Raw genomic sequence first — 109573 nt, forward strand, 5'->3', positions numbered from 1 at the left:
GGGGTGGAGCAGCCCGGTAGCTCGTCAGGCTCATAACCTGAAGGTCACAGGTTCAAATCCTGTCCCCGCACCCAAGGTCCCGCGCTAGGTTCGAACGCCCTGTCCGCTTGCGGTCAGGTTTTTTTTGTACCTTGACGTGCAATCCAGAGTGGCATTCCGGCAACGCTCCCCCCTTGAAGCGCGAATTTTTTAGGTCTTGGCCGCCTTCAGGCCGATTTTCTCCGTTCAAAGCCCATAGCGCATGGCGCGGTTTTGCGTCATGACTTCCGTCGGAAGGACGCGGGCCGACTATCAGCCCGTCGATTGAGGTGTTTGAGGATAATATGGCGAACGGTGTCGTTAAGTGGTTCAACCCGGCCAAGGGCTTTGGTTTCATTCAGCCCGAGGACGGCGGCCAGGACGTGTTCGTCCACATCGCCGCGGTTGAACGTTCGGGCCTGGCTGGTCTGAATGAAGGTGACCAAGTCAACTACGAGCTGGAAGAAGATCGCCGCTCGGGCAAGACTTCGGCCGGCAACCTGCGCGTCACGGGCCAGGGCGCTGTTCCGGCCGGTGGCGGCCGTGGCGGCCCCGGTGGCGCTCGTCCCCCGCGTAGCTTCGACGCCCCGCGTGGCGGCGGCTACGGTGGTGGCGGCGGTGGCGGTGGCGGCGGTGAAGCCGGCACGGGCGTCGTGAAGTGGTTCAACACCACCAAGGGCTTCGGCTTCATCCAGCCGGACAACGGCGGCGGCGACATCTTCGTGCACATCTCGGCCGTTGAGCGCGCCGGCCTGCGCGGCCTGAACGAAGGCCAGCAAGTCGGTTACGAGCTTGAGCAGGACCGTCGTTCGGGCAAGACCTCGGCCGGCAACCTGCGCATCCTCTAAGGACGCGTCCTAAAGAAAAGGCCGCCCGGACGGACGGCCTTTTCGAAGACTATTGGGAGGCCCCGCCGACGCTGACGCGTCGGACGGGGCCTTTCGGCGTTCTGGGCTTGGCCCCAAAGGAGGCTTCTAGGCCTCCTGGCGCGCCCGTTCCGAGGCCGCCTGGTTCACGCTGAGCGCCGTCAGGTTGACGATGCCGCGCGCGGTGACGCTGGGCACCAGCACGTGCAGCGGCTTGCTCATGCCCAACAGGATCGGGCCGACCAGCAGCGATTCCGTGGCGGCGCTGAGCAGGGTCAGGCCGATATTGGCCGCGTCCAGGGTCGGCATGACCAGCAGGTTGGCCGAGCCCTTCAGCGGACTGTCGGCGACCATGCGCTCGCGCAGGTGCTGGCTGAGCGCCGCGTCGGCGTGCATCTCGCCATCGACCTCGAGATCCGGCGCCTGCTCGCGCAGGATGGCCAGGGCCTCGCGCATCTTGCGGGCGGTCGGCGAGTTGCTGGCCCCGAACGAGGAGTGCGAGAGCAGGGCGGCCTTGGGCGTCAGGCCAAAGCGGCGGACGGCCTCGGCGGCCAGCTGGGTGCACTCGGCGATCTGCTCGGCGGTCGGGTCCACATTGACGTGGGTGTCGCAGAAGAACAGCGTGCCGTTGTCGAGGATCAGGGTCGACAGGGCGTAGACCCGGCTGACGTTCTCCCGGCGCGGGATGATCGGCAGGGCATAGGTCATGTGCTGCCACCAGTCGCCGCTGCCGCCGACCAGGGCGGCCTCGACATAGCCCGACGACAGCAGCATCGAGGCGGCCACCGTGCGGCGGCCTTCGACGCGGCGCTCGGCGGCCGTCGGCGGCACGCCGCGACGCCCGACCAGCTTCTGGTAGTCGGCGACCAGCGGACCGAACAGGTCCTTGTCGGTATAGGGATCGACGATCTCGACCTTGCCGCCCAGATCCAGGCGCAGGCCCATCTCGGCGACCTTGGCCTTGATCACCTCGCGACGGCCTACCAGCACGGGATGAGCCAAGCCTTCGTCGACCACGGTCTGGACGGCGCGCAGCACGCGTTCGTCCTCGCCCTCGGCATAGGCCACCTTCACGGGAGCCTTGCGGGCCCGCTCGAACACGGGGCGCATCAGTTGGCCCGAGCGGTAGACGAACAGCTCCAGCTCGGCCTGGTAGGCGTCGAAGTCGGTGATCGGCCGGGTGGCCACGCCGCTGTCCATGGCCGCCTTGGCCACGGCCGGCGCGATCTGCAGGATCAGGCGCGGGTCGAAGGGCTTGGGGATGATGTACTGCGCGCCGAACACCGGCGCGACGCCGCCATAGGCCGAGGCCACGACCTCGGAGGCCTCGGCGCGGGCCAGCTCGGCGATCGCCTCGACGGCCGCGACCTTCATCGCCTCGTTGATCTCGGACGCGCCGACATCCAGCGCGCCGCGGAAGATGAACGGGAAGCAGAGGACGTTGTTGACCTGGTTGGCATAGTCGCTGCGGCCGGTGGCCATGATGGCGTCGGGACGGGCGGCCTGGACCAGTTCCGGCAGGATCTCCGGCTCGGGATTGGCCATGGCCAGGATCAGCGGGTTCGGGGCCAGCAGCGGCAGCCACTCGGCCTTGAACACGCGCGGGGCCGAGAGGCCCAGGAAGATGTCGGCGCCGGCGATCACCTCGCCCAGGGTGCGGGCGTCGGTCTGGCGCGCGTAGCGGGCCATGTTGTCGAGCATGTCGTCGTCGCGGCCGGCGTAAACCACGCCCTTGATGTCGGTCAGGGTGACGTTCTCGACGGGCAGGCCCATCGAGACCAGCAGGTCGACGCAGGCCAGGGCCGCCGCGCCGGCGCCCGAGGTCACCAGCTTGACGTCCTTCAGCGTCTTGCCCTGGACGAGCAGGGCGTTGCGGACGGCGGCGGCGCAGACGATGGCGGTGCCGTGCTGGTCGTCGTGGAAGACCGGGATGTTCATCCGCTCGCGCAGGGTGCGCTCGATGATGAAGCACTCGGGGGCCTTGATGTCCTCGAGATTGATGCCGCCGAAGGTGGGCTCCAGCGCCGCGACCACCTCGATGAAGCGGTCGGGATCCTCGGCGTCGACCTCGATGTCGAACACGTCGATGCCGGCGAACTTCTTGAAGAGGACGGCCTTGCCCTCCATCACCGGCTTGCTGGCCAGCGGACCGATATTGCCCAGGCCCAGCACGGCGGTGCCGTTGGAGATCACGGCCACCAGGTTGCCGCGCGCGGTGTAGTCGCGGGCGGTGTCGGGATCGGCGGCGATGGCTTCGCAGGGCGCGGCGACGCCGGGGGAGTAGGCCAGGCCCAGGTCGCGCTGGGTGGCCATGCGCTTGGTGGCCTCGATGGCCAGTTTCCCGGGCCGCGGCAGACGGTGGTAATCTAGGGCGGCTTTACGGAAATCCTCGTCCATCGATCGTTCCTCTGGCGGCCTGCGCGGCGCGTTCTAAGGGCTTCATCTCACTGCGAAGCGTCGGAACCTTTGCTACCGGTGTTGGCCCGGCAATTCCAACCCTTCGCCGCCTGTCGGGCGATTTTTCTTGGTAGCGGTACCAGTGTGTAGGGCCGTCCAGCGTCAATTCCGGCTCTCATAAGTAATAAATCTATTATATAATGCCTGTGCTTCGGGCGCCCGTCGCCCCGTTCCTCGGCGCTCCTCCTTCCCGGGCCGCCTTGAGGGGCAAGGTGCTGGACAGGGCGCCCGGAGCGACCGAGCATCGACTCGGCAATGAGATCCGAGGGCGGAGCATGAGCGGACTGACGACCCATATCCTCGACCAGGCGTCCGGAAAGCCGGCGGCCGGCGTGACGGTGCGGGTGTCGCGGCGCGAGGGCTCGGAGGTTTCGCTTCTGGCGGAATTCCGCACCGACGCCGACGGCCGTGCGCGGCTTGTCGCCGGCGAGGTCCTGGAGGTCGGCGGATACCGCCTGGAATTCGCGATCGGCGCCCATTTCGCGGCGTCCGGCCTGGCGGTCACCGACCCGCCGTTCCTGGACGTGGTGGTCATCGATTTCGCCGTCTCGAACGTCGAACAGCACTGGCACGTGCCGCTGCTGGTCTCACCGTACGGCTATTCCACCTATCGGGGCAGCTGATGGTCGAGACGATCCGCTTCCTGCTGGACGGCCAGGTGCAAGAGGTCAAAGGGGCCAACCCGACGACGACCCTGTTGGAGCACCTGCGCGGCCCGATGCGGCGGACCGGGACCAAGGAAGGCTGCGCCGAGGGCGACTGCGGGTCGTGCACGGTACTGGTTGGCGAGGCGGACGGCGAGGGCGTCGCTTGGCGGGCGGTCAACAGCTGCATCCAGTTCCTGCCGATGTTGCATGGCAAGGCGCTGCTGACGGTCGAGAGCTTGGCCAAGGATGGCGCGCTGCATCCGGTGCAGCAGGCGATGGTCGAGAAACACGGGTCCCAGTGCGGCTTCTGCACGCCGGGCATCGTCATGTCGCTGTACGGTCGGGCGATCGCGGCTAAGGGCGCGCGCGCGCCGGTGGGCGAGGTGCTGGCTGGGAACCTGTGCCGCTGCACGGGCTATGGCCCGATCATTGAGGTGGCCAAGGGCGTGGAAGCCGAGGTGGCACCTGCGGTCGATCTGTCGGCGGTGCGCGACGAGACAATGCTGAGCCTCAGCTATGAGGACGAGATTCACGGCGTCACCCGGACGTGGCTGTCGCCGCGTACGGTGGACGAGCTGGCCCAGGCCTATCTGGAGCATCCGGACGCGACGATCGTGGCCGGCGCGACCGATGTCGGCCTGTGGGTCACCAAGCAGCGGCGACCGCTGCCGACGCTGATCAGCGTGTCCGAGGTCGCTGAGCTGAAGGTGTTGGAGGAAACTCCCGAAGGCCTGCGCATCGGCGCGGGCGTTCGCTATGTCGACGCGATCGAAGCGGTAGCGAAACTCTATCCTGACCTGGGCGCGATGATGCGGCGGCTGGGTTCGACCCAGGTGCGCAACAGCGGCACGATCGGTGGCAACATCGCCAACGGCTCGCCGATCGGCGACATGCCGCCGGCCCTGATCGCGGCGGGGGCAACCCTGATGCTGCGCCGAGGCGACGAGCGCCGCGAAATGGCGCTGGAAGCGTTTTTCCTCGATTACGGCAAGCAGGACCGCGAGCCCGGCGAATTCGTCGAGGCGGTGATCGCGCCGAAGCTGGATGCGGGCCGCATCTTCAAGGTCTTCAAGCTGTCGAAGCGGTTCGACCAGGATATCTCGGCGGTCTGCGGGGCGTTCTCGCTGGCGGTCGAAGGCGGCGCCGTCATCGACGCGCGCATCGCGTTTGGCGGCATGGCGGGCACGCCCAAGCGCGCCCAGGCCTGCGAAGCGGCGCTGATCGGCCAGCCGTGGTCTGAGGCGACGATCGAGGCCGCGATGGCCGCACTCGATACCGACTACGCGCCGATGAGCGACATGCGCGCCTCGGCCGCCTACCGGTCGCTGACCGCGCGGAACATGCTGCGCAAGGTGTTCCTGGAGCGCCAGGAGGTCGAGACCCGTGTGGTCCCGGAGAGCGCCCATGGCTGACTCCGGCGCGACCGTCTCGCCGTTCCAAGGCGTTTCCGCCCCGCTGCCGCATGACAGCGCGGCGCGGCACGTGGCGGGTTCGGCGGTCTATATCGACGACATGCCCGAGCCGGCGGGTCTGCTGCACATCGCGTTCGGCATGAGCACCAAGGCGCATGCCAAGATCATCCGGATGGACCTGTCGGCTGTCCGCGCCGCGCCGGGCGTGGTGCTGGTGATCAGCGCCGAGGACATTCCCGGCGAGAACGACGTCAGCCCGGTCATCCACGACGACAAGCTGTTCGCCGCCGGCGAGGTCTATTGCGTCGGCCAGAGCCTGTTCGCCGTCGCCGCCACGTCGCTCGCCGCTGCCCGCGCCGCGACCGCCAAGGCCGTGGTCGAGTACGAAGAGCTGCCGGCCGCCGTCGACATCGCCGCCGCGCGTGAGATGGACCTGAAGATCGAGACGTCCCAACGCATGACGCGGGGGGACGCCCAGGCGGCGTTGGAGACCTCACCGCGCCGCGTGCAGGGCAGGTTCGCGATTGGCGGCCAGGACCACTTCTATCTCGAAGGCCAGATCGCGCTCGCCACCCCGCGCGAGGACGGCGACGTCCACGTCTGGTCCTCGACCCAGCATCCCACCGAGGTGCAGCACCTGATCGCCCGCGTGCTGGGCAAGCCCGACCACAGCGTCACCGTCGAGGTGCGTCGCATGGGCGGGGGCTTCGGCGGTAAGGAGACGCAGGCCTCGCTGTTCGCCGCCGCCGCCGCCCTAGTCGCCGTGAAGACCGGCCGCCCGGCCAAGGCGCGTCCAGACCGCGACGAGGACATGGTCATGACCGGCAAGCGGCATGACTTCGAGTGCGCCTACGATGTCGGTTTCAACGACGAGGGCCGGCTGACGGGGTTGTTCCTGGAACTGGCCTCGCGCTGCGGGGCGACGACCGATCTCTCCATGGCGATCAACGACCGGGCGATGTTCCACGCCGACAACGCCTACTTCTTGCCGGCCATCGAGATCCTGTCGCACCGCTTCAAGACCCACACGGTGTCGAACACCGCCTTCCGGGGCTTTGGCGGACCGCAGGGCATGCTGGCCATCGAGCGCGTCATGGACGCCGTCGCCGCCGAGGTCGGGATCGACCCGTTGGAGGTGCGCCGTCGCAACCTCTATGGCGGCGAGGGGCGCAACCTCACGCCCTACCACCAGGTGGTCGAGGACAATGTCGCGCCGCAGCTGATCGACGAGCTGTCGGCGTCCTGCGCCTATGAGACCCGCCGTCGCGAGATCGAGGCCTTCAACAAAACGAGCCCCGTGCTGAAGAAGGGCATCGCCCTGACGCCGGTGAAGTTCGGCATCTCGTTCACGACGACCTTCCTGAACCAGGCCGGCGCGCTGATCCATCTCTATGCCGACGGCTCGATTATGCTGAACCACGGCGGCACCGAGATGGGGCAGGGGCTGAACATCAAGATCGCCCAGATCGTCGCCAACGCCTTCCAGGTCGAGATCGGCCGCGTGAAGATCACCTCGACCGTCACCGACAAGGTGCCCAATACCTCGGCGACCGCCGCCTCGTCGGGCGCGGATTTGAACGGCATGGCGGCGCTGAATGCGGCCGAGACCATCAAGGCGCGGCTGGTCGAATTCGCCGCGAAGAAGTGGGACTGCCCCGAGCACGACATCGCCTTCACGCCCGAGGGCGTCCGCGTGTGCGGCGAGACCTTCGAGTTCGGCTGGTTCATCCGCCAGGCCTATCTGGCGCGGGTGTCGCTATCCTCGACCGGCTACTACGCCACGCCCAAGATCCACTACGATCGCGCCACCCATACGGGCCGGCCGTTCTACTACTTCGCCTATGGCGCGGCCTGCAGCGAGGTGCTGATCGACACCCTGACCGGCGAGATGAAGGTCACCCGCGCCGACATCCTGCACGACGTCGGCAAGTCGCTGAATCCCGCCATTGACCTCGGCCAGATCGAAGGCGGCTTCATCCAGGGCATGGGCTGGCTGACGACCGAGGAGCTGGTCTACGACGCGCACGGCCGTCTGCGGACCCACGCGCCCTCGACCTACAAGATCCCGACCATCGGCGACCGCCCGGCGCATCTGGACGTCCGCCTGTGGAAGGCCGGCCGCAATGTCGAGGCGACGGTGCATCGCTCCAAGGCCGTCGGCGAGCCACCGCTGATGCTGGCGATCTCGGTCTACAGCGCCATCAACCACGCGGTGGCCAGCGTCGGCGACTACAAGCTCCTGCCACAGCTCGATGCGCCCGCGACGCCGGAGGCGATCCTGATGGCCTGCGAGGATGTCCGGAGACGCATCCATGCGTAACTGGGCCCGCGCCGCCCTGGCTCGTCTCGACGCCCATGACGAGGCCGCCCTGGTCACCGTCCTGGCCACCGAAGGCTCGGCCCCGCGCGAGGCGGGGACCAAGATGGTCGTCTGGCGCGAGGGCCAGTCCGGAACCATCGGCGGCGGTAACCTCGAGCACCGCGCCACCGACCAGGCCCGCCGAATGCTGGACGGCAACCAGGCCCATTTCGCGATCCAGGACTATCCGCTGGGCCCGCTGCTGGCCCAATGCTGCGGCGGCCGCGTGCGCCTCTTCCTGGAGCGCCTGAACGACAACAGCCGCGACTGGCTGACCGAAGCCGCCAAGCGCATGGACGCGGCCCAGCCGTTCGAGGTCCGCACGCGCTTCGATCCTGGCCTGCTGACCAAGGTGGTCGCGCCGATCCTGTCGACCGATAGCGAAGGGCCGGCCGTCTCGTTCGGCGAGGCCCCCGCCACCGCGCGTGGGGCGCGGCCCGAGCTGGGCGATGTCATGGTCGAGCGCGCCGACGCGCCGCGTCCGCCGCTGCTGCTGTTCGGCGCCGGCCATGTCGGCCAGGCCATCGCCAAGGCGTTCGAGCCGCTGCCGTTCCGCCTCTTCTGGTACGACACCCGTCCCGAGACGGCCGACATCCCCGGCGTCACCGTGCTGACCCCGGCCGAGGTCGCGGCGAAGGCCATGGGCGCGGGCCCCGACGCCTACGGGCTCGTCCTGACCCACGACCACGCGCTGGACTACGCCCTGGTTTCGGCGGGCCTAGCCGGCGGCGGGTTTTGTTTCTTCGGCGTCATCGGTTCGAAGACCAAGCGCGCTAGGTTCATGAGCCGGTTGCGGGACGATGGTTTCTCACCGGCGGTGCTGACCCGCCTGACCAGTCCCATCGGCTTGCCGCAGCTGAAGAGCAAGGCGCCCGAGGTGATCGCGGTCTCGGTGGCGGCCGACCTCCTGATGCGCCAGGAAGCGGCGCGGATCCGAAACGACGAAGGCCAGATCAGTGCAAGCTTATAGGGCGTCGATCCTCCACCTCGTGGATGATCCGACGAAGAACGCGGAGGCGGTCGCCTTCCACGAGGACGGCCTGTTGCTGGTCGAGGACGGCCGCATCGCCGGCTGCGGCGCCTATGCGGAGCTGTCGCCGTGGCTGGGCGACGCCGAACTGCACGACCTGAGTGGCCATCTGATCACGCCCGGCTTCATCGACACCCACATCCACTTCCCGCAGGTCGACGTCATCGCCGCCCACGGCAAGCAACTGCTGGACTGGCTGGAGCAGCACACCTTCCCGGCCGAGGCGGCGTTCGCGGACCCGAAGCACGCGGCCGACACGGCGGCGTTCTTTATCGACGAGCTGCTGCGCAACGGCACCACGACGGCGCTGGTGTTCGGCTCGGTGCACAAGGTCTCGGTCGACGCCCTGTTCGCCGAGGCCTACGACCGCGACATGCGGCTGATCGCCGGCAAGGCGCTGATGGACCGCAACGCGCCGGACGGTCTGACCGACACGGTCGAGAGCAGCCGCGCCGACATGGAAGCGCTGATCGCCGACTGGCACGGCAAGGGCCGCCTCGGCTACGCCGTGACCCCGCGCTTCGCGATCAGCTGCAGCGACGAACAGCTGGCCATGGCCGGCGAGGTGCTGGCGGCGCATCCGGACGTCTGGATGCAGACCCACCTCTCGGAGAACATCCACGAGATCAAGGAGACGGCGCGCCTGTTCCCGGCGGCCAAGGACTATCTCGACGTCTATGACCGCTTCGGCCTGCTGCGCGAGCGCTCGGTCTTCGCCCACTGCGTCCACCTGAAGGGCGAGGCGTTCCGGCGGCTGGCGGCCAAGGGCGGGGCGGTGGCGTTCTGCCCGACCTCGAACCTGTTCCTCGGCTCGGGCCTGTTCCCGCTGGAGGAGGCCTGCTCACACGGGGTGAAGGTCGGGATGGGCACGGACGTGGGCGCGGGGACGACGTTCTCGATCCTCCATACGCTGGGCGAGGCCTACAAGGTCGGGCAGCTGCGGGGGGATGCGCTGGATCCGTTCCATGCGCTGTATCTGGCGACTCTGGGCGGGGCGCGGGCGCTGGATCTGGATGGGATGATCGGCAACCTGGAACCCGGCAAGGAAGCTGACTTCGTCGTGCTGGACCTGGCCGCGACGCCGCTGATGGCGCGGCGGCTGTCCGAGACCCGGAGCCTGGAGAACAAGCTCTTCGCGCTGACGGTGCTGGGCGATGACCGGGTGGTGGCTCGGACGTATCTGGCGGGCGTGGAGCGCTGGCGGAAGGACGCCTGATAGATGCTCCCCCGTGATACGGGGGAGCTGTCGCGGAGCGACTGAGGGGGCAAGCTGGGCGAACGCCGCGTTAGCCCCCTCCGGCCCTCTGGGCCACCTCCCCCGCATCGCGGGGGAGGATCTGGAGGCCTTACCCGTGCGCCGCCTTCATCGTGTCGGCGTAGAGCTTCAGCAGGCGATCGCCATCCACCGCCACGGTCGCGGCCTGGATCGGCTGATCATCCCAAGCGCTCGGCCCGAACAGCTCACCCTCCGGGCTCTGGCAGGTCTGGCCGAGCGTGATCCCCTCGGTCACCACCCGCACCGCCCCACGGCGCACCGTAAACAGCGTCGGATCGATCACGAACGCCACCGCCGCCGCGTCATGCACGCAGCAGCCGACGATGCCGTCACGGCCGCCGTAGAACGCCGCATAGGGCTTGGAGATCGCGTTCAGGAACCCGCCCGCGTCGCTCCCGCCAGCGGCCAGGGCTTCCATGAATTCCGGCGACATCACCACCTGCGTGGTCACGTCCAGGCTCACCGCCGTCAGGCTCCACGGCGCGGTGAAGACCTGGTCCGCCGCTTCCGGATCGTTCCAGATATTGGCCTCGGCCACCGGAGTGACATTGCCCGGCTTGCCGGCCACGCCGAACGCGCCGCCCATGATGACGACGGACTTCAGCAGGGTGGCGACTTCCGGATCGGCCTTCAGCGCCAAAGCCAGGTTGGTCAGCGGACCGACGGCGCACAGCACCACCTCGCCCGGATACTGGCGGGCCAGGTCGATGATCGCCTGGTGGGCCGGCTTGGCTTCCGGCTCGGCGGGGACCAGGCCCGTCAGCTCGACATCGCCCAGGCCGTTCTCGCCGTGCACGAAGGTCGGCGAGGGGTTGCGCGGACGGGTCAGCGGCTTGTCGGTCCCCTTGTAGACCGGCGCCGTCAGGCCGAAGCGGTCCTTCAGGTACAGCGCGTTGCGCGTCGTGGTCTCGATGTCGGAATTGCCGAAGATGGTCGTCACCGCGATCAGGTCGAGGGCGGGGCTCGCCTCGATGAACAGCAGCGCCATGGCGTCGTCGATGCCGGGATCGGTGTCGAAAATGATCTTGGTCGTCATTTGGAGGCTCTAGCGCTTTTCTTTGTCGGAGGCGAGGCGCTGGTCGGCCCCGCCCTGCATCAGGGACACGTGGGCCGAGGCGACTTTCCAGCCGTCCTCGGTGCGGATCCAGGTCTGGCTCTGGCGGCCAATCTTGCCGCTGTCGTCGCGGCGGAATTCGACATTGGCGACGGCGAAGTCGCTGCCGAAGGTGGTGATTTCCGTCCGCAGCCGTGTACGCGGCGGCGAGCCGCCGGCCCGGCCGACGCGGAAGGCGGCGATCTCGTCGAAGCTCCACAGGTTCTCGGCCACGCCCAGTCGCACCGTGTGGGGCGAGTTCCAGAACGCGCCGTCCAGGGCCTCGACGTCGTTGCCCATCAGCGCGGTCTCGTAGGCGTTCACGAGCGCGGTGACCTCGGCCAGCACGGCGGGATCGTTGACGATCATAGGGCGCCTTTCGGGGGATGCGCCGCGACCACGCCGTCACGCTGCAGGCGCAGGGCGGCGGCGAAAGCCAGGTCTTCGCGCCAGGGCGGGGCGATGATCTGGACGCCGACCGGAAGTTGGCCCGGCCGGTTCACCGGCGCGGCCACGACCGGCAGGCCGATATAGCTGATCGGCTGGGTGAAGGCGCCGAGGTTCTTGCGCACCGAGACGGGCACGCCGTCCATCTCCATGGTCGCCTGGCCGATCGGCGGGGCGGGGCAGACCGATGATGGCGCCAGCAGGATGTCATAGCGCTGGAAGGCCTCGGCGACCTCGTCGCGGAAGATGGTGCGGAAGCGCTGGGCGGCGCGGTGCAGGCCCTCGGGCAGCAGGGCGCCGGCCAGCAGGCGGTCGCGGACGGCGGGGTCGTAGTCCATGGCGCGCTTGGCCAGGTCGGCGTGATGCAATTCGCCGCCCTCGAAGGCGGTCAGGCAGAAGGCGGCGGCGCGCGCGGCGACCGCATTGGGCAGGGTGACGAGGTCGTCGGCCTTCAGCGCCGACGCGACGCGACCGAGGGCTTCGAGCACTTCGGGGAACGCGCCCTGCTGGAACCAGCCGCCCAGGACGCCGACGCGTAGAGGCTGCTCGGCCAGGGCGTCGAGGCGGTCGCTGAGCGGCTGCGCCTCACGGACGCAGATGTGGTCGCCGTGAGGATCGGGGCCCTGGAGCACGTCATACGCCACGGCCAGGTCCTCGACCGACCGCGCGAACGGGCCGACGTGGTCCAGGCTCTCGACGAACGGAAACACGCCCTGGCGCGACAGGCGGCCGTAGGTGGGCTTGAGCCCGAAGACGCCGCACAGGCTGGCGGGGATGCGGATCGAGCCGTTGGTGTCCGAGCCCAGGGTCAGAGGCACAAGGCCAGCCGCCACGGCCGCCGCCGAACCGCCCGACGAGCCGCCGGCGATCCGCGTCGGATCGTGCGGGTTATGGACCGGCCCGTCGTGGGCGTTCTCGGTGACGAAGCCGTAGGCGAACTCGTCCATGTTCAGCGCGCCGACCAGGATCGCCCCGGCGGCGGTCAGGCGCTGGACCAGCGTCGCATCGTGCGAAGGCGGGGCGGCGTCGCGGCGGATCTTCGAGCCGGCCAGGGTCGGCAGGCCCTCAATGTCGAACAGGTTCTTCACCGCGAACGGCACGCCGGCCAGCGGACCGGTGACGCGCCCGGCGTCGACCGCGTCGGCGGCGGCCAGAGCGCGCTCGGTGGTGACGGCGGTGAAGGCGTTGATCCCGCCATCCAGGCGCTGGATGCGCGAGAGGGTGGCCTCGGTCACGGCCCGGGCGGTGACGCGGCCGGCGCGGACCTCGCCGGCGATCTCGACGACGCTGGCGAAGCTCACGGCTGGAACGTCTCCGGCGGCTCGCCCGCATGGTCGCCCAGCGCGGACACGAACAGCTCGGCCTGGGCGCGCAGCAGGGCGACGTTGTCGATCACGGCCGGCAGCACGTCCGGCGACAGGACCAGGTCGCGCGCGGCGGCGTGGGCGGCGGTCCACGGCGCGATCTCGTGATCCTTCAGGTCCAGGAAGGCCTTGGTCTCCGCGTCCAGCGCCATGCGATCCCCTCAAGTAAGAAAAAACTTCATACACCCGGGTTCGCCGGAGTCGCCAGCCCCGCGCGCGCTGGAAGGGCGCAGCGCCCAAGCCGGCGTCATTCCCGCTCGGGATCGCCCGTGTCGCGGGCAGGGAAGGGCGATCGTCCTTCCGACCGCGCGCCAAGCCTGGAAGCCGCACCCGCGCCGGCGCGAGATGCGCTTGTAAGAAGGGACTTACTTGATGGCGCATCACCGACTGGCTTCGGCTCCCGACACCGTCCGCTTCGGCATGTTCGACGCGGCGTTCGATCCCGTAATGACGGTAAGCTCCGGCGACAGCGTCACCTTCGAGTGCGTCTCGGGCGGCGTCGAGGTGATGCCGCCGCCGGGATCGCCCCACGCGGTGCCGCCCGCGCTCCAGGCGATCCACGACAGCAAGCCGGAGCGCATCGGGCCGCATATCCTGACCGGCCCCGTCGCCATCGCCGGCGCCGAGCCGGGCGACATGCTGGAGGTCCGCATCGAGGCGATCGAGCCGAACAACGACTGGGGCTACTGCGCCGTCCGCCCGCTGGCCGGGACCCTGCCGGAGGACTTCCCCGAGCGCTATGTCAGCCACATCGCCGTCGACCGCGCGGCCGGCACCTGCAAGCCGGAGTGGGGCCCGCAGCTGCCGCTGGCGCCGTTCTTCGGCACGATGGGCGTCGCGCCGTCGGCCCGGTACGGACGCCTCTCCAGCCGCGAGCCGCGCGAGCATGGCGGCAACATGGACAACAAGGAACTGGTCGCCGGCTCGACCCTCTACCTGCCGGTCTGGGTCGCGGGCGCGAACTTCTCGGTCGGCGACGGCCACGGCCGCCAGGGCGACGGCGAGGTCTGCGTCAACGCGCTGGAGATGGGCCTGACCGGGACCTTCACCTTCGTGGTCCACAAGAAAGCCACTGGGGCCGCCGAGTTCAAATGGCCCCGCGCCGAGACGCCCACGCACTACATCCTGATGGGCTTCAACGAGGACCTGGACCTGGCCATGAAGCAGGCCCTGCGCCAGACGATCGACTTCATTACGGCCCGCTCCAGCCTGACCCGCGTCCAGGCCTATCAGTTCTGCTCCCTGGCCGTGGACTTCCGCGTGACCCAGACCGTCAACGGCGAGAAGGGCGTCCACGCCTTGCTGCAGAAGGGTCTGCTGTTCTGAGCCGGCAACGGGCTTAATCCCAGGTTGTCGATCGTGGTTATTCATCCCATGGAAGAAAAATTCATTTGAACTCGATCTTGGGTTGATCGCCAATCCTCTCGCCCCAAACCCGGGGCTGGAGGGCTACGCATGTATCTGACGGGAACCGAAGGCGACGACATCCTGATCGGCGGCGCCGACGACGACACCCTGGTCGGCCTGGGCGGCGACGACCTGCTGATGGGGGGAGCGGGACATAACGTACTGAACGGCGGGGCGGGGAACGACACCGTCAGCTATGCCGACCAGGCCCCGACGCTGCCGCTGTTCAGCTTCCTGATGATCAACCTGCAAAGCCAGTCGACCTCGATCATGGGACCGGGCGGCGGGGCGGTGGACACCCTGTCCTCGATCGAGAACGCCACCGGCTCGGCCAGCGCGGACTGGATCGTGGGGACGACCGGGGACAACGTCCTGAACGGCGGCGCGGGCGACGACCACCTCGACGGCTGGGGCGGCACGGACGTGCTGGACGGCGGCGACGGCAACGACTCGATCAACACCGCGTTCCTTGTCCCGTTTGGCGGTCCTCCGGCCGGTGGGTCGCTGCTGATCGGCGGCAATGGCGCTGACTCGCTCCAGAGCGGCAATTCCAACGACACCATGCTGGGCGGCGCGGGCGACGACGCCTTGTCGATCGGGAACTTCGCCACGACCCGCATCGTCGATGGCGGCGATGGACGCGATCTCCTGGCGTTCTCCAGCACGCCGAATGACTTCACGAGCGGCGTATTCGTCGATCTCAACAAGACGGTCCAGACCGTCGCCGCTGGTGTTTTCATCACCCTGACGAATGTGGAGAACGTCAACGGCACGCAGGCCGGCGACACCCTGATCGGCGACGCGGGCGCTAACGGCTTCTACGGCTTGGGCGGCGACGACTGGCTTTACGGCCGTGATGGAAACGACGGCATCAATGGCGGCGACGGCGCCGATTACATCAGCGGCGGCGCGGGCGTGGACAACCTGTACGGCGGCGCTGGAGCCGACACCTTCGTCTTCGCCGCGGGCGACACCGCCGCCGGGTCCGACACGATCCAGGATTTCACGACCGAGGACCATCTCCTGTTCGTGGACGGCCCGGCAGGCAGCAGCGCTAACTATGTCGAGCTGGAAAGCATCGACTTCGCCGCCGTCAGCGCCGCCTTCGCTGGCGACGGCGTGCGCTACGTGGCGATGCAGTTCGGCGGCAACGTCCTCTTCTTCGCCGACGTCGGCGACGAGGGGACCTTCTACGACCAGGCGATCGTACTGACCGGGGTCAACCTCTCGGCCATCGACGCGGGCTCGATCCAAGGGCTGTAGGACCACCTCCGCGCGTGGGCGGATTCCAGGGGAAGCTCCGGGAATGATGCGTTCCCGGAGCAACCTCCGGTCCGGGCGGCCGATTGGATCAATCCCTTATGGATCAAGCGTTCCTGTTCCAAAACGACACCTCCGCCCCGTTCCGGAACAGAAGCTTGGCCTTAAACACCCCAAAATCCCTGGTCCAACCTTTGCAGTCGCAGGGTCGCGCTGAGGTTGCGGCGCTGTGGTGAGGGGTTGAGCGATGGATTATCGGGGCACTGAGCGCGCGGACGTTCTGACCGGCGGCGCGGACAACGACGTGATCTATGGGTTCGGCGGTAACGACACCCTGAAGGGTGGCGCGGGCGATGACGTCCTGGCCGGCAACGACGGCAACGACACCCTGAGCGGTGGCGACGGCGACGACTACATCCTCGGTGGGGCCGGTAACGACACCATCGACGGCGGCGCCGGCAACGACTGGGCGGCCTACGAGGACGCCACGGCCGGCGTGAAGATCGACCTCAACATCACCGGGACCCAGAACACCATCGGCTCGGGCACGGACAAGCTGACCGGCATCGAGAACGTCTACGGCTCGGCCTTCGACGACACCCTGACCGGCGACGCCAACGACAACATGATGGTCGGCGGCGCGGGCAACGACACGGTCATTGGCGGCAAGGGTAACGACACCTTGTGGGGCAGCGCCGGCAACGACACGCTGGATGGCGGCGACGGCGACGACTACCTGGTCGGCGGCGCGGGCGACGACATCATCAAGGGCGGCGCGGGCGTGGACTGGGCCTCGTACGAAGACGCCACGGGCGGCGTGAAGGTCGATCTGACCAAGACCGGACAGCAGGACACCGTCGGCGCGGGCAAAGACACCCTGAGCGGCATCGAGCTGCTCTATGGCAGCAAGTTCGACGACGTCCTGACCGGCGACGCCAAGGACAACTACCTGTGGGGCGATGACGGCAACGACACGCTGAACGGCGGCGCGGGCGACGATCACCTGTCGGGTGGCAAGGGCAACAACGTCATCGACGGCGGCGACGGCTTCGACACGGTCGACTATTCGTCCAGCGAGCAAGGTGTCGTTATCAGCCTGCTGTCGAACGGCACGAGCGGATTCGGACTGGACCGCGACATCGTCAGGTCGGTCGAGGCGGTGATGGGGTCGGCCTATGGCGACTACATCGTCGGTAACGCGGCCGAGAACTACTTGTTCGGGGACGCGGGCGACGACCAGATCTATGCCGTCGGCGACAACGACACGATCGACGGCGGTGACGGCGACGACTTCATCTACGGCGGCGGCTCCAATTTCGGCCAGAACACCGGCGGCCTGCTCATCGGCGGCAAGGGCAACGACTCCTTCTTCGTGGGCCCCGGTCACACGACGATCGAAGGCGGCGAAGGCGTGGACACGCTGATCGTGTACCCGTCCGCCGACAACATCCGCACGCCGCTCACGATCGACTTGCGGGTCACCAGCGAGCAGCAGGTCTCCAAGGAAATCTACCTGACGCTCAGCGGCGTCGAGAACATCAACGGCGGCGGCGGCGGCGACGACATCCTGATCGGTAACGCCAGCGACAACCTCCTGACCGGCAGCTACGGCAACGACACCTTGGACGGCGGCGCGGGCAACGACACCGTCAGCTACGCCTATGGCCCGCAGAGCCCGGTCGTCATCGACCTGAACAAGACTGTCCAGGCAGCCAACGGCGAACAGGGGACCGACACGCTGATCTCGATCGAGAACATCATCGGCACGGACGGCGCGGACAGGATCACCGGTAACGGCGTGGCCAACAAGCTGGATGGCGGCGCGGGCAACGACATCCTGATGGGCCAGGGCGGCGACGACACCCTGACCGGCGGCCTCGGCGACGACATCCTCGACGGCGGCGCGGGCAATGACACGGCCGTCTATACGGGCGCGTCCAAGGACTACACCTGGACCCGCGACGCCAACGGCGTGTGGACCGTGCGCGGCGCCGACGGCGTCGACAAGCTGCTGAACGTCGAGACCCTGAAGTTCAGCGACAAGTCGGTGACCCTGTCGCCATCGGCCACCACCGTGACCGTGGACGACCTGACGAAATCGAAGACGCTTGCGACCTCGGCCGGCGGTCTCATCCGCGACACCGTGCTCTCGTCGGACGGCCATACGGCCTACGTGTCGGACGGCGACGGCTATGTCGCCACGATCGACACCGTGACCGGCGTGGTGCAGGGCAAGGTCAAGGTCGGGACGCAACTGGGCGGCATGGACGTCTCCAAGGACGGCCGCTACCTCGTGATCGCCGAGCGCGCGGTGACGAACGAGACCGGGGACACCTGGGCGACCCTCAAGGCCACCGCCACGGTCCACGTGCTGGATCTGAAGACTGGCGTGGTCAAGAACTACACCACCGTGGCGCTCGAGGGCGACAAGGGCTTCACCGACGCGGTCTTCACCAGCGACGGCCGCATCCTGCTGACCCAGGACTTCGGCGGCTCGGGCTCGACGCCGCTGACGATCCTGGACCCGACCTCCGGGGTCTTCGCGCCGCAAGCGAAGGACTACAGCGCGTCGGGCTATCTGTCGGTCAGCGATGACCGCACCAAGGTGCTGCTGGCGCCGGACGGCACCTCCGACGCGCCGCTGTACATCTGGTCCGTCGGCCAGGGCGAGACCGCCGCGCACGGGCGCTATGACGACGGCGTCATGGGCTTCAACGGCGGCATCCAGGCGATCTCGGGCAACGGCGCCTTTGTCGCTCAGGCCGTGAACGAGCTGAACGTCTTCGACGGCTCGCTCAAGCACCTGGCCAACCTGACGGTCGGTAATCGCGAGATCTCCAATGTCTATGGCATGGACTTCAGCGCCGACGGCAAGCACCTGTTCGTCGTCGATGCGGTGACCGACCGCGTCTTCCAGTTCTCGACCGCGAACTGGGAGATCGAGCGCGTCCTCGACCTGGGCATCGACATCGTCTCGAAGGGCTATGTCTACGAGAACGGCATGTTCGGCGACCGCGTGGCGATCACCCCGGAAGGCGATCGCCTGGTCATCGCCAATTCCTACGAAGTCATCTCGGTGGTGATGAGCAGCCTGACGGTCGAGCAGGGCACGGGCGGCGCCGACAACATCATCGGCACGGCCGGGGCCGACAAGCTCCAGGGCTTCGGCGGCGATGACGTGATCACCGGCGGCAAGGGGACCGACATCCTGACGGGCGGCCTGGGTTCGGACACCTTCGTCTTCGCCAAGGGCGACACGACCTGGGTGGCGGGCAGCTATGCCAGCATCGACGTGATCACCGACTGGCAGGCGACCGACAAGCTGTCGTTCGGTCCGCACAGCGAGGCGATCACCTATGCCGAGATCAAGGACACCGTCTACGGCTACAGCTGGTCCGGCGCTTTCGAGGCCGCGACCAAGATCATGGCCGAGCAGCACCTGTCCTACCTGGCGGTGGAGACCGACGACAGCGTCGTCTACGTCTTCGCGGCGGAAAGCGGTTCGAGCAACGGAACCATCGAGAGCGTAGTCCGCCTGAACAACACGACCCTGGACCAGATCAGCCTCGACAACTTCACGCCGGTCGGCGACGACCGCGCCAACGTCCTGACGGGCGGGGCGCTGAACGACAAGATCTTCGGCTACTACGGCAACGACGTGATCAAGGGTGGCAAGGGCGCGGACACCCTGAGCGGCGGCGTGGGCGACGACACCTTCGTCTTCGCGGCAGGTGACACGACCTGGTCCGCGACCAGCGACGCTGGCGTCGATGTGATCACGGACTGGGAAGTCGGCGACAAGCTGTCGTTCGGCGTCTTGTCCGCCGCGAGCCTCGGCAAGCAGACGGCGGCGAACTGGCAGGACGCGGTGACCCTCGCGCCCCAGGTCATGGCGGCCCAAGGCCTGACCCAGCTGGCCGTCCAGGTGGGCAAGGACACCTACGTGTTCTCGCTGCAGCCGGGATCGACGACGGGGCAGATCGAGACGGTCGTCAAGCTGGCCAACACCACCTCGGACAAGGTCAGCCTTTCGAACATCGACTGGACGCCGCCGGCGATCAACGGCGACGACGGCGCCAACACCCTGGTGGGCGGCGCGGGTAACGACCGGATCGACGGGAAGGGCGGCGCCGACGTCATCATCGGCGGTCCGGGCAACGACATCCTGACCGGCGGCGCCGGCGCGGACGTGTTCAAGTTCCTGGCCAATGACGGGGTGTTCAGCCCCAACCTGAAGAACGTCGACACGATCACGGACTTCAGCGCGGACGACAAGCTGGCCTTCAGCAATGCGTCGGCGCTGATCAAGGAGAGCGACATCCTGCGTCTCAGCCTCGGTGTGAACCCCGATGGCTCGATCCCCGCGGTGTCCCAGCTCGTGCTCGAGGCCTACAGCAACCAATACCTGTACGGCGGCATCGGCCAGAAGTACCTCGTCATCGCGGCGGGGCCTGACACCTACGTCGTGGCGGACAACGACACTGTCCACATCGGCTACGATCAGGTCGTCCTGCTGAAGGGCGTCACCTCTTCGCTGGTGACGGCGGACATGTTCACGGCCGCCTAACCGCCCCCTCCCGCAACCTCTGCCGGGTCCCCTACGTTGACGTTTCGTCGGCGTAGGGGCCTCTTGCTCCGGCTTGACGCCCGGCGGTGAGACCGGGGCAGAGGAGAGGGAAGCGCATGAGATCGATCCTGCCCGTCGTGGCGCTGTTGGCGCTGGCCGCCTGTTCGCCGCAGCCCGCCGACAAGAAGGCCGACGCGCCCGTCGTCGCCGCGCCGCCGGCCAATGCCACGCTGAAGCCGCCGAAGGCCGACATCCCGGCCGGCGACTACACGCTGGACAAGCACCACGCGACGCTGGTGCTCCGCGTCAGCCACCTGGGCTTCTCGAACTACACGGCGGCCTTCGCCGACTTCGACGCCAAGCTGAAATTCGACCAGAACAACGCCGGCGCCAGCACGCTGGAGGCGACCATCAACCCGATGTCGCTGACCCTGCCGGCCCCGCCCGAGGGCTTCCTGGCCGAGCTGACCGGGCCGCAGTGGCTGAACACGGCGACCTATCCGGCCATCACCTTCAAATCCACCAAGGTCGAGACCACCGGTCCCGACACCGGCAAGGTCACCGGCGACCTGACCCTGCATGGCGTCACCAAGCCGGTCGTGCTGGATGTGACCTACAACGGCGGCTATGCGGGCCATCCGATGGACCCGCACGCCCGTGTCGGCTTCTCGGCCAAGGGGACGTTCAAGCGCTCGGACTTCGGCATCGCCTATGGCGTCCCGGCGCCGGGCACGACCATGGGCGTCAGCGACGAGGTCCAGGTGGCGATCGAGGCCGAGTTCAGCGGCCCGCCGCTGGCGACCGCTCCGGCCGCCGCGACGCCGCCGAAGCCCTAGCGGCGCGTGAGATAGCTCTCGAGCAGCGCAAGCGCGTGGTCCAGCCGCGCCTTGCGCCACTCGGGCGCGCTCATGTCGGTGTCGAGCGTGGCTGACAGCGAATAGCCGTTGGCCAGGTGGAAGCGGCTCATGGCCGCGATGGTCACGTAGATCTGCACCGGGTCGAGGTTGGGCCCGAACACGCCCTGGCGCTGGCCGCTCTCGATCAGCTTTTCCATGGTGTTGCGCAGCGGGAAGGCCGTCTCGGTCACCACGCGCGACTGGGCGGCGAACTTGCCGTGCTGCAGGTTCTCGTTGCGCAGCAGGCCCTCGAAACGGGGGTTCTTCTCGAAATAGTCGAAGGTGAAGCGCTGCAGTTCGAGGAAGCCTTCCAGCGGCTTCTCGTAGTCGATCTTCAGCTCGGCCTCACGCGCCCGCAGGTCCATGTAGGCGCTTTCGAGGACGGCCATGTACAGGCCCTTCTTGTCCCCGAAGTAGTGATACAGCATCCGGATGTTGCACTTGGCGGCCTTGACGATCCGCTCGATGCGCGCGCCGGCGAAGCCCGCCTGGGCGAATTCCTTCAAGGCCGCGGCGAGGATCGCCTTGCGGGTCCGCTCGGCATTGCGCTTTCGGGGCGCGCTCTCGGTGTCGATCTTCGTGGTCGCGTCCAGGACGGCGTCGGTCACGGGATATTGGCTCCCTGATTGATCCAGGCGCCCAGCTGGGCCCGCTCCTCTACGGTCATGCCGGTCTCGTTGCCAAGGGGCATGCTCGTCGAGAGCACCGCGCGCTCGCGGATTTTCGGGGCGTAGGTACGGATATGCTCAGGGTTGTCAAAGGTCGCGCCCAAAGGCGGGGCGGAAAAGCCGGCGTGAGTTGGCGTCGCGCTGTGGCACGTGACGCAGTGTTTCTGAACGATCGCCTGGGCGGTGGCGAAGGAAACGGGACCATCGATTCGCACCTCGGTCTTCGGCTTCATGCTGGCCACCACCGTCGCGGCGAACACCAGCATCGCGCCGTAGAACAGGAAGTCGTGGCGGATCTTGCCGTGGTGCTTGAGCAGGAAGAACTGTCGGATCGAGATCCCGCCGGCGCTGATCATCGCCAGCAGCAGCCAGCTCAGCGGATGGCCGGTGACCATCGGATAGTGGTTGCTGATCATGATGAAGATGACCGGCAGGGTCATGTAGGTGTTGTGCACCGACCGCTGCTTGCCCATCGCCCCCAGGCGCGGATCGACCGGGCGGCCCGCCAGCATGTCGGCCACGATCCGGCGCTGGTTGGGGATGATCACCAGGAAGACGTTGGCGACCATGGCCGTGCCGATGATCGCGCCGACATGGATGAAGGCGCCCCGGTCGCTGAACAGCTTCGACAGCGCATAGGCCGCGCCGGTCAGCGCGCCGAACCAGACGATCCCGAACCACAGGCCGCGCTGGCCCAGCGGCGAACGACAGAGCGCCTCGTAGACCGCCAGACCGCCGAAGATGAAGGCCAGGCCCGTGCCGATGGCGGCCGGCTGGCTGAAGGCGTGCTTGGCGGTGTCGATCAGATAGACCGGCGCCTGCCAGTAATAGAGCACGATCAGCAGCGCGAAGCCCGACAGCCAGGTGGTGTAGGCCTCCCATTTGAACCAGTGCAGGTGGTCGGGCATGTGCGCCGGGGCGACCATGTACTTCTGCGAATGGTAGAAGCCGCCGCCGTGCACGGCCCACAGCTCGCCCTTCACGCCGTCCTTTTCAGGCACGGGGGCGCGCAGGTTGTTGTCCAGCCAGACGAAGTAGAACGACGCCCCGATCCAGGCGACGCCGGCGATCACGTGCAGCCAGCGAAGGCCAAGGTTCAGCCAGCCGGGAAGGTCGTAGTCCATCTTATTGCGTCACCGCGTCGAGCAGTCGGAGCTTGGAGATCAGGCCGATCTGGGTGATCGCCTCGGCGATCTCGGCCGCTTCATCATTGGTCAGGCGCGTCTGCATGGCCGCCAGGATCGAGGCCTTGTCGTTCAGCCGCACGGCGATGATGAACGGGAAACCGAAGCGCTGGCCGTAGGCCGTGTTCAGCTCATGGAAGCGCGCGAACTCTTCGGCCGTCAGCTTGTCGAGCCCGGCGCTGGCCTGCTCGGCGTTGCTCTCGGCGGTCAGCTGCTTGGCGATCGCGGCCTTGCCTGCCAGTTCCGGGTGGGCGCGGATCAGGGCCAGCTTGTCGGCGGTGGTCGCGGCGTCGAGCACGGCCATCATCGCGCCGTGCAGGGCTTCGACGCTGGCGAACGGTCGCTCGTCGAAGGCGCGATGGACGACCCAGGGGGAGAGCTCGAACGCGAAGCCAAGCGCGGTGGTGAAACCGGTCTGGTTCATGCTGTTCAGCCGAGCCAGGGTCAGGGGCGGTGCGCCGCTCATGCTTTGGCCTCGTAGGGGTGGGTGGCGATCCAGTGGCGGGCGATGTCGATGCGTTTGGCCACCCAGACACGATCGTGCTTGGTGACGTGTTCGAGGAACCTGCGGAGCGCGCCGATGCGTCCGGGCTTGCCGACCACGCGGCAGTGCAGGCCGACGCTCATCATCTTCGGCGCGGTCTCGCCTTCCAGGTACAGGGCGTCGAAGGCGTCGCGGAGGTAGGTGAAGAACTGCTCGCCGGTGTTGAAGCCCTGCGCCGCGGTGAAGCGCATGTCGTTGGCTTCCAGCGTGTAGGGCACGATCAGCTGGGCGCGGCCGTGCTGATCGTCCCAGTACGGAAGATCGTCGGCATAGCTGTCGGCGTCGTAGACGAAGCCGCCTTCCTGCGCGACCAGCCGGGCGGTGTTGGGGCTGGTGCGGCCCTGGTACCAGCCCAGGGGGCGCTCACCGGTCAGGCGTTTCTGGATCTCGATGGCCTGCTGGATATGCTCCAGCTCCTGCTCTTGTGTGAAGTGCTGGTAGTCGATCCAGCGATAGCCGTGGCTGGCGATCTCCCAGCCCGATTTCATCATCGCCTCGACGGCGTCGGGATGGCGCTCCATGGCCTGGGCGACGCCAAACACCGTCAGTGGCAGTTGGTACTCTTCGAACAGCCGCCGGATGCGCCAGAAGCCGGCGCGCGAGCCGTATTCGTAGAGGCTCTCCATCGACATGTTGCGCATGCCCTGGATGGGCTGGGCGCCGACCATTTCCGACAGGAAGAACTCGGAGAGGGGGTCGCCGTGCAGGATCGACCGTTCGGCGCCTTCCTCGTAGTTCAGCACGAACTGCACGGCCACACGGGCGCCGTTGGGCCATTGCGCTTGGGGCGGATACTCGCCGTAGCCGATCAGGTCCCTCGGATAGCTCATGCGAAGACCTTCGCCGCCGCGTCGACACCGGCGCCGGCTGGGGCGTTGAAGCCCTCCCAGCGCAGCACCGCTTCCAGCGCCGCCAGCGTCTGGAGAACCGCATGCTTGCGGGCGTTCACGCCCATCGTCCCAATACGCCAGATCTTGCCGGCCAAGGGGCCGAAAGCCGCGCCGATCTCGATCTCGAACTCGGTGCGCATACGGGCTTTGACGCGGTCGTAGTCGACGCCGCTTGGGGCGATCACGCCGGTGACGTTGGTCATCTTGTGGGCCTGGTCGCCATAGACCTCGAGCCCCAGCGCCTCGATCCCGGCGACCATCGCCGCGCCGGCTTGGCTGTGGCGGGCGAAGCGGGTCTCGAGGCCTTCCTCCAGCACGATCCGCGCGCACTCGCGGGCGGCGAACAGCATGCTCGCCGCCTCGGTGTGGTGGTTCAGGCGCTTGTCGGACCAGTAGTCCATGATCATCGCCAGGTCGAAGTAGTTGGAGGCGATGCGGCGGCCATTGCCCGTCGCGCCGGGCCCCGCCAGACCCTTCTCCACGTGACGGCGGCCGAAGATGTGGTCGGCGGCGCGGTCGCTGATGGTGATCGGGGCCGAGCCCGAGGGGCCGCCCATGCACTTCTGCAGGCCCGCCGTGACGATGTCGGCCTGCCAGGCGTCGGCCGGCACGCTCATGCCGCCCAGCGTCGCGGTGGCGTCGACATAGAGCAGCGCGTCGTGGCGGCGGCAGATCTCGCCGATCGCCTCGATGGGCTGGGCGATGGTGGTCGAGGTGTCGCCGTGGACGCAGGCCACCAGGCGCGGCTTAACGCGGGCGACGGCGTCCTCGACCGCTTGCGGATCGACGACCTTGCCCCATTCGCCCTCGACGAAGGTCACGCGCGCATCGCAACGCTCGGCGATCTCGGCCAGCAGCAGGCCGAAGCGCCCGGCGTTGATCACCACCACGTCGTCGCCAGGCGACAGCGTCGAGACCAGCGCCGCCTCGATGCCGGCGCGGGAGGTGCCGTCAATCAGGAACGTCCACTGGTTCTGGGTCTCGAACACCCCGCGATAGAGCGCCATGACCTCGTTCATGTAGCCGGTGAACTCGGGATCGAACTGCCCCAGAAGCTGCACCGACATCGCCCGCAGCACGCGGGGATGGACGTTGATCGGGCCGGGGCCCATCAGCAGGCGAGCGGGGTGGTCGAGTTCTTTGAAGGTGTCGGTCATGCGCGTTCGCGTCGTTCTAGCTTGTCGATGAAATGGAGCATGGCCTGGGCCGCCAGGGCGCAGTCGGCCTCGGTGACGGCTTCGGCCGGGTTGTGGCTGATCCCGCCCTCGCAGCGGATGAACAGCATGGCGACGGGGCACAGGTCGGCCATCACCATGGCGTCGTGACCCGCGCCCGAGGGCAGTCGGCGCAGGGGCAGGGAAAGCTCCCGCAGCGCCTGTTCGAGCAGGTCCATCAGCGACGGATCGCAGGGGCTCTCGGCTAGGGCCTGCATCAGGGTGACGCTCGCCGAAAGCCCGCGCTTGGCGGCGATGGCGTGGATCTCGGCGCCGATCGTCATCACCGCCTCGTCGCGCGTCGCGGAGGTCTCGGCGCGGATGTCCATCGAGAATTCGATCGCGCCGGGGATGACGTTGAACGCGCCGGGCAGGGCGGTCATCCGGCCGACCGTGCCGACCAGGCCATCGGTCCCGGCGCGGCAGATCCGCTCCAGGGCCAGTATGGACTCGGCGGCGGCGGGACCGGGGTCCTTGCGCAGGTTCATCGGGGTGGTGCCGGCGTGGCCCGCGGTCCCTTCGATCCGCACCATCAACCGCTTCTGCGCGGCGATGGCGGTGACGACGCCCAGCGCCAGGCCCTCGGCCTCCAGCACCGGACCCTGCTCGATATGCGCCTCCAGGAAGGCCAGCACGTCTTCCGGCCTGCGCGCCGCCGACGCGATGGTCTTGGGATCGCCGCCGAACGCCTTCAGCGCCTGCGCGACCGACACGCCTTCGGCGTCCTTCATGTCCAGCGCCGACGCATCCAGCGTCCCGGCAATGGCCCGACTGCAGCTCATCGAGGCCGGAAAGCGCGAACCTTCCTCGTCGCCGAACGCGATCACCTCGACCGCGAACGGCAACCGCCGGCCGGCGCGGTTCAGCGCCTCGACCACGTCGATGCCCAGCATGATCCCCAGTGGCCCGTCATAGCGCCCGCCGTTGCGGACGCTGTCGATGTGCGAGCCGATGATCAGCGCCTTGGCGCCAGCCGTCTCGCCCTCATAGCGTCCGATCAGGTTGGCGGCGGCGTCACGGCGCACGCTCATGCCGGCTTCCAGCATCCAGCCGGAGAGCGCGACCAGGGCGGCCTCATGCGCGGCGGTGAGGAACCGCCGCGTCAGCTGGCCCTCGACCTCGCTGTAAGGCGGGGCGCCCAGCAGGTCGCAGCGCGCTTTCGCTCTAGCGCCGATGTCGAAACCCACGGTCACGTCCGCTTCCATCCCCGCACCCTAGCAGGCTGCGCCCGCCGTTCATCCGCGACAAGCGCCGAAGGGGAAGGATCCCACCTGGCGCCCGTGCACGCGCCATGTCGAGACGGCGGCGCCTCTCGTTAAGTCATAATTCGCTTACTTACGGAAGGGCGGAGGCGCTCAGGCCTCGCCCGCCGCCAGGGCCAGGCGGCGCTTGGGGAAGGCCTCGGGCAATTCCTCGCGCAGGAAGGCCATCATCTTTTCGCGCACCTCGCAACGCAGGTCGAAGGTCTTAGGCGCGTTGCGGGCGCTGACCAGGCAGCGGACTTCCATGACCTCGGCGGTCAGGTCGGTGACGGCCAGGTTGACCACCTTGCCGTCCCACAGAGGGGAGGCCTTGGCGATCTCCTCCAGCTTCGAGCGAAGCCGGTCGACGGGGGCGGCGGGGTCGACATAGAGCATGGCCGTGCCGATCAGGGCGGCGCTTTCGCGGGTCCAGTTCTGGAACGGCGTCTGGATGAAGTAGCTGAGCGGCAGCACCATCCGCCGCCAGTCCCACAGGCGCACGACGACATAGGTGGCGTTGATCTCCTCGATGTTCCCCCACTCCTTCTCGACGATCACGGCGTCGTCGATGCGGATCGGCTGGGTGATGGCGATCTGGATGCCGGCGATCAGGTTGGTCAGCAGGGGCTGCAGCGCCAGGCCGACGATCAGCGAGGCGGCGCCGCCGGCGGCCAGCAGGCTGACGCCCCATTGGCGCACGCCCGGGATGGTCATCAGCGCCAGGGCCAGGGTGAAGATGCCGACCAGTATGGCCATGGCCCGCCGCAGGATCCGCACCTGGGTGACATGCTTGCGGGCGAGCAGGTTGTCTTCCACGTCGACCTTGAAGCCGCGCAGGTAGAGCGCCGCGCCGATGTCGAGGGCCGTCATGGCCATCCAGCCCAGTAGCAGGATGAACAGCACCAGCAATCCGTGCTTGGCGGTCGCCGCCTGGCCGACGGTCAAGGGCGCGGCCGACACGGCGGGGCCCAGGGCCGCGACGATGAAGGCCAGGCGCGTGGGCCGTCGGGTGCGGGCGATCAGCGGCTGCCAGAATTCGCTGTGGCGGGAGATGGTGCGCCGCACGACCTGGACGACGACGGCGTGGATCGCCACGGCGACGATGACGGCGAAGGCGATCAGCAGGATGCTGACCAGCCATGGCGGCGCCCAGCCGAGCAACAGGGCGGTGTCGGTGAACCAGGTCTGGACGCGGGTCATGCCCGCCCGAACGTCTCGCCGCCGGGAAGGCTCCGGCTATTCCGTCTGCTGGAACTTGCCCGCCGCCCGCACCGAGCCGGTGGCGACGCCGGTCGGCGAGCCGCCCGGCGGTTCGTCGGTGATGGCCAGCAGGGCGGTGTAGGTCCCCGCGCCGGTCAGGCCGGCGGGCAGGGCGATGGCCTTGGGCGCATTGCTGGGCACGACGCCCAGCGAGATGGCCTTCTGGCCCTCGGGGATGATCCAGAGTTCGGCTTCGCGGCCGGCCGGCATCTTCATCGAGACGGGCGTCAGGATCAGCTTGCCGGCGGCGTGGTCGAGGGTGGCGACCAGGGCGGGCCGCTTGGTCGTCGGGTCGGCGATCAGCGCCACCTCGGCCGGGGCCGGCGGCGGCTTGGCCGGCGCGACGGCCGGCGGCGGGGCCGGGCGCGGGGTGATGACCAGGGCGACGACGCTGGCGGCGGCGAGCGCCAGGGCGCCAGCCGAAGCGCCTTGCCACAGGCGGACATTGTTCCAGGCCGAGGGCTTCTGCGTCGCGGCGGCGCCGACGAGGTTGGCGATGCGCGGCCAGACCGTGGCCGGCGGCTCGACCGGCGCGATGCGTTCGGCGAGATGGGCTAGCCGGCCTTCCCACCATTCGACGGCGCGCGCGAAGGCCGGTTCGGCGGCGATCCGGCGCTGGGCTTCGGCGCGCTCGTCGGCGTCGAGGACGCCCAGGGCGTATTCGCCGGCGAAGGGACGGTCTTCACCATCATGCGGGGGCAGGGCGTCGGTCATGCTTCGAGGCACGCGCGCAGGCTGATCAGGCTGCGCCGGATCCAGCTCTTCATCGTGCCCAGCGGCACGCTCAGCATGTTGGCGAGGGCTTCATAGGTGACGCCTTCGAAGAAGGCGGTGCGCACAGCGCCCGCGTGTTTCGGGTCCAGTTGGTCGAGGCAGCCTTCCAGGCGGCGGCGGTCATCCTCGTCCTCGACCAGGGTCGAGGCCAGGGGCGCGCCGTCGGGCAGGGCCTCGGCCTCGTCGACCACGGTCATCACGCGGCCGCCACGGGCGCGGATGCGGTCGATCGAGCGGTTGCGGGCCAGGCTGACCAGCCAGGTGATCGGGCTGGCGCGCTCCGGATCGAAGCGGTCGGCCTTGTTCCAGACGGTGAGGTACACATCCTGAAGCACGTCTTCCGCCTCCTCGCGGTCGTTCAAGATACGGAGGCAGACGCCGAACAGTTTCGCGGACGTGTGGCGATAGACGTATTTCAGGGCGTCGGGATCGCGGTTGGCCACGCGCGCGATGGCGCGCGACAGCAAGGCGCGGCTGGTGTCGGCGTCCATCAAGCGTCCTTACGAGATCCCACGGGCGAGACGCTCGCACGGTCAATCCGGTCTTGCAACGAGACTATCTCCCCATCGCGCGCATGACCGCATAGCCGGCGGAGGCCGCGGCGGTGGTGACCAGGGTTCCCCAGGCCATGTCGACGAGGGTGATGGTGGTCGACCAGGTCTTCAAGGTCGCCTGGTTGGTCAGGTCGTAGGTGGCGTAGGCGACGAGGCCGAAGACGACCGCGTGGGTCAGCAGCCGCCGCCAGCCGCCTTCGCGCAGCGCCGGCTGGATGGCCAGGATGACGATGGCGGCGACATACAGCAGGTAGAAGACGACGGCCGGCGCCAGCGACGGCTTGGCGGCCAACAGTTCGCCGATGCGCGGCTTGTAGAGGTGTGGCGTAGCCAGGGTCAGCCAGACCCCGTCCATGGCCAGCATAGTCAGGGCGGTGGCGGCGTAGCCGGCGGCGAGGCGGATCATGCGGCGACCTCCGCGACGGGACGCAGGCGGTAGTGGCTGACGCCCCATTCCTCGCCGCCGCGATGGCCGAACAGGCCGGCGGTGGCCAGGAAGAACAGGCGCCAGCGCCGCCGCCAGACGGCCGCGTCCTTGCCGTAGACCTGCGTCAGCACCGGATCGAGCTTGGCGCGGTTGGCGTCCATATTGGCCAGCCACTGGCGGGCGGTGCGGGCATAGTGCTCGCCGCTCCAGCGCCAGTCGGCCTCGACGGTGAAGAGGTCGGGGAACTGCCGCGCCAGGTCGTGGCTGGGCATCACCCCACCGGCGAAGAAGTACTGGGCGATCCAGTCGGCTGGGTCGCCGGTCTCGAACCGGTAGGGCGTGGTGCGGTGGGTGAAGACGTGCAGGAACAGCAGGCCGTCGGGCTTGAGCCAGCCCCGCACCCGGGCCAGCAGGGCGCGCCAGTTGGACATGTGCTCGAACATCTCGACCGAGACCACGCGGTCGAAGCGGCTATCCGTGCTGAAGTCGTTCATGTCGGCGGTGACGACGGTCAGGTTGGTCAGACCCCGCGCGGCGGCGCGGCCTTCGATGAAGGCGCGCTGTGAAGCCGAGTTGGAGACGCTGACGATCCGCGAATTGGGATAGCGCTGGGCCATCCACAGCGACAGCGAGCCCCAGCCGCAGCCCAGCTCCAGCACGTCCTGGCCGTCGCGCAGGTCGGCGTGAAGGGCGGTCTCGCGCAGGGCCTCGGCCTCGGCGTGTTCCAGCTTGGTCGCGCCGGGCGGGTAGAGGCCGCTGGAATATTTCAGGTTGGGACCTAGCACCGTCTCGAAGAAAGCGGCGGGCAGCTCGTAGTGCTGGGCGTTGGCGTCCTCGGTGTGGGTGGCGATCGGATGGTGGTCCATGTCGCGGGCGAACAGCGCGGTGGCGTCGGCCGGGGCGTAGGACAGCCGGCGGCGGACGTCGCCGACCAGCATGTCGATCGCGGTGCGCGACACCAGATCGGGCATCGGCGCGTCCTCGAACGCGTGGATCGCCGCCTTCATCAAGCTCATGGACCGTCCTCTTCCCTATTGTGGGGATAGCTACGCGCGTCCTGCGCGAGCGGATGCGTCCGTTTGTCGCGACGATCCGTAGCTCCTCCCGAAGCGTCGCTCGGACGCTGTTGGGAGATCGCCTTGGCCAACGTCGCGCCTCGCCTGTCCGTCGCCGTGGTCGGCGCCGGGATCTCGGGACTTTCCGCCGCCTGGCTGCTGTCGCGCGGCCACGACGTGACGCTGTACGAGGCCGACGACCGCCTGGGTGGTCACGCCCACACCGTGAAGGTGGACGGCACGGCGATCGACACCGGCTTCATCGTCTACAACGAGCCGAACTATCCGAACCTGACGGCGCTGTTCGATCACCTGGGCGTCGAGACGGCGGCGACCGACATGTCGTTTGGCGTGTCGCTGGACGGCGGGGCGCTGGAATATTCCAGCACCAACATCCTGGCCCAGAAGCGCAACGCCCTGAACCCGCGCTTCCTCAAGATGTTGCTGGACGTCATGCGGTTCTATCGCGAGGGCCGCCGCATCCCGCCCGAGCTGGAGGCCGGTGGCCTGTGCCGGCTGGACGACTACCTGCGCCAGCAAGGCTTCGGGCAGGCGTTCCAGGAGGACCACCTGCTGCCGCAGGCCGCCGCGATCTGGTCGACCTCGATGAGCGACATCCGCGAGTTTCCGGCCGCGGCGCTGCTGCGCTTCTTCGACAATCACGGCCTGATGCTGCCGGTCGACAAGCGGCCGATCTGGCGCACCGTAGCGGGCGGCAGCGCCCGTTATGTCGAGAAGCTGGCGGCGGGGATTTCAGGAGACATCCTCGTCGGCCGGCCGGTGAAGGCGATCCATCGCCAGGCGGACGGCGTCACGATCGAGGACGCGGCCGGTCAGACGCGGACCTACGACCAAGTCGTCATCGCGTCCCACGCCGACCAGGCGCTGCGGATGCTGGCCGCGCCGACGGCGGAGGAGCGCGAGCTGCTCGGCGCCTTCCGCTACAGCCGCAACCGGGCGGTGCTGCATACCGACCAGGGCCAGATGCCGGTTCGCCGGGCCGCCTGGGCCAGTTGGAACCATGTCGGCCGGCGCGGCGAGGACGGCGGGGTGACCTACTGGATGAACCGCCTGCAGCCGATCGGCGAAGCGCCGGTGTTCCTGTCGCTGAACCCGGACCAGACACCGGGCGGGCTGTTGCATGACCAGGTCTACGAGCACCCACTGTTCGACGGTCCGGCCATGCTGGCGCAACGCAAGCTGTGGTCGCTGCAAGGTCGCCGCCGGACCTGGTTCTGCGGGGCCTATTTCGGTTCGGGCTTCCATGAGGACGGTCTGCAGGCCGGCTTGGCCGTCGCCGAGCAACTGGGCGGCGTCCATCGGCCTTGGGTGACCTCCGAGCCGTCGAGCCGCATCTTCCTCGAGGCCCCGGCCGTCGAGGCGGAGCGGGAGCTGGTCGCGTGACCCTACGCTCGGCGCTCTACAGCGGTCATGTCGTCCACGAGCGGATGCGGCCCAAGCGCCATCGACTGCGCTATCGGGTGTTCATGCTGCTGCTGGACCTCGACGAGATCGACGGGCTGGACCGGACGCTGAAGCGGTTCTCGCGCGGACGCTGGAACCTGATCGGCTTCCACGATCGCGACCATCTGGAAGACCCCGAGGCGTCGCTGAAGGGCGCCGTGCTGGCCAAGCTGCGGGCGCAGGGCCTGGACGCCACGCGGGTCAGCGTGCTGGCCATGCCGCGCATCCTGGGCAAGGGCTTCAATCCGCTCAGTGTGTTCTTCTGCCACGACACCGACGGCAAGCTGGTGGCTACGGTCCATGCCGTGCGCAACACCTTCGGCCAGCGCCACGACTACGTCCTGCCGGCCCGGCGGATCGTCGGCGGCTGGGTCGAGCAGGGCGCGGCCAAGGCGTTCTACGTCTCGCCGTTCCTGCCGATGGACCTGCGCTACGCCTTCGAGATCGCGCCGCCGGCCGAGGCCGTCCATGTCGGCGTCGACGTGCTGGACGAGGACGGCCTGGTGCTGGCCGCCACCTTCTCGGGCGAGCGGCGCGATCTGACTGACCGCGCGATCTGGCAGGCGCTGGTGAACCACCCCTGGCAGGTCGCCGGCATCCTGGCGGCGATCCATTGGGAAGCGCTGAAGCTGGTTCTGAAAGGCTTCCGCTACTTCCCGCAGGATCCGGCGACTAGAGGCCGGCCCACGCCTCCAGATCCTTCAGCGCACGCAGGCTCATCAACCGTTTCTTGGCCCGGCCACGCTCCTTGAGCGGGATCTTCTTGCCGTCCTCGTCGACCTTGGGGGCTTCGAGCGGCGGCAGCAGGCCATAGTTGATGTTCATCGGCTGGAAGCTGCCGGGACCGTTGCCGGCCTCCAGGTGGCCGCCGGTGATGTGCTCGACCAGAGCGCCTAGGGCGGTGGTCGGCGGCGGGGCGTCGATCGGCGCGCCCTTGCGGTCGGCGGCGGCGAAGCGGCCGGTCAGCAGGCCCATGGCGGCGCTCTCGACATAGCCCTCGACGCCCGTCACCTGGCCCGCGAAGCGCAGGCGCGGCATGACCTTCATGCGCAGCGACTTGTCCAGCAGCTTGGGCGAATTGATGAAGGTGTTGCGGTGCAGGCCGCCCAGGCGGGCGAACTGGGCGTTCTCAAGCCCCGGGATCATCCGGAAGGTCTCGGCCTGGACGCCGTGCTTCAGCTTGGTCTGGAAGCCGACCATGTTCCACAGCGTGGCTAGGGCGTTGTCCTGGCGCAGCTGGACGATGGCGTAGGACTTCACCGTCGGGTCACGCGGGTTGGTCAGGCCGACCGGCTTCATCGGGCCGTGACGCAGGGTCTCGCGACCGCGCTCGGCCATCACCTCGATCGGCAGGCAGCCGTCGAAATAGGGGACGTTCTCCCACTCCTTGAACTCGGTCTTGGGGCCGTCGATCAGGGCGTCGATGAAGGCCTCGTACTGCTCCTTGTTCATGGGCAGGTTGATGTAGGCGGTCGCGTCGCCGCCGGGACCTTCCTTGTCGTAGCGCGACTGGCGCCAGGCGACGTCCATGTTGATGGACTCGTAGTGGATGATCGGCGCGATGGCGTCGAAGAAGCTCAGCTGGCCTTCGCCCGACAGAGCCAGGATCGCCTCGGCCAGGGCCGGCGAGGTCAGTGGGCCGGTGGCGACGATGACATTGTCCCAGTCTTCCGGCGGCAGGCCGGCGATCTCCTCGCGGACGATGGTGACCAGCGGGTGCTCGGACAGGCGCTTGGTGACCTCGGCCGAGAAGCCGTCGCGATCGACGGCCAGGGCGCCGCCGGCCGGCACCTGGTGCTGGTCGGCGCAGGACATGATCAGGCTGTCCAGCTTGCGCATCTCGGCGTGCAGCAGGCCCACGGCGTTGAACTGCCAGTCGTCCGAGCGGAACGAGTTGGAGCACACCATCTCGGCCAGGCCGTCGGTGTGGTGAGCGTCGGTGATGACTTTGCCGGTGGCGTCGTCCTTGCGCATCTCGTGCAGGATGACGGGCACGCCGCTCTGGGCGATCTGCCAGGCGGCTTCGGAACCGGCGAGGCCGCCGCCGACGATGTGGACGGGCTGATAGGTCGAATTCGTGGTCATGAGCGGGCGTATACCCCCGGCTGTCGCTCGGCGAAACCTGCTGATAGGGTCGCGTTACTGAGGCGTGCCCTTCGCGCCTGGCGAGCATGGGTGGGAACATGGCGAGCTTTTCCGTGGGCGAGGCCGCGACGGCCGGCTTCGGCATCATCGTGCGCAAGCCTTTGGCGGTCTTGGCCTGGGGGCTGGCCATGGCCGTGGCGCTGGCCGCGCCCATGTACCTGCTGACCTGGGTGATCGCGCCCGACCTGGCCAGGATGATGGCGATGGGCGCGCAGAGCGGCGATTCCGGGGATCCTCGGTTCTTCGCCCAGGTCATGCGGTTCCAGTCGAGCATGATGCTGTTCCAGCTCGTGATGTGGCTATGGTCGACCGCGGTGCGGGCGGTGTTCTGCTCGGCGGTGTTCCGGGTGGTGCTGGAGCCGACGCAATCGCGCTTCGCCTATCTGCGCCTGGGCCCGCAGGAGGGCTGGCTGACCCTGCTGTTCCTGGTCGAGTACGTCCTGGCCTACATCGCCTGCTTCGTCGTCGTGCTGCTGGGCGTGGTCCTGGTGGCGATCGTCGCGGTCGGGGCCGGTCAACAGGCGACAGCGGTCACGATCGGGACCGCCATCGTGGTCGGCCTGGCGGCGCTGGCCCTGTTCCTGTGGGTGGCACTCAAGTTGTCGATGGCCGCGCCGATGACCTTCGTCGACCGGCAGTTCCGGCTGTTCGAGTCCTGGAGCTTCACGCGCGGTCATGTCGGCAAGCTGGTGGGCGTGGCCCTGCTGCTGGTGGTCTTCCTGATCGGCATCGAGGTGCTGTTCGGCGCCCTGGCCCTGGGCGGGGTGTTCGCGCTGGGCGGCTCGATGAGCTGGCTGTTCCAGCCGGGCGCGATCCATGACCTGCTGCGCGAGACCCCGACGGAGATCGTCCGCAAGCTGGGGCCGGCGATCGCCGTCGTGGGGACGCTGATGGTCGTGTTCTCGACGATCATTACCACCGTGTTCTGCGCGCCGTGGGCGGTGGCCTACAAAGGTCTGCGCGGCGAGGCGGCAACCTCGGCGTAGCGGCAGCGCTACGGCTGGCCTGAAATCCGCTCCCACCCGCGCGACGTCATCGCCAGACGCGTGGCGAGGCCTTAGATTGCGCGGGATCGCGGCGACTCGCCGGGCCAGAGGGACTTGATCGGATGACGGACGGATCGGCGACGATCGGCGCAACCTTGCGCGCTGGCCTGGCCGACGTGGCGAGCGCGGCGCGCGACTGCTGGGCGGCTCTCGCCGTGGCGGTGGTGGTCAGCGTCGCCGCCGGCCTGCTGCCGCCGGGCGTCCGGTTCCTGGGAGGCGTGCTGGCCGTGGTCATCGCCCAAGGCGCGCTGTTCCGCCGTGCGTTCGGTCGCGAGACGGGCCTGAAGGGCTTGCGCTGGGGCCGTGACGAGTGGCGGCTGCTGGCCGCCCAGCTGATGATCCTGGCCCTGCTGTTCCTGATCGGCGCGATCCTGATGGTCATCGTCGGCGGCATTTCCCTGGGCGTGGCCCGCACCGCCGCGCCGGACTTCGACCCCGGCACGATCGCCGGCTGGCAGGGCGCCTTCGCCAGCGCCGGTCCGGCGGGTTTCATCCTGGTCGTGGCCCCGCTGGCCAGCCTGGCGATCCTGACCTGGCTGGTCCTGCGCCTGTCGTTGTCGGCCCCGGCCACGGTCGAGCAGTCGGGCGTGCGGGTGCTGAGCGCGTTCCCGCTGACCAAGGGCCGCGTGCCGACCCTGTTCGTCGTCGGCCTGGCGATCGTCGTGCCGATGTTCGTGCTGAGCGCCCTGCTGACCCTGGCGCCCGGCCAGAGCCTGGTCGTCGCGGCGATCGTGGCGCTGGGCGCCTATTTCTACGCCATGCCGGCCTGGGCCGGTTCGCTGGCCCATTTCTACCGCGCGAGCGCGGTCACGCAGGAACGCTAGATGTCCGTCCGCCCCGTCGACGCCGCTCTCGAAGGCCTCCAGACCATGCGGCGCAAGCCGCTGGCCGTGCTGTCCTGGGCGATCTTCTCGCTGGTCATGCTGCCGATCCTCGGTCTGTTCGTGAAGATCGTGCTGGGCGAGGAGGGCCGGGCGGCCCTGGCCGGGCGCGTCGGCTCGGCCGATCCGCGCGAGATCCTGGACCTGATCACCCATCTGGGCGGGGTGATGGTGATCCTGATCGCCGTCGCCCTGTTCCTGGCCTCGGTGCTGCAGGCGGCGATCATCCGTTCGGTGATCGACCCCAGGAACAACCGCTTCGCCTATCTGCGTCTGGGCAAGGAAGAGCTGCAGCTGTTGATCGTCTCGCTGATCACCTGGGCCGCGGCCCTGGGCGTGACGGTGATCCCGTCCGGGGCGGTGGTGCTGGGCGCTTCGCTGCTGTCGGGCGCGGCGGCCGGCTGGTTCGCCACCCTGGGCGGCCTGGCCGTGATCGGCCTGTCGCTATGGGTCGCCGTGCGCCTGTCGCTGCTGGGCCCGCACGCCTTCTCGCATCACCACATCGATCTGCGCGAGGCCTGGGTCCAGACGCATGGCCAGTTCCTGCGCCTGCTGGGCATGTACGTGCTGGCCATCGTCCTGGCGGCCGTGGTCTCGCTCATCGGGACGACGGTCTCGGGCGTCGTCGCCAATGTCGTCGGCGGCGGCGTCGACCCCCTGGGCGGCGCGGCGGGCAGCCATCCGCGCCTGATCCTGATGTTGCTGGCCAACCTGCTGCTGGCCCCGATCTTCCTGACTTTGCAGACCGTGATCCTGGTCGCCGCCCCGGCCCGCGCCTTCGCCCAACTGAACCAGGACGAGATCGACGCGGGCCTGCACGACTAGGCCGTCGCGCTGGGCCTCGCCGCCATCCGCTCGCGCCAGGCCAGGACGTGCTTGGCCTCGGCAGGCGTCGACAGCCCCGTGAAGTCGGCGAAGTCCAGCGTGGTCTGGGCGGTGATGTCGGCCATGGTGTAGGCGTCGCCGGTCAGGTAGGGCCGGCCGTCGGCCAGTTCGCGGTCCAGCCACAGCTGGGCCTTCTCGACCACTTCGCGGTTGGACTCCCCGAACTCCACGTTCTGCTTCAGCAGGCGCGCGGTCAGCGGATGGGCGTGACGCCAAAACATGCCGACCGGGACCATCAGCCGGAACTCGGCCCGCCGGATCCACATCTCGACCTGGGCCTGCTCCAGCGCCGAGACCCCGAACAGCGGCGGGGAGGGGTGCAGCACCTCGAAATAGCGGCAGATGGCGACGGTCTCGCTGATGGTCGTCCCGTCGTCGAGCTCCAGCACCGGCACCTGGCCCAGGCTGTTGCGCGCCAGGTGCTCAGGCGACCGATGGCCGCCCTGGCGCATGCCGATCTGGATCTCGGGAACCTCGACGCCCTTCTCGGCCAGGAAAATCCGCACGCGACGCGGATTGGGCGCGGGCAGCGCCTCGCCATAGAGCTTCATGGTGTCCTCCCAGACCCGTTTTCAAACAGATGTTAGAGGGTGCGGTCGCCGCTTCGCAACCCCACATGAAAATCCCGCGTTCGGCCCTGTCGAAGACCCGCGAACCTGTTTAGCTTCGCGGCGCACCTTTTCCGAAGAGCACGATATGTCCAAGTTCTCCGCCTCCGACGCGGCCTTCTCCGGTTTCCGGCTCGTGCGGGAGAACCTGAAGACCGTCGCCATCTGGGCGGTGGTCATGACCGTGCTGTCGATCGTCTCCAGCGTCGTGATGATCCACTTCTTCGGCAAGGATCTGAACGCGTTCTCGGCCTACATGCAGAGCGCCGGCGACGATCCGAATCCGGATGAAGTGGCGGCTGCCTTCGCCAAGATGGGCCCCTTCACCCTGTTCTCGTTGCCGTACCTGCTGCTGGTGAATTCCGTCGCCTTCGCCGCCGTCAACCGCCTCATCCTGCGCCCCTACCAGGGCGGTCTGGTTAGGCTGCGGCTTGGCGCCGACGAGCTGCGCCAGGCGGGGGTCTGGGCGCTCTACAACCTCACGCTCTTCGGCGTCTTCACGATCGGAAGCGCCTTGGTGGAGTTCTTCAGCAACATGAAGGACGCGACGGGCGCGCTCCTGGCGCTGGCGATGTTCTTCGGCACGATCGGCGGGGTCATCTACCTGGCCATCCGGCTGTCGCTGGCCTCGCCGGCCACGTTCGACAGCGGCAAGATCGTCTTCCTGCGGTCCATGCCGCTGACCAAAGGCCTGTTCTGGCCGTTGCTGGGCGCCTACTTCCTGGCGGTGATCATGTGCGTGGTCGTTGTGCTGCTGGTGTTCACGATCATCTCGGCGGTCGCCACGCTCATCTCCGGCGACATCACGGTGGCGGGGCGGCTGATGCACGCCGACAGCAGCTCGCTGGCGGTCTTCCTCACGCCGATGGGGATCGCCCAGACACTGTTCTCGGGGCTGCTGTCGGTGCTGACCACCCTGATCATCTTCTCGCCCGCGCCGACCATCTATCGCACCTTGCAGGATCAATCGTCCGCCGGCGCCGAGACCACCGGCGGCTGGTAAAGAGAAAGGCCCCGGAGATCGCTCTCCGGGGCCTTCGTCTTTCTGGGGGCCGCGCCGCCTAGGCCCGCTTGGCCTTCTTCAGCTCGGCCACCCGCGCCTTGCGGCGGTCTTCGTGGCGATCCAGCAGTTCCTTGAGGTAGCGGCCAGTCCAGCTGGCCTCGACCTTGGCCACGTCCTGGGGCGAGCCCACGGCGACGATCTCGCCGCCGCCGTCGCCGCCTTCGGGACCGAAGTCCAGCAGCCAGTCGGCGGTCTTCACGACGTCCAGGTTATGCTCGATGACGACCACGGTGTTGCCCTGGTCGACCAGCTCGTGCAGCACTTCGAGAAGCTTCTTGGTGTCCTCGAAGTGCAGGCCGGTGGTCGGTTCGTCCAGGATGTACAGCGTGCGGCCGGTGGCGCGCTTGCTGAGCTCCTTCGACAGCTTCACCCGCTGGGCCTCGCCGCCCGACAGGGTCGTGGCCTGCTGGCCGACCTTGATGTAGCTGAGGCCCACGCGCTTGAGGGTCTCCATCTTGTCGCGGATCGGCGGCACGGCCTTGAAGAAGTCGGCGGCCTCCTCGACGGTCATGTCCAGGACGTCGGCAATCGTCTTGCCCTTGAACAGCACGTCCAGGGTCTCGCGGTTGTAGCGCTTGCCCTTGCAGATATCGCAGGTGACGTAGACGTCCGGCAGGAAGTGCATCTCGATCTTGATGACGCCGTCGCCCTGACAGGCCTCGCAGCGGCCGCCCTTGACGTTGAAGCTGAAGCGACCCGGGCCGTAGCCGCGCGCCTTGCTCTCGGGCAGGCCGGCGAACCAGTCGCGGATCGGACCGAAGGCGCCGGTATAGGTCGCCGGGTTCGAGCGCGGGGTGCGGCCGATCGGCGACTGGTCGATGTCGATGACCTTGTCGAAGTTCTCCAGGCCCTCGATCCGCTCGTGCGAGGCGGGGGCGTCCGAAGCGTTGTTCAGGCGGCGCGCGGCGGCCTTGTACAGGGTCTCGATCGTGAAGGTCGACTTGCCGCCGCCCGACACGCCGGTGATGCAAGTGAAGGTGCCGACGGGGATCTCGCCCGTGACGCCCTTCAGATTGTTGCCGGTGGCCCCGATGACCTTCAGCATCTTCTTCTTGTTGATCGGGCGACGCTCTTCGGGCACCGCGATCTCGCGCACGCCGGTCAGGTACTGGCCGGTGACGCTGTTGGGGTTGGCCATGATCTCGGCCGGCTTGCCCTCGGCGACGATCTCGCCGCCGTGGACGCCGGCGGCCGGGCCCATGTCGATCACGTAGTCGGCGGTGAGGATGGCCTCCTCGTCGTGCTCGACGACCAGCACCGAATTGCCCAGGTCCCGCAGGCCCTGCAGCGAGGTCAGCAGCCGGGTGTTATCGCGCTGGTGCAGGCCGATCGACGGCTCGTCCAGCACGTACAGCACGCCGGTCAGACCCGAGCCGATCTGGCTGGCCAGGCGGATGCGCTGGCTCTCGCCGCCCGACAGGGTGCCCGAGCCGCGCGAGAGGTTGAGGTAGTCCAGGCCGACATCGACCAGGAACCGCAGGCGATCATTGATCTCCTTCAGGATCCGCCGGGCGATCTCCATCTGCTTGTCGGTCAGCTTGCCTTCCAGGCTCGCGAACCAGTCGCGCGCAGGCCGGATGGCCAGCATCGAGACTTCGGCGATGTCCATGGCGTCGATCTTGACGGCCAGGGCTTCGGGCTTCAGGCGCTTGCCGTGGCAGGTCTCGCACGGGGTGTCGGACTGGTAGCGGCCGAGTTCTTCGCGGACCCACGAGGAGTCCGTCTCACGCCAGCGACGCTCCAGGTTCGGCAGCACGCCCTCGAAGGGCTTCTCGACCTCGTACTTGCGCGCGTTGTCGTCGTAGATGAACTTGATCTTGGTCCCCTTGGACCCGTTCAGCACCACGTCGCGGGCGTCGGGCGACAGCTTGTACCAGGCCTCGTCCATCGAGAAGCCGTAGTGGCGCGCCAGGGCCTGCAGGGTCTGGGTGTAGAGCGGCGAGGGACCCTTCGCCCACGGGGCGACGGCGCCCTTGTGCAGGCTCTTGTCCTTGTCGGGGATCACCAGGTCGGCGTCGAAGGCGAGCTTGGCGCCCAGGCCGTCGCAGACCGGGCAGGCGCCCGCCGGGTTGTTGAACGAGAACAGGCGCGGCTCGATCTCGGCGATCGTGAAGCCGCTGACCGGGCAGGCGAAGCGTTCCGAGAACAGGATCCGGCGCGGCTCCTTCTCGCCTTCTTCGATATTGGCGAACTCAGCGACGGCCAGGCCATCGGCCAGGCGCAGGGCCTGCTCGATGGAGTCAGCCAGGCGCTGCTCCATGTCGGGCTTGGTCACCACGCGGTCCACGACCACGTCGATATCGTGCTTGAACTTCTTGTCGAGCGCCGGGGCGTCCTCGATCGGATAGTACTCGCCGTCGATCTTCAGCCGCTGAAAGCCGGCCTTCTGCCACTCGGCGATCTCCTTCTTGTACTCGCCCTTGCGGTCGCGAACGACGGGGGCCAGCAGGTAGAGACGCGTGCCTTCCGGCAGGGCGGTGATCTTGTCGACCATCTGGCTGATGGTCTGGCTCTCGATCGGCAGGCCGGTGGCGGGCGAATACGGAACCCCGACCCGCGCCCACAGCAGGCGCATGTAGTCGTGGATCTCGGTCACCGTGCCGACGGTCGAGCGCGGGTTGCGCGACGTCGTCTTCTGCTCGATCGAGATCGCGGGCGACAGGCCCTCGATCAGGTCGACGTCGGGCTTGCTCATCAGCTCCAGGAACTGACGGGCATAGGCCGACAGGCTCTCCACGTAGCGGCGCTGGCCCTCGGCATAGATCGTATCGAAGGCCAGGGACGACTTGCCCGAGCCCGACAGGCCGGTCAGGACGACCAGCTCGCCACGCGGGATGTCGACGCTGACGTTCTTCAGATTGTGCTCACGGGCGCCGCGAACGCGGATGAAGTTCAGTTGCTCAGCCATGTTTTCCGGAACGTTGGGCCGCGACATTGGTCGCAGCGCAGCGGCTATATGTAGGGCTCGGCGCGCCAATTAACACAAGAACAAGGTGTGAACAAATGTCGCGCCCGCGAGAGGGCGTTTCTGCTGACATTTGATGTCAGCAGCATGCGGCGCGAAGGCCGTAGCCAGCGCAACCTTCCCTAAACCCTGTTTGGAAGCGGGTTCTTCAGTCCACGCATGATGTAACGGCGAAGTTCGAGCCGAAGCTCGACCTTATGAAGGAACGAGCCATGGCCAAGAAAGAGGCCGGGAACGCCAAGCTGGACGCCAAGCAGGAGGCGTTCGACGCCCTGAGGGCGCCCAAGCCACGTTCGATCATCATCGACATGATGGTGTTCTGCGGCGGCGTCGGCTCGCTGGTGTGGGTCCTGCACGCGATGGCGCCGACCTAGCGACCACTCTGCTCACGCTTGCCGCCCAAGGCGCGGACGCGTAGAAACCCCGCTCCCAATCGATGGAGGCCCTCATGATCAGCCAGACGGAAGACCGCTTCGTCCTTCCCGTTTCCCTGACCGTGGGTTCGCATGTCCTTCGTCACTCTGGATGCCGTTTCCGCCGCCACGCCTGATGGCCGGCTGCTCTTCGAAAATCTGAACCTCGCGATCGGGGCCGAGCGGATCGGCCTGGTCGGGCGCAACGGCGCGGGCAAGTCGACCTTGCTGGCGCTGATCGCTGGCGCGCGTCCGCCGCTGGCTGGGACGGTCGCGCGGGCCGGAACCGTCGCGACCCTCGACCAGACGCCGGACGTCTCGCCGGGCGCGCGGCTGGCCTACCTGCTGGGCGTCGGCGACGCCTGGGATCGCCTGTCGCGCATCGAGCGTGGGGAGGGCGACGAGATCGACCTTTCCGAAGCGGACTGGGACCTGCCGGCGCGGCTGGACCAGGCCCTGGCCGACGTCGGCCTGGCGGGCCTCGACCCCGAGCGGCCGGCGGCGGCGCTGTCGGGTGGCCAGGCGACGCGGGCGGGGCTGGCGCGGCTGTTGATCGCGCGGCCCGACGTGCTGTTGCTGGACGAGCCGACCAACAATCTCGACGCCGAAGCGCGCGGCATCGTCGGCAAGGTGCTGACCCGCTGGCGCGGCGGGGCGGTGGTTGTCAGCCACGACCGGTCCTTGCTGCGCGGCATGGACCGGATCGTCGAGCTGTCGTCCTTGGGCGCACGGTCCTACGGCGGCGGCTGGGACCTCTATGCCGAGCGCAAGGCCGCTGAGGCCGACGCCGCCCAGCGCGACCTCGACCACGCCGAGAAGGAGGTCCGCCGCGTCGCCCGCGAGGCCCAGGTCGCCCGCGAGCGCAAGGAGCGTCGCGACGCCGCCGGCCGCAAGTTCGCCGCCAAGGGCAGCGAGCCGAAGATCATCCTGGGCATGATGGCCGAGCGGGCCGAGATGAGCGGCGCGCGCGAAGGCAAGCTCGCCGACAAGCTGGCGGCCGAGGCGGCGCAGGCCAAGGTCTCGGCCGAGGCCCGCGTCGAGCGCGCCCGGACCCTGGGCTTCGACCTGCCGTCGTCGGGCCTGCCGGAGGGGCGGACGGTGCTGAGCTTCGACGATGTCGCCTTCGCCTGGCCGGGCGGGACGCGCGTGATCGAGGGCCTGTCGTTCCGGATCGCCGGGCCCGAGCGCGTGGCGGTGTCCGGACCGAACGGGACGGGCAAGACGACCCTGATCCGGCTGGTGACCGGTGACCTCGCGCCGACCGCCGGCGAGGTGAAGCTCTCCGTGCCCGTCGCCTTGCTCGACCAGCGGGCGGCGCTGCTGCACGACGACGAGACCATCCTGGAGAACTTCCGCCGCCTGAACCCCGCCGCCAGCCAGAACGACGCCCACGCGGCCCTGGCGCGGTTCCTGTTCCGCAACACCGCCGCCCACCAGGTGGCCGGAACCCTCAGCGGTGGCGAGCGCCTGAGGGCGGCCCTGGCCTGCGTGCTGAGCGCGGCCGCGCCGCCGCAACTGCTGATCCTGGACGAACCGACCAACCATCTGGACCTGGCCTCGATCGAGGCCGTCGAGGCGGCGCTGTCGGGTTATGACGGGGCGCTGCTGGTGGTCAGCCACGACGCCGATTTCCTGGAGGCGATCGGCGTCGAACGAACGATAAGCTTGGGCGCAAAGCCATGACCCCCGACCTCGACGCCTTCATCCGCGAGCGCCTGCCGCTAGAGCCTGTCCCGGGCGTCCCGGAGATCCGCCTGCATCGCGCGGGGCCCCGCAGCGGCCTGATGCGGCTGGCCGAGGCCGATCCGGATTTCGGCTCGCCCTATTGGTCGCGGACGTGGGGCGGCGGGCTGGCCCTGGCGCGGCATGTCCTCGACCATTCCGAGGTCGTGCGTGGCCGGCGCGCGCTGGACCTCGGCGCGGGCTCGGGCCTGGTGGCCATCGCCGCCGCCCTGGCCGGGGCGCGCGAGGTAAAAGCTGCCGACGTCGATCCCTACGCGGTCGCCGCAACGCGCCTGAACGCCGCGGCCAACGGCGTGACGGTCGAGGCGATCCTCGGCGACCTGACGATAGGCGATCCGCCTCAGGTCGATCTGATGCTGGTGGGCGATCTCTTTTACGACCCTAACCTGGCGGCGCGGGTCACCGCCCATCTGGAACGCTGCGTCGCCGCCGGGATCACGGTGCTGATCGGAGATCCCTTCCGGGCCTATCTGCCGATGGAGCGGTTGCAGGTCGTGGCCGAGTATCCGGTCTCCGACTATGGCGATCCCGGCGGCGCGACACGGGCGGCGGCGGTGTTCGCGTTCGTGCGGTAGCGCTTCCGCAGAGCCTCACCACATCCCACCCATGTCGAACACTGATCGAGAAGAACCCTGCGTCGCCATCGAGACGCCCCTGGCCGAGATGCTGGCTGGCTATGACTGGGCGCGTGACACGGTCGGCGAGTCCGGTGGCGCGGTCTATCGCCTGTTCGGCCGCGCCGGCGCGCCGGACCTCTATCTCAAGCACGGACGCGGACCGGTCGCCGAGGACGTGACGGACGAGATGGTCCGGTTGCGCTGGCTGGCGGGGCGTCTGCCCGTTCCGGCGGTATCTCATTTCGTCGCGACGCCGGACGAGGCCTGGCTGCTGATGGAAGCGATCCCCGGCCAGACCGCCTACCAATTGCTGGAGGCGGCGGACGCCGAAGGCCAAGGCGCGATCGTCGACGCCCTGGCGCTGCACCTGAAGCGCCTGCACGCCATCCCGGTCGAGGACTGCCCGTTCACCAGCGACCACCGCTTCCGGTTGGCCAAGGCGCAGGCGCGCTTGGAGGCGGGCCTGGTCGACGCCGATGACTTCGACGACGAGCGAGTTGGGATGACTGCCAGGGCGGTGTGGGACGAGATGACCGCGCGGCTGCCGCTGGCGGCCGACACGGTCGTGACCCACGGCGACTATTCGCTCGACAACCTGATCCTGTGCGACGGCGCGGTGGTCGGCTGCATCGATGTCGGCCGCGTGGGCCTGGCCGATCGCTATCAGGACCTGGCCATCGCCTGGAACGGCCTGGGCGAGTTCGGCGTCTCGCTCCAGGCGCGGTTCCTGAAGAGCTACGGCGTCGATCAACTCGACGCGCGGAAGCTGCGCTTCCACCTCATGCTGGACGAGTTCTTCTAGGCCTTGCGGTTCAGGGTGATCGCCGAGCCGTGCTGCGGGCGGTCGGTGACCATGCCGCCGGAGCCGTAGGTGGTGGCCGGGGCGGCGCGCTGGCTGGCGATTTCCTGGGCGACGGCGTGGACCAGGCCCTCGGTGACCGTCTTGGCGGCGTTCACGGCGCGGGCCTGACGGGCCAGGACGGCGTCGAAAGCCTCGGTGGCGCGCATCAGGCGCTGGCGCAGCTCGGGGCGGGCGGCCTCGACCAGGGTGGGGTTGTGGCGGACCCGCAGCGACTCGTGCCGGTAGACATTGGCGAGCTTGGCCGTCTCTTCAACGTACTGCGCCGCCTCGTGCGGGCGGTGGGTCTCGAAGGCCGTGGCTTCCTTGGCGATCAGGTCGGTCAGGCGCTCGGTCAGCAGGGTCAGCTGGTGGACGCGATCGTCGGCGTCGATGGCGGCGATGGCCATGGGTTACTCCTTCAGACCTTGCATCTTCAGCATTTCGCGCTGGACGGTGGCCGCCAGGCCGATGCCGCCCGACTTGGTCACTTCCTTCGACATCGCGTCGGTCAGGACCGATTTGAACATCTCCTCGCCGTTGCCGCCGCCGAACGGTTCGGAGGTTTTCACGCCCTCGAACATCTGCTGCATCATCACGGACATGAACGAGCTCTCGAAGGTCTGGGCCGTCGCCTTGATCTTGGCGCGCTTGGCGTCGTCCTTGGCGGTGTCCTCGACCGCGCCCTGAACGGTCGATGCGGCGGACTTCACCGCCTGGGCGGCCGTCTTGATCGAGGCGGTGGCCGCGCCGAACTGCGGGACCAGGGTGGAGATGGTGGAGAAGGCGCTCATCACATCACCTCGATGTCGGCTTGCAGGGCGCCCGCGGCCTTCACGGCCTGCAGGATGGAGATCATGTCGCGGGGCGTGACGCCCAGGGCGTTCAGGCCGCCGACCAGGCCCTTGAGCGACGGCGCGCCGCCCAGGGTCAGCAGCTGCTTGCCCTTCTCCTCGTCGACGCTGACCGTCGACTGCGGAACGACCTTGGTCTGGCCCTGGCTGAACGGAGCCGGCTGGCTGACGGCGGGGTTCTCCTGGACCGAGATGGTCAGGTTGCCCTGGGCGATCGCCACCTTGCTGATGCGGACGTCGTCGCCCATGACGATGACGCCGGCCACCTCGTCGATCACCACCTTGGCCGGGCCGTCGGGCTCGACTTCCAGGTTCTCGATGTTGGTGATGAAGCTGATCATGTCCATGCCGGCCGGAGCGCGGGTGGCGATGATGGTCGGGTTCTGGGCCTGGGCGCTGCCGGGGAACTTGGCGTTGATGGCGTCGGCGATGCGGCGCGAGGTCGTGAAGTCCGGATTGCGCAGGGTCAGGCGCATGATGTCCATATTGACCATCTGGAAGCCGGTCTCGCGCTCGATGACGCCGCCGCCGGCGATGCGACCCGCGGTCGGCACGCCCTTGGTGACCGAGCTGCCCGAGGCGCCGCCGGCCGAGACCGAGCCGGTCTGCACGGTGCCTTGGGCCACGGCGTAGGTCTGCCCGTCCGCGCCTTGCAGGCTGGTGACCAGCAGGGTGCCGCCCAGAAGGCTCTTGGCGTCGCCCAGGGTCGAGACGGTGACGTCCAGCTTCGAGCCCGAGGCCGAGAACGGCGGCAGGCTGGCCGTGACCATGACGGCGGCGGTGTTCTTGGTGTTGAGATTGCCGTCGCGGACGTTGACGCCCTGGCGCTCCAGCATGGCCTCGAGGCTCTGCTTGGTCATCGGCGCGTTGCGCAGGCTGTCACCCGTGCCGTTCAGGCCGACCACGATGCCGTAGCCGATCAGCTGGTTCTCGCGGACGCCCTCGAAGGCGACGATGTCCTTGATGCGCGACTTGGCGAACGCCGGGGCGGCAATGAATGCCGAAACGGCGACCAGGGCGGTCAGCAGGGTGCGAAAGAATGAACGCGGCATGGCAATCTCGTCGTGGGGAACCGTCCCCGCGCCGCCCCATGCCAGAAGCGGGCCAGTTTCCTGATCGTGCTCAGGGCCTTGTGACTCAAGGGATTATGGATTCGGCGGTGGTCCGCTCGGCGCCTCACGGCAGAATCTGCCCGGCATTAACCATACTTCAAGCGCACCATGGATATTGATGACGCTGCGGGATAAGTGACTCGCGCGCATGAGCTTTTTGGAGCTGTCGGATGAAGGTTTCGAGCACGGGGGGCGTAGGTGCGAGCGGCGCGTCGCGGGCCAAGCCGGCCGGCGGGTCGTCGGGCTTCTCGCTTCCGTCCGTGAACGCCGCCAGCGGCGCGGCCAGCACCGCCTCGGTCGGCGGCCTGTCCGGCGTCGGCTCGGTCGACGCCTTGCTGGCCCTGCAGGAGATGGGGGCCGTCGGCAGCCCGCTGGAGCGCAAGCGCCGGGCCGTGCGCCGGGCCGAGCACATCCTCGACCTGCTGGGCGACGTCCATATCGGCATGATCGACGGCGACATCTCGCACGACACCCTGGACCGCCTGACCCGCGCGATTCGCGAACAGCGGGAAAATACGGAGGATCCCAACCTGGAGGGGATCCTCAACGAGATCGAAACGCGGGCCGCCGTCGAGCTGGCCAAGCTTCAGGCGCGTAGCTGACATGGCCGGGGCGGGGTTCGAAAACTTGGTTTTTCCCTGCCACGCTTGGCTTTCTCGCGCGTTTTACACCTGTCGTCGCCGTGTTCGGGGCTCTCGGGCGGGAGGCGCGCGAGCTGAACGCGCCACTCACGCGAGGTTCATTGAACCCGGCTCACCTTTTGCTATAAGCACGCAGCCCTTAAGGGCTGAGTTCATTGGGGCGTGAGGCGTTGATGCAAACGGCCACTGTTCTTGTAGAGAAGTCTGACTATCGTCCTTCCGAGGACGAGCCTTTCATGAATGAACGGCAGCTTGAGTATTTCAAGGACAAGCTGCTGGCCTGGAAAGAGGAGATCCTTCGCGAATCTCGCGAAACGGTCGCCCATCTCCAGAAAGAAACCGAGAACCACGCCGATCTGGCTGATCGCGCGTCCTCGGAAACCGACCGGGCTCTTGAGCTCCGTACCCGCGATCGTCAACGGAAGCTGATCTCCAAGATCGACCAGGCCCTGCGCCGCGTCGAGGACGGCTCCTACGGCTATTGCGAGGAGACGGGCGAGCCGATCGGCCTGGCTCGACTGGATGCTCGCCCCACGGCGACCATGAGCGTCGAGGCCCAGGAACGCCACGAGCGCCGCGAACGCGTCCACCGCGACGACTAAGCATCGCTCTCCAAGGCAACTTGGGGCGACTACTGTGTTTCAAGCGGCCTTGGGTGGGGAGCCCAGGGCCGCTTTTGTTTTGAGTTCAGGTGCGTAAGGTCGTTCATCGCCGCCGGAGACCCGACGCTTGAGCTTTTTCGAGAGCCTGCTGGCCCTGCTGGCCGCCGCGGTGCTGCTGTTGCAGTTCTCGCGCCGGCTGAAGGTGCCTTATCCGACCATGCTGGCCGCCGCCGGCGTGTGCTTCGCCCTGATCCCGGGCCTGCCGAAGATCTCGATCGAGCCGCACACGGCCCTGGCGCTGTTCCTGGCCCCGGTGCTGGTCGATGCGGCCTTCGACTTCCCGGTTGGCGACGCGCGCAAGCTGTGGCGGCCGCTGTTCGCCCTGGCCATCGTGGCGGTGGTGCTGAGCGCCGGCGCAGTGGCCTGGCTGGGCGTGAGCATGGCCGGCCTGCCGATCGCCGCCGCCCTGGCCCTGGGCGCGATCGTCGCCCCGCCGGACGCCGCCGCCGCCACCGCCATCCTGACCAGCGTGCGTTTGCCGCGCGGCTCGGTCGCGGTGCTGAAGGGCGAGAGCCTGCTGAACGACGCCTCGGCCCTGCTGCTGTTCTCGGCGGCGCTGGCCTTCCAGGCCCAGGGCGGCATCGACACGGCGCTGGCCGTCAAGCTGACCCTGGCCGCGCCGGGCGGGGTGATCCTGGGCATCGTCCTGGCCCGCGTGCTGCGCTTCGTGAACCCGTTCGTCACCGGCACCCTGGGCGGCAACATGGCCGAGTTCGTCACCTGCTTCGGGGCCTGGATCATCGCCGAGCGCCTGGGACTGTCGGCGGTGTTGTGCTTGGTGGCCTTCGCCATGACCGTGGCCCGCACCGCGGCCCTGCGGACGCCGCCCCGGATGCGGATCCACAGCTTCGCCGTCTGGACCTCGTCGGTGTTCCTGCTGAACGTCCTGGCCTTCCTGCTGATGGGCCTGCAGGCGCGGACCATCGTCGCGGTCATGTCGCCCGAGCGGCTGCGCGAGGCCGCCGTGTTCGCCGCCGCCGTCGTGGGCTGCCTGATCGTGGTGCGGATGGTCTGGGTGCTGATCTATATCCGGCTGTCGCAGATCTTCCCGTCCCTGCGGGGCGACGCCTATCCGACCCCGAACCTGCGCCATGGCGTGCTGGTCGGCTGGTGCGGCATGCGGGGTCTGGTGACCCTGGCCACCGCCTTCGCCCTGCCGCACGACTTCCCGCAGCGCGACCTGATCGTGCTGACCGCCTTCGCCGTGGTGCTGGCCACCCTGGTGCTGCAAGGCATGACCCTGTCGCCGCTGGTCCACCTGCTGGGCCTGGACGGCGAGAACGGCCTCGACGAGGAACTGGTCCGCATCCGCGCCGACATGGCCGGCGTCGCGCTGACGGTGCTGGACGGCAAGACCGGCCTGGCCGCCGACCACTGGCGCTACCGCTTCGCCGCCGTGCCGACCACCTTCCCGAGCCAGACCGGCGAGCTGGAGGCGCGCCGCACCCTGGGCCTGAAGGCCCTGCGTCGCCAGCGCGAGCGGCTGGAGGAACTGCGCGAACACCAGGCCGTCGGCGCCGACGCCTTCCTGATCCTGCAGGAGGAGCTGGACTTCGAGGAGGTCTCGATCAGCCGCGAGGACGAGCGCCAGATCGAGGAGAGCTAGTAGACGGGCGTCTGGAAGCAGCGCATCGGCGGCTTGTAGCGGGGCGGGTCGTAGACCATCAGGACGCTGTTGTCGGTGATCATCGTCCAGGTCTCGCCCTCGCGTCGCCAGATATGGACGCGGCTGTTCTGATCCCAGCCGTTGTCGTCCAGCCAGCAGGACGACACGCGCGCCAGCGCGAAGCGGTCGCCGGGGAAGAACGTGACCCGAGAATACTGGAGTTTGTCGATCTGCCGCGAGGGACCCTCGTTGTGCTTGATGATCTTGAGCGCGCCCGCTGCGTCCAGGGCGCGGCCGCAGTCGATCGGCGTGAGCGTCTTGGGCGTCATGTGGCGCAGCAGGACGGTCCGCCACGGCAGGCCGTCATGGCCCCAGCGTTCGAGGTCCGGCCGCGCGGCGCCACTGGTCCTGTTCTCTGCGCGCCGAAACTCGAAGGGAATGGGCCCGCCTTCGTCGCGCCAGACCATGCGCTGCTTTTCCAGGGTCGCGATGAAGCGGCACTCGCGGGCGATGTGATCGGGAGAATCCGGCGGATCGTGCAGTACGAAGGCCGCGACGCCGATCGCGGCGAGCGCCAGACCGATCGGGATCAGGATGGCGAGCTTCACCACATCGTCTTCGCGGCGCGGCCTGGCCATTCGCGGTCATAGGTCTCGCCGCCAACCTCGCCAGCGGTGACGGCGGCCAGCATGGCGCCGGGTGTCGGCAGGGACTTCGGGTCGACGTGGCTTTCCGGCTTCCACAGGCCCGAGCGGACGATGGCGCGGGCGCACTGGAAGTAGGCTTCGACGACCGTGACCACCATCGCCGTGCGCGGCGGCTTGCCGTCGACACTAAAGCTCTTCAGCAGCTCCGGATCGACGCTCAGCACCGCCCGGCCGTTGACGCGGAAGGTGGTGCCCGAGCCGGGGATCAGGAACAGCAGCGCCACGCGCGGGTCGCGGACGACGTTGCGCAAGCTGTCGATGCGGTTGTTGCCGCGCCGGTCGGGCAGGATCAGCGTCTTGGGATCGGCGATACGGACGAAGCCGGGCAGGTCGCCGCGCGGGCTGCAGTCCAGGCCCTCGGGGCCGACGGTGGCCAGGGCCACGAACGGCGAGGCCTCGATCAGGGCGGCGTAGTGCGGGGTGATGTGGTCGATGACCTTGACGGTCGAGGCGGGCACGGGCTGGGGCTGGTACAGCGCCTCAAGGGCCTCGAGCGTGGTGATCTCGTGCATCGCGTCCTCCCGTGGTCCCGGTTGTAGGACCGGAAGGCGCAGCGGACAATCTCAGGGCGTGTGGCTCAGGACGTGGACGCCCGGACACAGGCCTCGCGCAGGTGGCGGGCCGAGATCGGCTTGTCGACGATGGGGGTCAGGCGGCCCTTCAGCTGGTCGGCGTTGCCGGTGACATATACGACCGGGATGCGGCCCAGATGCCGCTGGATGGCCTCGACGGCCTCGACGCCGGTGCCGCCGACGATGCGGTAATCGGCGGTGATCAGATCTGGAGGATTGGCCATGGCCAAGGCCAAGGCGTCCGACGGACTGTCGGCGATATCGAAACTCGTGAAGCCCTGCTCAGCCAGGAGGGCTTCGACCTCGAACGCGACGAGGATTTCATCCTCGATAATCAACACGTGTCGGGCCTTCGCGTGCTCGGTCATTCACCGCAGCCTTCGTGATCGTCCCTGAGTCCAGTCAATGTCGGCGCGGCGCGCCGCGCCAGTCGCGTTTTCGTGATCGGTGTGAACGCACTGGTTGTATGGCCCAGTTCGGCTGCACGGCGCGGGAAAGCAGGCTATGGAAAGGAAAAATCAGAATCCGCAGGAGCGCCCCTTGTCCCTCATCCTCACCGAGAAGCGCGGCCACGTCGCCATCCTCACCCTGAACCGCCCCGAGGCGATGAACGCCCTGGGCGCGCCGGGCGATGGCGACCAGGTGGCGGCCGCCTGCGAGGCGATCAATGACGACCAGGACATCCGCTGCGTGATCCTGACCGGCGCGGGCAAGGCCTTCTCGGCCGGCGGCGACGTCAAGGCGATGAAGGCCCGCGAAGGCGCGTTCGGCGGCAACGGCGTGGCTGTGCGCGACGGCTATCGCAAGAACATCCACCGTGTGGTGCGGGCCATCTATGGCTTGGAAGTCCCGTCGATCGCGGCGGTGAACGGGGCGGCGATCGGTCTTGGCTGCGACGTGGCCTGCATGACCGACATCCGCATCGCCGCCGACACCGCCAAGTTCGGCGTCACCTTCCTGAAGCTCGGCCTGATCCCCGGCGACGGCGGCGCCTGGCTGATGCCGCGCACCATCGGCATGAGCCGCGCGGCGGAGCTGCTGTTCACCGGCGACGTCATCGACGCGGCCAAGGCCGCCGACTGGGGCCTGGTCAGCAAGGCCGTGCCGGCCGAGACGCTGATGGACGAGGCCCTGACGCTCGCCAACCGGATCGCCCAGCAGCCGCCGCACGCCCTGCGCATGGCCAAGAGCCTGCTCAAGCACGGCCAGACTTCCAGCTACGACACCCTGATGGAGATGAGCGCGGCCGCCCAGGCCATCGCCCACCACACCGAAGACCACATGGAAGGCGTCAACGCGATCCTCGAGAAGCGCCAACCCACGTTCAAAGGCGCCTGATATCATGGGCAAGGAAGCAAGCGGCGTCTGGGGTCAGCTGACCGACGGCGAGAGCGAGGGCAAGCTCTTGTGGGAGCCGCCGAAGCTGATCTTCCGCGGGGCCTATCGCGGCATCTATCAGGGCCACGCCCTGAAGAACCTGCGGACCGAGGGCGATGACCTGGTCCTGAGCGACGGCACCCGCTTCACGCTGGAGCCGGGCCAGGCCGAGAAGTGGCTGCACGCCATCCAGAACCCGCCCTCGCGCCTGGACAAGCTGGGCGTGAAGCCCGGCATGACCGTGGTGGTCGACGGCGTCGAGGACGAGGCCTTCATCGCCGAGCTGGAGACCCGCGTCGAACTGGGCGAGGCCGAGGAGGGGATCGACCTGCTGTTCCTCGGCGTCGAGGATCTGGCGGACTTCGACCGGCTCGAGGACTGGCAAGGCGCTCTAGGTCCCAAGGGCGCGATCTGGATCGTGGCCGAGAAGGGCAAGGGCGCGCCGCTGAAGGACGTCGAGATCCTGGCGGCCGTGCGCGGCCTGGGCTTCGTCGACACGAAAGTGTGCGCATTCTCGCAAAGCCATACGGCGTTGCGGTTCGTGAAGCGCAAGGCGCCGAAGGTCACCAGAAGTGACGACGTACCAGAAGTTGAGGAAGATTGATAAACTCGTTTTGAGTGTCGAAGCTCTCCCTCGTGGCGATCAGGCCACTTGAGGGAGAGAGACCATGGCTGACATGACCAGCTGCACCTTCACGGTGAACGACCGGGACCAGAACCGCGACTTCCTGTTCCAGACCGTCCAGCAGGGCGACAACTATCTGGTGACCGTCACCAACGACGGCATCGGCCCCTATGGCGTCACGCTGTCGACGAAGTCCCCGACGGCGACGCTGCCGCCGCACCAGGACGCCCGGGTGCGGGCCGAGGGCCAGTTGAGCCTGCTGTACGACCGCGCCGACAACTCCAATGTGGCCATCATGTTCAACGGCGGCCTGTACACCTACAATCCCAGCTACGTGAAGGGCGCCATCGTCGCCAACTTCGACTGACGGAGGTCGGGGAGGCGGGCCCCGATCACGTCCTTCAGGCCGAGGCGGCGACGGGCGTTCCAGTTCGCGCTTCCAGGAGCCGCTTCTGCTCGGCGCGGCTCCGATAGAGGAAGTCGTAGGGCAACCCCAGGCGCACGCTGGCCTGGCTGGGCGGCGAGTTCTTCACCGGAATCTTCTCGGCCAGTTTGCCGGCGGCCTTGAGGGCAAACCGGTCGAAAGCGGTCAGATCGTATTCACGACCCAGCGCCAGCTTCTGGCGCACGATCGGCGGCAGCAGCGACACCGACGCCCGCGCCAGGGCCTTGTGCAGGAATTTCGGCGCGTTCGGCGCGGCCTTGCCCGACTGGATGATGGCCAGGAACTCCTCGACGATCGGATGCGGCTCGAAGCGCGGCGCCAGCCTGTCCATCATCGCCATGAAGTCGGCCTGGGAGGAGGGCGAAGACTTCACGCCGTAGAGCCGGGCGATCGGGTGGGCTTCCTCGTAGAAGCGGGTCTTCTCGACCTCGCTCAGCGGCTCGACGAAGCGGTCATAGGCGTTGAGGAAGCCGTAGCCGGCGGTGGCGCTGACCCAGTCCAAGAGTCCGACATCCAGCGCCTTGTAGGCCTCGCCTTTCGGCGTCTGGCCGACCACGCGCGTGTGCATGTTGGTGACGCCCTGGATCACCCGCCGCGCGGCGGCCTGCGGTCCATAGACCCCGACCATGGCCGCGATGCCTGTGCGCTTGGAGCGCCCGATCGGATCGGCCTTGTAGGTCGAGTGGTCCCAGACGCCCGAGCGGATCCGCGCGTCGGCGAACTCCAGCAGCACGGCGGCCACGCCCCCGACCGCCAGGGCGATCGGGTTCTTGTAGACCCGCCAGTGCATCGAGCCCGGGTCCAGATAGGCGGGCTCGCCCGGCGGATGGGCGTAGTCGATCTTCCAGCCCAGATAGGTGTCGGCCATGGCGATCTCCTTCCCGAGGAAAGGTCGGGGTCATGGCCGCCGGTCGCAACCTATCGAATCCGATAGGGAAACTAGGCCGCCTCCATCGCCTTCACGGCTTGCGCCTTCACGCCGGTCTTGCGGCCGAACTCCATGACCCCGTCCTCGACCTTGCCCAGGCGCAGGGCGGCCAGGTCCAGGGCGTAGTTCTGGTGCACCTTCCACGGCTTGCGCAGGCCCTGCTTGGGGAACTGGCCGATGGCGCGGGTGACGTAGCCGGACGAGAAGTCCAGCCACGGCGCGACCTCCATCTCGCCGTCGACGCGCGGCATGCAGAAGTCGGTGCGCGTGCGGGTCATGTGGTTGATCAGGCGGCAGACATATTCGCTGGTCAGGTCCGCCTTCAGCGTCCAGCTGGCGTTGGTGTAGCCGAAGGCCGAGGCCAGGTTCGGCACGTCGCTGAACATCATGCCCTTGTAGCTCATCGACTGGGACAGATCGGCGACCTTGCCGTCGACCACGACCTCCATCCCGCTCAGCAGCTGCATCTGCAGGCCGGTGGCGGTGACGACGACGTCGGCGTCCAGGACCTTGCCGGACTTCAGCTGGATGCCGGTCTCGGTGAAGGTCTCGATATGGTCTGTGACCACCGAGCTCGAGCCCGACTTGATCGAGGCGAACAGGTCGGCGTCCGGCACCAGGCACAGGCGCTGGTCCCACGGATTGTAGCTGGGCGTGAAGTGCGTGCCGACGTCGTAGTCCGGGCCCAGATGCTCGCGCACCATGCCCAGCAGGCGCTCCTTGACCTTCTCCGGCTTCTTGCGCGCCATGTTGAAGAACAGCATCTGGAAGAGGACATTCTTCCACCGCGTCAGGCCGTAGGCGGTCATGGCCGGCAGCTTGGAGCGCAGCCAGTTGGCCACCCCGTCCTCGGCCGGACGCGAGACCACATAGGTCGGCGAGCGCTGCAGCATGACGACATGGCTGGCGGTCTTGGCCATCTCGGGCACCAGGGTCACGGCGGTGGCGCCGCTGCCGATCACCACGACCTTCTTGCCGCTGTAGTCCAGGTCTTCGGGCCAGAGCTGCGGGTGGACGATGCGGCCCTTGAACTGCTCTGTCCCCGCGAACTCGGGCGTGTAGCCGGACGAGTAGCGATAGTAGCCGGCGCACATATAGAGGAAGCCGCAGGTGAACTTGACGAGCTGGCCGTCGTGCTCGGCCTCGACGGTCCAGGTCGCCGTCTCGCTCGACCAGCTGGCGCGCTTGACCATGTGTTTGAAATGGATGTGGCGGTCGACGTCGTGCTCGCGGGCGGTCTCGCGGACATAGCCCAGGATCGACGGGCCGTCGGCGATGGCCTTGGCGGCCTTCCACGGCTTGAAGCTGTAGCCGAGGGTGTACATGTCACTGTCGGAGCGGATGCCGGGATAGCGGAACAGGTCCCAGGTGCCGCCGATCGCCTCGCGCCCTTCCAGGATCGCGTAGGTCTTGCCGGGGCAGTGCTTCTTCAGGTGATAGGCCGCGCCGATCCCCGAAAGCCCCGCGCCCACGATCAGGACGTCGACATGTTCCATGGTCATCCGTTTCCGCTTCCGCCCCAGTTCCGGCCCGCCGGTTGACCCGGCGTCGCTCTATGTGAACAGTGTTCACCAACAAACGACCGTTTTGACCGAACGTCAACTGCGGCCTATCGGATAGCACATGTCCCTTCGCGACTTCGGCCTGCTGGTCCTGATCTGCCTCGTGTGGGCGGGCAACAACATCATGTCCAAGATCGTGGTCGCCCACTGGGGCGTGCCGCCGCTGTTCTATGCGGCCGTGCGCTTCGCGCTGGTGGCGCTGGCGACCCTGCCCTGGCTGCTGCCCGCGCCGCGGCCGACCTGGCGGATCGTGGTGGTGGCGCTGCTGATGGGGGCGGGGAACTTCGCCCTGCTGTTCATGGGCTTCAAGACCGCCTCGCCGTCGGCCGCCTCGGTGGTGATCCAGCTGGGCGTGCCGTTCACGACCCTGCTGTCGATGGTGATGCTGGGCGAGCAGATCCGCTGGCGGCGGGGTCTGGGCATCGCGCTCACCCTGGCCGGGGCGGTGACGGTGATGTGGAGCCCGCACGGCTTCGTGCTGTCGCCGGGGCTCTGGTTGATCGTCGCGGCCGCCTTCGCCGGCTCGCTGGGCGCGGTGATGATGAAGCAGGTCGAGGGCGTGAAGCCCTTGCAGTTCCAGGCCTGGGTCGGCTTCTCGTCGATCTGGCCGCTGGCGGCGATGAGCGCTCTCATCGAGCCAGGCCAGGTCGCGGCGGGGATCGCCGCCGGCTGGCCGTTCGTGGCGGCGGTGGTGTTCTCGGCCCTGGTGGTTTCGGTCGTGGCCCATACGGCCTATTACGGGCTGATCCAGCGCTACGAGGCCAACCTGATCGCTCCGCTCACCCTGCTGACGCCGCTGTTCACCATCCTGCTGGGCGTGCTGGTCACCCACGACCATTTCGACCTGCGGATGGGGATCGGCGCGGCGCTCGCTTTGCTGGGTGTTCTGATCATCGCGCTTCGGCGGAATCAGGTCATGCCGTTGCTGATGTCGATCCGGAACCGCGCCCAATGAGTCTCAACCTTATCGAGGCCCCGTCGCCCAATTTCGACGCCCGCAAGGCGGTGCCCGATACGATCGTGCTGCACTACACGGGCATGGAGACCGGCGAGGCCGCGATCGAGCGCCTGCGCGATCCCGAGGCCAAGGTCTCGGCCCACTACTGCGTGGAAGAAGATGGCCGCATCTTCCGCCTGGTGCCCGAAGAGCGCCGCGCGTGGCACGCGGGCGCCGCCTTCTGGAAAGGCGTCAAGGACATCAACTCGGCCTCGATCGGCATCGAGATCGTCAATCCCGGCCACGAGTTTGGCTATCGCCCGTTCCCCGAGGCGCAGATCGCCTCGGTGATCAACCTGCTGGCCGACGTGCGCTCACGCTGGATGATCCCTGACAGCCGCATCCTCGGCCACTCCGACATCGCTCCAGCCCGCAAGATCGATCCGGGCGAGCTCTTTCCGTGGAAGCGTCTGGCCGAGAGCGGCCACGGCCTGTGGATCGAGCCTGCTCCCTCGCCCGGCGCGCCGCTGGGCCAGGGCGAGGAGGGGACTGGCGTGTTCGCCTTGCAGGCCGGCCTGACCCGCCTGGGCTTCGATTGCGCCCCGACCGGCAAGTACGACGAGTGGACCGCGACCGTGGTCGGCGCCTTCCAGCGCCACTGGCTGCAGAGCCGCTTCGACGGCATCGCCGACGGCGAGACCCGAGCCCGATTGGTGGGCCTGCTGCGCGCGGCGGCCGAGTAATGCATCCGGACAACCGCTTCCGCGTCGAGGACCGCGCGGTCCTGCTCGACTTCATCGCCGCGCATCCGTTCGTGACGATCGCCGCGTCGGTCGGCGGTCGGCCGTTCGTGGCCCAGTCGCCGGTGGTGATCCGCGATCTGGACGGTGAGATCGCGCTCGACTTCCACCTGTCGCGCGGCAACGTGCTGACGCCGCACCTGACCCAGGGCTTCCGGGCCGTGGCGCTGGCCACGGGCCTGGACGCCTATATCAGCCCCGACTGGTACGAGAGCGTCGACCAGGTGCCGACCTGGAACTACCAGTCCGTCGAGGCCGAAGGCTCGGTCGCGCCACTGAACGACGAAGAGCTGATCGCGCTGCTCGACGACCTCTCGGCCCAGGAAGAGGCGCGGCTTCTCCCCAAGAAGCCCTGGACCCGCGACAAGATGAAGCCCGGCAAGTTCGAGGCCCTGCTGCGCGGGATCCAGGGCGGTCGCCTGTTCGTCGAGCGGCTGGATGGCACATTCAAGCTCTCGCAGAACAAGAACGACGCCGACCGCCTGGGCGCGGCCAAGGGGCTGGGCGACCATCCGATCGCGGAGTTGATGCGAACCTAGACGCCGACGACGGGGGACCCGTAGGTCGCCAGTACGCTGTCAGCCGTAAGCAGGAGCATGTCCTCGACAACAGCTTGCGCGACCAGAATGCGGTCAAAAGGGTCGTTGTGAATTGACGGCAAGCCCTGGGTGGCGGCGCCGTGCTCGCTGGTAATGGGGAGCTCTTCCCAGCGGTTGTTCAAGAGGTTGCGGCGCAGCCGTCGCGGATCGACCTTGAACCTATCGGGGTGTCTGGCTGCCTTAGTGGCGAGTTCCCAGATGCTGGCGGCGCTGAAGACCAGGGTATTCTCCCCATTGTCCATCAGTGCGCGTCCCTTGGCTGAAATGCGGGACGGCGATCCGGCGGACCAGACGAGAAGCTGACTATCGATCAGTAGCTTCATTCTTCGCCTTCGAAGAGCTTGCGGATTTCTTCGGCGTCGATGCGGTCGAAGTCGTCGGGCACCTCGATCTCGCCCTCCATGAAGCCCAATCGCTGTATGGCTGACGGGGTGGGGGCATCCAGCGGCACCACCTTGACCATCGGTTTGCCCGCCTTGGCGATGATGAAGCCTTCACCGTCCGCCGCCTGCTCGACCAGCTTGGAAAGGTGCGTCTTGGCTTCGTGGATGTTGACGGTCCGCATCGCGGCCTCCGTGAACTAAGTTCAGTTAGTTTAGTCCATATCCGATCGATCGCCAATTGACCCGTCGTCATCTGAGCGTCAAAGAGACCTCGGACCAGATGGTCGGGCGGTCGCGTCGTCTTCGGACGCCGAGGAAAGTCCGGGCTCCACGGTGACAAGGCGGTGGGTAACGCCCACCGGGAGCGATCCCAGGGATAGCGCCACAGAAAGCAAACCTCCTCCCTACGGGGCGGGAAGGGTGAAAGGGTGGGGTAAGAGCCCACCGCGGACCTGGCGACAGGGACGGCATGGCAAGCCCCGCCTGGAGCAAGACCGAATAGGGACCCCGCGCCGGCCTCGCGTCGGATAGGCCGTCACTGGCCGAGAGGGTCCGGGTAGGTCGCGAGAGCCGTCCAGCAATGGCCGGCCTAGAGGAATGATCGTCGCCGCTCCGCAAGGGGCGGAACAGAACCCGGCTTATAGATCATCTGGTCCCCAACCTCCCTCTGGCGGGGAGGCGACAGAGGGCGTTCGCGCCAAGCGCTCGCGAGTCTTCCTCCAGATGGCGGAAAGCGGCCGCTCCCCGAAATCCACATCCGATGGGACGAACTGGGACGGGCCAAGGCGTTCGCTTAACAAGTTCTGTGTATGTTCTGTGGATTAACTGTTTCGGCCAGTGAAGAAGGGGTGCGACATCTTTGAAATCTCGATGAAACGGGACTTGGTGTCATTGTCTCCCAATTCATCCCATGTTAACCCAATTTGCGTCGGGGCGAGTTGGTGGTGCTCGCCGACCGGCATGGGTTTGGCGGGGTTTAAGCTTCAGTGTTTCTCTCGACGTTCGAGAAACAGCTCGACAGCAAGCGGCGCATCGTTGTGCCGCAGGAATTCCGCGCGGCCGTCTCCGGCATGTTCGACGGCATCTTCTGCTTCCCCTCGATCGAGGCCGACTGCCTGGAAGCGGGCGGAAAGGCCTTGTTCGACCGCTATGTGAGCGTGATCGAGGAGATGCCGTTCGGCGATCCGACGCGCTCGGCGCTGGAAACCAGCATCCTGGGCGGCATGGCCAAGCTGACGTTTGATACAGCTGGTCGCATTACGCTTCCCGATCAGCTGTGCGAAACGTGCGGTCTCACGGATTGGGTAGCCGTCGTCGGTATGGGTGAGCGTTTTCAGATCTGGTCGCGCGAGGCCTTCCAGGCCCATCGCGCGACGCAACGCGATCTGGCCCGGGAAGGCCTCGCGGCCCTGCGCGCCCAGCAGCGCGTGGCCAAGTTCGGGAGCGCGTCGTGAGCGAAGCCCCGCACATCTCGGTCCTGCTGAATGAGATCGTCGAGGCCCTGGACGCCAAGCCGGGCGAGACCATCATCGACGGCACCTTCGGCGCGGGCGGCTATACGCGCGCCATCTTGGCCACCGGCGCGACGGTCGTGGGCTTTGACCGTGATCCCACCGTCCTGAAGTTCACCGAAGGCCTGCCGGCCGACCGCTTCCGCCTGATCCAGGACCGCTTCTCGCAGATGGCCGAGCACTTCGCGCCGCAGTCGGTCGACGGCGTGGTGCTGGATATCGGCGTGTCGTCCATGCAACTGGACGAGGCCGAGCGCGGCTTCTCGTTCATGCGCGACGGTCCGCTGGACATGCGGATGAGCGACACCGGCCCGACCGCCGCCGACCTCGTCAACGAGCTGGACCACACCGAGCTGGCCCGCATCCTCTATGTCTATGGCGAGGAACACGCCTCGCGCCGGATCGCCAGTTTCCTGGTGCGCCGCCGCGAGGAGCGCAAGTTCGAGCGCACCCTGGACTTGGCGCATGTGATCGAGCGCGCTCTGGGCGGTCGCAAAGGCGCCAAGGTCCACCCGGCCACGCGCTCGTTCCAAGGCTTGCGCATCGCGGTCAATGAGGAGCTGGCCGAGCTGGAGGCGGGTCTCGCCGCCGCCGAGCGGATCCTGAAGCCGGGCGGCCGCCTGGCGGTGGTGACCTTCCACTCGCTGGAAGACCGCATCGTCAAGAACTACCTGGCCGAGCGGGCCGGGCGCACCGCCGGCGGTTCGCGCCATGCGCCGCCCGTCGCCGCCGGCGCGCCGTCCAGCTTCCAGCTGATCGCCAACAAGGCCATCGCGCCGGGCGAGGCCGAGCTGGCCGTCAATCCGCGCGCCCGCTCGTCGAAGCTGCGCGCCGCCGTGCGCACCGAGGCCCCCGTCTGGGAGGCCAGCGCATGACCAGTGTCGGCCTGTTCGATCGCCGCATCCGGGGCTTCCGCGTCGTCGAGGTCGCGGGCATGGGCGTGCTGCTGACCCTGGTGACCAGCGTCTATCTGGCCAAGACCTTCGCCGGTCGCGAGCGCCAGGAGATCAGCCGCATCGAGCAGGAGATCGTCGACGAGGGCGTGCGCAAGCGCCTGCTCGAGGCCGAGGTCGCTCACCTGGAACAGCCGCGTCGCATCGAGCAGCTGGCGCAGATGATGCAGCTGAAGCCGATCACGCCGGACCACGAGATCACCGAGGACGCCCTGATCGACGTCGCGCGCCGCCGCGAGCTGCCGCGCGCCCCGATCTCGGCCGCGCCGGTCGCGCCCGAGGCCCTGGCCGCCGATGCGCCGGAAGCCCTGCCGGACGACGCTTCGCTTCCGCCGCCGCCTCCGACGCCCAAGCCGCAAGCTCCGGAGGCTCCGCGATGAGCCTCTCGAACCTCGGTCCCGGTGGCTTCCAGCCCGCGATCTGGCGGTGGCTGATCGAGCGCGTCTGGCGCCTGGAGCACGCCTTCGAGCGCTCGCGCGCCCAGGCCAAGCCCGAAGACGACACCCGCATCCGCATCTTCCTGGTCATGGGCTTCTTCAGCCTGTGCTTCGTCGGCGTTGGCCTGGGCGCGGGCTGGGCGGCGCTGTTCTCGAACGCCGGCAAGGGCAACGGCTACGCCCAGGGCGCGGAAGGCGCGCGCGGCGACGTGGTCGACCGCAACGGCAAGCTGCTGGCCGTCGACCTGGCCCACTACGCGCTCTATGTCGATCCGCGCGAGGTCTGGGACGCCAAGGAAGTGCGCCGCGCCCTGGGCAAGGCCCTGCCGCAAGTGCCGGCCAAGCGCCTGGACAAGGCCGTGTTCGGCGATCACCGCGCCTTCGTCCTGGGCGGCCTGACGCCCGACGAGAAGGACGCCATCTTCAATCTGGGCCTGCCCGGCATCTCGTTCGAGGAGCAGGAGCGCCGGATGTACCCGCTGGGTCCGACGGCCGCGCACCTGATCGGCTTCGTCGACAGCGGCGGCAAGGGCCTGGCCGGCGCCGAGCGCGCCCTGGACGATCCGATCCGCAAGGCGGCGGGCGGCGAGGGCGGCCCGACCCAGCTGTCGATCGACGTGCGCGTGCAGGCGGCGCTGGAGGACGAGCTGCGCAAGGGCGCGGCCGAGTTCACCCCGAAGGGCGCCGTGGGCCTGGTCACCAACGTCCACACCGGCGAGATCCTGGGCCTGGCCAGCTATCCCGACTACGACGCCAACAAGGCCGGTGACGCCACCGACGACCAGCGCTTGAACCGCGCGGCGGCCTCGGTCTACGAGATGGGCTCGACCTTCAAGGCGTTCACCGTCGCGATCGGCCTGGACACCGGCGTGGCCACCCCGGCCTCGACCTTCGACGCGCGCGAGCCCTTCAAGCTGGGCTACCGCACGATCCACGACTACCACGCGGCCAAGGCCATCCTGACCCTGGTCGAGGTGTTCAAGCACTCGTCGAACATCGGCACGGCCATGCTGGCCGAGAAGATCGGCGGCGAGCGCCTCAGCCAGTACTTCACCAACCTGGGCCTGACCAAGCCGGCCAAGGTCGAACTGATGGAGTCCGCGCGGCCGCTGACCCCGCGCAAGTGGGACATGGACGCGGTGGCCTCCACCTCGTTCGGCCACGGCATGAACGTCAGCCCGCTGGCCCTCGCTCAAGCGATGGGCGCGCTGCTGAACGGCGGCGAGTCGATCCCGCTGACCATCCGCAAGCTGCCGCCGGGCGTGCGTCCGGAAGGTAAGCGGGTGATCTCCGAGGCGACCTCGGCCGAGATGCTGAGGATCATGCGGGCCAATGTCGTGCCCGGCCAGGGCGGCAGCGGCGGCAAGGCCGACGTGCCCGGCCTGTCGGTCGGCGGCAAGACCGGCACCGGCGAGAAGTACGACCCGTCGATCCGCGGCTACAACCACCAGCGCCAGGTCTCGTCGTTCGCGGCGGTGTTCCCGACCGACGGCCCGGTGGAGGCCGACCGTTACTTCGTCCTGATCCTGATGGACGAGCCGCATGGCACGGCCAAGTCGTTCGGCTTCTCGACGGGCGGCTGGGTCGGCGCGCCGCCGGCCGGCAAGGTGATCGACCGCATCGCCCCGTTCCTGGGCGTGCAACGCAAGACCGAGCTGGTGACCATCGCCAGTCAACCCAAGAGCGCCGTACCGGGGGCGGGACTATGACCAGACATCTGTCGGAACTGTTCAACCGCCCCTTCGCCAACGATCCGGTGATCGCCGGCGTCACCGCCGACAGCCGCAAGGTCACGGCCGGCTGGCTGTTCGCCGCCCTGCCGGGGACCAAGGTCGATGGCCGCGATTTCGCGCCGGGCGCGGTGTCCAAGGGCGCCGCCGCCATCCTGGCCCCCGAGGGCGGGCTTGAGGGGCTGGGCGTTCCGGTGGTCCGTTCGGAAGACGCCCGCCGCGCCTACGCCCTGGCCTCGTCGGCCTTCTGGGGCAAGCAGCCGGCCATGTGCGTGGCCGTCACCGGCACCAACGGCAAGACTTCGGTCGCCGGCTTCGCGCGCCAGATCTTCGCCAAGCTGGGCCACAAGGCCGCCAGCATGGGCACCCTGGGCGTCGTCGTCAGCGAAGCGGGCCAACCGGATCAGCAACTGACCCCGCCCGGCCTGACCACGCCGGACGCCGGCGACGTGGCCGAGATGGTCGCGCGCCTGGCCGAGATGGGCGTCACCCACCTGGCGCTGGAAGCCAGCTCGCACGGCGTCGACCAGCGCCGGGTCGATGGCGTGAAGCTGAAGGCCGCCGGCTTCACCAACTTCACCCAGGACCACCTGGACTATCACGGCTCGATGGAGGCCTATCGCGCCGCCAAGCTGCGCCTGTTCGACACCTTGACGCCGGGCGGCGCGACCGCCGTGCTGAACGCCGACAGCGAGGCCTTCCCGAACTTCGCCGCGGCTGCCGTGACCTCGGGCCAGAGCGTCTATTCGGTGGGCGAGGACGGCCAGGGCCTGCGCCTGATCTCGCGCACCCCGACCCCGGCCGGCCAGGACCTGGTCATCGAGGCCGACGACGTCGTCCACCACATCAAGCTGCCGCTGGCCGGCGCCTTCCAGGCCTCGAACGTGCTGGTCGCCGCCGGCCTGTGCGTCGCCGCCGGCGAGGACATCGGCAAGGTGCTGAAGGCCCTGGAGAGCCTGGAAGGCGCGGCCGGTCGCCTGCAGCGCGTTGGCCGTGGCCCCAAGGGCGGCGAGGCCTATGTCGACTACGCCCACACGCCGGACGGCCTGCAAACGGTGCTGGAAGCCCTGCGTCCGCACACGCGCGGCAAGCTGATCGCCGTGTTCGGCGCCGGCGGCGACCGCGATCGCGGCAAGCGTCCGCTGATGGGCGCGATCGGCGCCAAGCTGGCCGACATCGCCATCGTCACCGACGACAACCCGCGCTCGGAAGACCCCGCCTCGATCCGCGCCGCCATCCTGGAAGCCGCGCCGGGCGCCCGCGAGATCGGCGACCGCCGCGCGGCCATCCGCGCCGCCGTCGAGCTGATGGGGGAGGGCGACGTGCTGGTCATCGCCGGCAAGGGCCACGAGCAGGGCCAGATCGTCGCCGGCGTCGTCCACCCGTTCGACGACGTAGCCGAAACGCTCGAAGCGCTGGAGGGCGTCGATGCCTGAAGCGCCCCAAAACGCTCTATGGACGGCAGACGAGATCGCGCAAGCGGTCGGCGGCAAGGTCGCCGGCGACTTCGCCGTGACTGGCATCTCGATCGACACCCGCACCGTCGAGGCGGGTGACCTGTTCGTGCCGCTGGTCGGCGTGCGCGACGGCCATGACTTCGTCCCGCAGGCCGTGGCCGCCGGCGCGACGGGCGTGCTGGCCGCCAAGGCCGTCGACGCTCCGGCCGTCATGGTCGAGGACACCTTCAAGGCCCTAGAGCTGTTGGGCGTCGCCGCCCGCGAACGCGCGCCGCAGTGCAAGCGCGGGGCGGTGACTGGCTCGGTCGGCAAGACCAGCGTCACCCGCGCCGTCGAGGCCGGCTTGCGCCTGGCGGGCAAGGCCCACGCCTCGGTGAAGAGCTACAACAACCACATCGGCGTGCCCCTGACCCTGGCCCGGATGCCGCGCGACACCCAGCGCGCCGTGTTCGAGATCGGCATGAACCACGCCGACGAGATCGTACCGCTGTCGGGCTTCGTCCAGCCGCACGCGGTGGCGATCACCACGGTGGGCCCGGTCCACCTGGAGAACTTCGAGAACGAAGAGGGCGTGGCGCGCGCCAAGGCCGAGATCTTCGCCGGCCTGCAACCCGGCGGCGTCGCCGTGCTCAACGCCGACAACAAGTGGTTCGACCTGCTGAAGGCCGAGGCCGAGAAGGCCGGCGCGACCGTCTGGAGCTTCGGCGAGACCGAGGGCGCGACGGCGCGCCTGACCGGCTTCTCGGTCGACGGTGAAGGCGCGGTCGTCTCGCTGAGCCTGCGCGGCGAGCCCCTGAGCTTCCCGATCCGCCAGACCGGCGTCCACTGGGGCCCCAACAGCCTGTGCGTCCTGCTGATGCTGGAAGCCTTGGACGTCTCGCGCGAAACCGCGCTCGCCGCCCTGGCCGCGTTCGCCCCGATCGAGGGCCGTGGGGCCGAGAAGACCGTCCGCATCGACGGCGGAACCTTCACCCTCGTCGACGAGAGCTACAACGCCAATCCAGTCTCGATGCAGGCCGCCTTGAAGACCCTCGGCGCGCGCAAGGTCGCCGGTCGCCGGGTCGTGGCGCTGACCGATATGCTCGAACTGGGCGAGGGCAGCGACCGGTTTCACGCCGAGCTTGCAGGGCCGATCGACCATGCAAACGTTGACGTCGTTTTTGTCGCAGGCGTCCACATGAAATCGCTGTGGGAGGCGCTTCCGCCGACTCGGCGAGGCGGCTACGCGGAAGTTACTGAAAAGTTAACGGCGCAGCTGGCGGGGGCAATCCGTCCGGGTGACGTGGTGATGGTGAAGGGGTCGAACGGCTCCAAGGCCGGGGTTCTCGCCCGGGCCCTGGCGGAGCTCGACCTTGGAGAACAGGGCTGATGCTGTACTTCCTGTACGAATGGCTGGCGCGCTCGCAAGAGCACGTGCCGATGCTGAATCTGCTGAAGTACCTGACCTTCCGGTCGGGCATGGCGATGCTGACCGCCTATATCGTCGCCGTGGCCATGGGCTCGCGCTTCATCCGCTGGATGAAGGCCAAGCAGGGCAAGGGTCAGCCGATCCGCACCGACGGCATCGCCCGTCACGTCACCGAGAAGGCCGGCACGCCCACCATGGGCGGCTTCATGATCCTGGCCGGCCTGTTCGTCGGCGCCCTGCTGTGGTCCGACCTGCGCAACATCCACGTCTGGGTCGTGCTGCTGGTCACCGGCAGCTACGGCGTCCTGGGCTTCATGGACGACTACGCCAAGGTCACCAAGCAGACCACGGCGGGCCTCTCCAGCGTCCAGAAACTGATCGCCCAGTTCGTGGTGGCCATCATCGCCACCGTGATCCTGGTCCAGTTCGCGCCCAAGTCGCCGATGACCCCGGGCATGGAGACCAGCGTGGTCTTCCCGATCTTCAAGGCGCTGGTGATCAATCTGGGCTGGTTCTACGTGGCCTTCGCGGCCGTGACGATCGCCGGCTTCTCGAACGCCGTGAACCTGACCGACGGCCTGGACGGCCTGGCCATCGTGCCGGTGATGTTCGCCGCCTCGACCTTCGGCCTGATCGCCTACCTCGTGGGCAACTACAAGTTCGCCGACTATCTGAACCTGCACTTCGCGCCGGGCGTCGGCGAGCTGGCGGTGCTGTGCGGCGCGATCATCGGCGGGGGCATGGGCTTCCTCTGGTACAACGCCCCGCCGGCCAAGATCTTCATGGGCGACACCGGCTCGCTGGCCCTGGGCGGCGCGCTGGGCGCGATCGCCGTCTGCGCCAAGCACGAGCTGGTCCTGGGCATCGTCGGCGGTCTGTTCGTGGCCGAGGCGCTCAGCGTGATGATCCAGGTCGCCTACTTCAAGAAGACCGGCAAGCGCGTCTTCCTGATGGCGCCGATCCACCACCATTTCGAGAAGTTGGGCTGGGCCGAGTCCACCGTCGTGGTCCGCTTCTGGATCGTGTCGATGATCCTGGCCTTCGTCGGCCTCGCCACCCTGAAGCTGCGCTAGGAGCACTGAGACTATGATCCCCGTCCGCGGATTCGAGGACAAGACCGTCGCGGTGTTCGGCCTGGGCCGGACCGGACTGACGGCCGCGCGCGCCTTGATCGCGGGTGGGGCGAAGGTCGCCCTGTGGGACGAGAAACCGGAGAGCCGCGAAGCCGCGGCCGCCGAGGGTTTCCCCGTCGTCGATCTGCAAGCCGCCGACTGGTCCCAGTTCGCCGCCCTGATGCTGTCGCCGGGCGTGCCCCTGACCCATCCCAAGCCCCACTGGACCGTCGAGAAGGCCAAGGCCGCCGGCGTCGAGGTGCTGGGCGACGTCGAGCTCTTCGCCCGCACGGTCAACGCCGCGCCGGTGCACAAGCGCCCGAAGATCATCGCCATCACCGGCACCAACGGCAAGTCGACGACGACCGCCCTGGTCGGCCACCTCTGCGCCTCGGCCGGCCGCGATACGCGGGTCGGCGGCAATATCGGCCTCGGCGTCCTGGGCCTTGAGGACATGCATGGTGGCGCGGTCTACGTGCTGGAGCTGTCGTCCTACCAGCTGGACCTGACGTCGAGCCTGAAGCCCGACGCGGTGGTGCTGCTGAACATCTCGCCCGACCACCTGGACCGTCACGGCGGCATGGACGGCTACATCGCCGCCAAGCGCCGGATCTTCCTGAACCAGGGCAAGGGCGACACCGCCATCATCGGCGTCGACGATCCGTGGTGCCAGCAGATCTGCACCGAGATCACCGCCGCCAACCGCCGCACCATCTGGCCGATCAGCTCGGGCAAGGCCATGGGCCGGGGCGTCTACGCCCTGCAAGGCGTGCTCTACGACGCGACCGGTGAGCGGGTAGTGGAGATGGCCGACCTGCTGCGCGCCCGCAGCCTGCCGGGCCGCCACAACTGGCAGAACGCCGCGGCCGCCTACGCCGCCGCCCGCGCCATCGGCATCCCGGCCCACGACGCGGTCGAGGGTCTGATGACCTTCCCGGGCCTGGCGCACCGGATGGAGACGGTCGGCAAGATCGGCAAGGTCCGCTTCGTCAACGACAGCAAGGCCACCAACGCCGACGCCGCCCGCCAGGCGATGTCCAGCTATCCGAAGTTCTACTGGATCGGCGGCGGCGTGGCGAAAGCCGGCGGCATCGACGACCTGAAGGACCTCTTCCCGCGCATCGCCAAGGCCTATCTGATTGGCGAGGCCGCCAACGTCTTCGCCACGACCCTGGCCGGCAAGGCCGACGTCAAGATGAGCGGCACGCTGGAGAAGGCCGTGCAGCAGGCCTATGCCGACGCGGCGGCCAGCGGCGAGGACGCGGTGGTGCTGCTGTCGCCGGCCTGCGCGTCGTTCGACCAATTCAGCGACTTCGAGGCCCGGGGCGAGGCGTTCCGCGCCGCCGTCAACGGGCTGACGGCCAGCGGCAGCAAGTCGGCCGTCGCCTAGAAGCGGGCCAGCTTCACCGTCTCCGCATATCGGGCACGCGCCCACTGAACTTAGCCTTGGCTTCGGCGTTGAACCGCTGTGCGCCGCCTAGGGGGCCGGCGCGTCCTTTGCGGAGCGAGCATGTCTGAGGTCAAGGTCGAGAGCCGTGTCAGCACCGGAGTGCCCGGACTCGACGACATCCTGGGCGGCGGTCTGACCCGCGATCGCATTTATCTGGTCGAGGGCACGCCCGGCTCGGGCAAGACCACCCTGGCGCTGCAGTTCCTGCTCAAGGGGCGCGAACTGGGCGAGAGCGGGCTCTACATCACCTTGTCGGAGACCGAACCGGAGCTGAAGGCCGCCGCCGCCAGCCATGGCTGGTCGCTGGACGGTATCGACCTGTTCGAACTGGTCAGCGAGGAGGGCCTGGACCCCGACAGCGAGCAGTCGGTGTTGCACCCGTCCGACGTCGAGCTGGGCGAGACGACGCGCGGGGTGATGAAGCAGGTCGAGGAGACCAAGCCGCTCCGCGTGGTGTTCGACAGCCTGTCGGAGATGCGGCTGCTGGCTCAGAACCCGCTGCGCCACCGCCGCCAGATCCTGGCTCTGAAGCACTTCTTCGCCACCCGCCGCTGCACGGTGCTGCTGCTCGACGACCAGACCGCCGAGGATGGCGACCTGCAGCTGCACAGCATCGCCCACGGGGTGATCAGCCTGCGCCGCATGACCCAGGAATACGGCGCTCAGCGCCGCCAGCTGGAGGTGGTCAAGATGCGGGGCATCAAGTTCCGCGGCGGCTTCCACGACTTCTCGCTCGACACCGGCGGCATCCGGGTCTTCGAGCGGCTGGTGGCGGCCCATCACCCGGCGACCTTCGCCCAGGAGATGGTCTCCACCGGCGCGCCGGGCATCGACGCGCTGATGGGCGGCGGGCTGACGCGCGGCACCAACACCCTGATCAGCGGCCCGTCGGGCGTGGGCAAGACCACCACGTCGGTGCGCTGCGCCCTGACCGCGCTCGAGCGCGGCGAGACGGTCGCCTACTATCTGTTCGACGAAGGCCTGACGACGCTGCTGACGCGCTCGAAGGCGCTGGGCATGGACCTGCGGCCCTATATCGACAACGGCCGACTGGTCGTGCGCGCCATCGATCCGGCCGAGCTGTCGCCCGGCGAGTTCGCGTTCCACGTCCGCGACGCGGTGGAGCGCCTGGGCGCGCGGACCATCGTCATCGACAGCCTCAACGCCTACCTCCAGGCTATGCCCGGGCAGAAGTTCCTGCTGCTGCAGATGCACGAGCTGCTGACCTATCTCAATCAGCAGGGCGTGGTGACGCTGCTGATCCTGGGCCAGCACGGCTTCATCGGCGAGGTCCGCAGCGACATCGACCTCAGCTACCTCAGCGACGGCATTCTGCTGTTCCGCTTCTTCGAGGCCGCCGGCTCGGTGCTGACGGCCGTCTCGGCGGTCAAGAGCCGCATGGCCGCGCACGAGAAGACCATCCGCGAGATCCGCCTGACTGGGCACGGCATCGAGGTCGGCCAGGCGCTGACCGACTTCCAGGGCGTGATGTCTGGCCTGCCATCCTACCAGGGCAAGATCGACATGCTGGGCGAGGAGAAAAGTCGGCCGGCGGATGCCTAAACCGATCCTCATCCTGGCGCCGCGCGGGCGCGACGCGGCGGTCATCGCCGAGACCCTGGGCCATGTCGGTCACGCCTCGCAGATCTGCGACGATCTCGGCGCGCTGACGGAGGCGCTGGGCGACGAGGCCGGCGCGGCGATCCTGACGGAAGAGGCGCTGGCCCAGGGGGCCACCGACGCTCTGACCGATTGGCTGGCCCATCAGCCGACCTGGTCGGATTTCCCGTTCATCGTGCTGGTCACCAAGCAGCCCGGCAAGCGGACCCAGGCCGACGCCGAGCGGCTCAAAGGCATCGGCAACATCGTGCTGCTGGAGCGGCCGATCAACGCCGAGACGCTGATCAGCGCGGCGCATTCGGCGATCCGCGCCCGCCATCGCCAGTATGTCGCCCGCGACCATCTGCATGCCCAGACCAAGGCCGAGGAGCAGCTGCGCTTCGCCCTGGAGGCCGGCAAGCTGGGCGCATGGGACCTGGACCTCGACAGCGGGGCGCTGACCACCTCGACGGCGACGCGCGCCCATTTCGGCCACGCGCCCGACCAACCGCTGACGCTGGCCGGCATCGAGGCGGCCGTCCATCCCGAGGACGTGGCCCTGCGCGCGGGCGCGCTGGACGCCTCGATCGCCCGCGCCGAGGACTACGACGTCGAGTACCGGATCTTCTGGCCGGATGGCTCGCTGCACTGGGTGCAGGTGCGCGGTCGGCTCAACCGGATCCAGCCCGGCGAGCCGCGGCGGATGTCGGGGATCAGCCTCGACATCACCGCCCGCAAGACCGCCGAGGCGGAGCTGCGGCTGCTGAACGAGACGCTGGAGCAGCGCATCGCCGACAGCGTCGGCGAGCTTCAGCGCGCCAATGAGCGGCTGCTGGCCGAGATCAGCGAGCGCGAGCAGGCCCAGGCCGCGTTGGTCCAGGCCCAGAAGATGGACGCTATCGGCCAGCTGACCGGCGGCATCGCCCACGACTTCAACAACCTGCTGACCGCCATCGTCGGCAATATCGACATGATCGAACGGCGCAGCGACGACGAGCGGGTCAAGCGCATGGCCGCCAACGCCCGCGAAGGCGTCGAGCGCGCCACCAAGCTGACCGCGCAGCTGCTGGCCTTCTCGCGCAGCCAGCAGCTGGACCTGCAGCCGGTGGAGGTCGACGCGCTGATCGCCGGCATGGACGACCTGCTGACCCGGACCCTGGGTCACACCGTCGAGGTCCGCACGGCGCTGGCCGCCGGCGCCGCGCGGGCCAAGGCCGACGCCAACCAGCTGGAGCTGGCGGTGCTGAACCTGGCCATCAACGCCCGCGACGCCATGGGCGACGGCGGCACGGTGACCATCTCCAGCCGGATTTCCGACGAGTGGCATGAAGGTCTGCAGCCCGGCGACCACGTCGTCATCGCCGTCAGCGACACCGGTCACGGCATTCCCAAGGAGCTGCTGCAGAAAGTGTTCGACCCCTTCTTCACGACCAAGAGCGTAGGCAAGGGGACGGGGCTGGGTCTCAGCCAGGTCTATGGCATCGCCACCCAGTCGGGCGGCACGGTGCGGATCGACAGCACGGTCGGCGTCGGCACGACGATCGAGATCTGGCTGCCGATCACCGAGGCCAGCGACCGCATCCGGCCCAGCGACATCCCGCCGAACGAGACCCCGCTCAGCGAAGGCGAGCGCGTCCTGGTGATCGACGACGATCCCAGCGTCCGCCGGTTCCTGGTCCAGTGCCTGCGCTCGCTGGGCTACCGCGTCACCGAGGCGTCGGGCGGGCAGGAGGGGCTGGCGCGCCTCGTCGAGGATCGGCCCGACCTGATGGTCGTCGACTTCGCCATGCCGGGCATGGACGGCGCCCAGGTCGCCAAGCGGGCGCGGCAGGTCATTCCCGCCTTGGGCATGTTGCTGATCACCGGCTACGCCGACGCGGGCGCGATCCGGGAACTGGTCAATTCCGAGGCGGTCCTGCGCAAGCCTTTCAAGGTCAGCGACCTGGCGGTCGCCGTCCGCAAGGCGCTGGGCGAGCGCGCCGTCGCCGTCGGCTAGGTTCAGCCCAGCGGCATGAACGCGTCGACCTTGTCCAGCGCCGCCAGCGGCGAGCGGATCGAGCACCTCAGTCCGTCCGCGCGGTAGTCCAACGCCACCGCGCCGCCCAGCTCGTTGGGCAGGGCCGTCTGGACGATGCGCGTGCCGAAGCCGCGCCGCTCCGGCGGCCGCACGGCCGGGCCGCCGCGTTCGGCCCATTCGATGATCAGCTGGTCGTCCGGATCGATCGACCAGCGGATGTCGACATGGCCGTTGGGGGCGGAGAGGGCTCCGTGCTTCAGGGCGTTGATGGCCAGCTCGTGGAAGGCCAGGGCCATGACCACGGCGGGCTTGGGCGAGACCTGCAGGTCCTGGCCGGTGATGGTCAGCTGGCGGGGGTGGGCGCTGTAGGGCGTCACCGAGCCGTCGACGATCTGGCGCAGGCTGGCGGCGGACCAGTTCTGGTCGGTCAGCACGTTGTGGGTGGCGGCGATGGCCATCAGCCGGCCTTCCAGGGCGTCGCGCACCGAGGTCTCGACGCCGGCGTTGCGCAGCGACTGGTTGGCGATCGACTGGACGGTGGCCAGGGTGTTCTTGACCCGATGGTTCAGCTCGTTGACCAGCAGCTGGCGGTGGGTCTCGGCCGTGCGCTCGCCGGTCACGTCGCGCGAGGTGGCCAGGACCCGGATCACCCGGCCGGCCTCCAGGATCGGGGAGACGGTGGTGTCCCACCAGCGCGGCGAGCCCCGGGCCGTCGGGCAGAAGGCGCGGAAGGCCACGGCGTTGCCCTCCAGCGCGGCGCGCAGGGCCTGTTCGACGGTGTCGCGGCTCTTGTCGGGCCACATGTCGGGCCAGTAGCGCTGGCGGTTGCGGCCGTCGAAATTGTCGATCTCGAACAGCGCCTGGCCCTGGGCGTTCATGTATTCGACCGCGCCGTCGGCGCTGATCACGCGGATGCAGTCCTGGCTGGCCTCGACCACGCTGAGGAAATAGGCCCCGACGCCTTCCAGAACAGCCTTGTCGGATCCCTCGTCGGCCACTCTACGCCCCTGCCTGCAATCGTATGATGACCGGCCGGCGGGCGAATTCAAGCGAAGCCTGTACGACAAGGCGGAACCGGGGCCGCCTTGCGTTCGCTGGAGCCTCCGACCATCTGATCCTGGTCAGGATTTGAAGGAATTTCGATGTCCCAGCTTGTCTGCGTCGCCTGTGGAGCCGGCAATCGCCTGCCGCAGGATCGCGATCCGCTGTCGGCCAAGTGCGGTCAGTGCAAGTCGCCGCTGTTCACCGGCGGGCCGACGGCCGTGACCGGGGCGGCGCTGGATCGCCATCGCCGGATGACCAAGGGCGTGGCGCTGCTGTTGGATGTCTGGGCGCCGTGGTGCGGGCCCTGCCGGAGCATGGCCCCGGCCTTCGAGGCCGCAGCGCGCCAGCTGGAGCCGGCCGTGCGCCTGTTGAAACTGGATTCCGACGCCGAACCGGCCGCGGCCGGGGTGCTGAACGTCAGCAGCATCCCGACGCTGGTGCTCTATCGCGACGGTCAGGTGATCGCTCGCCAGGCCGGAGCCATGACCGCGCCGCAGATCGTCGACTGGACGCGGCGGGCGCTGGCCTAGTTCCGGGACTTGCGGGCGGCGTAGCGCGCGTCGCGCTTGGCCTTGGCGTCGGCGGCGGACAGCGCCTTGCGTTCCTTGCGCTCACCGCGCTTGGCGCTGAGGGCTTCGGCTTCGAGCGCGGCCTGCGCCTCGATCCGGGCCGCTTCGGTGTCGGCGGCGGCTTGCTTGACGGCGGTCTTGGCGTCGGCGCGGACTTTACGGACCTGGGCCAGTTCTTCGGCGCGCAGCGTGGCGCGCTCGGCGAACAGCGGGTCGGTGCTGGCGGCGCGCGGCTTGAACTTGGCCAGCAGGGCGGCCTTGGCGTCAGCGGCCGTCTTCAGGCGGTCCGAGTGGCGGATGTCTAATGGATTCATGGTCGCTTTCGTATCCGGACCGCGAAGCGCGGACCGAGAGGTGGGAGAGCAGACGCCTGGCCCGGATGATCCATCCGGGCCAGGCTGATCCTTAGCTGGCGGCTTGCAGCTGGCCGGCGGACATCTTGCCGCTCTTCTGATCGCGTTCGAGTTCGAACGACACCTTCTGGCCTTCGTCGAGCGAGCCGAGGCCCGAGCGTTCGACGGCCGAGATGTGCACGAACACGTCAGCGCCGCCGTCGTTGGGTTGAATGAAGCCAAAGCCCTTGGTGGAGTTGAACCACTTCACGGTGCCGGTAGCCATGGATGTATTCCTTGCATGTCAGTCTACGCGTGACCCGAGACGAGCCACGTGATCAAATTTTCGGAGAGGATTTGGAGAGGCTCGGGGGCTCGATCCGAAGAGCAAGCGTGGAGAGCGGCCGAACCGGTTCGATATTCGATGAAATATACCCTGCGCTACGGGTTGGAAATACGCAAGCAATTTCTGAATATTATTCTACGTGTGACAGATTTCGTTCTGTAATAACGAGGCGTGATTTTCAATTTTATGCGTTGTATTCGATGCCTGTAGCCAAGCTCCAAAAGCTCCCCCGCACCGGCGATGGCGTGCTGACGATCGCTCGCCAGGACAGCGCCGTGGCCTTCTCCCTGCTGCTCGTCAGTGGTCCGGCCGGACGCAAGACCGGCAAGGGCAGCGTCACGGGTGATCCGGACATTCTTCGGCAGGCGTTCCGGGCCGGCGAGTGCCGCCTGACGCTGGATGACGGCGAGGCGCTGAACATCGCCGTGGTCGCCCATACAGAGGGCGGAGAGGTCGCCTATTTCGAATTGCGCTGATCGTTTCCCGACGCTTTTCGACGCATGTCCACCGGCGTAGAACAGCGCAGCAAGATTTGATTAACCCTGCGGTCCGACTCTCCGGCCATGGCCTCCAACGCGACACACGCTTTCGCCCGCACCGACCGCACCGCGCTCGGCATCTGGTGGTGGACGACCGACCGCTGGCTGCTGGGCGCGACGGCCCTGCTGGCCACGCTGGGCATGCTGCTGTCGTTCGCCTCGAGCCCGGCCGCGGCTCAGCGGATCGGCATCGACGACCAGTTCCATTTCGCCATCCGCATGTGCTTCTTCGCCACCGCCTCGTCGGTGCTGATGCTGATGGTGTCGATGCTGTCGCCCAAGGGCATCCGGCGCACGGCCTTCTTCATCTATATCGGCGCGATCGCGATCATGATCGCCCTGCCGTTCATCGGTCACAACGCCAAGGGCGCCACGCGCTGGCTGCAGTTCGGCGGCTTCACCCTGCAACCCTCCGAGTTCATGAAGCCGGCCCTGATCGTGCTAGTCTCGTGGATGTTCGCCGAGGGCCAGAAGGGCGAGGGCGTGCCCGGCGTGTCGATCGCCTTCCTGCTCTATTTCATCGCCGTGGGCCTGCTGTTGATCCAGCCTGACGTCGGCCAGACCGTGCTGATCACCATCGCCTTCGGGGCGGCGTTCTGGATGGCCGGGGTGCCGATCTCATGGATCATGGGCCTGGGCGCGGTGGCGCTGGCGGGTCTGGGCTCGACCTATTTCCTGTTCGACCACGTGCACGCCCGCGTGCAGAAGTTCCTCAGCCCCGACCAGGCCGACACCCACCAGATCACCCGCGCCGCAGAGGCCATCCGCGCCGGCGGCTTCTTCGGCCGCGGCCCGGGCGAGGGCGTCATGAAGCGCCACGTGCCCGACCTGCACACCGACTTCATCTATTCGGTGGCGGCCGAGGAATATGGCCTCATCTTCTCGTGGGCCCTGATCGCCATCTTCGCCTTCCTGGTGGTGCGCGGGCTGTACAAGGCCATGAAGCTGAACGACCCGTTCGAGCAGGTCGCGGCCGCCGGATTGTTCGTGCTGGTGGGGCAACAGGCCATCATCAATATCGCCGTGAACTTGAACATGATCCCGACCAAGGGCATGACGCTTCCGTTCATCAGTTACGGGGGCTCTTCCATGCTCGCGATGGGTTTGACGCTGGGCATGGCCCTGGCTTTGGTTCGCAAGCGCCCTGGCGCCTATGGGGCGAGCGGCGAGTTCAGCCTCGGCGGCGCTTTCGCCTGAGATGAGCAAGCTGGCAGTCGTCGCCGCCGGGGGAACCGGCGGCCATATGTTCCCCGCCCAGGCGCTCGCTGAAGCCCTGTCCGCGCGCGGCTGGCGCGTCGTTCTGGCCACGGACGATCGCGGCGCGATGTATGCCGACAAGTTCCCGGCCGAGGAGCGTCTCGCCCTTTCCGCCGCCACGGCCAAGTCCAACGACCCGCTGGGCATGATCAAGGCCGGCTTCACGGTCATGCAGGGCGTGCTGGAGGCCCGGACGGCCTTCAAGCGCCTGGACCCGGCCGTCGTGGTCGGCTTCGGCGGCTATCCCGCCCTGCCGGCCCTGCTGGGCGCGCTGAGCCAGAAGCGCCCGACGGTGATCCACGAGCAGAACGCGGTCCTGGGCCGCGTGAACCGCTTCCTGGCCCCGCGCGTCGACGAGGTGGCCTGCGCCTTCCCGACGCTGCAGATGGCGAAGCCCGCCGTGAAGGCCCGCGCCCATGTGGTCGGCAATCCCGTGCGTCCGCCGGTGCGCGAGCTCTACGAGGTGCCCTATATCGCCCCGGAAGTGCAGCTGCGTATCCTGGTCACCGGCGGTAGCCAGGGCGCGCGCCTGCTGTCGGAGCTGATCCCCGAGGCCGTCGCCAAGCTGCCCGAGGACATGCGTTCGCGCCTGAAGGTCTTCCAGCAGGCCCGCGCCGAGAGCATGGAAAGCGCCCGCAAGATCTATCGCAACGCCATGGTCGACTGCGAGGTCGCGCCGTTCTTCCGCGACATGGCCGGCTATCTGCGCCAAGCCCACCTGGTCGTCGGCCGCTCGGGCGCCTCGACCTGCACCGAACTGGCCGTCGCCGGCCGCCCTTCGATCCTGGTGCCGTTGAAGATCGCCGCCGACGACCACCAGCGCTTCAACGCCAAGCTTCTGGAAGAGGCGGGCGGCGCGGCCGTGTGCCTGGAGGACGAGCTGACGGTGGACGCCATGGCCGGCGCCCTGAACGCCCTGCTCAAGAACCCCGAACGCCTCGCCAAGATGGCGGCCGGCGCCCGCAGCGTGGCCAAGCCGAACGCGGCCGAGGAACTGGCGGACCTGGTGGAGCGGACGGCGCGTTAAGCGCCGCCCGTCCCACGAGCGGTGGCTACTGGCGGACCAGCGCGTCCTTCTCTTCCGGCTTGACCGTCGCCGGGGCCGGCTTGGCGATGGCCGAGCCATCCCACCACGGGCAGCCGGCCTCGGACCAGTATTCGAAACAGGCGCCCCATTCAGGGCTGAAGCGGTCGGGGTAGAGCGGATCGCACTTGATCCAACCCCACTGGATGCAGACCGGCGGCGGCGCGGCCAGGGCCGGCTGGGCCAGAATCGGGATATTGCACATCGTGATCGTCGCGACGGCGACGCAGGCGGAACGCAGGCTGAGCTTCATCTTGTTCCCTCCGGGTTGGATCGGCGCCAAGCGCGGGCGCTGCAAGGACGCCCGCGCCGCGCTGGGGCGCTACTGGCGCGAGAAGGCCAGCATGTCCTCGGGCTTGACGGCCGTGGGGGCCTTCTTGCCGCTCAGCCCTTCCCACCAGGGGCAGCCGAGCGTCGAGTAGTAGTCGAAGCACTCGCCCCATTCCGGCGTGTTGCGCGGGAAGTCCGGGTCGCAGTTGTGCCAGGCCCATTCCACGCAGATCGGCGGCCGGGCGGCGGCGGGCGTGACCAGGACCACGCCATTGGCCAGGGCGGCCGAGGCGACGGCGGCGCAGATCGATTTCCAACGAAGGCTAGACTTCATCTGATGTCCTCCCTCCTCACCATGAGGATGGCCGGAGCATCCGCCCGCGACGCGCGGCGAGTCAATCTTAAGATGTGAAATGGATATTTCTATCCAAGGTTAAGCTTGATGTGGGGTTGCGCATCATGATGAATCTTAAAATTGCAAATTCAATAATGCATCTAAAGATTGATATGAGATGCGATCTGACGGACGGTCAGGCCGCGCGTAGTCGCGCATTTCAGATGGGAGAGTTCCGATGACCATCCGCATGAAAGCCGTTCTGATCGGCGCCGTGGCCGCCTTCGCCGCCCTGAGCGCTCCAGCCGCCATGGCCGAGGATCCGCTGACCGCCTACACCTATTTCTACTACGCCGACGCGGCGAAGACCCAGTTGCTGGGCTCGGTCTCCGACCAGGGCTGCGGCCAGTCGGGCGACTTCGTTTACGTCGTCCGCGCCCAGGTTCCGACGCCGTATTACGATCTTCAGCCCATGTATATCTGCACGGCGGGCGGCCCGTATCTTCCGCCGGAGTGGTAGGCTCGAACGGACCGGCGCGGGCCTCGAGGCGGCGCTAGCGCGACGCCTGCAGGGCCTGCGCCACCATCGCCTTGGCGGTGGCGCGATCCTTGGCGATGTTGCCGGGCGGGAGTTTCACCTGGCCGCAGACCACGCCGGCGACGCGGGAGGTCATGGTGCGCGGCTGGACGGGCTTGACCGGCTCTTCCTCCATCCACAGGACTTCCTCGCCGGCGGCGTTGTATTCGGACGCTCCCAGGCTCTGGTAGCTCTGGGCGTCGCAGTCGAAACGCTGCACCTCGGCTTCCTCGGAGATGGTCACGCCGCCGTCGAGCACGCGCGCCGGTTCGAAGACCCTGTAGACCAGCACGACGGCTTCGTTGCCCTTCCGGATCATGTTGTCGAGGCCGACCAGTACCGCGCCGTCTTCATTGCCGGCGACGAGCAGCAAACGTCCCTCCGGCAGCTTGACGACGCCGCGATCGACCGGGGCCGAGATCGCGTCGCCGGCACAGGCCATCATCGCCGCCAGACCGAGGAAGGTCGCCGCCATACGCCGCACTGAACGCTCCTGTTTGCTGCCGCTCAAGGCTCCGCGCCGCTCTCGATGAGCGGGCGTCCGATCGCCACGGCTTGGGCCACGCTAGTGACGATCGGCGTGGTTGCATAGGGCTTCCAGCCGTCGCAGACCACCTTGGCCACCGCCTCGTCCGTGCTGCCCGCCGGCAGGGGCGTGGCGGGGCGCAGGTCGCCCGTCACCGGCCCCTCGCGGCCGCCGGCGCGGATGCTGCCGAAGCCGGCGTGGGCGATGGTGCGGGCGTCGCAGTCGATCACCTCGTGACGCCAGCCGCCCCAGAACTCCTCGGCCCCGGCCTTGAAGCCGCCTTCGGTGATCTGCAGCACGCGGAGCTTCGCCGTGCGGCCGGTCCACTGGACGCCGCCCATGTCGACGAACGCGGCGAAGCGACCGACATCGGCCAGGCGCAACTCAAGCGGAGCAGGGGCGGGGGCCTGCGCCCAAGCTGGCGATACGCACATCAAGAGAGCCAGGAGGGCGTTTCGCGGCGCGCGGAATTGGTCTAATCGGCTTTTCATGATCCAGCGTCGACGCCCCGTCCCCTTCGAACTCGGCCCCGTGCACTTCATCGGCATCGGCGGCATTGGCATGTCCGGCATCGCCGAGATCATGCTGCGTATCGGCTACACCGTCCAAGGCAGCGACGCCAAGGCCAGCGCCAATACCGAGCGCCTTGAGAAGCTGGGCGCGCGCATCTTCATCGGCCATGACGCCAGCCACGTCGAGGGCGCGTCGGCCATCGTCTATTCGACGGCCGTGAAGGCCGACAATCCCGAGATGGTCGCCGGTCGCGACAAGCGCCTGCCGCTGGTCCGCCGCGCCGAGATGCTGGCCGAGCTGATGCGCCTGCAGTTCTCGATCGCTGTCGGCGGCACCCACGGCAAGACCACCACGACCTCGATGGTCGCGGCCCTGCTGGACGCCGGCGACCTGGACCCGACCGTGGTCAACGGCGGCATCATCAACGCCTACGGCACCAACGCCAAGGTCGGCGAGGGCGACTGGATCGTCGTCGAGGCCGACGAGAGCGACGGCTCGTTCCTGAAGCTGAAGTCCACCGTGGCCATCGTCACCAATATCGACGCCGAGCACCTGGACCACTGGGGCGACTTCGACGCGGTGAAGAAGGGCTTCCAGGACTTCATCGAGAACATCCCGTTCTACGGCTTCGCGGCGGTCTGCACCGACCACCCGGAAGTCCAGGCCCTGACCTCGCGCATCGAGAACCGCCGCCTGGTCACCTACGGCACCAACCCGCAGGCCGAGGTCCGGGTCTCCAACATCGAGATGGGCCCGGAAGGCGCGACCTTCGACATCATCGTCTCGCCGCTGAACGGAGAGGTCGTCCGCTATGACGGCCTGAAGATGCCGATGGCCGGCCACCACAACGTGCTGAACGCCACCGCCGCCGTGGCCGTGGCCCGCGAGCTCAGCGTCGACGCGGAGTCCATCCGCAAGGGCCTGGCCGGCTTCGGCGGGGTCAAGCGCCGCTTCACCACCACGGGCGTGGCCAACGGCATCCGCGTCGTCGACGACTACGGCCACCACCCGGTCGAGATCGCCGCCGTGCTGAAGGCCGCCCGCGCGGTCTCGACGGGCAAGGTCATCGCCGTGGTCCAGCCGCACCGCTACACGCGCCTGCGCGACCTGATGACCGAGTTCAGCAGCTGCTTCAACGACGCCGACACGGTGATCGTCGCCGACGTCTACACGGCCGGCGAACAGCCGATCGAGGGCGTCGACCGCGACCACCTGGTCGAGGGCCTGAAGAAGTTCGGCCACCGCCGCGCCCTGCCGCTGGAGAGCCCCGCGGCCCTGCCGGCCCTGATCGCGGCCGAGGCCACCAGCGGCGACCTCGTCGTGCTGCTGGGCGCGGGCGACATCACCTCGTGGTCCTACGCTCTGCCGGGTCAGCTTGAAGCGCTGAGCAAGTGAGGATCAACCGCTGGCTCGCGACCAAGGCCGCGATCGTCGTGGCGGTGATCGCGTACCTGTTCGGCAGCTGGTGGTTCACCAAGCTGCTGACCACCCAGCGGCCCAAGGCGCCCGACGGCCCGTTCGTCGTGGCGCTGAAGCAGCCCGGCGGCGTCACCTATGTCACGCCCGCCGAGCACTGGGCGCACGTCGCCCTGATCGTCGCCGGCATCCTGCTCGTCGTGTCCTGGTGGGCGGTCGAGCACTTTGAGAAACGATACAGGACGCGCTAGAGCCTCCGCATGAGCTGGAAAACCAATCTCCCGACCGTCCGTGGCAAGCTGCTGATCGACGAAGCCCTGGCGCCGTTCACCTGGTTCCGGGTCGGCGGTCCGGCCGACGTGGTGTTCCTGCCGGCCGACGAGCAGGACCTGTCGGACTTCCTGAAGGCCCTGGATCCGGCCGTGCCTGTCTTGGCGATCGGCGTCGGCTCCAACCTGCTGGTCCGCGATGGCGGCGTCGAGGGCGTGATCATCCGTCTGGGCAAGGGCTTCAACGGCGTCGAGCCGCTGGGCGACAACCGCATCAAGGCCGGCTCGGCCGTGCCGGACGCCATCCTGGCCCGCAAGGCGGCCGAGGCCGGGATCGCGGGGCTGGAATTCTACGCCGGCATCCCCGGCACGATCGGCGGCGCGGTGATCATGAACGCCGGCTGCTACGGCTCCGAGACCGTCAATGTCGTGAAGTCCGTCCGGGTCATGGACCGCGCCGGCCAGGTGTGTGAGCTGTCCGTCGAGGACCTGCACTACACCTATCGCCATAGCGCCCTGCAGGACGGCGACACCGTCTTCGTGCTCGACGCCGTGTTCGAAGGGGCCGCCGACGAACCCGAGGCGATCAAGGCCCGCATGGCCGAGATCACGTCGCGTCGCGAGACCACCCAGCCGATCCGCGAGAAGACCGGCGGCTCGACCTTCAAGAACCCGCCGGGCCACTCGTCGTGGAAGCTGGTCGACGAGGCCGGCTGGCGCGGCAAGCCGTTTGGCGGGGCGATGTTCAGCCCGCTGCACAGCAACTTCCTGATCAACACGGGCGAGGCGACCGCCGCCGATCTGGAAGGCCTGGGCGAGGCCGTCCGCGCCGACGTCAAGGAAAAGACCGGCGTGCAGCTGGACTGGGAGATCAAGCGGATCGGGCACCCGGCCTGAGGGCACGTGTGACAGTTCAGCGTTATGCTGACTCCCCCTGACGTGGAGCGGTGCTATGACTCCCGCGCCATTGGGGAGAATCCTTGCTCATGTATCGTCGCTTACTGGCCGCCACCGCCACGCTCGCCCTGCTTTCGGGCGCCGCCCATGCCGAGACCAAGCCCGCGAAGGGCGCCAAGACCGTCGCGCCGGCCGCCGCGCCCGCGCTGTCGCCCGTCGCCACGGCTGAAGCCCTGCGCGACAAGGCCCTGCTGGACCGCACCGCATGGGACATCACCGAGGACCTGACCACCAGCATCGGCCCGCGCCTCGTCGGCTCGCCGGCCATGGAGCGCGCCAAGGATTGGGGCGTGGCCAAGCTGAAGGCCCTGGGCTTCACCGACGTGAAGGTCGAGCAGTTCGCCAAGCCGTCGTGGACGCGCGGTGAAGAGAGCGCCGAGCTGGTCGGTCCCTATCCGATGAAGCTGGGCATCGTGGGCCTGGGCCGCACCGTGCCGACCCCGGCCGAGGGCATCGAAGCCGACGTCGCCCTGTTCCGCACCTATGCCGAGATGATGGCCGCCCCCGAGGGCGCGCTGAAGGGCAAGATCGCCGTCATCACCCAACCGATGGTCAAGGCCCAGGACGGCTCGGGCTATGGCGTGGCCGGCATCTCGCGCCGCTCGGGCCCGACCGAAGCCGCCAAGCGCGGCGCGGTGGCCCTGCTGATCCGCTCGGTCTCGACCTCGGACTCGACCGTGCCGCACACCGGCGTCACCGCCTTCGGCGACGGCGTGGCCTCGATCCCGTCCGCCGCCATGGGCGTGCCCGAAGCCGAGCAGCTGGAGCGCCTGGCCAAGTCGGGCAAGACCCTGCGCATCAAGCTGAAGCTGGCCTCGACCACCGACGCCAACGACGTGGCCTGGAACATCTCGGGCGAGATCAAGGGTTCGGAGAAGCCGGACGAAGTGATCGTCATCGGCGGCCACCTGGATAGCTGGGACGTCGGCACCGGCGCCCTGGACGACGCCACGGGCGTGGCCATCACCACGGCCGCGGCCAAGCTGATCGGCGACCTGCCCAAGCATCCCAAGCGCACCATCCGCGTGGTGATGTTCGGCTCGGAAGAGAGCGGCGGTTCGTCGGAAGCCTATATCGCCGCCCACAAGGATGAAGTGCCCAAGATCGTCCTGGCCGGCGAGAGCGACACCGGCGCCGACCGGGTCTATGCGCTGAAGCTGCCGACCGGCGCCCAGAGCCATCCGTTCGCCACCACGGCCGCCAACGTTCTGGCTCCACTGAAGATCTATGTCAGCCGCACCCCCGCCACCCACGGCGGCGCCGACATCGAGGGCCTGGAAGAAGCCGGCGTGCCGTCGGTCGAGCTGGAGCAGGACGCCACCCGCTACTTCGACTACCACCACACCGCCGACGACACCCTGAACAAGGTGCGTCCGGACGAACTGGCGCAGAACGTCGCCGCCTGGGCCAGCCTGATCTACCTGGTGGCCGAGACGGGCATCGACTTCCGCGCGATCAAGGCGGCGGGCGGGCCGGCTAGCCACTAACTATCGTGTCATCCCGGAAGCGCGCAGCGCTGTCCGGGACCCAGGGGCAGCCGCACTGCATTGGCCCCTGGGTCCCGGCTCTCCGCTTCGCTGCGGCCGGGATGACAAGCTTTGTTGGGCTGGAGAGTTGGCAGCGTCATCGCCGCTGACTAGGAGTGGCTGAACATTCCAGCCCTCTGAGAGTCTCCATGACCCAGCCGCATTCCGCCCCTTTGGCCGGCCGCCATATCGCCGTCCTGCTCGGCGGCCCTTCGTCGGAACGCAAGGTCAGCCTGGTCTCTGGGGCAGCCTGCGCCGATGCGCTGGAGCGGCTGGGGGCCAAGGTCTCGCGGATCGACCCGGGCATCGACATCGCCCAGGTCCTGACCGCCACCAAGCCCGACATGGTCTTCAACGCCCTGCACGGCGAGTGGGGCGAGGACGGTTGCGTCCAGGGCGTGCTGGAAACGCTGAAGCTGCCCTACACCCACTCGGGCGTCCTGCCCTCGGCGCTGGCCATGGACAAGGCCAAGGCCAAGGCCGTGCTGGCGGCCGCCGGCGTGATCGTCCCCGGCGGCGGCCTCTACAACCGACACGATGTCGCGCGCGACCATGTGTTGCAGCCCCCCTATGTCGTTAAGCCCAATGCCGAGGGATCGTCGGTCGGGGTGTTCCTGGTGTTCGAGGGCGCGAACCGTCCGCCGGAAGAACTTGCCTCTCCTTCGTGGACTTTCGGCGAGGAAGTGATGGTTGAGCCCTACATCCGGGGGTTGGAATTGGCCGTCGCGGTCATGGGTGAGTCAAAAGGTCCCAGGGCGCTGGCGGTAACGGATATCCGTGCATCCACAGGTTTCTACGACTACGAAGCCAAGTACTCCGAAGGCGGTTCAATCCATGTCCTGCCGGCCCCAATCCCTGATGGCGTAAGGGATAGAGCGATGCGGATGGCCGAGCTGGCCCATACCGCTCTTGGTTGCCAAGGGGTGACCCGGTCCGACTTCCGTTATGACGACATTAACGACATTCTGGTCCTTCTAGAGGTCAACACGCAGCCCGGCATGACGCCGACCTCGCTCGCTCCCGAGCAGGCCGATCACGTCGGGATCCCTTTTGACCAACTAGTTTTGTGGATCGTGGAGGACGCTTATGCCCGCTGTAGTGCGGGGGGGACCGCCTAAGCCTAGGCGACCCCGGGCCGAAGCGCCCGCAAGTCCGAGCAAAGGCAAGCCGGCGCCCCGGGGGGCGCAGCCGGCCGCGAAGTTGCACGCCGCCAAGGGCGTGGGTTTGTCGCCCACGGTAGCCCTCAGCGTAGCGGGCGCGGCCTTGGGTCTCGGTCTTGTGATCATGCTGGCGACCGGCCATCGCGCCGAGCGCATCGGCGTGTCCATGGTCCATGGCGTCGACAACTCGTTCGCTTCGGCGGGCTTCAAGTTGAAGACGGTTCACATCCGCGGCGCCTCGGCGACCGCGCAAGGCGATATTCTGGCGGCCTCGGGCCTCTACCTGAACCAGCCGACGCTGGGCATGGACCTGAACGACGTCCGTACTCGGGTGCAGGGCGTCGGCTGGGTCAAGGACGCCAAGGTCGTGCGCATGCTGCCCGACACCGTGCTGATCGCGGTGGAGGAACGCCCGGCTCTCGCCGTCTGGCAGAACCAGGGCCGCATGAAGGTGATCGACGGCGAAGGCCGGGTGATCAGCGAGGCCGATCCGGCCCGCTTCCCCGCGCTGCCGCTGGTGGTGGGGCAGGGCGCCGACCAGGCGGCCGGCCTGATCCTGCCGGCCGTGGCCTCGCGGCCGCGTCTGCGGGATCGTCTCGAAGCGCTGGTGCGCGTCGACGACCGCCGATGGGACTTGAGACTGAAGGACGGTTCGCTGATCCAGCTGCCGGCCATTGACGAAGAATCCGCGCTGATTCAATTGGATCAGCTCGACCAACGACAGCGAATCCTCGACATGGGTTTTGCGCGGATCGATCTGCGCGACCCCGAAATGGTGGCTGTCAGACCCCGCGACGCCGTGCTCCCCGGAGTACCGGCGGCCGACGGGGCGTAGACGACGAAATGATGTGCTGAGGTGACGATAGCGATGTCGCGATTGGAGGAACGGAAGCAAGCTCGCGAGGGCCTGAAGGCCACGCTCGTGCGCCAGCCCGCCATCGCGGCCGTCGACCTGGGCGCGTCCAAGGTCACGTGCTTCATCATGAAGGCCGACGGGATCCACCGCGACAACCGCACCCTGACGACGGCCGGTGTCGGCTACGTCCAGTCGCGCGGCGTGCGCGGCGGCGCGATCGTCAATCTGGACGAGGCCGCGCAAGCGATCGCCCAGGCGGTCGAGCGCGCCGAGACCGTGGCCGGCGTCAACGTCCAGGGCGTGTCGGTCTGCACGGCCGGCGGCCAGCTGGCCAGCAACCGCGTCCACACCCAGGTCTCGCTCGGTGCCCGCCCGATCGGCGATGGCGACCTGTCGCGCGCCATCACCTCGGCCCTGGCTCAGGTCCGCATTCCCGGCCGCAAGCCGATCCACCTGCTGCCGATCGCCTGGTCGGTCGACGGCCAGCGCGGCATCCGCGACCCGCGCGCCATGTTCGGCCGTTCGCTGGGTCTCGAGCTGCTGGTCGTCTCGGTCAACGAAAACATCTTCCACACCCTGGCCCACTGCGTCGAACGCGCCCACCTGTCCTTCGAGGGCGTGGTCGCCGCGCCGTTCGCTTCTGCGCTTGCCGCGCTTGAAGAGGACGAGATGGACCTGGGCGCCGTCTGCATCGACATGGGCGGCGGCTCGACCTCGGTGGCCGTGTTCAACAACGGCGCGCTCTGCCACGTCGACAGCCTGGCTGTCGGCGGCGGGCACGTCACGCAAGACATCGCCCGCGGCCTGCAGACCTCGGTGGTCGGCGCCGAGCGCATCAAGACCCTGCACGGTTCGGCGATCGCCTCGGCCAACGAGGACCGCGAGATGATCGAAGCCCCGCCGCGCGGCGACGACCCGGGCGCCGGTCCGGTGATCGCGCCTCGGTCCTTGCTCAAGGGCATCATCCAGCCGCGCGTCGAAGAGACCCTGGAACTGCTGCGCGAGCGCCTGAAGGCCTCGGGCGCGCCGGTCGAGCCGGGCGCGGGCATCGTCCTGACGGGCGGCGCCAGCCAGCTGGCCGGCGTCCGCGAAGTCGCCGTGCGCGTGTTCGACCGTCCGGTCCGCCTGGGCCGTCCGCGCCGGGTGCCGCACCTGGCCGACGCCGCCTCGGGTCCGGCCTTCTGCGCCGCCGCCGGCACCCTGCACCGCACCGCCTTCGGGCCGCGCGAAGCCGTTTCGTCGAAGGCCCTGGCCGGTGGTCCGGTCCGCAAGCGTCCGCTCGATCCCAATGCTTCGCCGATGGCCAAGGCCGCCGCGTGGCTGCGCGACAACCTCTAGCTTGGGCCAGTCGCCAAGCTTCTAAGTTTTAAGCGTGATTAACCGTACTGCTTAACCTTGAAGGCTCGACCGAGACACTCGGTCGGGCCTTTTTGCTGTCCGAGTCAGCCTATATTCGCCAGAATTCGCGCTTAGCGTCGTTCGGTCGCACGCGTCTGTGAATCCCCGTTGGAACCCTTGGTTCCCTTGGAGATTCTGTTGATAGACCACAATTTATCCCACGGCCGCGCTCGACCGAACCACGACTCAGATTATGCAGTTAACTGCCGATTAACGATGGTGGTTGTTCTGTTAACACGATCGTCGAGGCAATCCTGGGCGATTGGGTGTCGCCGAGGTCTACATTCGACGATTTCGGCGTTAAGGACGCGAGGGTCCCATGGCTATTTCTCTTTCTGCGCCGCGTACGACTGAACTGAAGCCGCGTATCGTGGTGTTCGGTGTCGGCGGCGCTGGCGGCAACGCCGTGAACAACATGATCGAGGCGGGCCTCGAAGGTGTTGAGTTCGTGGTGGCCAACACCGACGCGCAACAACTCCAGTTCGCCAAAACGGATCGTCGCATCCAGCTCGGCGTGCAGATCACGCAGGGCCTGGGCGCTGGCGCCCATCCCGAAGTCGGCATGAGCGCCGCCGAAGAGTCGTTCCCGGAGATCGGTGAGCACCTCGACGGCGCCCACATGGTCTTCATCACCGCCGGCATGGGCGGCGGCACCGGCACCGGCGCGGCCCCGATCATCGCCAAGTGCGCTCGTGAGCGCGGCATCCTGACCGTCGGCGTCGTGACCAAGCCCTTCCACTTCGAAGGTCGTCACCGCATGCGCCTGGCCGATAGCGGCATCCAGGAGCTGCAGCGCTACGTCGACACCCTGATCGTCATCCCGAACCAGAACCTGTTCCGCGTCGCCAACGAACGCACGACCTTCGCCGAAGCCTTCGGCATGGCCGACCAGGTCCTGCACTCGGGCGTCCGTTCGATCACCGACCTGATGGTCCTGCCGGGCCTGATCAACCTCGACTTCGCCGACGTCCGCACGGTCATGACCGAGATGGGCAAGGCGATGATGGGCACCGGCGAAGGCGCTGGCGAAGACCGCGCCCTGATGGCCGCTCAGAACGCCATCGCCAACCCGCTGCTGGACGAAGTCTCGCTGAAGGGCGCCAAGGCCGTGCTCGTCAACGTGACGGGCGGCATGGACATGACCCTGCTGGAAGTCGACGAGGCCGCCAACGCGATCTCGGATCAGGTCGATCCGGAAGCCAACATCATCTTCGGCGCGGCCTTCGATCCGTCGCTGGAAGGCGTGATCCGCGTGTCGGTGGTCGCCACCGGCATGGACGGCGCCTCGATCGCCCAGATCGAGCCGAAGCCGGTCACCCGCAACACCACGACCCAGCCGCTGATCGCCGACACCACGCGCGCCCCGGCTCCGCAGCCGGAACCGGCCCGTCCGACCGCCCGCTACGAAGCCGCTCGCCCCGTCGAGCGTCCGTCGTCGGCCTTCGCGCCCGAGCCGATGTCGGCTCCGGAGCCCGAGATCGTCATGTCGGCGCCCGAGCCGGAAGCCGAGCTCTACTACGACGAGCCCAGTGTAGCTGAAGAACCGCGTATTTCCGCGCCTGCGGCCCGGACGGTGACGCGCATCGTCGACCCGATGGTCGATGACGTCGCCGCCGAAGAGCCGCTGTTCCCGGAGAACAACTATTACGAAGAGCGTCGCCCCCAGAAACAGGGCGGTGGCTTCTTCTCGATGTTCGGCGGTGGTCGCCAGCGCTACGAGCAGCAGGCTTCGGCGGCTCCGCAGCCGCAGGCCCGCTCGACCCAGAGCGCCCGTCCGCAGCTGCAGCCGATCGAAGCGCCGCAGACCGACGACGGCGAGGACCTCGAAATCCCCTCGTTCCTGCGTCGCCTGGCCAATTGAAAGGAAGACCCCAAGCGGGATCCTTCCAAACGACCTAAGTGATTACGAAACGCCCCGGGGAAACCCGGGGCGTTTTGCTTTGCGGGCTTCGCCTTGCGACTCCCGTTCCGCCTGAGCCAGAGTGCCGCCTTCGACCGCGAGGGGCGCGGCGGGGGAGTGTGCATGCGGAAAGTTCTGTTCGGCCTGGCGGGCCTGGCCTTCGTCGCGACTGGAGCAGCGGCCGCTCAAGACCCGGGCGCCAACGCGCCGACCCAGTACGAGGTCTCGTTCGACAACGCCCGCCACCACGAGGCCCAGATCGTCGCCACCTATCGCGGCGTGCCGAAAGGCCCGCTGAAGGTGCGGATGTCGCGCTCGTCGCCGGGCCGCTACGCGATCCATGAGTTCGCCAAGAACGTCTACCAGGTCAGCGCCGTCGACGGCGCCGGCAAGCCGCTGAAGGTCGAGCGCAGCGAGCCCTACGGCTGGACCGTGGCCGGGCACGACGGGACGGTGAAGGTCACCTACACGCTGTATGCCGACCGCGGCGACGGCACCTATTCGCAGGTCGACACCACCCACGCGCACCTGAACATGCCGGCCACCTTCCTGTGGGCCGAGGGCTATGACGCCAAGCCGATCCGCGTGACCTTCAAGCGCGCCGACCCCAGCTGGAAGATCGCCACCCAGCTGCCGGCCGTCGCCGGTCAGGCCGACGCCTACTGGGCCCCGAACCTGCAGTACTTCATGGACAGCCCGACCGAGATCAGCGCCCTGACGGTGCGCGAGTGGCAGGTGACCGACAGCGGCCGCACCTCCTACACCTTCCGCCTGGCGCTGCATAACCCCGGCACCGACGAGGACGCCGACAAGTTCGTCGAGAAGCTGAAGGCCATCGTGCCCCAGCACATCAAGGTGTTCGGCGAGCTGCCGAAGTTCGATCACGGCGAATACACCTTCATCGCCGACTACATGCCGCAGATCACCGGCGACGGCATGGAGCACCGCAACTCGACCTTCATCAGCCAGCCGCGCTCGCTGTTCCGGGGCAATTTCAGCCAGCTGGGCACGGCCAGCCACGAGTTCTTCCACGCCTGGAACGTCGAGCGCATCCGCCCGGCCGAGCTGGAGCCGTTCGACTTCACCAAGGCCAACCCGACCCCGTCGCTGTGGCTCGCTGAAGGCTTCACCCAGTACTACGGCCCGCTGCTGATCCGCCGCGCGGGCCAGTCGACGGTGGACGAGTTCCTCACGGGCCTGTCGGGCACGCTGAACGGCGTCGTCAACGGCCCCGGCCGCCTCTACGGCTCGCCGCAGGAGATGAGCCTGCGCGCGCCGTTCGTCGACGCCGCCGCCGCCCTCGACCCGGTCAACAGCAACATCTTCACCTCGTACTATCCCTATGGCGCGGTGATCGGCTTGGCCCTGGACCTGCAGCTGCGCGGGCGCGAGAAGCCGGTCAGCCTGGACGACTTCATGAAGCGCATGTGGCGCGTCCACGGCGTCCCTGAGAAGGCCTACAAGCCCGCCGACGCCCGCGCGGCTCTAGCCCAGACGACGGGCGACCAGGCCTTCGCCGATGGGTTCTTCAAGGCCAGCATCGAGGGTTCGGCGCTGCCGGACTTTGGCCCGCTACTGGACCAGGCCGGCCTGAAGCTGCGCCCGAAGTCGCCCAAGAAGGCCTGGCTGGGCGCGTCTCGCGTGAAGGTCAGCGGAACCGACGTGATCCTCGACGCCCAGCCCGCGCCGAACAGCCCGCTCTACGCGGCCGGCGTCGAGATCGGCGACCGCATCGTCAGCATCGGCCGCTTCGAATTCACGAACGAAGGCGACTGGACCGACGCCCTCGACCGCCTGAAACCCGACGAGGCCACGACGGTGAAGTTCATCCAGCGCGGCCAGACCCGCGAAGCCCCGCTGAAGATCGTCGCCGACCCGACAATCGAGGTCGTCCGCTACGAAAAGGCCGACCTGAAGCCGACCGACGCGCAGCTGGCGTTCCGGAAGGCCTGGCTGGGCGAGGATACGCCGGCGGCGAAGTAGCGAGCTGCCGCTTTTCGGGCTAGGTATTGGCATATCCTGCCAACGCTTAGCCTGAACCGGTCACGATGAAGCTCACCCGCGCCGATCGGAAAATCCTGCAGATCCTGCAGGAGGACGGCAAGATCTCGAACGTCGACCTGGCCGAGCGGGTCGGGCTGTCGCCCAGTCCGTGCCTGCGGCGGGTCAAGCAGCTGGAGGCCTCGGGGCTGATCAGCGGCTACGTCGCGCTGCTGGATCGGCGCAAGGCGCAGCTGGGCGTGCTGGCCTATGTCGAGGTGCAGGTCGACCACACCGAGGGCGCGGCCGAGGCGTTCAAGCAGGCGGTGCTGCGCGAGCCCGAGGTGGTGGGCTGCTATGTGATGACCGGCAGCTACGACTATCTGCTGCGGGTGGTGGCGCCGGACCTCGACGCCTATGGCGACCTGATGATGCAACGCCTGCTGAAGATGCCGGCCGTGAAGGACGTGCGCTCGGCCTTCGTGCTGGACACGGTCAAGGATTCCACAGCCCTGCCGCTGGACTATCTGGGCTGATCATATCGCGCCGTGTTCGATGCCAATCGTTGGCATGATGTGACCGAATTGACATCCATCATGGTCATCATCGCCACGTTCTGACTTCAGGCCCGCGATAAGCTGCTTTCCGTCGACCATCCGGAAAGCCGTCATGACCTCCTCCGTGTTCACCGGCCTGACGCCTCAGGCGCCGGACTCCCTGCTGTCGCTGATCGGCCTCTATCGTCGCGACCCGCGTCCGGCGAAGATCGATCTGGGCGTGGGCGTGTTCCGCGACGACGCCGGCGCGACGCCGGTGCTGGAAGCCGTGAAGGCCGCCGAGCAGATCCTGCTGAACACCCAGGCGACCAAGTCGTATCTCGGCCCCGAGGGCGACATCGGCTTCCTGGACCTCCTGAAGCCGATCGTCTTCGGCGACGCGGTCGGCCACGAGATGTTCGGCGTGCAGACGCCGGGCGGCACCGGCGCGGTGCGCCTGGCCTGCGAGCTGCTGAAGGCCGCCAAGCCCGACATCCGCATGTTCATCGGCGCGGCGACCTGGCCCAACCACACCCAGATCCTGGACCAGCTGGGCATCGAGACGGTCACGTTCCGCCACTACGACCAGCGCGCCCAGAAGCTGCCCTTCGACGAGATGATGGCCAGCCTGGAGACCGCGCGGGCCGGCGACGCGGTGCTGCTGCACGCCTGCTGCCACAACCCGTCGGGCGCCGATTACAGCCTGGAGCAATGGGCCGCGATCGCCGAGCTGGTCGGTCGCAAGGGGATCGTCCCGCTGATCGACCTGGCCTATCAGGGCCTGGGCCTCGGGCTTGAGGAAGACGCTGCCGGCATGCGCATGGTCCTGGCCGCCGCCGAGGACGGCCTGCTGGCCTATTCCTGCGACAAGAATTTCGGTCTCTACCGCGAGCGAGTCGGCGCGCTCTACACGATGACCCGCGACGCCGCGACGCTCGACCTGGCCGCCAGCAACATCCGCGCCCTGGCCCGCACCAACTGGTCGATGCCGCCGGATCACGGCGCCGCCACGGTTCGTGTTATCCTGGAGAGCGAGACCCTCACGACGCTCTGGAAGTCCGAACTGGAAGCCATGCGCGCCCGCGTGGCCGACCTGCGCCAGCGTCTGGCGGCGGCGGTTCCGCTGCTGGCGCCGCTGGCCGGTCAGCACGGCCTGTTCGCCCTGCTGCCGCTGTCGCCGGCCCAGGTCGCTCAACTGCGCGAAGACCACGCGATCTACATGGCGGGTTCCGGCCGCATCAATCTGGCCGGCCTGACCGTTGACAACATCGACACGTTCGCGCGGGCGCTCAACGCCTGCCTGCAGGGAGAACCGGCATGACCCTCGTTTCTGAACAGAACCCGCTGGGCCTCGACGGCTTCGAGTTCGTCGAGTTCACCAGCCCCGATCCGGCGGCCATGATCGGCCTGATCGAGCAGCTGGGCTTCGTCGCCGCCAGCAAGCACCCGACCAAGGCCGCGACCCGCTACAAGCAGGGCCGCATCAACCTGATCGTCAACCAGGAGACGGCCGGCCAGGTCGCCGACTTCCGCGAGGCCCACGGCCCGTCGGCCAACGGCATGGCCTTCCGCGTCGAGAACGTCGAGCAGGCCTATGCCGACGCCCTGGCGCGCGGCGCCAAGGCCGCCGACGCCTCGCGTTCGCTGCTGGGTTCGGACGCCAAGGTGCTGGAAGGCATCGGCGGGTCCTTGCTCTACCTCGTCGACCGCTACGGCGACGGCGGCACCATCTATGACAGCTGGGAACAGGTTCCGGGCGCGGCCCTGGAAGAGGCCAAGAACAATGTCGGCCTCGACCTGCTCGACCACCTGACCCACAACGTCAAGCGAGGCCAGATGCGCACCTGGTCGACCTTCTACAACTCGGTGTTCGGCTTCGAGGAGCAGAAGTACTTCGACATCAAGGGCCAGGCCACGGGCCTGTTCAGCCAGGCGATGATCGCGCCCGACAAGGCCATCCGCATCCCGCTGAACGAAAGCCAGGACGACAAGAGCCAGATCGAGGAGTTCATCCGCCAATACAACGGCGAGGGCATCCAGCACCTGGCCCTGACCACGGACGACATCTACGGCACGGTCGAGAAGCTGCGCGCTCGAGGCGTCAAGCTGCAGGACACGATCGAGACCTATTACGAGCTGGTCGACAAGCGCGTCCCGGGCCATGGCGAGGACCTGGAGCGCCTGAAGAAGAACCGCATCCTGCTGGACGGCAATGTCGGCGACGAAGGCCTGCTGCTGCAGATCTTCACCGAGAACCTGTTCGGCCCGATCTTCTTCGAGATCATCCAGCGCAAGGGCAACCAGGGCTTCGGCAACGGCAACTTCCAGGCCCTGTTCGAAAGTATCGAGCTGGACCAGATCCGCCGTGGGGTGATCACTGTCGAGGCTTAGGCCGCTTCCGAATACCCCTTCCTTGTCATCCCGGCCGAAGCGTAGCGTAGAGCCGGGACCCAGGGGCAACCGCACTGCCATTGGCCCATGGGTCCCGGACAGCCTCTGCGAGGCTTCCGGGATGACAAGATAATGATGGCCACAAGGTCACGGGAACGCACATGGACCTCCGCTACCAAACCGGCTTCGGCGCCCACTTCGCCACCGAGGCCGTGGCCGGCGCGTTGCCGGTGGGCCAGAACTCGCCGCAGCGGGTTCCGTTCCGGCTCTATGCCGAGCAGATCTCCGGCACGGCCTTCACCGCACCGCGTCACGAGAACAAACGCAGCTGGCTCTACCGCCTGCGACCCAGCGCCGGGCACGGGCCGTACGCGCCCTACGCCCAGGACAAGCTGGTCTCGCGCTTCGATGGCCCGGTGACGCCCAACCGCCTGCGCTGGAGCCCGCTGGAGATCCCGGCCGCGCCGACCGACTTCGTCGACGGCCTCGTCACGATCGCCGGCAACGCCGACGCCGCGACCCTGAACGGCATGGGCGTCCACCTCTATCTCGCCAACATGTCGATGCAGAACCGCGTGTTCTACGACGCCGACGGCGAGCTGCTGATCGTGCCACAGCAGGGCGTGCTGACTCTGGTCACCGAATTCGGCGTGCTGAAGGCCGGTCCCGGCCACATCGCGGTGATCCCGCGCGGCGTGCGGTTCCGCGTCGAGCTGGACGGCCCTTCGCGTGGCTATGTCTGCGAGAACTACGGCGCGGCGTTCAAGCTGCCGGACCTGGGGCCGATCGGCTCCAACGGCCTGGCCAATCCGCGCGACTTCGAGACCCCGGTGGCGGCGTTCGAGGACGTCGATGCGCCGACCCTGGTCATCCAGAAATTCCAGGGCGCGCTCTGGGCCACCGAGTGGGATCACAGCCCGCTGGACGTCGTGGCCTGGCACGGCAATCTCGCGCCGTATCGCTACGACCTGTCGCGCTTCAACACGATCAACACGGTCAGCTTCGACCACCCCGATCCGTCGATCTTCACGGTCCTGACCTCGCCCAGCGACACGCCGGGGACGGCCAATTGCGACTTCGTGATCTTCCCGCCGCGCTGGATGGTGGCCGAGCACACGTTCCGCCCGCCGTGGTTCCATCGCAACGTGATGAGCGAGTTCATGGGCCTGGTCCACGGCGCCTATGACGCCAAGGAGGGCGGGTTCTCGCCGGGTGGCTCGAGCCTGCACAACTGCATGAGCGATCATGGCCCCGACCTGGCCAGCCACAAGAAGGCGACCGAGGCCGAACTGGGTCCGCACAAGATCGACGGGACCATGGCCTTCATGTTCGAAAGCCGCTGGGTGATCCGGCCGACAAAGTTCGCTCTGGAGACTTCCGCGCTTCAGGGTGACTATGACGCGTGTTGGACGGGCTTCCCCAAAGCGCGTCTGCCGTAACCAGAACAGAATAAGAGGAAGCGCTGATGAAGCTCGCGTCTCTCAAGGGCGGCCGCGACGGCCGGCTTGTGGTGGTCTCCAACGACCTGGCCTGGTTCACCGACGCCGGGACCATCGCGCCGACGTTGCAGGCCGCGCTGGACAACTGGGAGCGCTGCGGGCCGATGTTGCAGGGGCTGGCCGACAGCCTCGAGCACGGCGCGGTGCCGCAGGAACGCTTCCACGAGCACGACGCCCTGAGCCCGCTGCCGCGCGCCTATCAGTGGGTCGACGGCTCGGCCTATGTGAACCATGTGCAGCTGGTGCGTCAGGCGCGCGGCGCCGAGATGCCCGAGACCTTCTGGACCGATCCGCTGATGTACCAGGGCGCCTCGGACGGCTTCCTGGCGCCCCGCGATCCGATCCCGCTGGCCGACGCCGCGTGGGGCTGTGACCTGGAAGGCGAGGTCGCCGTGATTGTTGATGACGTGCCGCAGGGCGCCAGCCGCGAGGAGGCCTTGGCCGCCATCCGCCTGGTCATGCTGTGCAACGACGTCTCCCTGCGTAACCTGATCCCGGCCGAGCTGGGCAAGGGCTTCGGCTTCGTGCAGTCCAAGCCGCACAGCGCCTTCTCGCCGGTGGCGGTGTCGCCCGAGGCCCTGGGCGATGCGTGGAAGGACGGCAAGCTGCACGGCGCGCTGCTGGTCGAGCTGGACGGCAAGGACTTCGGCAAGGCCGACGCCGGCGTCGACATGACCTTCGACTTCGGCACCCTGGTGGCCCACGCCGCCAAGACTCGCAGCCTGTGCGCCGGCACCATCGTCGGCTCGGGTACCGTGTCGAACCGTGGCGAGGACGGCGGTCCCGGCAAGCCGATCAGCGAGGGCGGTCTGGGCTACTCCTGCTTGGCCGAGCTGCGCACGGTCGAAACCATCCTGCACGGCGCGGCCAAGACGCCGTTCCTGCTGGGCGACGACACCATCCGCATCGAGATGAAGGACGCCAAGGGCCACACGATCTTCGGCGCCATTGAGCAGACGGTCGAGCGGGTTTGACGGACGAGGCGCCTACCGTCGGACGGATCTGGGAAACGCGCGCCGGGATCAATCTCGGCCCGCTGGACCTGATCGCCGACGGCAAGGCGCGGAACTACGTGCTGCAGATCGGCGAGGCGCGTTTCCACGGCTTCGTGGTGCGCCAGGGCGAGGCGGTGTTCGGCTATGTCGACCGCTGCCCGCACGCCGGCCTGCCGCTGGCCCAGGCGCTAGACCAGTACCTGACCCCCGACGGCGAGCTGATCATGTGCTCGTGGCACGGGGCGGTGTTCACGGTGGAGGAGGGGGCCTGCGTCGGCGGTCCCTGCGTCGGCGCCAGGCTCTCGCCCTGGCCGGTCGAGGCTCGGGAAGGGCGCATTGTCACGGCCTGACGGTTAACCCTGTTTGGTCAGGCCTGCTTAAGGCTTGCCGGCCAGATTGCCCGCGATCCGCAAAGGAACGCGTCGTGCAGATTTCCGCCTCCAGCACCGCCCAGTACACGCCGCGCCCGGCCGCTTCGAGCGACGCCGCCGCGAAGATCGTCGACCTGACGCAGCTGGCGGTGGCCCAGGCCAACGCCCAGGCCACGGCCTCGGCCGGCGCGGCCCTGGCCCAGACCACGGGCGAACTGACCGGCACCCTGGTCAACATCTCGGCTTGAGCCGCCTAGCCGCCCCGTCTCCCGCGAGAGAAGACGGGGCCAGTTCCAGTCCTAGAACAGAATACCCGTCTCGATCAGCGCGCGGGTCTGGGATTTCTTGTCGCCGTTGGCGCCGAGGCCTGAGCCGGCGGCGTAGTCGTTCAGCTTGATGTAGGCGACCTCGCCCCGGACGAAGAACGCCCCCTTCTGGTAGGTCGGCGTCAGGGTCAGGGTGGTGGCCTTGCTGTCGGGGCCATACAGCAGGTTGGTCACGCCATTGCCGTCCGTGGTGATGTGCTCGGCCCGGGCGGCCAGCGAGAAGGTGTCGCTGAAGCTGTACTTGCCCAGCACCGCGACGCCCGTGGTGGAGGCCTTCTCGGTGACGCCCAGAGACGGCATCTTCGGCACGCGCGTGTACTGGACGTAGGGCATGATCGTCAGCGGCCCGTTGGTGTGGGTCCAGATCAGGTTGTAGATCTCGGAATTGTTCTGCAGCAGCGGCGTGGCCGAGGTGGCGACGTCGACCGCCTTGTCGAAATTGGCGCCACCGGCGAAGGCGATGACGTTCTTGTCGTTGACGGCGTAGGACACCAGGGCCGAGCCCCAGCTGTACTTGTCGGAATAGAAGCCGTCGTTCAGCGAGGCGGAGATGCTGAGCGGGCCGGCGGCGTAGTTCACCTGGACGCCGCGGTTGATCAGGTTCTCCTGGTTCCACAGCTGGCCACGGGTGATGTTGGCGTTCTGGAAGGTGAAGCTGTACTCGGCGCCGATCAGGGTCGGGAGCTTGCCGACCATGATCGAGACGTTTTCGCTGGGCACGAACTTCACGAACGCCTGCGACACCGTGCCGAAGGTGTTCTTGGTGTTGTCGGTCGCCTCGCCATACGGAACGCCCACGGTCGGGAACGAATAGGCGCCGAACTGGGCGAAGAACTGGATCGGCCCTTCGGTGGTCTGCACCATCACCTGGGCGTTCGAGATGTCGCCCCGCGCCTTGACGTCGCTGCCGGCCTTGCGGTCCTGCACATAGCCGATGCCGCTGATCGCGCCGGTGACGTAGACGTTCCCGAGCGGTCCTGCGTCGATGGAGGTCGGCTTGGGATTGGCGGCCAGGGGCCAGCTCATCGACGGCGTGGTCATGGCCTGGGCGGCGGCCGATCCGGCGGCGGCCAGGGCGAGCATCATGGCGGCGCCGGCGAGCGCGGCGGACTTGGCGTATTTCATGGACTATCCCCTTGGACGACGACAACCGCGGTCTTCCGGTCGAGCGGAAGGGCGTGTCGAATGTCCAAAGGCTGAGACGTGAACCGGTCGCGGCGAAGCATAGTGGCGCTGAACTGCGCCTATCTTCTGCTTACGGGCTAAATATTGAGCGGCTTGTGGCTCAATGGTTGAACATTTCTACATCGGAAAATGATAAGATTTCCAGATATTTGCTGGATCGTATCAAAGTATGTCTTGGAATTTGAGTAATGTCGTTTGAGCGGCGGATGCGCTGGCGCCCAGACAAAAGAACGGCCGCCTTCCAGGAGAAGAAGGCGGCCGAGTCATTGGGAGGAAACGCCCGAAAGGGCTGAGTTCCATATAGACGTTTGAAATCGATCTGACAACGTTGTCACGAAATTATTTCGTGGAACGGTGAAATTTGGAGTGTCGAGCAACGCTGCCCAGCATCGCACCCCCGCTTGTCATCCCGGCCGCAGCGAAGCGGAGAGCCGGGACCCAGGGGCAACCGCATTGCGCCGGCCCCTGGGTCCCGGACAAGCGCTATGCGCTTTCCGGGATGACAAGCTGGGTGGGTTTCGGCTGCGCTTACTTCTTCTTCGCCGCCTGGACCTCGATCTCCACCAGCATGCCGTCTTGGACCAGCGAGGTGATCTGGCTGGTGATGCGGGCGGGCTTGTTGGGCTGGGCGGCCGTGCCGAAGAAGGTCTTGTAGCCCTCCATCATGCCCATGAAGTCCATCTTGCCCTCCTTGGCCGGGTCGCCAACCAGCAGGACGCGCATCATCACGACGTCGGCCATGGTCGCGCCCTGGGTCTTCAGCGCGGCCTCGATGCGGCCCAGCACGCCCAGGGTCTGGGTCTTGGTGTCGCCGAACTTGGCCACGCCCGTGGCCTTCTCGTCGATCACCGGCGGGGTCATGCCCGAGACGTAGATGGTGTCGAAGCCGGCCGGCACGGTGACGACGCTGGCGATGGCGGCCTTGGCGTCGCCGCCACGGACGATCTCCTGGGCGTGGGCGGCGGCGTCAAAGCCGGCGAGGGCGACGATGCTGGCGGCGAGGGCGATGAGGCGTTTCATGATGTCTCTCCCGTTGGAATTTGGATTAGTGGGCCTGCAGGCCGCGCGCCTTGGCGGCGGCCTTGGCGGCGTTGCGGGCGGCCAGGACGTCGGCGGGCTTGATGGCCGAAGCCTTGTTGCCCCACGACGAGCGGACATAGGTCAGGATGGCCGCCAGGTCGGCGTCGGTCAGGTCGTCCTTGAAGGCAGGCATGCCCGCGCGGCCATTGAGCACGGTGGTCATGACGATCTTCGGATCCCCCTGCACGAAGGCCGAGCCGGCCAGGGCCGGGAAGGCGCCCTTGACGCCCTTGCCCGTAGGCTGGTGGCAGGCCGAGCAGTTGTCCAGGAACTGCGACTGCGGGGTGGCGGCCGACGCGAGCGCGGGCAGGGCGAGCGCCGCGACGAGGGCGGCGAGGTGGGTTTTGCTGATCATGGTCTCGGGTCTCAGGCTTGCGACACGCGGGCGTGGATCTTGCCGATCTGCTGCCAGGCGGACTCGATGGCCCCGGCCTGCCAGCCGCCCAGATAGCTGAGGTGCTCGCCGGCCAGGTACAGGCGGCCGTCGGGCTCGCACAGCGTCGGGTAGCAGTCCTTGCGGCCGGTCTCGCCCCACTCGGCCCAGCCGCCCAGATTGTACTCGGCCAGGTGCCAGCTGAAGGAGAAGGCGTTGTCGAAGTTCTCGGCGTATTCCGGGAAGATCTTCTGGCCCGCCGCCACGGCGAAGGCCGCGCGATCGGCCGGGCTCTTGGCGCTGATCTTGGCCGCCTCGCCGCCGAACGCGTAGTAGCCCAGTAGCACGCCCTTCTGTCCCTGCCAGCCATAGGAGGGCAGGGTGATCGAGTTGATGCCGGCCAGGTCCGTATAGATGTGGCCGCCATAGATGTGGTGCTTGTCCTCCCAGAAGCGGTTCTTCATCTGGATGCCGATCTTGTTGACCGGGGCGTAGGCCACGCCTTCCATCGCCGCCTTGAAAGCGGGCGAGGCGTCCAGGTCGATCTGCTTCAGCACGCTGAGCGGTATGGTGCACAGGCAGTAGTCGGCCGTGACCTCGGCCTTCTTGCCGTCGGCGCCCTTGTACGAGACCGTCACGCCGGTCGGCGACTGCTTGATCTTCTCGACGACCGCGCCGTAGCGGATCATCGGGCCGACCTGCTTCTCGAAGGCCTTGGCGATCTGGTCCATGCCGCCGATCGGCTGCAGCATGGTGCGTTGCTGCTCGTAGCCGGTGACCGAGCTCAGGACCTTCCAGGCGCCGCTGTCGAGCACGTCCTTGAAGGCGTAGGGCGGCAGCTCCTTGCCGGGGCCGGGGCTCATGCCCGCGCCCGGATGGATCGAGAAGCCGCGACCTTCGGTGCCCTTGTAGGCGAGGTCCTTGGACAGGCGTCCCTCGGTGACCAGATAGGAGACGAACTTCTCGCGGTCGATGCCGGTCAGCGGCGCGTCCAGTTGGCCCTGGCTGGCGGCCTTGGCGACCAGCTCGGCGGTGTAGCCGCGGATGTCGGCGGCGACCTCGCCCTTGCGCACCGGCTTGCCGGCCAGCGGGCCCTGGCCCTTCTCGAAATAGATGTAGGCCGCGTCGTTGTCGTTGACGAAGCTCTCCAGCGGCACCCCGAACTTCTTGGTGTAGTGCAGGGTCGAGCGGTGGTGGTACGGGATCCGCCACGGGCCGTGGTTGATGTACTGGCCCTCGTCGAACTCGCAGGTCTGCTCGTGGCCGATCAGGTCGGTGTGCTTGAAGCCCTTGCGCGCCGTCTGGCAGCGGCCGCCGGCGTAAGAGCGGGCCTCCAGCACCTGCACCTGATAGCCGGCCTTGCTCAGTTCGTAGGCGGCGGTCATGCCCGCCAGGCCCGCGCCCAGGATGACGATCTTGGTGTTCTTGGCCCCGCCGCTCAGCTCGGGCGGCAGCTCGGTCGCCGAGGCCATGCCGTAGCCCAGCGCCTCCATGCCCGACAGCACCAGCGACATGCCGCCCACCGCGGCCAGGCTTTCGAAGAACCGACGACGTGTGAGCACCCCACCCGCCGAAGACGCGTCCAATCCGCTCATATAATCCCCGCCCTTTGTTGGCCGACGGGCTTCACCGCGTCGGCTGAGGGCATCTCGAAATCCCGGCCCGATCGGCGCAATTCATTTCGGGTTCGTCACGAGGCTGACATGTTAGAAGCCTCGGCATTGGGCGCCGGGGGCGCCCTTTGAGCGATCGGTGTGCGTCGAGATGAAAGAGCTTTCCCTGCGCCTGGCGACTCCCGGGGACATGCCGGTGCTGTCGGCCCTGATGGACCGCGCGATCGGCGAGTTGCTCCAGGCGTTCCTGCCGCCCGAGGGCGTGAAGGCCTCGTTCGAGATCATGGGCCTGGACACCCAGCTGATCGCCGACGGGACCTATTTCGTGGTCGAGGATGCGGGCGAGATCGCCGGCTGCGGCGGCTGGAGCCGGCGCGCCACCCTGTTCGGCGGCGACCACTCGGCCGGCCGCGACGCGGCGCTGCTGGACCCCAAGGTCGACGCCGCCCGGGTGCGGGCGATGTACACGCACCCCGACCATACGCGGAAGGGCGTCGGCCGAGTCGTGCTGGATGCCTGCGAGGCCGCCGCCCGCGCCGAGGGTTTCACGCGCGTCGAGATGGCCGCGACCATGGGCGGCGTGCCGCTGTATCGGGCGTGCGGCTACCACGAGATCGAGCCGTTCGAGGCGGTGACCTCGACGGGCTATCGCGTGCCGCTGATCCGGATGGGGAAGGGGCTCTAGGCCCGCAGGCCGCGCAGCGCGAGTTGGGCGGCTTCGCGTAGATCGGCCTCGCTGGTACCGCCGCGCGCCGAGACTTTCAGGCCCGACCGCAACGCCAGCAGCATCTTGGCCGCCGACTCGGCGTCGAGGCCGGAGTCGAACTGGCCGGCGGCCATGCCGTCGCGGACCCGGTCGGCGAAGGCCGCGATCACAACTACACCAGCGGCGTCGTTCTGGGCGTTGATGTCAGGGTCCGAGCGGCTGAACTCGACGATCGAGCCGACGCCCAGGCAGCCGGTCTCTACATCGGCGCTGGAGCCGAGGCCGACCAGCAGGGCCGCCTCGACGCCCTCGGCCGGCGAGCCCGTGGCCAGCGCCTCGCGCATCTGGGCCAGCGAGTCGGCCGCGTACCGGCGCAGCGCTTCCAGGAACAGCCGCCGCTTGTCGCCGAACGCGCCGTAAAGGCTCTGGCGGGCGATGCCCATGCCTTCGAGCAGGTCGCTGGTCGATGCGGCCTCATAGCCGTGACGCGCGAACACCTTGATCGCGCTGGCGATCGCCTCGTCTCGGTCGAACTCTGAGGGTCTGGCCATAGGGGTATCCTACCATTCCGGACCGGTGAGTCCAGAATATTCTTGACTGATCGGTCTGGAAAGGATCATGAGTTTAGGACCAATCAGTCCAAAACGGAAAACCATCATGTCCATCACCTTCTCGCCCACCGCGCCGGCCCTGGTTTTCGGCGGTTCACGCGGCATGGGCGCCGCCATCGTCCGCCGTCTCGCCGCCGAGGGGCGTCCGATCGCCTTCACCTATGTCAGCTCGCCCGATAAGGCCGCCGCCCTGGTCCAGGACGTCGAGGCGGCCGGCGGGACCGCTCTCGCGATCCAGGCCGATAGCGCCGATGCCGAGGCCGTGCGCGGCGCGGTCGAGGTCGCCGTCGCGCGCTTCGGCAAGCTGGGGGTGCTGGTCGTCAACGCCGGCGTGCTGATCGGCGGGACCATCGATCAGTTCGCGCTCGACGACTTCGACCGCATGCTGGCCGTCAATGTGCGGGGCGTGTTCGCCGCGATCCACTACACCGCGCCACACCTGCTGGACGGCGGCCGCATCGTCACCATCGGCAGCAATACCGCCGAGCGGATCGGCAGTCCGGGCGCCAGCGTCTACGCCATGACCAAGGCCGCCGTGGCCCAGCTGGTGCGCGGGGCTTCGCTGGACTTCGCGCCTCGCCAGATCACCGTCAACAACGTCCAGCCGGGTCCGGTCGAGACCGACATGACCGCAGACCTGATGGATTACATCCGTCCCAAGCTGCCGCTGGGCCGCATCGGCAAGGCCGACGAGATCGCCGACCTGGTCGCCTGGCTGGCGGGTCCGGGCGCGGGCTACATGACCGGCGCCAGCCTGACCATCGACGGCGGCTGGACGGCCTGACGCCCAAGCAAAAGGGGCGGACCTCGCGGCCCGCCCCTTCGCTTATCAGTCTGTGACCCGGCCTTAGAAGGCGTAGGTCAGTCGGCCGTAGTAGTAGCCGCCGTTGATGCCGTAGGGCGAGAAGCCCGGGTACTGGGTCACGCAGCCGCCGCCCGAAGCGATACAGGCGGTCTGGAACGCGGCCGAGAACTTGTCCGGATACTTGTTGAACAGGTTGTTGGCCCCGATCGCGGCGGTGACGCCGACCGGGAACTTGTAGGAGAGCTCGGCGTCGGTGATCGCCGCGCTGCTGGCCACGGTGTCCAGCAGCGGGCCGGTGCCGGGATCCGACAGGGCCGAGGCCTTGCCGTAGAAGGTCTCGGTCAGCGACAGCGACAGCTTGCCGAAGGTGTAGAGGCCGTTCAGGCCGATCTTGTACTTCGGCGCGGCCTTCTCGAGCAGCGAGGCGGCGTTGCCGGCGAACAGGACCTGACCCGTCGGGAAGGCGACGCTGGTGGTGGCGAGCGCCGTCGGGGCGGCCTTGACCTTGGTGATCTTGGTCTTGTTGAAGTTGCCCGACAGCGTCCAGTCGATGCGGCCCATGTCGCCGAGATCGGTCGGATAGGCGACCACGAAGTCGAGGCCGCGGGTGCGGGTGTCCAGGCCGTTCGAGAAGATGTTGATGCCGGTGCTGGCCACCGTGCTGTCCAGCACGTTGCCGTTGGCGGCGATCGCGGCGTTGACGTTGCTGTTGACCACGACGCCGTTGCGCAGGCCGTAGACCGAGCTGGACCCGAAGATGCGGTTCTTCAGGTTGATCTGGTAGGCGTCGATCGTCGCCGTCATCTTCGGGATCGGGTGGGCCACGATGCCGAGGCTGTAGTTCTTCGACTTCTCGGGCTTCAGCCCATCGATGCCCAGCAGGCGGGCCGCCGCGGAGTTCGGGGCCAGCTGCACGAAGGCGCTGGTCGGCGAGACGTTGGTCGCCGAGTAGTAGGATTCCGCCAGGGTCGGGGCGCGGAAGCCGGTCGAGGCCGTGCCGCGGATGGCGAACATCTCGTTGAAGTCATAGCGGCTGGTCAGCTTGGCCACCGTGGTGTCGCCAAAGTCGCTGAACTTCTCGTAGCGGACGGCCGCGTCGATCTTCCACTCCGGAACCGGCGTGGCCGCGACGTCGCCGTACAGCGCCCAGCTGGTGCGCGAATGGCCGCCGGCGTCGGTCTTCTGGAAGCCCGGATAGGACTGCGAGCCTTCCTTGTAGGTCGAGGCGGCGTCGCCCTGGCCGATGCGGTAGGTGTCGCGGCGTTGTTCGTAGCCGAGGGCCACGTTGATCGGGGCCGAGAAACCGACCTCGAAGTCGTGGCGCAGGTCGACGTTGTTGGTCCACTGGGTCGTGCGCCAGCTGCCGGCGTGGAACGAGGTGGGGCTGAAGCCCTTGGTCGTCGTGGTCGAGGTGTCGACATAGAGGCTGGCGTTGGCCGAGTCCTCGACGCGGACCTCGATATCGTCCTTGCCGTAGGTCGACGAGACGTCGAGATCCCAGCCAGCGACCTTGCCCGACACGCCCAGGGTCATGGCGTAGTCGTCCTCGATGATGCGTTCGCGCGGGCTGAAGCCCCTCGGGAACGGCATGTCGAGGGCGGCGCCCATCTTGCCGATGATGCGGTTGTAGCGGCGGTAGTTCTCGTAGGCCGAGGCGTCCTTGTGGCCCAGGGTGCCGAACGAATAGACCTCGAAGTCGGCCGGCAGTTCGATGCCGGCGTTGTAGGTCAGGTTGTTCAGGCGGTACTCGGCGTCACCCGAGATCAGGTTCAGGTTCGGATAGCCGGGGATCTTGCTCTCGACGGCGTTGTTGGCGGCCGAGTAGCCGGGGCTGGCCGGGTTGAACACGCGCTGGTCGGGCAGGCCACGGTTGGAGAAGCCGTGGTATTTGCTCTCGACGGTGATGTTCAGATAGCTGTTCTCGGTCGGCGCCATGCCGATGTTGATCGCGCCGCCGGCTGTCTTGCCGCCGCCGTCGAAATATTCGCCGCCCGTGGCCGAGATCGAGCCGCCCGACGGGTTCTTCTTCAGGATGATGTTGACGACGCCGGCGATGGCGTCGGTGCCGTACTGAGCCGCGGCGCCGTCGGTCAGCACCTCGATGCGGCCGATGCTGGCCATCGGGATGAAGCCGAGGTCGGCGGCGGCAGCGCCTTGATAGACGCCCGACAGCACGGCGAGGTTGCCGGTGGTGTGGCGGCGCTTGCCGTTGACCAGCACCAGGGCCTGGTTGGGCGAGAGGCCGCGCAGGCGGGCCGAAAGGGTCAGGTTGGCGGTGTCGCCGCCGAACGCCTGGGCGTTGAACGACGGGACCAGATTGGCCAGGCCCAGGCGCAGATCGACCGCGCCGGTGCGCTCCAGCGTGCTGGTGTCGACGACCTGGACGGGGGCGGGGCTGTCGATGACGCGCAGGCCAGTCTGGCGCGTGCCGGTGACAATGATGGTGTCGACTTCCGTGCCAGGCGGCTCCGGAGGCGTGTCAGCTGCGAAAGCAAAATCAGAGTATACGAGAGTAACGGATAGCGCAGAAATACCCGCCAAAAGCGCGGGTTTGAAACGCCGAGTCATTAGTAACCCCCTCATTGTCCTTATGGACGTGTGTTGATTCCCTCTTCCATGGCGTTGTTCTCCCCGGACTTTATATTTTTGACGCGGGTACTAAAAATATATCGGGTACTGTCCGATCTATTCAGGGGGATTGAAGTCGTGCGTTTCGGCAATGGCGCATTGAAATAAATCCGCAACACAGCGACCGGCACCCGATGGGCGCCGTTTTGCGCGGCGGCGGAACACGGATTTTGAGCAGAAGGGCGCCGCTTTTTCGCACGCGGAGGCGGTGGTGGACGAAACGGCGCGGTCTGGTTCAGGCGACGAGGCGCATCGGTTCGGCCATCTCGTCGGTATCTTCGGTCTCGAACAGGTCGAAGGCTTCTTCCCAGACGGCCATGCGCGAGTCGCGCAGTTCGGCGTCGTCGGTGATGCGGACGATCTGGTCCTCGCGGTCGTTCCAGACGAGGCCGATGTCGGTGACCCGCTCGGCGTCGCGGCCCAGCAGCAGGAAGATGTCGGCCCGCGCCGCCCGCTCATGGCTGATCCGGCGCAGGGTGCGGCCGCCGCCCAGGTCGCGATGGATGTCGGCGAAGTCGAGCACGGCCGACACCATGGCCTGGTTGACGGGGGCGGCGGCCCAAGGGGAGCAAACAAAGCGCGACATTGGCTTCTCCAGTCTCGACATCCGCAGAATGTGCGGGCATTGCGACAGAAACGGTCGTAAGCTGTACGTCTGTTTGGGGAACGCATGAGACACGAGAAAGCAACGCGCCTGCTGGACCTGGCCCGGATGCTGGCCGGTTCGGCCGAGGGCCTGACCCTGGACGAGATGGCCCAGGCGCTGGATGTCGGCCGTCGCACCGCCGAGCGGATGCGCGACGCCGTCTGGGCCGCCTTCCCGCAGATGGAGGCGATCGACGATCCGCCGACCAAGCGCTTCCGCATCCCCTCGGGTTTGGACAGCCTGTTCCAGACCCCGACCGCCGAGGAGCTGGCGGCCCTGCGCACAGCGGCGGATTCGCTGCGGGCCTCGGGCGCGGAGAGCCGCGCGGCGTCGCTGCATTCCCTGGAGGCCAAGCTGCTGTCGGCCCTGCGCGGTTCGGCCCGCCGCCGCGTGGCCCCCGATGTCGAGGCGCTGGTTCAGGCCGAGATGATCGCCGTCCACGCCGGCCCGCGTCCGTTCGAGGAAGAGTCGGTGCTGGCCACCATCCGCACGGCGATCAAGGGGCTGCAGGCCTTGTCGTTCCGCTACGAGGGCGGCAGCACGCCCGGACGCACGCGGGAGGTGACGCCGCTGGGTGTCCTGTTCGGCCGCAGCAACTATCTGGTGGCGCTGGAGGGGAAGGGCGGCAAGCCGCGCTCGTGGCGCCTGGACCGGATGAGCGACCTCAAAGCGCTCGATAAGCCGGCCCCGCCGCCGGAGGACTTCTCGCTGCAGGCCTTCGCCGCCGAGAGCTTCGGCATCTATCACGACGAGATCCAGGACGTAGTGCTGCGCATCAAGCCCAGGGGCGCCGAGGACGCCTTGCGCTGGCGCTTCCACCCGACCCAGAAGGTCACGCAGGAGGCGGACGGCTCGGTGACGGTCACGTTCCGGGCCGGCGGCATGCGCGAGCTGGCCTGGCACCTCTTCACCTGGGGCGACTCCGTCGAGATCGTCGCGCCTCAGGCCCTCAAGGATAAGATGATCGAGGAACTGCACGAGGCTGGTCGCGCGCACGGGGCGTGGTAGGAGCGGGGATGAACTACCGCCACGCCTTCCACGCCGGCAACTTCGCCGACCTGCACAAGCACGCGATCCTGCTGGCCATGCTGTCGGCCTTGCAGGATGAGAGCCCTGCGCTGGCGGTGATCGACACCCATGCGGGGGCGGGGGCGTACGATCTTTCCGACGAGATGGCGCGCCGTTCGGGCGAGGCTCAGGCGGGGATTTTCCGGTTGATCGCCGAGCCGAACCCGCCGCCCGTCTTCGCGTCCCTGTTGATGGGCGTAAAGACGCTGAGCGGCGGAAAGGGCGTCGAGTACTATCCCGGTTCTCCGCTGGTGATCGGCGCCCATTTGCGCAAGGACGATCGTTATACCGGCTGCGAACTGCGCCCGGACGATGTGGAACTGGCGCGTCGCACCCTGGCGACGATGCCCAATTGCAAGATCCTGCAACAGGACGGCTACGCGACCGCCGTGCAGCAGGCCGGCAAGGGCGGTCGCCCCTTGATCGTCATCGACCCGCCGTTCGAGCGGCCGGACGACTACCAGCAGATCGTGACCACGACCCGTAATGTCCTGGCCCGCGCCCGCGATGCGGCCCTGGCCATCTGGTTGCCGGTCAAGGACCTGGAGACCTTCGACGCGTTCCTGCGCGGGATGGAAACCGTCACGAGTGATCTGCTAGTGGCCGAGCTGCGCCTTCGGCCGCTGACGGACCCCATGAAGATGAACGGCTGCGCGATGGTGATGGTTGGCGCTCCGGCCAGTGTCGACGCCGCGGCCAGCGAGGCTGGCGACTGGATCGCCACGCACCTGGGTGAAAAGGGCGGCCGCTCGCGCGTCTGGCGCACGTGACCCGCCCCAGCTTCGCCGAGGCCCTGCGCGTCTGGTTGAAGGTCGGGTTGCTCGG

At 67.9% G+C, this 109573-nt stretch carries 109 protein-coding genes, 1 other RNA gene and 4 pseudogenes (1 of these 114 cut by a window edge); 70 read left to right on the forward strand and 44 right to left on the reverse strand.

Features of this window, described 5'->3' with window-relative positions; translation table 11 throughout:
- Positions 1 to 323: 323 nt before the first annotated feature.
- Both AC07NI_RS00005 and AC07NI_RS00010 read left to right on the forward strand, forming a co-directional pair.
- Positions 324 to 527 (forward strand): annotated as a pseudogene (locus AC07NI_RS00005) (cold-shock protein); the annotation flags it as partial.
- A gap of 144 nt (positions 528 to 671) precedes the next feature.
- Positions 672 to 866, forward strand: coding sequence for a cold-shock protein (locus AC07NI_RS00010; protein WP_233206781.1), 195 nt, complete (start codon positions 672 to 674; stop codon positions 864 to 866).
- A gap of 126 nt (positions 867 to 992) precedes the next feature.
- On the opposite strand, the gene AC07NI_RS00015 is transcribed toward AC07NI_RS00010, so the two are convergent.
- Positions 993 to 3281 carry an NADP-dependent malic enzyme gene (locus AC07NI_RS00015; protein WP_494614754.1) on the reverse strand — a complete coding sequence of 763 codons (2289 nt, stop codon included), beginning with the start codon at positions 3279 to 3281 and terminating at the stop codon, positions 993 to 995.
- A 335-nt stretch (positions 3282 to 3616) separates the two neighbouring features.
- Here AC07NI_RS00015 and uraH point away from each other — a divergent pair, with 335 nt between their 5' ends.
- The 5 genes from uraH to guaD are packed head-to-tail and all read left to right on the forward strand — an operon-like array spanning position 3617 to position 10005.
- Complete coding sequence (gene uraH / locus AC07NI_RS00020) at positions 3617 to 3964, forward strand: hydroxyisourate hydrolase (protein WP_494614755.1); 348 nt, start codon at positions 3617 to 3619, stop codon at positions 3962 to 3964.
- The gene (gene xdhA, locus AC07NI_RS00025; protein WP_494614756.1) at positions 3964 to 5400 is read left to right on the forward strand and encodes a xanthine dehydrogenase small subunit; all 1437 of its coding nucleotides are present in this window, start codon (positions 3964 to 3966) and stop codon (positions 5398 to 5400) included. The genes uraH and xdhA overlap by 1 nt, the downstream gene beginning before the upstream one ends.
- Positions 5393 to 7720 carry a xanthine dehydrogenase molybdopterin binding subunit gene (xdhB, locus tag AC07NI_RS00030; protein WP_494614757.1) on the forward strand — a complete coding sequence of 776 codons (2328 nt, stop codon included), beginning with the start codon at positions 5393 to 5395 and terminating at the stop codon, positions 7718 to 7720. The genes xdhA and xdhB overlap by 8 nt, the downstream gene beginning before the upstream one ends.
- Positions 7713 to 8729 carry a xanthine dehydrogenase accessory protein XdhC gene (xdhC, locus tag AC07NI_RS00035; RefSeq protein ID WP_494614758.1) on the forward strand — a complete coding sequence of 339 codons (1017 nt, stop codon included), beginning with the start codon at positions 7713 to 7715 and terminating at the stop codon, positions 8727 to 8729. The genes xdhB and xdhC overlap by 8 nt, the downstream gene beginning before the upstream one ends.
- Positions 8716 to 10005: a guanine deaminase gene (gene guaD, locus AC07NI_RS00040; protein WP_494614759.1), complete on the forward strand. Its 1290-nt coding sequence runs from the start codon at positions 8716 to 8718 to the stop codon at positions 10003 to 10005. Before xdhC ends, guaD begins: the two co-directional genes overlap by 14 nt.
- 130 nt (positions 10006 to 10135) lie before the next feature.
- Here the strand turns inward: guaD and AC07NI_RS00045 are convergent, their stop codons facing one another.
- From AC07NI_RS00045 to AC07NI_RS00060, 4 genes are read right to left on the reverse strand one after another with little or no spacing between them, the layout of a single operon-like run.
- Positions 10136 to 11101, reverse strand: coding sequence for a nucleoside hydrolase (locus tag AC07NI_RS00045; RefSeq protein WP_494614760.1), 966 nt, complete (start codon positions 11099 to 11101; stop codon positions 10136 to 10138).
- Positions 11102 to 11110: 9 nt separating this feature from the next.
- Positions 11111 to 11527: an oxalurate catabolism protein HpxZ gene (gene hpxZ, locus AC07NI_RS00050; RefSeq protein WP_494614761.1), complete on the reverse strand. Its 417-nt coding sequence runs from the start codon at positions 11525 to 11527 to the stop codon at positions 11111 to 11113.
- Complete coding sequence (locus tag AC07NI_RS00055; protein ID WP_494614762.1) at positions 11524 to 12906, reverse strand: AtzE family amidohydrolase; 1383 nt, start codon at positions 12904 to 12906, stop codon at positions 11524 to 11526. Before AC07NI_RS00055 ends, hpxZ begins: the two co-directional genes overlap by 4 nt.
- Positions 12903 to 13121: a hypothetical protein gene (locus AC07NI_RS00060; protein WP_494614763.1), complete on the reverse strand. Its 219-nt coding sequence runs from the start codon at positions 13119 to 13121 to the stop codon at positions 12903 to 12905. The genes AC07NI_RS00055 and AC07NI_RS00060 overlap by 4 nt, the downstream gene beginning before the upstream one ends.
- Positions 13122 to 13338: 217 nt before the next feature.
- Between AC07NI_RS00060 and AC07NI_RS00065 the strand changes: the two genes are divergently transcribed.
- The 4 genes from AC07NI_RS00065 (at position 13339) to AC07NI_RS00080 (ending at position 21039) form a co-directional block, all read left to right on the forward strand.
- A complete protein-coding gene (locus AC07NI_RS00065) occupies positions 13339 to 14295 on the forward strand; it encodes an acetamidase/formamidase family protein (protein ID WP_494614764.1) in 957 nt (318 codons plus the stop codon).
- A gap of 129 nt (positions 14296 to 14424) precedes the next feature.
- Positions 14425 to 15639 (forward strand): calcium-binding protein, encoded by a 1215-nt coding sequence (locus AC07NI_RS00070; RefSeq protein ID WP_494614765.1) that lies wholly within the window; start codon positions 14425 to 14427, stop codon positions 15637 to 15639.
- Between the two features lie 244 nt (positions 15640 to 15883).
- Positions 15884 to 20203: a hypothetical protein gene (locus tag AC07NI_RS00075; protein ID WP_494614766.1), complete on the forward strand. Its 4320-nt coding sequence runs from the start codon at positions 15884 to 15886 to the stop codon at positions 20201 to 20203.
- A gap of 116 nt (positions 20204 to 20319) precedes the next feature.
- Positions 20320 to 21039, forward strand: a complete 720-nt coding sequence (locus tag AC07NI_RS00080) for a YceI family protein (RefSeq protein WP_494614767.1) — start codon at positions 20320 to 20322, stop codon at positions 21037 to 21039.
- On the opposite strand, the gene AC07NI_RS00085 is transcribed toward AC07NI_RS00080, so the two are convergent.
- From AC07NI_RS00085 to AC07NI_RS00135, 11 genes are all read right to left on the reverse strand, one after another.
- Complete coding sequence (locus AC07NI_RS00085; RefSeq protein WP_494614768.1) at positions 21036 to 21707, reverse strand: TetR/AcrR family transcriptional regulator; 672 nt, start codon at positions 21705 to 21707, stop codon at positions 21036 to 21038. The two genes, AC07NI_RS00080 and AC07NI_RS00085, sit on opposite strands and share 4 nt — an antisense overlap.
- Positions 21704 to 22891 (reverse strand): urate hydroxylase PuuD, encoded by a 1188-nt coding sequence (locus AC07NI_RS00090; protein ID WP_494614769.1) that lies wholly within the window; start codon positions 22889 to 22891, stop codon positions 21704 to 21706. Before AC07NI_RS00090 ends, AC07NI_RS00085 begins: the two co-directional genes overlap by 4 nt.
- 1 nt (position 22892) lies before the next feature.
- Positions 22893 to 23417 (reverse strand): 2-oxo-4-hydroxy-4-carboxy-5-ureidoimidazoline decarboxylase, encoded by a 525-nt coding sequence (gene uraD / locus AC07NI_RS00095; protein ID WP_494614770.1) that lies wholly within the window; start codon positions 23415 to 23417, stop codon positions 22893 to 22895.
- Positions 23414 to 24325: an allantoinase PuuE gene (gene puuE / locus AC07NI_RS00100; protein ID WP_494614771.1), complete on the reverse strand. Its 912-nt coding sequence runs from the start codon at positions 24323 to 24325 to the stop codon at positions 23414 to 23416. Before puuE ends, uraD begins: the two co-directional genes overlap by 4 nt.
- Complete coding sequence (locus AC07NI_RS00105) at positions 24322 to 25542, reverse strand: pyridoxal-phosphate-dependent aminotransferase family protein (RefSeq protein ID WP_494614772.1); 1221 nt, start codon at positions 25540 to 25542, stop codon at positions 24322 to 24324. Before AC07NI_RS00105 ends, puuE begins: the two co-directional genes overlap by 4 nt.
- Positions 25539 to 26792 carry an allantoate amidohydrolase gene (locus AC07NI_RS00110; RefSeq protein WP_494614773.1) on the reverse strand — a complete coding sequence of 418 codons (1254 nt, stop codon included), beginning with the start codon at positions 26790 to 26792 and terminating at the stop codon, positions 25539 to 25541. Before AC07NI_RS00110 ends, AC07NI_RS00105 begins: the two co-directional genes overlap by 4 nt.
- Before the next feature lie 162 nt (positions 26793 to 26954).
- Entirely contained in the window at positions 26955 to 28040 is a 1086-nt protein-coding gene (locus AC07NI_RS00115; protein WP_494614774.1) for a mechanosensitive ion channel family protein, read from the reverse strand.
- Between the two features lie 36 nt (positions 28041 to 28076).
- On the reverse strand, positions 28077 to 28814 hold the full coding sequence (locus AC07NI_RS00120; RefSeq protein WP_494614775.1) for an anti-sigma factor: 738 nt from the start codon (positions 28812 to 28814) through the stop codon (positions 28077 to 28079).
- Positions 28811 to 29365: a sigma-70 family RNA polymerase sigma factor gene (locus AC07NI_RS00125; RefSeq protein ID WP_494614776.1), complete on the reverse strand. Its 555-nt coding sequence runs from the start codon at positions 29363 to 29365 to the stop codon at positions 28811 to 28813. The genes AC07NI_RS00120 and AC07NI_RS00125 overlap by 4 nt, the downstream gene beginning before the upstream one ends.
- A 64-nt stretch (positions 29366 to 29429) precedes the next feature.
- The gene (locus AC07NI_RS00130; RefSeq protein ID WP_494614777.1) at positions 29430 to 29834 is read right to left on the reverse strand and encodes a DUF2177 family protein; all 405 of its coding nucleotides are present in this window, start codon (positions 29832 to 29834) and stop codon (positions 29430 to 29432) included.
- Entirely contained in the window at positions 29831 to 30871 is a 1041-nt protein-coding gene (locus AC07NI_RS00135) for an SAM-dependent methyltransferase (protein ID WP_494614778.1), read from the reverse strand. The genes AC07NI_RS00130 and AC07NI_RS00135 overlap by 4 nt, the downstream gene beginning before the upstream one ends.
- Before the next feature lie 123 nt (positions 30872 to 30994).
- Here AC07NI_RS00135 and AC07NI_RS00140 point away from each other — a divergent pair, with 123 nt between their 5' ends.
- Positions 30995 to 32314 carry an NAD(P)/FAD-dependent oxidoreductase gene (locus AC07NI_RS00140; protein WP_494614779.1) on the forward strand — a complete coding sequence of 440 codons (1320 nt, stop codon included), beginning with the start codon at positions 30995 to 30997 and terminating at the stop codon, positions 32312 to 32314.
- On the forward strand, positions 32311 to 33126 hold the full coding sequence (locus AC07NI_RS00145) for a DUF1365 domain-containing protein (protein ID WP_494614780.1): 816 nt from the start codon (positions 32311 to 32313) through the stop codon (positions 33124 to 33126). The genes AC07NI_RS00140 and AC07NI_RS00145 overlap by 4 nt, the downstream gene beginning before the upstream one ends.
- On the opposite strand, the gene trmFO is transcribed toward AC07NI_RS00145, so the two are convergent.
- Positions 33047 to 34459: a methylenetetrahydrofolate--tRNA-(uracil(54)-C(5))-methyltransferase (FADH(2)-oxidizing) TrmFO gene (trmFO, locus tag AC07NI_RS00150; protein ID WP_494614781.1), complete on the reverse strand. Its 1413-nt coding sequence runs from the start codon at positions 34457 to 34459 to the stop codon at positions 33047 to 33049. The two genes, AC07NI_RS00145 and trmFO, sit on opposite strands and share 80 nt — an antisense overlap.
- A 98-nt stretch (positions 34460 to 34557) precedes the next feature.
- On the opposite strand from trmFO, the gene AC07NI_RS00155 reads away from it, so the two are divergent.
- From AC07NI_RS00155 to AC07NI_RS00165, 3 genes are all read left to right on the forward strand, one after another.
- Positions 34558 to 35505, forward strand: a complete 948-nt coding sequence (locus AC07NI_RS00155) for a hypothetical protein (RefSeq protein ID WP_494614782.1) — start codon at positions 34558 to 34560, stop codon at positions 35503 to 35505.
- Positions 35506 to 35627: 122 nt separating this feature from the next.
- Positions 35628 to 36389, forward strand: coding sequence for a hypothetical protein (locus tag AC07NI_RS00160; RefSeq protein ID WP_494614783.1), 762 nt, complete (start codon positions 35628 to 35630; stop codon positions 36387 to 36389).
- Positions 36390 to 37271, forward strand: a complete 882-nt coding sequence (locus AC07NI_RS00165) for a hypothetical protein (protein ID WP_494614784.1) — start codon at positions 36390 to 36392, stop codon at positions 37269 to 37271.
- Here the strand turns inward: AC07NI_RS00165 and AC07NI_RS00170 are convergent.
- Complete coding sequence (locus AC07NI_RS00170; RefSeq protein ID WP_494614785.1) at positions 37268 to 37882, reverse strand: glutathione S-transferase family protein; 615 nt, start codon at positions 37880 to 37882, stop codon at positions 37268 to 37270. The two genes, AC07NI_RS00165 and AC07NI_RS00170, sit on opposite strands and share 4 nt — an antisense overlap.
- Positions 37883 to 38027: 145 nt before the next feature.
- Here AC07NI_RS00170 and AC07NI_RS00175 point away from each other — a divergent pair, with 145 nt between their 5' ends.
- Complete coding sequence (locus AC07NI_RS00175) at positions 38028 to 38942, forward strand: hypothetical protein (protein WP_494614786.1); 915 nt, start codon at positions 38028 to 38030, stop codon at positions 38940 to 38942.
- A 58-nt stretch (positions 38943 to 39000) separates the two neighbouring features.
- Here the strand turns inward: AC07NI_RS00175 and uvrA are convergent, their stop codons facing one another.
- Positions 39001 to 41910, reverse strand: a complete 2910-nt coding sequence (gene uvrA / locus AC07NI_RS00180) for an excinuclease ABC subunit UvrA (protein ID WP_494614787.1) — start codon at positions 41908 to 41910, stop codon at positions 39001 to 39003.
- A gap of 269 nt (positions 41911 to 42179) precedes the next feature.
- Between uvrA and AC07NI_RS00185 the strand changes: the two genes are divergently transcribed.
- The 5 genes from AC07NI_RS00185 (at position 42180) to AC07NI_RS00205 (ending at position 45542) form a co-directional block, all read left to right on the forward strand.
- Positions 42180 to 42341 (forward strand): hypothetical protein, encoded by a 162-nt coding sequence (locus AC07NI_RS00185; RefSeq protein ID WP_494614788.1) that lies wholly within the window; start codon positions 42180 to 42182, stop codon positions 42339 to 42341.
- A gap of 62 nt (positions 42342 to 42403) precedes the next feature.
- Entirely contained in the window at positions 42404 to 42517 is a 114-nt protein-coding gene (locus tag AC07NI_RS00190) for a hypothetical protein (RefSeq protein ID WP_494614789.1), read from the forward strand.
- The gene (locus AC07NI_RS00195) at positions 42474 to 44063 is read left to right on the forward strand and encodes an ABC-F family ATP-binding cassette domain-containing protein (RefSeq protein ID WP_494614790.1); all 1590 of its coding nucleotides are present in this window, start codon (positions 42474 to 42476) and stop codon (positions 44061 to 44063) included. Before AC07NI_RS00190 ends, AC07NI_RS00195 begins: the two co-directional genes overlap by 44 nt.
- A complete protein-coding gene (locus AC07NI_RS00200) occupies positions 44060 to 44698 on the forward strand; it encodes a class I SAM-dependent methyltransferase (RefSeq protein WP_494614791.1) in 639 nt (212 codons plus the stop codon). The genes AC07NI_RS00195 and AC07NI_RS00200 overlap by 4 nt, the downstream gene beginning before the upstream one ends.
- A 31-nt stretch (positions 44699 to 44729) precedes the next feature.
- Entirely contained in the window at positions 44730 to 45542 is an 813-nt protein-coding gene (locus tag AC07NI_RS00205; protein ID WP_494614792.1) for an APH(3')-I family aminoglycoside O-phosphotransferase, read from the forward strand.
- Here the strand turns inward: AC07NI_RS00205 and AC07NI_RS00210 are convergent.
- From AC07NI_RS00210 to AC07NI_RS00220, 3 genes are read right to left on the reverse strand one after another with little or no spacing between them, the layout of a single operon-like run.
- Positions 45539 to 45988: a flagellar basal body protein gene (locus AC07NI_RS00210; RefSeq protein WP_494614793.1), complete on the reverse strand. Its 450-nt coding sequence runs from the start codon at positions 45986 to 45988 to the stop codon at positions 45539 to 45541. The two genes, AC07NI_RS00205 and AC07NI_RS00210, sit on opposite strands and share 4 nt — an antisense overlap.
- 3 nt (positions 45989 to 45991) lie before the next feature.
- Positions 45992 to 46372 carry a rod-binding protein gene (locus AC07NI_RS00215; protein WP_494614794.1) on the reverse strand — a complete coding sequence of 127 codons (381 nt, stop codon included), beginning with the start codon at positions 46370 to 46372 and terminating at the stop codon, positions 45992 to 45994.
- Positions 46372 to 47484 carry a flagellar basal body P-ring protein FlgI gene (locus AC07NI_RS00220; protein ID WP_494614795.1) on the reverse strand — a complete coding sequence of 371 codons (1113 nt, stop codon included), beginning with the start codon at positions 47482 to 47484 and terminating at the stop codon, positions 46372 to 46374. Before AC07NI_RS00220 ends, AC07NI_RS00215 begins: the two co-directional genes overlap by 1 nt.
- A 230-nt stretch (positions 47485 to 47714) precedes the next feature.
- Between AC07NI_RS00220 and fliX the strand changes: the two genes are divergently transcribed.
- From fliX to AC07NI_RS00235, 3 genes are all read left to right on the forward strand, one after another.
- The gene (gene fliX, locus AC07NI_RS00225; protein WP_494614796.1) at positions 47715 to 48146 is read left to right on the forward strand and encodes a flagellar assembly regulator FliX; all 432 of its coding nucleotides are present in this window, start codon (positions 47715 to 47717) and stop codon (positions 48144 to 48146) included.
- 212 nt (positions 48147 to 48358) lie between these two features.
- Positions 48359 to 48787, forward strand: a complete 429-nt coding sequence (dksA, locus tag AC07NI_RS00230; protein ID WP_492837867.1) for an RNA polymerase-binding protein DksA — start codon at positions 48359 to 48361, stop codon at positions 48785 to 48787.
- Positions 48788 to 48914: 127 nt separating this feature from the next.
- Complete coding sequence (locus AC07NI_RS00235; protein WP_494614797.1) at positions 48915 to 50453, forward strand: cation:proton antiporter; 1539 nt, start codon at positions 48915 to 48917, stop codon at positions 50451 to 50453.
- Here the strand turns inward: AC07NI_RS00235 and AC07NI_RS00240 are convergent.
- The 3 genes from AC07NI_RS00240 to AC07NI_RS00250 all read right to left on the reverse strand — a co-directional run bounded on the left by AC07NI_RS00240 (position 50450) and on the right by AC07NI_RS00250 (position 52100).
- Entirely contained in the window at positions 50450 to 51061 is a 612-nt protein-coding gene (locus tag AC07NI_RS00240; RefSeq protein WP_494614798.1) for a hypothetical protein, read from the reverse strand. The two genes, AC07NI_RS00235 and AC07NI_RS00240, sit on opposite strands and share 4 nt — an antisense overlap.
- Positions 51058 to 51672: a pyridoxamine 5'-phosphate oxidase family protein gene (locus tag AC07NI_RS00245; protein WP_494614799.1), complete on the reverse strand. Its 615-nt coding sequence runs from the start codon at positions 51670 to 51672 to the stop codon at positions 51058 to 51060. The genes AC07NI_RS00240 and AC07NI_RS00245 overlap by 4 nt, the downstream gene beginning before the upstream one ends.
- Before the next feature lie 65 nt (positions 51673 to 51737).
- Complete coding sequence (locus AC07NI_RS00250) at positions 51738 to 52100, reverse strand: response regulator (RefSeq protein ID WP_494614800.1); 363 nt, start codon at positions 52098 to 52100, stop codon at positions 51738 to 51740.
- 172 nt (positions 52101 to 52272) lie between these two features.
- Here AC07NI_RS00250 and AC07NI_RS00255 point away from each other — a divergent pair, with 172 nt between their 5' ends.
- From AC07NI_RS00255 to AC07NI_RS00265, 3 genes are all read left to right on the forward strand, one after another.
- The gene (locus AC07NI_RS00255; RefSeq protein WP_494614801.1) at positions 52273 to 53070 is read left to right on the forward strand and encodes a crotonase/enoyl-CoA hydratase family protein; all 798 of its coding nucleotides are present in this window, start codon (positions 52273 to 52275) and stop codon (positions 53068 to 53070) included.
- 4 nt (positions 53071 to 53074) lie between these two features.
- The gene (locus AC07NI_RS00260) at positions 53075 to 53713 is read left to right on the forward strand and encodes a DUF3052 domain-containing protein (protein ID WP_494614802.1); all 639 of its coding nucleotides are present in this window, start codon (positions 53075 to 53077) and stop codon (positions 53711 to 53713) included.
- A 64-nt stretch (positions 53714 to 53777) separates the two neighbouring features.
- The gene (locus AC07NI_RS00265; protein ID WP_494614803.1) at positions 53778 to 54101 is read left to right on the forward strand and encodes a hypothetical protein; all 324 of its coding nucleotides are present in this window, start codon (positions 53778 to 53780) and stop codon (positions 54099 to 54101) included.
- A 34-nt stretch (positions 54102 to 54135) separates the two neighbouring features.
- Here the strand turns inward: AC07NI_RS00265 and AC07NI_RS00270 are convergent, their stop codons facing one another.
- Both AC07NI_RS00270 and AC07NI_RS00275 read right to left on the reverse strand, forming a co-directional pair.
- Positions 54136 to 55047, reverse strand: a complete 912-nt coding sequence (locus AC07NI_RS00270) for an oxygenase MpaB family protein (protein WP_494614804.1) — start codon at positions 55045 to 55047, stop codon at positions 54136 to 54138.
- A gap of 71 nt (positions 55048 to 55118) precedes the next feature.
- Positions 55119 to 56609 carry a flavin-containing monooxygenase gene (locus AC07NI_RS00275; RefSeq protein WP_494614805.1) on the reverse strand — a complete coding sequence of 497 codons (1491 nt, stop codon included), beginning with the start codon at positions 56607 to 56609 and terminating at the stop codon, positions 55119 to 55121.
- 121 nt (positions 56610 to 56730) lie between these two features.
- Between AC07NI_RS00275 and AC07NI_RS00280 the strand changes: the two genes are divergently transcribed.
- From AC07NI_RS00280 to AC07NI_RS00290, 3 genes are read left to right on the forward strand one after another with little or no spacing between them, the layout of a single operon-like run.
- Positions 56731 to 57624, forward strand: coding sequence for a DMT family transporter (locus AC07NI_RS00280; protein ID WP_494614806.1), 894 nt, complete (start codon positions 56731 to 56733; stop codon positions 57622 to 57624).
- Positions 57621 to 58349 carry an N-acetylmuramoyl-L-alanine amidase gene (locus AC07NI_RS00285; protein WP_494614807.1) on the forward strand — a complete coding sequence of 243 codons (729 nt, stop codon included), beginning with the start codon at positions 57621 to 57623 and terminating at the stop codon, positions 58347 to 58349. The genes AC07NI_RS00280 and AC07NI_RS00285 overlap by 4 nt, the downstream gene beginning before the upstream one ends.
- The gene (locus AC07NI_RS00290; RefSeq protein ID WP_494614808.1) at positions 58349 to 58945 is read left to right on the forward strand and encodes an FMN-binding negative transcriptional regulator; all 597 of its coding nucleotides are present in this window, start codon (positions 58349 to 58351) and stop codon (positions 58943 to 58945) included. Before AC07NI_RS00285 ends, AC07NI_RS00290 begins: the two co-directional genes overlap by 1 nt.
- Here the strand turns inward: AC07NI_RS00290 and AC07NI_RS00295 are convergent.
- Both AC07NI_RS00295 and AC07NI_RS00300 read right to left on the reverse strand, forming a co-directional pair.
- Positions 58942 to 59328: a type II toxin-antitoxin system VapC family toxin gene (locus tag AC07NI_RS00295; protein ID WP_494614809.1), complete on the reverse strand. Its 387-nt coding sequence runs from the start codon at positions 59326 to 59328 to the stop codon at positions 58942 to 58944. The two genes, AC07NI_RS00290 and AC07NI_RS00295, sit on opposite strands and share 4 nt — an antisense overlap.
- Entirely contained in the window at positions 59325 to 59570 is a 246-nt protein-coding gene (locus AC07NI_RS00300; RefSeq protein ID WP_494614810.1) for a type II toxin-antitoxin system Phd/YefM family antitoxin, read from the reverse strand. Before AC07NI_RS00300 ends, AC07NI_RS00295 begins: the two co-directional genes overlap by 4 nt.
- A gap of 94 nt (positions 59571 to 59664) precedes the next feature.
- On the opposite strand from AC07NI_RS00300, the gene rnpB reads away from it, so the two are divergent.
- The 11 genes from rnpB to AC07NI_RS00355 all read left to right on the forward strand — a co-directional run bounded on the left by rnpB (position 59665) and on the right by AC07NI_RS00355 (position 73041).
- Positions 59665 to 60045: RNase P RNA component class A (gene rnpB, locus AC07NI_RS00305), an RNA gene on the forward strand.
- A 329-nt stretch (positions 60046 to 60374) separates the two neighbouring features.
- A complete protein-coding gene (locus tag AC07NI_RS00310) occupies positions 60375 to 60842 on the forward strand; it encodes a division/cell wall cluster transcriptional repressor MraZ (RefSeq protein ID WP_494614811.1) in 468 nt (155 codons plus the stop codon).
- The gene (gene rsmH, locus AC07NI_RS00315; RefSeq protein ID WP_494614812.1) at positions 60839 to 61774 is read left to right on the forward strand and encodes a 16S rRNA (cytosine(1402)-N(4))-methyltransferase RsmH; all 936 of its coding nucleotides are present in this window, start codon (positions 60839 to 60841) and stop codon (positions 61772 to 61774) included. Before AC07NI_RS00310 ends, rsmH begins: the two co-directional genes overlap by 4 nt.
- Entirely contained in the window at positions 61771 to 62232 is a 462-nt protein-coding gene (ftsL, locus tag AC07NI_RS00320) for a cell division protein FtsL (protein ID WP_494614813.1), read from the forward strand. Before rsmH ends, ftsL begins: the two co-directional genes overlap by 4 nt.
- The gene (locus tag AC07NI_RS00325; RefSeq protein ID WP_494614814.1) at positions 62229 to 63998 is read left to right on the forward strand and encodes a peptidoglycan D,D-transpeptidase FtsI family protein; all 1770 of its coding nucleotides are present in this window, start codon (positions 62229 to 62231) and stop codon (positions 63996 to 63998) included. Before ftsL ends, AC07NI_RS00325 begins: the two co-directional genes overlap by 4 nt.
- Entirely contained in the window at positions 63995 to 65455 is a 1461-nt protein-coding gene (locus AC07NI_RS00330) for a UDP-N-acetylmuramoyl-L-alanyl-D-glutamate--2,6-diaminopimelate ligase (RefSeq protein WP_494614815.1), read from the forward strand. The genes AC07NI_RS00325 and AC07NI_RS00330 overlap by 4 nt, the downstream gene beginning before the upstream one ends.
- A complete protein-coding gene (locus tag AC07NI_RS00335; protein WP_494614816.1) occupies positions 65448 to 66845 on the forward strand; it encodes a UDP-N-acetylmuramoyl-tripeptide--D-alanyl-D-alanine ligase in 1398 nt (465 codons plus the stop codon). Before AC07NI_RS00330 ends, AC07NI_RS00335 begins: the two co-directional genes overlap by 8 nt.
- Entirely contained in the window at positions 66845 to 67957 is a 1113-nt protein-coding gene (gene mraY, locus AC07NI_RS00340; RefSeq protein ID WP_494614817.1) for a phospho-N-acetylmuramoyl-pentapeptide-transferase, read from the forward strand. Before AC07NI_RS00335 ends, mraY begins: the two co-directional genes overlap by 1 nt.
- Positions 67958 to 67970: 13 nt before the next feature.
- Positions 67971 to 69386, forward strand: a complete 1416-nt coding sequence (gene murD, locus AC07NI_RS00345) for a UDP-N-acetylmuramoyl-L-alanine--D-glutamate ligase (RefSeq protein WP_494614818.1) — start codon at positions 67971 to 67973, stop codon at positions 69384 to 69386.
- Positions 69387 to 69506: 120 nt separating this feature from the next.
- Complete coding sequence (locus tag AC07NI_RS00350; protein ID WP_494614819.1) at positions 69507 to 71009, forward strand: ATPase domain-containing protein; 1503 nt, start codon at positions 69507 to 69509, stop codon at positions 71007 to 71009.
- Positions 71002 to 73041 (forward strand): hybrid sensor histidine kinase/response regulator, encoded by a 2040-nt coding sequence (locus AC07NI_RS00355; RefSeq protein ID WP_494614820.1) that lies wholly within the window; start codon positions 71002 to 71004, stop codon positions 73039 to 73041. Before AC07NI_RS00350 ends, AC07NI_RS00355 begins: the two co-directional genes overlap by 8 nt.
- A 2-nt stretch (positions 73042 to 73043) precedes the next feature.
- On the opposite strand, the gene AC07NI_RS00360 is transcribed toward AC07NI_RS00355, so the two are convergent.
- A complete protein-coding gene (locus tag AC07NI_RS00360; protein ID WP_494614821.1) occupies positions 73044 to 74060 on the reverse strand; it encodes a sensor histidine kinase in 1017 nt (338 codons plus the stop codon).
- Between the two features lie 144 nt (positions 74061 to 74204).
- On the opposite strand from AC07NI_RS00360, the gene AC07NI_RS00365 reads away from it, so the two are divergent.
- Complete coding sequence (locus AC07NI_RS00365) at positions 74205 to 74636, forward strand: thioredoxin domain-containing protein (RefSeq protein WP_494614822.1); 432 nt, start codon at positions 74205 to 74207, stop codon at positions 74634 to 74636.
- Here AC07NI_RS00365 and AC07NI_RS00370 read toward each other — a convergent pair.
- On the reverse strand, positions 74633 to 74989 hold the full coding sequence (locus tag AC07NI_RS00370; RefSeq protein ID WP_494614823.1) for a DUF6481 family protein: 357 nt from the start codon (positions 74987 to 74989) through the stop codon (positions 74633 to 74635). The genes AC07NI_RS00365 and AC07NI_RS00370 overlap by 4 nt on opposite strands.
- Positions 74990 to 75080: 91 nt before the next feature.
- A complete protein-coding gene (locus AC07NI_RS00375) occupies positions 75081 to 75293 on the reverse strand; it encodes a cold-shock protein (RefSeq protein ID WP_494614824.1) in 213 nt (70 codons plus the stop codon).
- 260 nt (positions 75294 to 75553) lie between these two features.
- Here AC07NI_RS00375 and AC07NI_RS00380 point away from each other — a divergent pair, with 260 nt between their 5' ends.
- From AC07NI_RS00380 to murG, 3 genes are all read left to right on the forward strand, one after another.
- Positions 75554 to 75829, forward strand: a complete 276-nt coding sequence (locus AC07NI_RS00380) for a hypothetical protein (RefSeq protein ID WP_494614825.1) — start codon at positions 75554 to 75556, stop codon at positions 75827 to 75829.
- Between the two features lie 87 nt (positions 75830 to 75916).
- The gene (ftsW, locus tag AC07NI_RS00385; protein ID WP_494614826.1) at positions 75917 to 77089 is read left to right on the forward strand and encodes a putative lipid II flippase FtsW; all 1173 of its coding nucleotides are present in this window, start codon (positions 75917 to 75919) and stop codon (positions 77087 to 77089) included.
- Between the two features lies 1 nt (position 77090).
- Complete coding sequence (gene murG, locus AC07NI_RS00390) at positions 77091 to 78176, forward strand: undecaprenyldiphospho-muramoylpentapeptide beta-N-acetylglucosaminyltransferase (RefSeq protein ID WP_494614827.1); 1086 nt, start codon at positions 77091 to 77093, stop codon at positions 78174 to 78176.
- Positions 78177 to 78201: 25 nt separating this feature from the next.
- Here the strand turns inward: murG and AC07NI_RS00395 are convergent, their stop codons facing one another.
- Complete coding sequence (locus AC07NI_RS00395) at positions 78202 to 78486, reverse strand: hypothetical protein (protein WP_494614828.1); 285 nt, start codon at positions 78484 to 78486, stop codon at positions 78202 to 78204.
- A 69-nt stretch (positions 78487 to 78555) separates the two neighbouring features.
- The gene (locus tag AC07NI_RS00400; protein ID WP_494614829.1) at positions 78556 to 78837 is read right to left on the reverse strand and encodes a hypothetical protein; all 282 of its coding nucleotides are present in this window, start codon (positions 78835 to 78837) and stop codon (positions 78556 to 78558) included.
- A 238-nt stretch (positions 78838 to 79075) separates the two neighbouring features.
- On the opposite strand from AC07NI_RS00400, the gene AC07NI_RS00405 reads away from it, so the two are divergent.
- Complete coding sequence (locus AC07NI_RS00405; RefSeq protein ID WP_494614830.1) at positions 79076 to 79357, forward strand: hypothetical protein; 282 nt, start codon at positions 79076 to 79078, stop codon at positions 79355 to 79357.
- Between the two features lie 34 nt (positions 79358 to 79391).
- On the opposite strand, the gene AC07NI_RS00410 is transcribed toward AC07NI_RS00405, so the two are convergent.
- Both AC07NI_RS00410 and AC07NI_RS00415 read right to left on the reverse strand, forming a co-directional pair.
- Positions 79392 to 79889: a hypothetical protein gene (locus AC07NI_RS00410; protein ID WP_494614831.1), complete on the reverse strand. Its 498-nt coding sequence runs from the start codon at positions 79887 to 79889 to the stop codon at positions 79392 to 79394.
- Positions 79890 to 79921: 32 nt separating this feature from the next.
- Positions 79922 to 80431, reverse strand: coding sequence for a hypothetical protein (locus AC07NI_RS00415; protein WP_494614832.1), 510 nt, complete (start codon positions 80429 to 80431; stop codon positions 79922 to 79924).
- On the opposite strand from AC07NI_RS00415, the gene murC reads away from it, so the two are divergent.
- The 4 genes from murC (at position 80430) to AC07NI_RS00435 (ending at position 84582) form a co-directional block, all read left to right on the forward strand.
- Complete coding sequence (murC, locus tag AC07NI_RS00420; protein ID WP_494614833.1) at positions 80430 to 81848, forward strand: UDP-N-acetylmuramate--L-alanine ligase; 1419 nt, start codon at positions 80430 to 80432, stop codon at positions 81846 to 81848. The genes AC07NI_RS00415 and murC overlap by 2 nt on opposite strands.
- Complete coding sequence (locus tag AC07NI_RS00425) at positions 81845 to 82120, forward strand: hypothetical protein (RefSeq protein ID WP_494614834.1); 276 nt, start codon at positions 81845 to 81847, stop codon at positions 82118 to 82120. The genes murC and AC07NI_RS00425 overlap by 4 nt, the downstream gene beginning before the upstream one ends.
- 9 nt (positions 82121 to 82129) lie before the next feature.
- The gene (gene murB / locus AC07NI_RS00430) at positions 82130 to 83035 is read left to right on the forward strand and encodes a UDP-N-acetylmuramate dehydrogenase (RefSeq protein WP_494614835.1); all 906 of its coding nucleotides are present in this window, start codon (positions 82130 to 82132) and stop codon (positions 83033 to 83035) included.
- A gap of 89 nt (positions 83036 to 83124) precedes the next feature.
- The gene (locus AC07NI_RS00435) at positions 83125 to 84582 is read left to right on the forward strand and encodes a M20/M25/M40 family metallo-hydrolase (protein WP_494614836.1); all 1458 of its coding nucleotides are present in this window, start codon (positions 83125 to 83127) and stop codon (positions 84580 to 84582) included.
- Here the strand turns inward: AC07NI_RS00435 and AC07NI_RS00440 are convergent.
- Positions 84572 to 84722 (reverse strand): annotated as a pseudogene (locus AC07NI_RS00440) (hypothetical protein). The gene AC07NI_RS00435 and the pseudogene AC07NI_RS00440 sit on opposite strands and share 11 nt — an antisense overlap.
- A gap of 48 nt (positions 84723 to 84770) precedes the next feature.
- Between AC07NI_RS00440 and AC07NI_RS00445 the strand changes: the two are divergent.
- The 13 genes and pseudogenes from AC07NI_RS00445 (at position 84771) to AC07NI_RS00505 (ending at position 97955) form a co-directional block, all read left to right on the forward strand.
- Positions 84771 to 85739 (forward strand): D-alanine--D-alanine ligase, encoded by a 969-nt coding sequence (locus tag AC07NI_RS00445; protein WP_494614837.1) that lies wholly within the window; start codon positions 84771 to 84773, stop codon positions 85737 to 85739.
- The gene (gene ftsQ, locus AC07NI_RS00450; RefSeq protein ID WP_494614838.1) at positions 85708 to 86616 is read left to right on the forward strand and encodes a cell division protein FtsQ; all 909 of its coding nucleotides are present in this window, start codon (positions 85708 to 85710) and stop codon (positions 86614 to 86616) included. Before AC07NI_RS00445 ends, ftsQ begins: the two co-directional genes overlap by 32 nt.
- A gap of 33 nt (positions 86617 to 86649) precedes the next feature.
- Positions 86650 to 87975 carry a cell division protein FtsA gene (ftsA, locus tag AC07NI_RS00455; RefSeq protein WP_494614839.1) on the forward strand — a complete coding sequence of 442 codons (1326 nt, stop codon included), beginning with the start codon at positions 86650 to 86652 and terminating at the stop codon, positions 87973 to 87975.
- A gap of 276 nt (positions 87976 to 88251) precedes the next feature.
- A pseudogene (locus tag AC07NI_RS00460) lies at positions 88252 to 88339 on the forward strand (hypothetical protein).
- Between the two features lie 15 nt (positions 88340 to 88354).
- Positions 88355 to 89896, forward strand: coding sequence for a cell division protein FtsZ (gene ftsZ, locus AC07NI_RS00465; RefSeq protein ID WP_494614840.1), 1542 nt, complete (start codon positions 88355 to 88357; stop codon positions 89894 to 89896).
- Positions 89897 to 90058: 162 nt separating this feature from the next.
- Positions 90059 to 91918 carry a M61 family metallopeptidase gene (locus AC07NI_RS00470; protein ID WP_494614841.1) on the forward strand — a complete coding sequence of 620 codons (1860 nt, stop codon included), beginning with the start codon at positions 90059 to 90061 and terminating at the stop codon, positions 91916 to 91918.
- 65 nt (positions 91919 to 91983) lie between these two features.
- The gene (locus AC07NI_RS00475; RefSeq protein WP_494614842.1) at positions 91984 to 92451 is read left to right on the forward strand and encodes an Lrp/AsnC family transcriptional regulator; all 468 of its coding nucleotides are present in this window, start codon (positions 91984 to 91986) and stop codon (positions 92449 to 92451) included.
- A gap of 133 nt (positions 92452 to 92584) precedes the next feature.
- Positions 92585 to 93772 carry an amino acid aminotransferase gene (locus tag AC07NI_RS00480; RefSeq protein ID WP_494614843.1) on the forward strand — a complete coding sequence of 396 codons (1188 nt, stop codon included), beginning with the start codon at positions 92585 to 92587 and terminating at the stop codon, positions 93770 to 93772.
- Positions 93769 to 94842, forward strand: coding sequence for a 4-hydroxyphenylpyruvate dioxygenase (gene hppD, locus AC07NI_RS00485; protein WP_494614844.1), 1074 nt, complete (start codon positions 93769 to 93771; stop codon positions 94840 to 94842). Before AC07NI_RS00480 ends, hppD begins: the two co-directional genes overlap by 4 nt.
- Before the next feature lie 161 nt (positions 94843 to 95003).
- Positions 95004 to 96281 (forward strand): homogentisate 1,2-dioxygenase, encoded by a 1278-nt coding sequence (gene hmgA / locus AC07NI_RS00490; RefSeq protein ID WP_494614845.1) that lies wholly within the window; start codon positions 95004 to 95006, stop codon positions 96279 to 96281.
- A 26-nt stretch (positions 96282 to 96307) separates the two neighbouring features.
- The gene (locus AC07NI_RS00495) at positions 96308 to 97315 is read left to right on the forward strand and encodes a fumarylacetoacetate hydrolase family protein (RefSeq protein ID WP_494614846.1); all 1008 of its coding nucleotides are present in this window, start codon (positions 96308 to 96310) and stop codon (positions 97313 to 97315) included.
- Positions 97312 to 97686, forward strand: coding sequence for a Rieske (2Fe-2S) protein (locus AC07NI_RS00500; protein ID WP_494614847.1), 375 nt, complete (start codon positions 97312 to 97314; stop codon positions 97684 to 97686). The genes AC07NI_RS00495 and AC07NI_RS00500 overlap by 4 nt, the downstream gene beginning before the upstream one ends.
- A gap of 74 nt (positions 97687 to 97760) precedes the next feature.
- A complete protein-coding gene (locus AC07NI_RS00505; protein ID WP_494614848.1) occupies positions 97761 to 97955 on the forward strand; it encodes a hypothetical protein in 195 nt (64 codons plus the stop codon).
- Between the two features lie 51 nt (positions 97956 to 98006).
- On the opposite strand, the gene AC07NI_RS00510 is transcribed toward AC07NI_RS00505, so the two are convergent.
- Complete coding sequence (locus tag AC07NI_RS00510) at positions 98007 to 99158, reverse strand: outer membrane beta-barrel protein (RefSeq protein ID WP_494614849.1); 1152 nt, start codon at positions 99156 to 99158, stop codon at positions 98007 to 98009.
- A 426-nt stretch (positions 99159 to 99584) separates the two neighbouring features.
- On the opposite strand from AC07NI_RS00510, the pseudogene AC07NI_RS00515 reads away from it, so the two are divergent.
- Positions 99585 to 99722 (forward strand): annotated as a pseudogene (locus AC07NI_RS00515) (hypothetical protein); the annotation flags it as partial.
- Positions 99723 to 99746: 24 nt separating this feature from the next.
- Here the strand turns inward: AC07NI_RS00515 and AC07NI_RS00520 are convergent.
- Genes AC07NI_RS00520 through AC07NI_RS00530 form a run of 3 tightly spaced genes read right to left on the reverse strand, consistent with a single transcriptional unit; the run spans position 99747 to position 102266 of the window.
- Positions 99747 to 100238 carry a RidA family protein gene (locus tag AC07NI_RS00520; protein ID WP_494614850.1) on the reverse strand — a complete coding sequence of 164 codons (492 nt, stop codon included), beginning with the start codon at positions 100236 to 100238 and terminating at the stop codon, positions 99747 to 99749.
- A 25-nt stretch (positions 100239 to 100263) separates the two neighbouring features.
- Positions 100264 to 100653, reverse strand: coding sequence for a c-type cytochrome (locus tag AC07NI_RS00525; RefSeq protein ID WP_494614851.1), 390 nt, complete (start codon positions 100651 to 100653; stop codon positions 100264 to 100266).
- Positions 100654 to 100664: 11 nt separating this feature from the next.
- Positions 100665 to 102266 (reverse strand): flavin monoamine oxidase family protein, encoded by a 1602-nt coding sequence (locus tag AC07NI_RS00530; RefSeq protein WP_494614852.1) that lies wholly within the window; start codon positions 102264 to 102266, stop codon positions 100665 to 100667.
- 169 nt (positions 102267 to 102435) lie between these two features.
- Between AC07NI_RS00530 and AC07NI_RS00535 the strand changes: the two genes are divergently transcribed.
- Positions 102436 to 102969 (forward strand): GNAT family N-acetyltransferase, encoded by a 534-nt coding sequence (locus AC07NI_RS00535; RefSeq protein ID WP_494614853.1) that lies wholly within the window; start codon positions 102436 to 102438, stop codon positions 102967 to 102969.
- Here AC07NI_RS00535 and AC07NI_RS00540 read toward each other — a convergent pair.
- On the reverse strand, positions 102966 to 103541 hold the full coding sequence (locus AC07NI_RS00540) for a TetR/AcrR family transcriptional regulator (protein ID WP_494614854.1): 576 nt from the start codon (positions 103539 to 103541) through the stop codon (positions 102966 to 102968). The genes AC07NI_RS00535 and AC07NI_RS00540 overlap by 4 nt on opposite strands.
- Before the next feature lie 106 nt (positions 103542 to 103647).
- On the opposite strand from AC07NI_RS00540, the gene AC07NI_RS00545 reads away from it, so the two are divergent.
- On the forward strand, positions 103648 to 104385 hold the full coding sequence (locus tag AC07NI_RS00545) for an SDR family oxidoreductase (protein WP_494614855.1): 738 nt from the start codon (positions 103648 to 103650) through the stop codon (positions 104383 to 104385).
- Between the two features lie 63 nt (positions 104386 to 104448).
- Here AC07NI_RS00545 and AC07NI_RS00550 read toward each other — a convergent pair whose 3' ends face one another.
- The gene (locus tag AC07NI_RS00550) at positions 104449 to 106974 is read right to left on the reverse strand and encodes a TonB-dependent receptor plug domain-containing protein (protein ID WP_494614856.1); all 2526 of its coding nucleotides are present in this window, start codon (positions 106972 to 106974) and stop codon (positions 104449 to 104451) included.
- A gap of 295 nt (positions 106975 to 107269) precedes the next feature.
- Positions 107270 to 107620 (reverse strand): hypothetical protein, encoded by a 351-nt coding sequence (locus AC07NI_RS00555; protein WP_494614857.1) that lies wholly within the window; start codon positions 107618 to 107620, stop codon positions 107270 to 107272.
- A gap of 84 nt (positions 107621 to 107704) precedes the next feature.
- Between AC07NI_RS00555 and AC07NI_RS00560 the strand changes: the two genes are divergently transcribed.
- The 3 genes in view from AC07NI_RS00560 to chrA are tightly spaced (at most 8 nt apart) and all read left to right on the forward strand, a layout consistent with a single transcriptional unit that may run on beyond the window.
- The gene (locus tag AC07NI_RS00560) at positions 107705 to 108688 is read left to right on the forward strand and encodes a helix-turn-helix transcriptional regulator (protein WP_494614858.1); all 984 of its coding nucleotides are present in this window, start codon (positions 107705 to 107707) and stop codon (positions 108686 to 108688) included.
- Between the two features lie 8 nt (positions 108689 to 108696).
- The gene (rlmJ, locus tag AC07NI_RS00565; RefSeq protein ID WP_494614859.1) at positions 108697 to 109518 is read left to right on the forward strand and encodes a 23S rRNA (adenine(2030)-N(6))-methyltransferase RlmJ; all 822 of its coding nucleotides are present in this window, start codon (positions 108697 to 108699) and stop codon (positions 109516 to 109518) included.
- A protein-coding gene (chrA, locus tag AC07NI_RS00570) for a chromate efflux transporter (protein ID WP_494614860.1) crosses the window boundary here: on the forward strand, positions 109515 to 109573 show its beginning. 1219 nt of this gene lie beyond the right edge of the window; 59 of the gene's 1278 nt are visible here — the first part of the coding sequence; the start codon lies at positions 109515 to 109517; its stop codon lies off the right edge, out of view. Before rlmJ ends, chrA begins: the two co-directional genes overlap by 4 nt.

This window comes from Caulobacter sp. GW821-FHT10E02 (assembly GCF_059415225.1).

Bases quoted from the DNA above. Each gene is read 5' to 3' on its own strand.
- AC07NI_RS00120 (WP_494614775.1), bottom strand. From the start codon at position 28,814: ATGACCGACGCCCTGCCCCCGCATGATGGTGAAGACCGTCCCTTCGCC.
- AC07NI_RS00280 (WP_494614806.1), top strand. From the start codon at position 56,731: ATGTCCCTTCGCGACTTCGGCCTGCTGGTCCTGATCTGCCTCGTGTGG.
- AC07NI_RS00260 (WP_494614802.1), top strand. From the start codon at position 53,075: ATGGGCAAGGAAGCAAGCGGCGTCTGGGGTCAGCTGACCGACGGCGAG.
- AC07NI_RS00045 (WP_494614760.1), bottom strand. From the start codon at position 11,101: ATGACGACCAAGATCATTTTCGACACCGATCCCGGCATCGACGACGCC.
- AC07NI_RS00270 (WP_494614804.1), bottom strand. From the start codon at position 55,047: ATGGCCGACACCTATCTGGGCTGGAAGATCGACTACGCCCATCCGCCG.
- AC07NI_RS00375 (WP_494614824.1), bottom strand. From the start codon at position 75,293: ATGGCTACCGGCACCGTGAAGTGGTTCAACTCCACCAAGGGCTTTGGC.
- AC07NI_RS00295 (WP_494614809.1), bottom strand. From the start codon at position 59,328: ATGAAGCTACTGATCGATAGTCAGCTTCTCGTCTGGTCCGCCGGATCG.
- AC07NI_RS00125 (WP_494614776.1), bottom strand. From the start codon at position 29,365: ATGGACGCCGACACCAGCCGCGCCTTGCTGTCGCGCGCCATCGCGCGC.
- ftsL (WP_494614813.1), top strand. From the start codon at position 61,771: ATGACCAGTGTCGGCCTGTTCGATCGCCGCATCCGGGGCTTCCGCGTC.
- AC07NI_RS00330 (WP_494614815.1), top strand. From the start codon at position 63,995: ATGACCAGACATCTGTCGGAACTGTTCAACCGCCCCTTCGCCAACGAT.
- xdhA (WP_494614756.1), top strand. From the start codon at position 3,964: ATGGTCGAGACGATCCGCTTCCTGCTGGACGGCCAGGTGCAAGAGGTC.
- AC07NI_RS00215 (WP_494614794.1), bottom strand. From the start codon at position 46,372: ATGAGCGCCTTCTCCACCATCTCCACCCTGGTCCCGCAGTTCGGCGCG.
- AC07NI_RS00415 (WP_494614832.1), bottom strand. From the start codon at position 80,431: ATGAAAAGCCGATTAGACCAATTCCGCGCGCCGCGAAACGCCCTCCTG.
- AC07NI_RS00290 (WP_494614808.1), top strand. From the start codon at position 58,349: ATGCATCCGGACAACCGCTTCCGCGTCGAGGACCGCGCGGTCCTGCTC.
- AC07NI_RS00190 (WP_494614789.1), top strand. From the start codon at position 42,404: ATGGAGGCCCTCATGATCAGCCAGACGGAAGACCGCTTCGTCCTTCCC.
- AC07NI_RS00560 (WP_494614858.1), top strand. From the start codon at position 107,705: ATGAGACACGAGAAAGCAACGCGCCTGCTGGACCTGGCCCGGATGCTG.
- AC07NI_RS00285 (WP_494614807.1), top strand. From the start codon at position 57,621: ATGAGTCTCAACCTTATCGAGGCCCCGTCGCCCAATTTCGACGCCCGC.
- AC07NI_RS00300 (WP_494614810.1), bottom strand. From the start codon at position 59,570: ATGCGGACCGTCAACATCCACGAAGCCAAGACGCACCTTTCCAAGCTG.
- AC07NI_RS00370 (WP_494614823.1), bottom strand. From the start codon at position 74,989: ATGAATCCATTAGACATCCGCCACTCGGACCGCCTGAAGACGGCCGCT.
- AC07NI_RS00090 (WP_494614769.1), bottom strand. From the start codon at position 22,891: ATGGACTACGACCTTCCCGGCTGGCTGAACCTTGGCCTTCGCTGGCTG.
- AC07NI_RS00200 (WP_494614791.1), top strand. From the start codon at position 44,060: ATGACCCCCGACCTCGACGCCTTCATCCGCGAGCGCCTGCCGCTAGAG.
- xdhC (WP_494614758.1), top strand. From the start codon at position 7,713: ATGCGTAACTGGGCCCGCGCCGCCCTGGCTCGTCTCGACGCCCATGAC.
- ftsZ (WP_494614840.1), top strand. From the start codon at position 88,355: ATGGCTATTTCTCTTTCTGCGCCGCGTACGACTGAACTGAAGCCGCGT.
- AC07NI_RS00015 (WP_494614754.1), bottom strand. From the start codon at position 3,281: ATGGACGAGGATTTCCGTAAAGCCGCCCTAGATTACCACCGTCTGCCG.
- AC07NI_RS00135 (WP_494614778.1), bottom strand. From the start codon at position 30,871: ATGAGCTTGATGAAGGCGGCGATCCACGCGTTCGAGGACGCGCCGATG.
- AC07NI_RS00380 (WP_494614825.1), top strand. From the start codon at position 75,554: ATGCCTGTAGCCAAGCTCCAAAAGCTCCCCCGCACCGGCGATGGCGTG.
- AC07NI_RS00480 (WP_494614843.1), top strand. From the start codon at position 92,585: ATGACCTCCTCCGTGTTCACCGGCCTGACGCCTCAGGCGCCGGACTCC.
- AC07NI_RS00160 (WP_494614783.1), top strand. From the start codon at position 35,628: ATGACGGACGGATCGGCGACGATCGGCGCAACCTTGCGCGCTGGCCTG.
- mraY (WP_494614817.1), top strand. From the start codon at position 66,845: ATGCTGTACTTCCTGTACGAATGGCTGGCGCGCTCGCAAGAGCACGTG.
- AC07NI_RS00170 (WP_494614785.1), bottom strand. From the start codon at position 37,882: ATGAAGCTCTATGGCGAGGCGCTGCCCGCGCCCAATCCGCGTCGCGTG.
- AC07NI_RS00350 (WP_494614819.1), top strand. From the start codon at position 69,507: ATGTCTGAGGTCAAGGTCGAGAGCCGTGTCAGCACCGGAGTGCCCGGA.
- hmgA (WP_494614845.1), top strand. From the start codon at position 95,004: ATGGACCTCCGCTACCAAACCGGCTTCGGCGCCCACTTCGCCACCGAG.
- AC07NI_RS00245 (WP_494614799.1), bottom strand. From the start codon at position 51,672: ATGCACGAGATCACCACGCTCGAGGCCCTTGAGGCGCTGTACCAGCCC.
- ftsA (WP_494614839.1), top strand. From the start codon at position 86,650: ATGTCGCGATTGGAGGAACGGAAGCAAGCTCGCGAGGGCCTGAAGGCC.
- hppD (WP_494614844.1), top strand. From the start codon at position 93,769: ATGACCCTCGTTTCTGAACAGAACCCGCTGGGCCTCGACGGCTTCGAG.
- AC07NI_RS00060 (WP_494614763.1), bottom strand. From the start codon at position 13,121: ATGGCGCTGGACGCGGAGACCAAGGCCTTCCTGGACCTGAAGGATCAC.
- murD (WP_494614818.1), top strand. From the start codon at position 67,971: ATGATCCCCGTCCGCGGATTCGAGGACAAGACCGTCGCGGTGTTCGGC.
- AC07NI_RS00535 (WP_494614853.1), top strand. From the start codon at position 102,436: ATGAAAGAGCTTTCCCTGCGCCTGGCGACTCCCGGGGACATGCCGGTG.
- AC07NI_RS00410 (WP_494614831.1), bottom strand. From the start codon at position 79,889: ATGGCGGCGACCTTCCTCGGTCTGGCGGCGATGATGGCCTGTGCCGGC.
- ftsQ (WP_494614838.1), top strand. From the start codon at position 85,708: ATGCCCGCTGTAGTGCGGGGGGGACCGCCTAAGCCTAGGCGACCCCGG.
- AC07NI_RS00130 (WP_494614777.1), bottom strand. From the start codon at position 29,834: ATGATCCGCCTCGCCGCCGGCTACGCCGCCACCGCCCTGACTATGCTG.
- AC07NI_RS00530 (WP_494614852.1), bottom strand. From the start codon at position 102,266: ATGAGCGGATTGGACGCGTCTTCGGCGGGTGGGGTGCTCACACGTCGT.
- AC07NI_RS00400 (WP_494614829.1), bottom strand. From the start codon at position 78,837: ATGAAGTCTAGCCTTCGTTGGAAATCGATCTGCGCCGCCGTCGCCTCG.
- AC07NI_RS00105 (WP_494614772.1), bottom strand. From the start codon at position 25,542: ATGACCGACACCTTCAAAGAACTCGACCACCCCGCTCGCCTGCTGATG.
- AC07NI_RS00335 (WP_494614816.1), top strand. From the start codon at position 65,448: ATGCCTGAAGCGCCCCAAAACGCTCTATGGACGGCAGACGAGATCGCG.
- AC07NI_RS00210 (WP_494614793.1), bottom strand. From the start codon at position 45,988: ATGGCCATCGCCGCCATCGACGCCGACGATCGCGTCCACCAGCTGACC.
- AC07NI_RS00495 (WP_494614846.1), top strand. From the start codon at position 96,308: ATGAAGCTCGCGTCTCTCAAGGGCGGCCGCGACGGCCGGCTTGTGGTG.
- hpxZ (WP_494614761.1), bottom strand. From the start codon at position 11,527: ATGATCGTCAACGATCCCGCCGTGCTGGCCGAGGTCACCGCGCTCGTG.
- trmFO (WP_494614781.1), bottom strand. From the start codon at position 34,459: ATGACCACGAATTCGACCTATCAGCCCGTCCACATCGTCGGCGGCGGC.
- AC07NI_RS00165 (WP_494614784.1), top strand. From the start codon at position 36,390: ATGTCCGTCCGCCCCGTCGACGCCGCTCTCGAAGGCCTCCAGACCATG.
- AC07NI_RS00185 (WP_494614788.1), top strand. From the start codon at position 42,180: ATGGCCAAGAAAGAGGCCGGGAACGCCAAGCTGGACGCCAAGCAGGAG.
- AC07NI_RS00405 (WP_494614830.1), top strand. From the start codon at position 79,076: ATGACCATCCGCATGAAAGCCGTTCTGATCGGCGCCGTGGCCGCCTTC.
- AC07NI_RS00510 (WP_494614849.1), bottom strand. From the start codon at position 99,158: ATGAAATACGCCAAGTCCGCCGCGCTCGCCGGCGCCGCCATGATGCTC.
- AC07NI_RS00080 (WP_494614767.1), top strand. From the start codon at position 20,320: ATGAGATCGATCCTGCCCGTCGTGGCGCTGTTGGCGCTGGCCGCCTGT.
- AC07NI_RS00435 (WP_494614836.1), top strand. From the start codon at position 83,125: ATGTATCGTCGCTTACTGGCCGCCACCGCCACGCTCGCCCTGCTTTCG.
- AC07NI_RS00545 (WP_494614855.1), top strand. From the start codon at position 103,648: ATGTCCATCACCTTCTCGCCCACCGCGCCGGCCCTGGTTTTCGGCGGT.
- dksA (WP_492837867.1), top strand. From the start codon at position 48,359: ATGCAAACGGCCACTGTTCTTGTAGAGAAGTCTGACTATCGTCCTTCC.
- AC07NI_RS00175 (WP_494614786.1), top strand. From the start codon at position 38,028: ATGTCCAAGTTCTCCGCCTCCGACGCGGCCTTCTCCGGTTTCCGGCTC.
- ftsW (WP_494614826.1), top strand. From the start codon at position 75,917: ATGGCCTCCAACGCGACACACGCTTTCGCCCGCACCGACCGCACCGCG.
- AC07NI_RS00115 (WP_494614774.1), bottom strand. From the start codon at position 28,040: ATGACCCGCGTCCAGACCTGGTTCACCGACACCGCCCTGTTGCTCGGC.
- fliX (WP_494614796.1), top strand. From the start codon at position 47,715: ATGAAGGTTTCGAGCACGGGGGGCGTAGGTGCGAGCGGCGCGTCGCGG.
- AC07NI_RS00525 (WP_494614851.1), bottom strand. From the start codon at position 100,653: ATGATCAGCAAAACCCACCTCGCCGCCCTCGTCGCGGCGCTCGCCCTG.
- AC07NI_RS00365 (WP_494614822.1), top strand. From the start codon at position 74,205: ATGTCCCAGCTTGTCTGCGTCGCCTGTGGAGCCGGCAATCGCCTGCCG.
- AC07NI_RS00520 (WP_494614850.1), bottom strand. From the start codon at position 100,238: ATGAAACGCCTCATCGCCCTCGCCGCCAGCATCGTCGCCCTCGCCGGC.
- xdhB (WP_494614757.1), top strand. From the start codon at position 5,393: ATGGCTGACTCCGGCGCGACCGTCTCGCCGTTCCAAGGCGTTTCCGCC.
- AC07NI_RS00195 (WP_494614790.1), top strand. From the start codon at position 42,474: ATGTCCTTCGTCACTCTGGATGCCGTTTCCGCCGCCACGCCTGATGGC.
- AC07NI_RS00325 (WP_494614814.1), top strand. From the start codon at position 62,229: ATGAGCCTCTCGAACCTCGGTCCCGGTGGCTTCCAGCCCGCGATCTGG.
- AC07NI_RS00265 (WP_494614803.1), top strand. From the start codon at position 53,778: ATGGCTGACATGACCAGCTGCACCTTCACGGTGAACGACCGGGACCAG.
- murB (WP_494614835.1), top strand. From the start codon at position 82,130: ATGAGCTGGAAAACCAATCTCCCGACCGTCCGTGGCAAGCTGCTGATC.
- uvrA (WP_494614787.1), bottom strand. From the start codon at position 41,910: ATGGCTGAGCAACTGAACTTCATCCGCGTTCGCGGCGCCCGTGAGCAC.
- uraD (WP_494614770.1), bottom strand. From the start codon at position 23,417: ATGAGCGGCGCACCGCCCCTGACCCTGGCTCGGCTGAACAGCATGAAC.
- rlmJ (WP_494614859.1), top strand. From the start codon at position 108,697: ATGAACTACCGCCACGCCTTCCACGCCGGCAACTTCGCCGACCTGCAC.
- AC07NI_RS00220 (WP_494614795.1), bottom strand. From the start codon at position 47,484: ATGCCGCGTTCATTCTTTCGCACCCTGCTGACCGCCCTGGTCGCCGTT.
- AC07NI_RS00540 (WP_494614854.1), bottom strand. From the start codon at position 103,541: ATGGCCAGACCCTCAGAGTTCGACCGAGACGAGGCGATCGCCAGCGCG.
- puuE (WP_494614771.1), bottom strand. From the start codon at position 24,325: ATGAGCTATCCGAGGGACCTGATCGGCTACGGCGAGTATCCGCCCCAA.
- AC07NI_RS00355 (WP_494614820.1), top strand. From the start codon at position 71,002: ATGCCTAAACCGATCCTCATCCTGGCGCCGCGCGGGCGCGACGCGGCG.
- AC07NI_RS00275 (WP_494614805.1), bottom strand. From the start codon at position 56,609: ATGACCATGGAACATGTCGACGTCCTGATCGTGGGCGCGGGGCTTTCG.
- AC07NI_RS00550 (WP_494614856.1), bottom strand. From the start codon at position 106,974: ATGACTCGGCGTTTCAAACCCGCGCTTTTGGCGGGTATTTCTGCGCTA.
- AC07NI_RS00070 (WP_494614765.1), top strand. From the start codon at position 14,425: ATGTATCTGACGGGAACCGAAGGCGACGACATCCTGATCGGCGGCGCC.
- AC07NI_RS00470 (WP_494614841.1), top strand. From the start codon at position 90,059: ATGCGGAAAGTTCTGTTCGGCCTGGCGGGCCTGGCCTTCGTCGCGACT.
- AC07NI_RS00155 (WP_494614782.1), top strand. From the start codon at position 34,558: ATGGCGAGCTTTTCCGTGGGCGAGGCCGCGACGGCCGGCTTCGGCATC.
- AC07NI_RS00205 (WP_494614792.1), top strand. From the start codon at position 44,730: ATGTCGAACACTGATCGAGAAGAACCCTGCGTCGCCATCGAGACGCCC.
- AC07NI_RS00395 (WP_494614828.1), bottom strand. From the start codon at position 78,486: ATGAAGCTCAGCCTGCGTTCCGCCTGCGTCGCCGTCGCGACGATCACG.
- AC07NI_RS00075 (WP_494614766.1), top strand. From the start codon at position 15,884: ATGGATTATCGGGGCACTGAGCGCGCGGACGTTCTGACCGGCGGCGCG.
- AC07NI_RS00555 (WP_494614857.1), bottom strand. From the start codon at position 107,620: ATGTCGCGCTTTGTTTGCTCCCCTTGGGCCGCCGCCCCCGTCAACCAG.
- murG (WP_494614827.1), top strand. From the start codon at position 77,091: ATGAGCAAGCTGGCAGTCGTCGCCGCCGGGGGAACCGGCGGCCATATG.
- AC07NI_RS00445 (WP_494614837.1), top strand. From the start codon at position 84,771: ATGACCCAGCCGCATTCCGCCCCTTTGGCCGGCCGCCATATCGCCGTC.
- AC07NI_RS00250 (WP_494614800.1), bottom strand. From the start codon at position 52,100: ATGACCGAGCACGCGAAGGCCCGACACGTGTTGATTATCGAGGATGAA.
- uraH (WP_494614755.1), top strand. From the start codon at position 3,617: ATGAGCGGACTGACGACCCATATCCTCGACCAGGCGTCCGGAAAGCCG.
- murC (WP_494614833.1), top strand. From the start codon at position 80,430: ATGATCCAGCGTCGACGCCCCGTCCCCTTCGAACTCGGCCCCGTGCAC.
- AC07NI_RS00475 (WP_494614842.1), top strand. From the start codon at position 91,984: ATGAAGCTCACCCGCGCCGATCGGAAAATCCTGCAGATCCTGCAGGAG.